Source organism: Hansschlegelia quercus (assembly GCF_004310425.1).
In the GTDB taxonomy this organism is placed as follows: Bacteria; Pseudomonadota; Alphaproteobacteria; order Rhizobiales; family Methylopilaceae; genus Methylopila; species Methylopila quercus.
The window spans coordinates 507,111-613,599 of the sequence record NZ_SIUB01000002.1 but is presented as its reverse complement, the minus strand read 5'-3'; the positions used below and the strand labels follow the sequence as shown (position 1 = coordinate 613,599).

Sequence of the window (106,489 nt, the reverse complement as noted above, 5' to 3'; positions counted from 1 at the left end):
ATCGGCGGTTCGGCGGAGGAGGAGGCGGCGCAGTTCCTGGCGGACGAGGCGCGTCGCGGGCGCAAGAAGCCGACGGTGGGCTTCATCGCGGGCCGCACGGCGCCTCCGGGGCGCAGGATGGGCCATGCCGGCGCGATCATCTCGGGCGGCAAGGGCGGCGCCGAGGACAAGATCGCGGCGATGGAGGCCGCGGGCGTCCGCGTGTCGCCCAGCCCCGCAAGGCTCGGCAAAACGCTGGTCGAGCTGCTCAAGGGCGACAAGCCCGAGCTGCGCGCGGCGAGCTGATCAAAAAGAGCGTCATCCCCGCTCGCCGTCTCGCGGCGTCAGGGATGACGAATTAATCAATGTCCAAGGGCGGCTTCGGCCGCCCTTTCTGCATCTAAAGTATGCGGCGGTTTGCAGCTTCGCCGTTCACCCCGTCTCTGGTATGCAAGTTGCGGATTCCCCGCCAGTGGAGCGCCGCATTTGAAAACGCCGTTGCGTTGGCCCGTCGACGACGACTCCGACGGCGCGCTGGTGCTCGAGCGCTTTGCGCCGGAGCAGACCTTCAAGACCAAGGTCTACGCCGCCCTGAAGCAAGCCATCGTCAATATGGACATCTATTCCTCGCCGGATCCGGCCTGGCTCGACGAGCGCCAGCTGTCCGAGCGGCTCGGCGTCAGCCGCACGCCGGTGCGCGAGGCGATAGCCATGCTGGAGCAGGAAGGCTTCGTGAAGTCGATGCCCCGGCGCGGCATCATGGTGCTCAAGAAGTCCAAGCGTGAAGTGATCGAGATGATCCAGGCTTGGGCCGCGCTCGAGAGCATGGCGGCGCGGCTCGCGGCGCAGAGCGCCTCGAACGCCGAGATCGCGAAGCTCCGCAAGCTCTTCCAGGGCTTCAACGAGAGCCACAGGCCGGCGGATTATCTCAGCGAGTACTCCGACGCCAACATCCGCTTCCACCAGACTCTTGTGAAGCTATCGGGCTCAGCCGCGCTGCAGGAGTTCACCTCGAACATCTTCATGCATGTTCGCGGCATCCGGCAGATCACCATCGGCCGCGACGACCGCGTCACGCGCTCGATGGACGACCATCTATCGATCATCGAGGCGCTGGAAAAGCGCGACGTCGCCGCCGCCGAGCAGCTGTCGCGCGACCACACGCTGGGCCTCGCCCAGTACGTTGAGGAACACGGCGACATTCTCGACTAAGCCGGCTCCGGCATCGTCTTTGAGCCGTACTCACATACTCTTGATCGCGCTCGGCTGATTGAGGTTACTGCGGCCGTCAGCGGACCGCGGTTTTATGCCGCTTCCTGCGCATCCCGAAGGCCATCAGGTCGGCGCGCCTCTCCCAAGGCGCGCACGGGATGCGCGCGCTGTGGAGCGGGCCACATGCGAAGAATCATGACGCAGATCGGCTCAGCGCCGGTCTCGGCGGTCGGCTTTGGCTGCGGATCGCTTGGCTCGCGGGTCAGCGCGCGGGATGGACGCGCTGCGCTTGCCCGCGCGTTCGACGCGGGGGTGACCTGGTTCGACGTCGCGCCAAGCTACGGACACGGCGAGGCGGAGGGCGTTCTGGCGCCGTTTCTGGCGAGCCGCCGTGGCGAGGTGAACGTCTGCACCAAAGTCGGTGTCGCCGCCCGCACGGCTGCCTGGAAGACCGCCGTTCGGCCGGCGGCCCGCTTCGTCATCCGGCATGCTCCCGCGCTTCGACAATTCGTCAGATTGGCGGCGCCGACTGAGCGGCTGCCGCTTACCTCGGAGGCGATCCGCGCGAGCCTCGACGGTAGCTTGCGGCGTCTGCGCGTCGAGCGGGTCGATCTGCTGATGCTGCACGACGTCTCCCCGGAGGAGGCCGCGGCGCCGGCCGTTCATGAGGCGCTCCTGCAGGCGATCGCGAGCGGCAAGGCCGCTGCCGTCGGGATCGCCGCCCCCGCAGCAGCCTGCCGACAGGCGGCCGCGTTCCCGGAGGTGTTTTCCGTCCTTCAATTTCCGAGCAATCCGCTTGCTCCGAATATTCAGCAGAACTGGGCGCAGGTTTGGCGAGACGAGGGCAGGCTGCTCATCACCTTCGGCGCGCTTGACGCCCAGCGGACGCTCCCCCTGTTGATAGATCTGCTCCACCGCGACCCCGGAGCCCGGGCTTTGTTTGCAGACGCCGGTTACGACGGGGCGCCGAAACTCGCCGCGGCCGCATTCCTCACGGATTACGCGCTGGCCGCAAACCCGCTCGGCATCTGCCTGTTCTCCGCGATGGCGCCGACCCATCTCAGGGCGCTGATCAAGCGTTCGAGCCGAGCTCCAGACGCGTGCGCCCTCCGGCTCGGCGCTTATCTGCCGGCGTTTCTCACCGATCAGTCGAGCTGTTCTTACGCCGCCTGATCGCGCCACGGCGTTGGTTGTTCAGGACAAGCGGAAGCGCCCCTTAGAACTCTTAGTCGTGCTACTTGGCCGCTCCTTCCGAGCCATGAAGTTCCGGCGGCCGAACGCGTCGCGCGATGTCCGCAGCCTGTTGAGATTGACGCCGGACGCTGAGTTCATCTCGATCTATGATCGCCTGATCGACGGGATGCCTCAGACCTAATGCGCATTGGCGCCGTCTGGCATCACGTATACCAACCGAAGCCTGTATTGGCGCTGGCTGCGGGGAGGCGAACCGATGCGACTGCAGGAGTTCCAAGCCAAGCGGCTCCTCGCCGACTACGGCTTGCCGATCCCGCGAGGCGCCGTCGCGCTGACGGCCGACGAGGCGGAAGCGGTCGCCCGCGACCTCGGCGCCTCGCCGATCGCCGTCAAGGCGCAGATCCTCGCCGGCGAGCGGCTAGCCGCCGGCGGCGTGCGTATGGCGCACGGGCCGGCCATGGCGCGCGCGGCCGCAGCCGCAATGCTCGGGCAACGCATCGTGACGCCCCAGACCGGCGATGAGGGCGAGGTCGCCCGCCGCGTCTATGTCGAGGAAGGCGTCGCGATCGATCGCCAGATCTATCTCGCGCTCTTGGTCGATGTGGACGGGACGCTCGTGGTGTTCGGCTCGCCGAAGGGCGGCGACGGCGTCGAGGAGCTGAAGCGGCGTGGCGAGTTCAGCGCCGAGCGCCTGCCGCTCTCGGTCTCGCATCCTCCTGCGGGTGAGGCCGTCTCCGCCTTCATCGCGGCGCTCGGTCTCGAAGGTCGCGCGGCGGATGAGGCTGCGCGTCTGCTCGACGGGCTTCGTCGCGCTTTCGTCGAGCTCGACGCCAGCATGATTGAGATCAACCCGTTGGCGGTGACCACCGGCGGCGATCTGAAGGCGCTCGACGTCAAAATGACGATCGACGACGCCGCGCTGTTCCGTCAGCCCGATATCGCCGCGCTCCGCGACGGAGGGGAGGGCGACCGGGTGAAGCTCTCGGCTCACCGTGACCAGCTCAACTTCGTCCAGCTCGACGGCGATATCGGCCTGGTGTCGAACGGCGCCGGCCTCGGCCTCGCGACGCTCGACATGGTGCGGGCCGCGGGCGGCCGGCCGGCGAACTTCATGGACATCCGCACCACCGCAAAGAGCCTCGACATCGCGCATGGCTTCGCCCTGCTGCTCGACAATCCGAAGCTCCGCACGCTTCTCATCAACGTGCATGGCGGCGGCATGCAGTCCTGCGACACGATCGCGGAAGGACTCGGCGTCGCGCTCCGCCGCTCGGGCCGCAAGCTGCCGATCGTCGTGCGGCTCGCGGGGCTGAACGCCGACCTCGGCCGCTACCGGCTCGCGAATTTTGGCTGCGACGTGATCGAAGCCGCCAATATGGGCGAGGCCGCGAAGCGCGCGGTCTCGGTCGCCGCGGGGAGGGCCTGAGCCATGGCGATCCTGCTCGATCACGAGACTCGCATCATCGTCCAAGGCATGACTGGCTGGGCCGGCACGCACCACACAATCCAGATGATCGAATACGGAACCAAGGTCGTCGGCGGCGTGCGGCCCGGCAAGGGCGGCCGATCGCATCTCGACCTGCCCATGTTCGACAGCGTAGCGGACGCCAAGGCCGCGACCGGCGCCAACGCGTCGATCGTGTTCGTGCCGCCAGCCAACGCCGCCGCCGCCATGCTGGAGGCGATTGAAGCCGAACTGCCGCTGATCGTGACGGTCACGGAACGTGTGCCCGCGCTCGACATGGTGCGGGTACGGGAAGCGCTAAGGGGCTCTCGGACTCGGCTCGTCGGCGCGAACAGTCAAGGCGTCCTGGCGCCTGGCATTTGCAAGCTCGGCGTCATGGCGACGGGTTCGGAGCGGCCGGGGACGGTCGGCATCGTCTCCCGCTCGGCGTCGCTCACCTCGGAAGTCGTGGCGCAGGTGACGGCGGCCGGGCTCGGCCAGTCGACCACCGTCGGCGTCGGCGGCGACGCCGTCCACGGCATGATGATGCGCGAATGCCTCGAGCTCTTCCTGGCCGATCCCGGCACGGAAGGGATCGTGCTGATCGGCGAGATCGGCGGCGCGGAGGAGCAGGAGGTCGCGGATTATGTCACCTCCGCAAAGCCATCCAAGGCGATTGCGGCGCTCATCGTGGGCATGCACGCGCCACGCGAGCGGCGGATGGGCCATGCCGGCGCGCTGACGCTCGGCGATGTCGGCGACGCCAAGGCCAAGGTCGCCGCGCTTGAGAAGGCCGGCGTGCGCGTCGCGCCAAGCGCGCATCTTGTCGGGGCGACCATCGCGGACGCGCTGTCGAACTGACCATCTGTTCCCAGGTTTGCGGCGCCCCGCCGGCCGCCTGCCGAAGGCGGAGACGATGAGGAGAGTTTGGCGATGAAGGTCTGCATCTACGGCGCGGGCGCGATCGGCGGCTACATGGCCGTGATGATGAAGCAGGCTGGGATCGACGTCTCGCTCGTCGCCCGCGGACCGCATCTCGCCGCCATCCGCGAAAACGGCCTCAAGCTTATCATCGACGGCGAGGAGAAGGTCGCGCAGATGCCCGCGACCAAGGTCGCCGCGGAACTCGGACCGCAGGACTTCGTCGTCATCGGCCTCAAGGCCCATCAGGCCTGGGAAGCCGCCGAGGATCTTGCCCCGCTTCTGGGTCGAGACACCGCCGTCGTCACCGCCCAGAACGGCGTGCCGTGGTGGTACTTCTACGGGATCGACGGTCCCCACGCGAACAAGCGCCTCTCGACCGTCGATCCGGGCGACCGTCAGTGGAACGCGATCGGGCCGGAGCGCGTCATCGGGTCGACCGTCTATCCCGCGACCGAGATCGCCGAGCCCGGAATCATCAAGCACATCTACGGCGACACCTTTGGCCTCGGCGAACCGGACCGCACGAAGACCGCCCGTCTCAAGGCTTTCGGCGGCGCGCTCGACGCCAGCGGCCTAAAGGCGCGCTATTACGACGACATTCGCGACGACATCTGGCTGAAGCTGTGGGGCAATCTCTGCTTCAACCCGATCTCCGCGCTGACCCGCGCGACGCTCGACGTCGTGGCGACCGATCCCGGCACGCGCGCGATCGCCAAAAGCATGATGCTTGAGGCGCAGGCGATCGGCGAGAAGGTTGGCGCGACGTTCAAGGTCGACGTGGAGCGTCGCATCAACGGCGCGGCGAAAGTCGGCGCGCACCGCACCTCGATGCTGCAGGACGTCGAGGCCGGCAAGCCGATCGAACTCGACGCGCTGCTATCTTCTGTTCAGGAGATGGGCCGGCTGGTCGACGTGCCGACCCCGAACGTCGACATCGTGCTAGCGCTCGCCAAACAGATGGGCCGGTCGCTCGACATCTACCCGACCTTCCCGGAGGAAGCGGTCCAGGCCGAGGAGCCGAAGCTCGCGGCGGCCGGCTGAGACGCTGGAGCCGCGGATCTGCCCGGATCCGTGCGGTTCTGAACATTACACATTGCGGAGAGGGGCTATGCTCCTCTTCGCGCGCCGTCTTATCTCGTCTTCCGGGCCGGCGTCGCGCCGGCGGACAAGGAGATCGAGACGATGACCATGCTGACCGTGTGGAGCCCAAGGGTCCTGAGCATTCTGCGGATCATGTCCGCGCTGCTCTTCATGCAGCACGGCACGCAAAAGCTGCTCGACTTCCCACTTCCGGGACCGGATCCGCTCCCGACGCTGATGCTGGTCGCCGGCTCGATCGAGCTCTTCGGCAGCCTGCTATTGGCGATCGGCCTGTTCTCCCGCCCGGCGGCCTTCCTGCTGTCGGGCATGGCGGCCGCGGCCTACTTCGTTGGTCACGCTTCGAACGGATTCTTCCCGATCATCAACAAGGGCGAGCTCGCGGCGCTCTATAGCTTCGTCTTCCTCTACCTCTTCTTCGCCGGCCCTGGTCCCTGGAGCGTGGACGCCATTCGCTCGAAGGGCCGGCAGGTCTGACGGAGCGCCGCTGACAGCACTTGATCCGGCAGCGCCCCCTTGCCCTATTCTGCGAGCGGGGGGCTTCGACGCCGAGGTCTATGATCTGAAGGAAAGCGGCGCCGCTTCTTCACCTTCTCCGCTCGCGGGGAAGGTGGCCGCGCAAGCGGCCGGATGAGGAGCCTCGGGCGGAGAGCCCTCCCTAAACCCCGTCCAGCGGCGCCAGCGCGGACGTCGCCGTCCGCCGCGGCCGAGTCGCTTTCCGCGCGCGCAGGATCGTACGGGCGAGCGCCCGCAGGTTGGGGCGCGCCCCGACCGCCTCGCCGTAGAGCGAACGGTCGAGCGCGGCTATGCCTCCGCGCACCTCGGAGTCCAGCGACCAACGGGCCGCCCGGTCCGGCTCGCGCCGCGCGAGCTCAGTGATCGCCGCCCGGAACCGTGCGGCGTCGCTGCCGAGCGCGGCAAGTCTCAGTCTCAGCAGCGCGCGGGGCGGCAGGGTAGGGAGAGCGGCTCCGCCAACGCCGATGAGCATGGCCGCCAGCCCTAGGAGGAAGGCCGCGGCCCCGACGCCGAAGGTCGCGAGCGCAGCGGGCTTCTCGGCGGCGGGGTCTACGGGCACGGGCGGCGCGCCCTCGGCGGCCCAGGCCATGCGCTGCGCCGGGATGGTCGCCTCGCGCATGGTGCGCGAGATCGTGTCGAACCACGGGAATTTGACGGGATCTACGGTTGCGGGAAAAGCAGTGATCGGGCGCATGTTCCAACGATAGGTGGCTTTCGCGATCGGACCGTCATTCGTCAGCTTCGTGTCCCGCTCGGTCGGACCGCGAAAGCTGATGATGCCGGCCGAGCGCATCACGGGCGCCGGCGGCAGCTGGTCGGCGGTCACGCCGAAAGCCTCGATCGTCACGGTGCGGGTGATCGTCTCTCCGCGCGGCACGCGGTTCGGGTCGGCGCTCCAGGAGTCCGAGACGCGCACCTCGCGCGCCGGCAGCCACCACTGGTTCGGGTCGTCAGGGCCGCCCGGGCCTTCCCATTTCGCGACGTCGACGGTCACCGGCGGCGACTTCACCTCCATCTCCCGTGTGCCGACGCCGTCGACGAGCGAAAGCTTGTGCGTGAAGCTGCCGATGGTCAGCGGCCCGGTCTTCTGCGGGAATATGGCGAGAAGCCGCTCGAAGCCGTTGACGGTGAAGCCGTTCTCCTCGGTCTGGTACATCTCGCCGCGTCCGAGATGCAGCCAGCCGAAATTGGTGAGCTCGGGCTGCAGGAGATGCTGGATCTTGATGGTCGGCCGGTAGATGCCGCGCACCCGAAGCACCACCATCTCGCCGGGATAGGGTTTTACGCCGTTGGTTTCGGGGATCGCCTCGAGCCTGACGTCGTCGAATATCGAACGCTCCTGCGCGGAAGCGGGACCGGCGAGCAGCACGAGCGCCAGCGTGGCGATCAAGGCGGCGGGCTTCATCCGCACCTCCTGAACAGCATCAGCATGGGAAAGGCCGCGGCCAGCAGCAGCCAGCGGCCGAGGTCGCTCCAGACAAGCGAGGCGTAGGAGCCGGCGCCGAGGCGCGAAGTCTCGTCGCGCGACAGCCGCTCGTCCACGGCTCCGGCGTTCGCGATGTCGCCGACCGAGCCCCCGCCCGCCGAGACGAGCGCGTCGAGCTCGACGCGACCCGCGACCCGCGGTCCCGGAAGGCCGCCGGTCGCAGCCTTCGGCGTCACATAGAGCGCGCTCAAGGCGTGGCCGTCGGCGCGCAAAGCGCGCGCCTCGCCGCGCGTACCCTCGTCGATCCCGCCGCCGTCGGTGACCAGCGCCACGTCGCCGGCGACGACGCCGGCTTCCTTCAGCACGTTGCGCGCAAGCGCAAGCGCGCGGGTCGGGGCGCTGCCGAGGTCCGGGACCGTCGTTCCGTCAAGCGCGAAGAGGGTGGTTTCGAGGCCTTTTCGATCGGTCGAGGGCGGACTGACGAGATAGGCGTCGCCGGCATAGGCGATGAGCGCGACCTGCCGCGTGCCGGCGGCTTCGGCGGCGGCGAGCGCCGCAATCTTCGCCTCGTTGAACTGAGGGCTCTCCGCGACGGAGCGGGACAGATCGATCGCGATGACGATGATGTCGAGGTTGCGGAAGTCGGCGACGCCTTGCCGCTCGACGGCTGGGCCCGTCAGCGCGAGCGCGATCAGCCCCGCGGTCGCCGCAGCCAGGATCGCCGCGCGGCCCTTGCCCGCGACTACGCCGCCGCGGCGGGCGAGGGCGTCTAGGAGATGGGCGTCGACCGCGCGCCGCCAGTCGCCGACGCCGCCGGTGCGGCGGACGGCGACGAGCAGGATGAGCGCGGCGACTGGAACGCCGAGCAGCCACCACGGCCGCAGCAGGGCGAAGCCGTCGAGCATCGTCATGCGCCGCGCCTGCGGATCAGCGCGGACGCGGCGGTCAGCAGGAAGGCCGCGGTCGCAGGGTAGGGCCAAAGCTCGCGCCATACAGGCGCCGGCGGCGCGAGCGAGCGGGTCGGTTCGATCTCGTCGATGGCCTTCACCGCGGCCATGAGATCGTCCGTGGTCTTCACCCGGAACGCCTTGCCGCCGCTCTCGTCCGCGATCGTCTTCAACGTCTCGACGTCGACAACATCGGGATTGTAGCCCTCCTCGCCAAAGGCCCGCGGACCCATCGCGATCGTGTGAACGGTGACGTTCATCTCCTTGGCGAGCCGCGCCACGTCGGTGGGTTTGGAGACGCCGGCGTTGTTCACGCCGTCGGAGAGCAGCACCACGACCTTGCGCTTGGCTTCGTCGCCGCCGAGCCTGCGAAGCGAAAGCCCCAGGCCGTCGCCGATCGCCGTCGAGCGGCCCGCGAGGCCGATCGAGAAACCGTCGAGCGAACGGGCGACCGATTCCACGTCGAAGCTCGGCGAGGCCACGACATAGGCGCGGTCGGCGTAGGCGATCAGGCCGACGCGGTCTCCGGCGCGGCCGCGAATAAAACTCGCCGCGACCGACTTCATCGCGTCGAGCCGGCGCGCAGTCCTGCCGTCGAGCGTGAAGTCCGTGCGCTCCATGCTGCCGGAAAGGTCGAGTGTCACCATCAGGTCGCGGCCGGTGGTCGGCAGCGCCTGGGTCGGCAGCACGATCTGCGGCCCTGCAAGGGCTGTCACAAGCGTCGCCCAAGCGGCCCAGGCGATCAGCCTTCCGCCGCCGGTCGCCACGGAGGAGGGGTCAGCTTCGCCATGCGAGGCGACGATCGTCGCCGGCGCCTTCAGCGCGCCGCTGACGCGCCCGTCCGGCGGCAGCAGCCGCGCCGCAAGAAGCGGCAGCGGCAGGAGCAGGAAAGCGAGCGGAAACGCGAACTGCCACATGATCGTCAGACGCTCACCGCTTCAGCCTCGCGAGCAGCGCCGCGAGTTCTCCGTCGAGCGCAGGATCGTCCTCCTTTTGTCGCCCGTAGAGCCCGTCAGCGAACACACGGCCACGACCCTTGCTGAAGAGCTCGGTTCCGAAAACGCGGTCGAGCGTCTCCGCCCAGGCGGCTCCCGTCGCGTTCGCCTCTGCGGGCCCGGCCTTTGTCTTTACGACGCGCCTGAGCAAGACGGCTTGCGCGGCGCGGCGCTCGGGCGTCGGCAGACTTGCGGCGGTCTCGAAGGCGGCCAACGCCTCGCGTCGGAGCGAGCCGCGCGGACGGAACAAAGCTCGAAAGGCGAGCGCCGCGATCAGCGCCAGCGCGAGGCCAAGCGCGACGGCGAAACCGAGATCGGACCACCACGAGCTCTGCACCGGCGGCAGATGGAGCGCGCGGAGGCCCGCGAGCGGATCATCGTGCTGCATCGAAGCGCTCCAGAAGCGGCGCGACCTTCTCCGGTCCTGCCGCGGCCTCGATCTCGATGACGCCGACGCCGAGGCCATCAAGCCGAGCGCGTCGATAGTCGGCATGCGCATCGCCGCCGCGCGCGCCGGAAAGCCATCCGCGCCGGCCGTCGCGTCCGAGAAAGGCGTAGGCCCCACGCGGCGCGTCGCGCTCGAAGCTGTCGGTGACGAGCAGCGTCGTCACCGCTACCCGGCGCTCCGCTGCACGAAGAATCTCATCGAAGTCGAGCCCCGGCTCATCAAGCCCTGTCGCGATGACCATGTGGCCTCCGCGGGGAAGCGCGCCGGCTGCGGTCGCAATCGCCTGGCTCAGCGGCGGATCGGGCTGGTCGGGCGCGGCCAGCGCGTCGGCGTGCGCCCGCGCCATCGCGCCGAGCACCGAGGCCATTGCGCGCTCGCCGCCTTTGGGCCGCACGAAAACGGGCTCGCCGGCGCCGAGCGCCATCAGCCCGATGCGTCCGCCTTCGCTCGCCGCGCGCCAGCCGACGATCGCGAGCGCTTCGGCGGCTGCGACCGAACGAAAGGCGCGGCGGGTGCCGAACAGCATGGCCGGCCGGAAATCTGCGACCAGCAGGATCGCGCGCTCGCGCTCGTCCCTGAAGGTGCGGGTGTGGAGCGTGCCGGTGCGGGCGGTGGCGTTGCGGTCGATATGGCGGATGTCGTCGCCGTCGGCCCACAGGCGCACATCGTCAATCTCGCTGCCGCGCCCCCTCCTGCGCGTGACAACGCCGCCGGGCCGCGCCGCAAGACGGCGCACAGGCGCTGCTCCTGCGCGACCGGCAAGGTGGCGCAGGCCCATCAGGCCGTTGGCGTCGAGATCGACGCCGGGAACGAGCGAGCCGTCCACGCCAGAACGCCCCTAGACCGGCCGCACCGCGTCGAGCAGCGGCGCCACGAGGTCCCGCGCCGTGCGGCCGTCCGCCGCCGCCCGCCAGGTCAGCACCAGGCGGTGGGCGAGGGCGTCAGCCGCGAGATCCGCGACGTCGTCAGGCGTGGCGTGATCGCGGCCGTGGAGATAGGCCCGGGCCTTCGCCGCGGAGGCGAGCGACAGCGTGCCGCGCGGCGAGACCGGGTATTCGATCGCCCGGCGCACGTCCGGCGCGACGTCCGCCTCGCGCGTCGCCGAGACCAGCCGGACGATGTAGTCCTTGAGCGCCGGCGCGAGATAGACGCGTGCGACATCGGCGCGGGCGCGCCGGATCTCCTCGCCGGAAAGCTTGAGCGGCATCGCCTGCTCGGCGCCCGCGGTCTCGCGCTCCACGAGGTCGAGGATCTTCCGTTCGGAGACCGCGTCCGGCAGGCCGACCACGACGTGCAGCAGGAAGCGGTCGAGCTGCGCCTCCGGGAGCGGGAAGGTGCCCTCGTGCTCGATCGGGTTTTGCGTCGCGACCACCATGAAGGGGTCGGGCAGGGGATAGGTCTTGGAGCCCGCGGTCACCTGATGCTCGGCCATCGCCTCGAGCAGCGCCGACTGCACCTTCGGGGGCGCGCGGTTGATCTCGTCGACAAGAACGAGCGAGTGGAAGATCGGACCGGAGAGGAATTCGAACCGCCCTTCGTCCGGCCGCCACACGGTGGTGCCGGTGAGGTCGGCCGGCATCAGGTCCGGCGTGCACTGGATACGGGCGAAGGAGGCGTCGAGCCCGGCCGAGAGCCGCTTCACCGCACGGGTCTTTGCAAGACCCGGCGCGCCCTCGACGAGCACGTGCCCGCCCGTAAGCAGGCCGATGAGCAACCTCTCCACGAGGCCGGAGGCCCCGATCAATCCTTCCTCGAGTCCTGCCTGCAAGGCGGAGACCCGTTCCCGCAGTCCGACGTCGGCGGTGGTCACCGCAGTCGCGTCGGGGCGCCTATCCTCGAAATTCATGCGCGGCGCGTCCTCGCGCCGGCGGACGGCGCAGTCATGCGCATCGTTCCTCCAGTCAACGTTGTAAGATCAGCCTCTTAAGGACCTTGTGAGCGATCACGCCCCTTCTTACGCCTCACGTCAATCCTCCGGACGGCCTTAACCTCGCTAGACGAATGTCCGCCATGCGCCGCGCGGCTCGACAGCGCCGTCCAAAGGCATATGTGCGCAAACTCTGATCGGGCGGACACCAACAGAACGGGACGAACCATGCGAATCGGCGTGATCGGGCTTGGCCGCATGGGCGGCAATATCGCGCGGCGGTTGATCGATGGCGGCCACGAATGCGTCGTCCACGACGTCGACGCCAAGGCGGTGGACGGACTGGCGGGCGAAGGCGCGACGCCTGCTCATTCGCTGGAGGAGCTGATCGCGGCGCTACCCGCGCCCCGGGCCGTCTGGGTGATGCTGCCGGAGGGTAAGATCACGGCGGAGGCCGTGAAGCGTCTGGGCGAGGCGCTCTCGCCGGATGACGTGATCATCGACGGCGGCAACACCTTCTACAAAGATGACATCGACCGCGGCACCGCCCTGCTCGAAAAACGGATCCACTATGTCGACGTCGGCACGTCCGGCGGCGTGTGGGGCCGCGAGCGCGGCTATTGCATGATGATCGGCGGCGAGAAGGAGGTGGTCGACCGCCTCGATCCGATCTTCGCGACGCTCGCGCCCGGCGTCGGCGACATACCGAAGACGAAGGGCCGCGACAGCCGCGACGCGCGCGTCGAGCAGGGTTACATGCATTGCGGGCCGACCGGCTCCGGCCATTTCGTGAAGATGGTTCACAACGGCATCGAATACGGCCTGATGCAGGCCTATGCCGAAGGCTTCGACATCATCAAGAACAAGGCCTCCCACCAACTTCCGGAGGATCGCCGCTTCGACATCGACGTCGCCGACGTCGCAGAAGTCTGGCGCCGGGGCAGCGTGGTCTCGTCCTGGCTGCTTGACCTCACGGCGTCCGCGCTGGCGGGCGACCCCGGCCTCGACGGCTTCGAGGGGCGCGTTGCGGATTCCGGCGAAGGCCGATGGACGATCGAGGCCGCGATCGAGGAGGCGGTGCCGGCGGACGTTCTGGCGGCGGCGCTGTTCGCACGCTTCCGGTCGCGCGCCGACCATCCCTTCAGCGACCGCCTGCTCTCGGCGATGCGCTTCCAGTTCGGCGGGCACAAGGAGGCCGCCGGCCCGGAGGAGAAGAAGACCAAGACATAAAAGGGGCGTCGGGCTACTCAGCAGGTTGTGCGAGGGGCTCTGTTGGTTTCCTCCGCCTGCGCAACCGGTCCAGCAGCACGTAGATCGCGGGCGTCGTGTAGAGCGTCAGCAACTGGCTGACGATCAGGCCGCCGACGATCGTGACGCCGAGCGGGCGGCGGAGTTCCGCGCCCGGGCCTTCGCCGAAGGCGAGCGGCAGAGCGCCGAGCAGAGCCGCGAAGGTCGTCATCAGGATCGGACGGAAGCGCACCCGCGCGGCCTCCAGGATCGCCTCGCGCGGGGCAAGGCCGCGGTCGCGCTCGGCCTCAAGCGCGAAGTCGACCAGCATGATGCCGTTCTTCTTCACGAGGCCGATCAGCAGGATGATGCCGATCAGCGCGATGATGGTGAGATCGTCGCCCGCCGCCTGGAGCGCGAGCAGGGCGCCCAGTCCGGCAGGGGGCAACGTGGAGAGGATCGTCAGCGGATGGATGGCGCTCTCGTAGAGGATCCCGAGCACGAGATAGATCGCGACGAGGGCGGCCAGCACCAGGATCGGCTGGCCGCCGCCCGAGCGCGCAAGCTCCGCCGCGTCGCCGGAGAAGCTGGCGTTGATCCCATCCGGCAGGCGCAATTCCTGCACCGCCTGCGTTACCAGCTCGGTCGCGTCGCCCGGCGCCGTTCCCGGAGCCACGTCGTAGGTGATGGTGATCGACGGGTACGATCCCTGATGGTTGACGGCGAGCGGCGCAACCCGGCGCTCCACCGTCGCGATCGTCGACAGCGGGATCTGGCCGCCTGACGAGGTCGGCACGTGGATCTTCAGCAGGTCGCTGCTGTCGGACGATTTGTCGGGCGCGAGCTCGATCACGACGCGATACTGGTTGCGCCGGCCGTAGATCACCGAGATCTGACGCTGTGAGAAGGCGGTGTTCAACGCCTGGTCGATGTCGTCGATCGACACGCCGAGCCTCGCCGCGGCGTCGCGGTCGATATTCAGGCGCAAATCGATGCCGTTGGCCTCGCGATCGGTCGCGACGTCCCTGAGCGTCGGGATCTTCTCAAGCCGCTCGACCACGCGTGGGGCGGTGTTCTGCAGCAGGTCCAGATCGGACGACCAGAGCGTGAACTGATATTGCGATCGGCCTTCGCGCGCGCCGGCGCGGATCTCCTGCTGCGCCATGAGGAAGACGCGCAGTCCCGCGATCTGCGAGAGAGGCTTGCGCAGGCGCTCGATCACGATCGGCGCCGCGTCGCGCTCGGATTGCGGCTTAAGCGCGATCTGGATGCGGCCCTGGTTCGCGACGCTCCGGCCGCCGCCGACCGACGGCGCGACGGACTCGACCGCCGGATCGGCCGCCACGATATCGGCCGCGCGTCGCATCAGTTCCGACATTGAGGCGAAGGAGACGTCGGGAGCGGCTTCCGTGAAGGCGCCGAGCACCCCGATGTCGTCTTCGGGGAAGAAGCCCTTCGGTATCGCGATGTAGAGATGGACAGTCCAGACGGCGGCCGCGATCATGACCAGCGCAAGCGCCCAGGGCGCACGCATCGCGACGCCGAGGCTCCGGCCATAGGCATCGCCGAGCCGGTCCAGTAGACCGCGCTTTGCCGCTTTCCGCTCCGGCCGCAGCAACTGTCCGCAGATCATCGGCGTGACGGTGAGCGATACGACAGTCGAGACCGCGATCGCGAACACCAGCGTCATCGAGAACTCGAAGAACAGCCGGCCGGACAGCCCGCCCATGAACAGCAGGGGGATGAAGGCCGCGACCAGCGAAACCGAGATTGCGACGACGGTGAAGGCGATCTCGCGCGCGCCGGTCAGCGCCGCCTCCATTGGCGACATGCCCTTTTCAAGATTGCGGTAGGCGTTCTCGATCATGACGATCGCGTCGTCGACCACGAAGCCGACAGCGACCGCTAGCGCCATCAAGGACAGATTGTCGATCGAGAAGCCGAACGCCCACATGCCCGCAAACGAGCCGGCGAGCGCGAGCGGCACCGTCACGCCCGCGGCGAAAGTCGGCGCGAGCCGGCGCAGGAAGAGGAACACGACCAGCATCACCAGCGCGATCGAGATCAGCAGCGTGAACTGCATGTCCTCCACGCTCGCGCGGATGGTCGTGGTGCGGTCGACGAGCACGTGGACGTCGATCGCGGCCGCCATCCAGCGCGAGAGGTCTGGCAGTACCGCTTTTACGCCGTCGACCGTCTCGATGACGTTCGCAGCCGGCTGCTTGGTGACGTTGACGAGCACCGCGGGCTTGCCGTTCAGCCAGCCGGCGGTACGCGCGTTGCGCGAGCCCGCCGCGACTTCGGCGACGTCGCCGAGCTTCACCGTGGCCCCGTTCGCGGTGTGGACGATGATGTCCTTGTAGCTGTCCGGGTCCGATCCGAGCTCGCTGTCGAGCGACAACGAGAGCAGCCGGCCGCTATCTTCGACCGCGCCCACGGGAGACAGCACGTTCGCGCGTTCGATCGCCGTTCGCACGCTGTCGAGCGACAGGCCCATGGCGGCGAGGCGGTCCGGATCGAGCCGCACGCGCACCGCCGGCTGCTCAGCGCCGGAAACGCTGACCTCGCCGACGCCTGCGACCTGGCTCAGTCGCTGCAGCAGCACGCTGTCGGCGGCGTCATAGACGCGGGAGAGCGGCAGCGAGTCGGAGGTCAGCGCCAGCACCAGCACGGGCTGCGCCGCTGGGTTGATCTTCCGGAAGGTCGGCAGGTTCGGCATGTCCGACGGCAGGTCGGCGGAGGCTGCGTTTAGCGCCGCCTGCACGTCGCGCGCGGCGTCGTCGATGTTGCGCCCGAGGTCGAACTGAATGGCGATACGGGCCGCGCCGAGGGACGAGGTCGAGGTGAGTTCGGTCACGCCCGCGATCGCGCCGAGCGCGCGTTCGAGCGGCGCCGCCACCGTAGCCGCCATGATGCTGGGGTCGGAGCCCGGCCGCGACGCCTGCACGAAGATCGCGGGGAATTCGATGTTCGGGAGGCTCGCGACAGGCAGCCGCATGTAGGCCGCGAACCCGACCAGCATCAGGCCGATCGCGAGGAGAACCGTGCCGATCGGCCGGCGGATGAACGGGGTCGAGAGGGACATCAGCCGTCCCGAGATAGGCCGGAGGCGGAAGCGCTCGTCATCCCGGCCGCAGCGAAGCGGAGAGCCGGGATCGCGATCAGGACAAAGCTTTGCTCCGCCTTATCCGGAGCGCGATCCCGGCTCGGCCTCCGGCCGTCCGGGATGACGTAGATTCCAGGCCGGCTCACTCCGCCGGCTCCGGATGCGGCGCAGTTTGGCGGCCGCCGAAGCGTAGCCGCAGCCGCTCCATCGCGAGATAGACGACCGGCGTCGTGTAGAGGGTCAGCAGTTGGCTCAGCAGCAGGCCGCCGATGATCGTGACGCCGAGCGGGATGCGCAGCTCGGCGCCCGGGCCCGACGCGAGCGCAAGCGGCAGAGCGCCGAGGAGGGCCGCAAGCGTCGTCATCATGATCGGACGGAAGCGCAGCGCCGCGGCCTCGACAATCGATTCTTCCGGCGATAGGCCGCGCTCCCGCTCGGCGTCGAGCGCGAAGTCGATCATCATGATCGCGTTCTTCTTCACGATGCCCATCAGCAGGATCACGCCGATCAGCGCGACGATCGAGAGCTCGAGCCCGAACAGCCTGAGCGCGATCAGCGCGCCGAGGCCGGCGGAGGGCAGGGTCGAGAGAATGGTCAGCGGGTGGATGAAGCTCTCGTAGAGCACGCCGAGCACGATGTAGATCGCGATCACGGCGGCGAGCACCAGCCAGGGTTGACCGGCGAGCGACTGGGCGAACTCCGCGACGTCGCCGGAGAATCGTCCGACGGCGGTCGCCGGCTTGTCTGTCGCGGCCTCCGCATCCTCGATCGCGGCGAGCGCGTCGCTCAGCGAATAGCCCTCCGCAAGGTCGAACGACAGCGTGACCGCCGGGAACTGCTCCTCGTTCGACACCACTAGGCCAGCGGACTCCAGCGAGATTTCGGCGACGGAGGCGAGCGGCACCGGCGCGCCGGACGCGGACGGCACATAGAGCTTGCCGACAGCGCTCATGTCGCGCGATTGGCCCGGCGTCGCCTGCAGGACCACGCGATATTGGTTGGACTGGCCGTAGATCGTCGAGATCTGCCGCTGCCCATAGGCGTCGTAGAGCGCGTCTGCGATCTGCTGCATGGTGACGCCGAGCCGCCCCGCGGTCAGCCGGTCGACAGTCACACGCGCCTGCAGCCCGCCGGGACGCGAATCCGAGCCGACATTTTGCAGGACAGGCGAATCCTGCAGCCGCTCCAACAGCCGTTGGCTCGCGGCCTGGAGCTCCTTCGCGTCGGAATCGGTCAGCGTGTACTGGTACCGGGCACGGCTGGCGCGCGTGGAAATCTGCAGGTCCTGAGCCGTCTGGAACACGATGGAGATGCCGGGAATGTCCCCGGCCTCATCGTTCAGGCGAGCGATCACCTGCGTCGCCGAGACGTTCCGCTCGTCATGCGGCTTCAGGACGATCGAGAGCCGGCCCGCGTTCGGCGTCGTGGTCTGATCGCCGACGCCGAGCACCGAGACCACGTTGCGCACCGCGTCGTCGCGGCGGATCGCAGCCGTGACCAGCGCGTCGAGGCGCTGGAGCTCCACGAAGGACACGTCCTGCCCGGCTTCCAACGTGGCGGTAATGAGGCCGGAATCCTCCTCCGGCAGGAAACCCTTTGGCGCGGCGACGTAGAGCCATCCGGTCGCGAGCGCCGTCGCGAGCGTGACCAGCAGCGTCAGACGCTGATGGCGCAGGATCACGAGCAGCGAGCGGCGATAACTCTCGATGAACCCCGCCGTCGCCCGCTCCGCCGCCGCGCCGACTTTCGACTGTTTGTTCTTCGGCGCGCGCAGCAGCCGCGCGCACATCATCGGGGTGAGCGTCAGCGAGATCACCATCGAGACCACGACAGCGATGGTCAGCGTCGCTGCGAACTCGCGGAACACGCGGCCGATCAGCCCGCTCATGAACAGTAGCGGGATGAACACGGCGACGAGCGACGCGGTCAGCGAAACGATCGTGAAGCCGATTTCGCGGGCGCCCTCATAGGCCGCCTTCAGCGGGGGCGAACCCTCTTCGATATGGCGCTGGACGTTCTCGATCATGACGATCGCGTCGTCGACGATGAAGCCCGCGCCGACGACCAGCGCCATCAGTGAGAGATTGTCGACGGAGAAGCCGAACGCCCACATCACCGCGAAGGTCGCGATCAGTGACAGCGGTAGGGCGACGCCGGCAATCAGGGTCGCGCGGAACGTCCTCAGGAACAGCAGCACGACCAGCACGACGAGCCCGACCGAGAGCGCGAGCGTCAGCTGCACCTCGTGGATGGAGGCGTTGATGGTGTCGGTGCGGTCGTCGACGATCGAGACCCTGACGCCGGCCGGCATCGCGCGCTGGATCTCCGGAAGCGCCGCGCGCAGCGACTGGACGGTCGCGACGGTGTTCGCGCCCGGCTGGCGCTGGACGTCGATGACGATCGCGGGCTTGCCCTGGAAGGTCGCCGCGACGCTGTCATCCTCGATTCCGTCCACGACATCGGCGACGTCGCGCAGCCGCACCGGCGCGCCGTTGGTGGTGGCGATGACGACCTCGCCATAGGCCTTCGCATTGGTGATTTGGTCGTTCGCCGAAATCGAGAACGACTGCCGCTCGCCGTCGAGCGAGCCCTTCGGCCCCGCAACGCTCGAGCCGGAGATCGCGGTGCGGAGCGACTCGAGTGTCAGCCCATAGGCCGCAAGCCGCTTGACGTCGGCCTGCACCCGCACCGCGGGCTTCACGCCGCCGCCGACGCTGACCCGGCCGACGCCGACGACTTCCGCAAGCCGCTGAGCGACGAGCGTGTCGGCGAGGTCGGAGACGTCGCGGATCGGGATCGAGTCGGAGGTCAGCGCGACGGTCAGCACCGGCGTGTTCGCCGGGTTCACCTTTGAGAAAACGGGCGGGTAGGGCAGGTTGTCCGGCAGCGTGGAATTGGCGGCGTTGATTGCGGCCTGCACGTCCTGCGCCGCGCCGTCGATGTCGCGGTCGAGATCGAAGCGCAGCGTGATCCGCGACAGGCCGAACGAACTCGTCGACGTCATCGTGTCGAGCGACGGGATCTGCCCGAACTGGCGCTCCAGCGGCGCGGTGACGAGCGAGGCCATGGTCTGCGGGTTGGCGCCGGGGAGCCGGGTCGAGACCTGGATGGTCGGGAAGTCGACCTGCGGGAGCGACGAGACCGGCAGCTTCAGGTAGCCGAGAACGCCCGCGAGCAGCACCGCGATCGCGAGCAGCGTGGTCGCGACGGGGCGTGCGATGAAGGGGGCGGCGATGTTCACGGATGCCGCTCTTGGCGCCGGTCGGCGCCGTGATCGCGTCCCGGCCTTGAGCCGGGACCCGTAACCACAGACGCCGAAGATCGGAACGTCGCCATCTGAGTTTTCTGTTGCGGCCCTCGCGCGTCTGGGTCCCGGCTCAAGGCCGGGACCCAGACGCGGTGGATCTTATCGGTCACTGTCCCGCGCCCTGCGCGCGCCGTTCTGAGCGCGGCGTCGCCTGCGCGGAGGGAGCGTCGTCCTCGGGCTCGGTCGTCGCGCCCGGCGCGCCGACCGCGACCTTCGACCCGTTGCGCAGACGCGTGAAGCCGGTGATCACCACCTTGTCGCCAGGCTGGACGCCCGAGGCGATGACCGCGCGCTCGGCGCCCTGGCGCGTCACCTCCACAGTGCGCTGCTCCACCGTCTGGTCGGCCTTCACGACATAGACGAACGGCCCGTCCGGCCCCTGCTGAATTGCGGGGCCGGGCGTCACCACGACCTGCTTCAGGACGTCGACGGCGACGCGAATATTGGTGAACTGGCCAGGCCAAAGCGCGAGCTCGGCGTTCGGGAAGCTCGCCTTCAGCTTCACCGTGCCGGTCGCCTGATCGACCTGGTTGTCGATCACCTCGAGCGCGCCCTTGTCGAGCGGGTCGCCGCCGTCAGCCGGCAGAGCCTCGACCGAGACCGGACCGCGCGCCATCGCCCGCGTCACGGCCTGGATGTTCTGCTGAGGGAGGGTGAAGGTGGCCGAGATCGGCTGGAGCTGGGTGATGGTGACGATGCCGGTCGTCTCGCCGGCGGTTACGTAATTGCCCTGGTCGACGCCGCGCACGCCTGTGCGGCCAGAGATCGGCGCGCGCACCACCGTGCGATCGAGCGTCGCTTTCGCTTGGTCAATCAGCGCGCCGTAATAGCGGACCTGCGCCTCGAGTTGCGCAACAGTCGATTTCGCGGTCTCCGCCTGTTGCTGCGAGCCGTAATCGTTCTTCGCAAGCCGCTGATAGCGGTCGTAATCGCGGTTGGCGTTGGCGAGCTGCGCTTCGAACTGCGCCTTCTGCGCGACGGACTGATCATATTGCGCCTGATAGGTCGCCGGATCGATCCGCGCGAGGACGTCGCCGGCCTTCACGTCCTGACCCTCGCGGAACGCCACCTCGACGAGCGTGCCCTCGACCTGCGCCCGCACCGTCACGGTGTTCGGCGCCTGGAACGTGCCGACGCCTTCTAGGAACACCGGCACGTCATCCCGCGTCACATCTCCGGCGACGACGGGCACGGCCTGGTTGGCCATGCCGCCGCCGCGCCGGCCGCCGCGCCGCGGGGCGCCGCCATCTGCGGTTGCGGGGGCGTTCGATGCGCCGAACAAGCCGAATGGCGGCGGCCAGAAACGCCACGCCGCGACGCCCGCCGCGACGATCAGAAGAAGAACGATGACGCGTTTCATTTTATGGCCGCCTCCGGCAGCGGCGCCCCGCCCGCCGGTTGTCCGGACGCCGACCAGCCGCCGCCAAGCGCTTCGAACATCGAGACATAGGCCTGGTATCGCGCAAGGCGCGTCGAAACGAGGGCGTCCTGCGCGGAGAACAGGGTCTGCTGCACGGCGAGCATGGTCACGATGTCGATTGCGCCCTCTCTGAGCTGGCCGCGCGCGATGTCATACGCGCGCCGGGCGCTGTCGGTCGCCGCCTGCTGGAGCCGCTCCTGCTCGGCGGATTTGCGGACCGTGATGATCGCATTCTCCGTATCCACGAAGGATTGGATGGCCGCCTTGCGGTAGGCGTAGAGATTTTCTCGGTACTGACCTTTCGCAAGGTCGAGATTGCCGGGAAGCGTGGCGTCGAGAATGGGCTGCGTCAGGCCGGCCGTCAGCGAGTAGAGCGCGGTCTGACTAGAGAACAGCGTCCTCAGCCCCGTGCTCTCGAAGCCGCCCTGGCCCGTGAGGTTGATCGACGGCAGGAAGGCCGCGCGCGCGGCGGTCACGTTAGCGTCGGTGGCGGCGAGATCTGCCTCCGCCTGGCGCACGTCCGGACGACGGGCGAGAAGGTCCGACGGCAAGCCGGGTTGAACGCGCGGCGTCTTCAACTGCGCGAGGCGGCCGCCCTTTACCTGGAGCGCGACCGGCGGTCGCCCGAGCAGCAGCGCGAGCGCGGTCTGATTGGTGCGGATTTCCTGCTCGATGGGCGGGATGGTGGCGCGCTGCTGGTCGACGATCGTCTTCTGCTGGGCGACGTCCAGTCCGTTCGCGGTGCCGACGTCGAGCCGGCCCTGGATAGCGTCTAGGACCGTCTGCGAGCTCTTGACGTTATCGCGCGCGATCGCCAGCCGCTCCTGCGCCGCGAGCAGAGCGAAGTAGACGTTGGCGACGTCGCTCACGACGCCGAGCGCCACGACCTCCTCCGCGAACCGCGAGGAAACGGCGGAGGCCTGGGCGGAACGCAGCGTCGCGCGGTTGCGGCCCCAGAAGTCGAGTTCGTAGCTGGCGTTGAGCGTCGTCTGGAAGCCGGCGACGCGCTGTCCGCCAGCCGATCGCTGGATGGAGGTGTCGCCATCGCCGGTGATCACCGGGATCAGCGACGCCCCGTTGATGCGCACCTGCGCATCGGCCTGCTCGATGCGCCCCTTTGCGGCGCCGATGTCCTGGTTTGCACGCTCGGCCTCCACGACCAGCGTCGAAAGCTCTCTGGAGCCGAAGCTGCTCCACCAATTCGCGGCGGGCCAGAGAGGACAGTCGGTGCGCTGGTCGATCCAGCCGGCGGGCTTGGCGATCTTCAGATCCGGGCGCTGCCACTTGTCGGCGCAGGCGCTCAGGCCGAACGCCGTGGCGGCCGCGACGGACAGCCGAAGCGCTTGCAAAATCCTCAAGACGGTGATTCCCCGATGCGCGACCGACGCAGACTGACACGCCCCGCTCCCCCGCACAGTCGCCGATCGGAGACAGGCAGACGGAGTTCAAGGTCTTCCACGTCATCGGACGCCGCGCCCTTCGCCCAGCGAGGTTTAAGCGGCGAGCGACCGCAGCATGGCGACCGTGACCATGCTGTCGTCCGCGCCTGCGCCGGAAATGTGGCGGGCTGGTAGGTCGGGCTCTCCCAGCGTGTCGAATACGGCCGCGGCGCCGGAAAAATCCTGATCGTCCGTGTAGAAGCTCGGCGTCACGACGCTTCTGAGACCAGCGGCGGTCGCGGCCTTCAGGCCATAGACCGTATCCTCAAAGGCGATGGCTTCGTCTGGCTCGACGCCGAGTTCGCGGAGGGCGAGGTTGAAGATGTCCGGCGCCGGCTTTTTCTGGCCGACCTGATCGCCGGCGGCCACGCAGTCGAACAGCCCCCGACCTTCGGAACCGAGCGTGGCGGCCAGCAGGGCTTCGACGTTCGAGACGCTGGTGGTGGTGGCGATCCCGAGCTTCAGTCCGGCGGACCGCGACTCGCGGATCAGCCGCTCCACGCCCGGTCTCAAGGTGATCCCACCCGCCGCGATCAGCGCGGCGTAGCGAGCGTTCTTGGCGGCGTGCAGAGCGGGGAGGGCGGCGAGCGCCGCATCCCCCATCGGGGGATGGTCGAACGCGACGTAATGCCGGATGCGCTCCTTGCCGCCCATGACGTTAAGCAGCCGGCGATAGGTCGCCTGGTCCCACACCCAGGGTAGGCCGAAGGCGGCGAAGGTCTCGTTCAGTGCAAGGCGGTGGGTCTCCTCCGTCTCGGCGAGCGTGCCGTCGACGTCGAAGATCAGCGCCTTGAGCGCCATCAGGCCGCCTGCGCTCGGAACGCCTGATCGGCTGCGGCGCGGATCGCCCCGATATGTCGCTTGTAGTGCTCCGGTCCGTCCTTGAAGACCGCGTTGCCGGCGACGAACACGTCAGCCCCCGCCGCCGCGCAGAGCGGCGCGGTCTCGGGCGTGACGCCGCCGTCGATCTCGATCGAGATCGGCCGGTCACCGATCATCGCGCGGAGCTGACGGATCTTGTCGATCTGGCTCGGAATGAACTTCTGGCCGCCGAAGCCGGGGTTGACGGTCATGACGATCACGAGATCGATCCGGTCAAGGACGTATTCGACGGCGCTCGCGGGGGTCGACGGATTGAGCGCCACGCCGGCCTGCTTGCCGAGCGAGCGGATGAACTGCAAGGAGCGATCGAGATGCGGGCCGGCCTCCGCGTGCACCGACAGCCGGTCGCATCCGGCCCTTGCAAATGCCTCCAGATAAGGATCGGCCGGCGAGATCATGAGGTGGCAGTCGAAGAACGCGTCGGTCCAGCGGCGCAGCTTCTTCACGACGTCCGGGCCGAAGGTGATGTTCGGCACGAAATGCCCGTCCATGACGTCGAGATGCACCCAGTCCGCCCCGGCGTCGACGACGTCGCGCGTCTCCTCGCCGAGGCGCGAAAAGTCCGCGGACAGGATGGAGGGGGCGATCTTCACGAGGGACATGGGCGACGGCTCTGCCGTTGAACGAGGGGCACGCATAGTACGAAAGTAGGGCGGGGAGAAGACGACCTCGGCGCGGGCTACCCCGCGCGGCGCTTCCTCTCCATCAGGTTCAAGATCATCGGGGTCATGATCAGCTGCATCGCGAGGTCGAGCTTGCCGCCCGGGATCACGATCGAGTTCGCCCGAGACATGAAGCTCATCGGGATCATCGACAGGAGATAAGGGAAGTCGATGCCCCGCGGATCGCGGAAGCGGATCACGACCATGGACTCATCCGCGTTCGGGATCGCTCGGGCGATGAACGGATTCGAGGTGTCGACCGTCGGGATGCGCTGGAAGTTGATGTCCGTACGCGTGAACTGCGGGCAGATGTAGCGGACGTAATCAGGCATCCGCCGCAGGATGGTCTCGGTGACGTCCTCGGTGGAGTAGCCGCGGTCGGTCTTGTCGCGGTGAATCTTCTGGATCCATTCGAGGTTGATGACCGGCACGACGCCGATCGCGAGATCCGCGTGGCGGGCGATGTCGACGCCGTCGCCGACGGTCGCGCCGTGGAGGCCCTCGTAAAACATCAGGTCGGAGGGTTGGGGCAGGGGCTCCCAGTCGGTGAAGGCGCCCATTGGCCGGCCCAGCCGCGCGGCCTCGTCGAGGTCGTGCGCATAGCGCCGGGATTTGCCCGTCCCGTTCTCGGCATAGGAGGCGAACGTCGCCTCCAGCTCCTCGAGCATGTTGGCGTCGTGGCCAAAATGGCTGAAGTGGTGGTTGCCCTTGGCCTCCTCCTCCGCCGCCTTGGCGCGCATGCCGTCACGGTCATAGCGATGGAAGGCGTCACCCTCGACGAAGGCCGCCGTAATGTGCTCGCGGCGAAAGATCTGCTCGAACGTCGCGCGCACGGACGTCGTGCCCGAGCCCGAAGACCCGGTGACGGAGATGATGGGATGGCGGACCGACATCGCGGTTCGTCAGGCGAGGAACAGACCGCGCTTGGCGAAGAGCGGCGAGGCCTGGCGCGGGTCGGCGTAATAATCCGCGATCCGCTCGATCTCCTCCGCCGAACCCGCAATCAGCGGCGCACGGACGTGGAGCTTTGTGGGCTCCAGCTCGAGGATGCGGGTCGTGCCGTCGGTCGCGGCCCCGCCGGCCTGCTCGCAGATCATCGCGATGGGATTGCACTCGTAGACCAGGCGCAGCCGCCCTTGGCCGTAGCCGTCCCGCTGGTCGCCGGGATAAAGGTACACGCCGCCGCGGACCAGGATGCGGAACACGTCGGCGACGAGCGAGCCGACCCACCGCATGTTGAAGTTCTTCTCGCGCGGTCCCTCGGCGCCGGCCTGGCAATCCGCGACATACGCCTTCATCGGCTCGCCCCAGTGGCGCGCGTTGGAGGCGTTGATGGCGTATTCCTTGGTGGCCTTAGGGATCGACATGTCGGGATGGCTCAGCAGGAAGGCGCCGCTATCGTCCATCGTGAAGGCGTTGGTCCCGGTCCCGACCGTCAGCACGAGCACTGTCGCCGGGCCGTAGACGATGAAGCCCGCCGCGATCTGGGCCGTGCCGGGCTGCAGGAAGGTCTCGGACCCCTTCTCCGGAAGGACGCCGAACAGCGTGCCGATCGAGACGTTGGTCTCGATGTTCGACGAGCCGTCGAGTGGATCGATCGCAACCGCGACCGGCGCGCTTTCGTCGAGCACGACCTCCTCGTCGGCCTCTTCCGAGCCGATCCGGCTTACCGGCGCGTTGCGGAGGATGTCGACCGTGATGTCGTGGGTGCGGACGTCAAGGGCCTTCTGGGTGTCTCCGCCGGCATTCGCGCCGACCGCTGCCGCCATCTGTCCCTCGAGCGAGCCACGGCCGACGATCGCCGCAATCGCGCGTCCTGCTTCGCAGATTCCGAGGATCGCCTGGGCCGTCGCTGAGCGCGTCGGATCGCCGCCCGACCAGCTGTCGAGAAAGGCGTCGAGGGTCGTGTGATCAGCCACGGGGCGTCTCCGGATCACGCAAAGTGTAGACGAAATGAGGCTGCGGAGGCAGCAGTTCGTCGTAACGCCGTTGCTCAGAAAAGCCAAATCTTCTAAAGCCCGACTTCAGTATGGCTGAAGACCTCGCGCGCTCGCTCACCCTCAAGCAACTCCGGGCCCTGGCGGCGGTCGCGGACACCGGCGCCGTCAGCGCGGCCGCCCGGCGGCTGAACGTCACGCCCCCCGCAGTCACCATGCAGGTGCAGCTGCTCGAGGCCGCGGTCGCCCTGCCGCTGCTCGACCGAACCGGCGACCGCTTCCGTCCGACCGACGCGGGGCGCGAGGTGATCGAGGCGGCCGCTCGGGTCGAGGCGGCCCTGCGCGATTGTGTTGCGGCGCTCGAAGCGATGAAGGGCCTCGACGGTGGCCGGGTCTCGGTCGCGATTGTCTCGACCGCCAAATATTTCGCGCCGATGGCGCTCGGCGCCTTCGCCCGCGCCCACCCGAAGGTCGAGCTCAGCCTGATGGTCGGTAATAGGGCGGAGGTGGTCGACAACCTCAAGAACGACCGGGTCGACGTCGCCATCATGGGCCGCCCGCCGGAGGACTTCGAGAACGTCTGGTCGATCATCGGTGACCATCCGCATTTCGTCATCGCGCCTCCCGGCCACGAGCTTGTCGGCAAGAAGAGCCTCCCGGCTTCCGCGCTCAGCGGCCAGACCTTCCTGATGCGCGAGACCGGATCGGGCACCCGCATCCTGATGGAACGCCTGTTTGGCGAAGCGGGCGTGACGCCGAAGGCCGGCATGGAGATCGGCTCCAACGAGACCATCAAGCAGGCCGTGATCGCCGGCCTGGGGCTGGCGTTCATCTCCGCCCACACGGTCGCGGCCGAAATCGCCGATCACCGGCTCGCGCAGCTCGACGTGGTGGGGTTGCCGGTCGTGCGCCGCTGGCATGTGGTCCGGCGCGCGCAGAAGCGCCTCACGCCCCCCGCAGCGGCCATGATCGAGTTCCTCGCCGAACACGGCGCGGAGTTCCTGCCGAAGGTTTGAGCGGGCGGGGCCCACCGTCTCCTTCATGAGACGCCGTTCAGACCACGATGAAGTCGGCTGCCGTGGTCGTCGCGTGGTTTTCGAGCGTGGCGAACTGCACGGCGGTGTAAGTCGCGCCAGTCCCATCGCGGTCGAAGAACAACCCGCCTGAGGTCGCGTTGTAGATGATACGATCCGATGAATCGTGGGCCGCCGTTCCGGCGTAAAACGCGCTCTTACCGAGAGCGCCCGTCGAGAGCCCGGCGAACACCGCGTTTTCAAGGCGGATCGTGTCGTCAACCGCGTTGAAGTCGGTGATGATGTCGACGTTCTTCGCACCGAGCGCCGTAGTGAAGGCGAAGGTGTCATGGCCGGCCCCGCCGGCGAGGTGGTCCGCGCGCTTGCCGCCGTCGATGAGGTTGTCGCCGGCATTCCCGACGATCGTGTTCTTCAGGCTGTTGCCCGTGCCCGCGATATCGGCGGAGCCGATGAGCTGGAGCCGTTCGATATACTGGTTCGCCAGCGAAAAGCTGACCTTGCTCAGTACGCGGTCGTCGCCTTGGCCATTGAGTTCGATGACCCGATCGTGGGCGTTCTGCACGACATAATCGTCGTCGCCCCCTCCGCCGACCATTGTGTCGCGGCCGCTGCCGCCGTCGATCACGTTGCGCGCGGAATTGCCGATGATGGTGTTGGCGAGCGAATTGCCGGTCGCGTTGATCGCTGCCGTGCCGGTCAGCGTTAGAGCCTCGATGTACTGCTTAGCGAGCGAGTAGCTCACGGACGACTCGACCCGGTCGTTTCCCGCGCCGTTCGCCTCGACGGCGGAATCGCCCGAGGTCTGGACGACATAGACGTCGTCGCCCGCGCCGCCCTTGAGAACGTTGACAGCGGAGTTGCCCACCAGACGGTCGTCGCCCGAGCCGCCGATCGCGTTCTCGATGACCGTCCCGCGGCCGATCGCGACGTTCCCGACGAGGCCGCCAATGTCCGAGAATGCCTCCTGGCGGAGATCGATGACCTGGTCCGCCGCGAAGCCGGAGTAGTCGAGGGTGTCGTTCCCGCCGCTGTCGACGATCGTGTAGGCCACGTCCGAAAACTGTGTGGCGTCGAACAGCACGTTTCCGGCGGTCGAATTGAAGCCGTAGACAGTCGCGCCGGAACGGGCCGACGAGCTCCAGTCGTAGATCGCCTGCATCGCGACGATATCCGCCTGCGGCGTGACGACGAAGGCGAACGAGGCATCGACGGACGTGTTGTCGTCCTGGCTGAAATACGACATCACGGTCGCCTGCCAGCTGTCGTTCATGAACAGCGCGTCCTCGGGATACTGCGCGTCGCCGTTGTAATTCCCGGCGTGCCCGAGGCCGAGCGCATGGCCGATCTCGTGGATGTAGGTCTGGAAGGAATAGGAGTTCAGCGAGGTCCCGTAGGCCGCCAGCCAATTTGTTGAGACGTTGACCTCGGCCGAGACGATCTCCCCGTCGCTCATATAGGCAGAGCCGCCATAGGCGCCCGGTTGGTTGTCGTCGAAGGTGATCGAGGCTCCCGCCTGGGTCGTCTCGACGAACGCAAATCCGGTCGCGTCGCTCCAGACTTGAAGCGCGGCGCGCGCGAGCGTCTGACCGGCGCCCGTTAAGGCCGTCAGCGAAACCGTCAGCGTCTGGCTGCTCCAGAAAACCGGGATGCCGCCTTGATCTTCCCAATAGCCGCGGACGAGTTGGTCGGCGATCTGATCATTCGAGAAGACCGGCAACGCCATGGCGGATCCTTTGCGCATCGGCGCGCGAGATTCTCGCGCGCACGCAACTTGCAGGTCGCCGCTTTAGGAAAGGTTTAAACCTTCATGACAATTCAGGCCGCCAGGGAGGCGCCATGCGGGAAAGGCCGGCGGAGCCCACGGCGTCCGCCGTGTCCCGGATCGAGCGTCCGTCGAGCACGAGGTCGGGCCGGATCTCGGCGAGCGGCGCGAGCACGAAAGCGCGGTTGAACATTTCCTTGTGCGGCACGATCAGCCGCTCGGAGGAAACCTTCTCATCGCCGAGATAGAGGATGTCGACGTCGATCAGGCGCGGACCCCAGCGAAACGTCTTCTCGCGGCCGATTTCCTCCTCAACGCTCTGCGTGAAGGCGATCGCCTCGTCGGCGGTCATCGCGGTGCGGCCGACCGCGCAGGCGTTCGCGAACCAGTCCTGGTCGACATAGCCCCAGGGGGCCGTTCGCCAGACCGACGAGGCCGCGAGGAACTCCACCGGGCCGCGGGAGAACACGATCTCCATCGCGCGGGCGAGATTCGCGGTCTTGTCGCCGACATTGCTGCCGAAGCCGAGTCCGATCTCGCGCATCACGGCCGCCTGCGGATGATTTCGACGCCGACGTCCGAGAAGATCCCCACGATCGGCGCTGAAGGTTTGTGAACCTCGATCCGGACCTGCTCGATCGCGGGGAAGCGGCCGAGGATTGTTTGTGCGAGGTTTTCGGCCAGGGTCTCAAGCAACGCCACCGGCTCGCCGGCGCCGATCTCGACGATCGCGGCATGGATATCCGCATAGGAGACGGAAGACGCGACATCGTCGGTGCGGGCGGGGACGGAGGCGTCCAGCCAGTAGTCGACGTCGAAGATGAAGCGTTGGCCGAGCCGCCGCTCCTCCTCGAAGACGCCGTGGCGGCCATGGACCTGCACGCCGCGCAGAAAGATCCGGTCGCTCATTTCAGGCACAACTCGCGGAGACGCGTCAGAGAGTTCGGGAGCGGAACAGCCGCGCGACCGCGACGGCCGGCGCGCAGGAGGAAACGGCGTCGGCGAGGTCGTCCGCCCACAGCGTTCCCACGTCGCGATACATGAGCCCGAGGCGCTCCGCCAGCCGACGCGCTAGGAATCTCCCGACGCCGGCGCCGTAGATGACGGGGGCGGCTGCGCTTCCGGACCGCGCCAGGATCACCGCCGCCGCGTCGCAAAACCGCCTGAGAGCGACCTCCGACAGGAAGCGCGCAAGGGCCCGCGCCGCCAGGGCGGTTTCCGCGTCGAAATCCGCGCCGACCATCCGCAACAGCCGACGAGCGCTCGCCTCCACCGTCTTCTCGCCGCCGTCCGCGGCCTCGTGAAGATCCGCGCCCTCGGGCAGGTCGCCGGTCAGCCGGAAGACGTCCGCAGTCGTTGCGAAATGCTCGGCCATCGGCGACACCCAGGCGCCGTTGAACGGCATGCGGGCTGCGAGCGCCATGACCGGCGTCCGCGCGATCCCGAGATAGACGAGCTCGTCCGTCGCCATCCGCCCGGCGTCGTCCGAGCCGCGGGCGGATAGCCGGCCCTTTGCGAAGGGGACCAAGTCCGCAGTGGTCGAGCCGATGTCGACGAGCAATCCGGCGCCTTCCGTCGCGGCGAGCGCCTCCGCGGTCGCGCGCCAGTTGGCCGAGGCGAGGGAGCGCCAGTCCTCGGCGCTCTCCGAGAAGCCCTTCTCGCCGCCGTAGAACGAGACCGGCCCAAGCCGCTGCGCGAGCGCCTCCGCGATGGCGGCGACGCCTGCGGCGCGGTCGGGCCAAAGATCGACGAGTTCGCCGGTCATGGTCGCGGCGAAACGAGCGTCCTCGGGTACTCCCGGCAGCAGCTCGTCCAAGGCGCCGCCGAGCCGGTCCAGCCCTTTCCAGAGCGCGCAGGGCGCGATCCAAACGGCTTCGAGCCGCCCCTCCGCCGACAAAAGAGCAAGCTTGAGATGGGCGCCGCCGACATCGAGGCCGACGATCGGACGATTGCTCAAAGCGTGATCTCGACCCGCCCGCCCGTCGAGACGTTGCGGAGTCGGCGGTCGGGGCGAGCCGCGAAGGGCGCCACGAGCGTCGCGGGGTTCAGCCCGATCGCCTCCCGAAGCCCCGCATAACTCGTCGTCACCCGCGGATTAACCTCCACCACCACGGGACCCTGCCGGGTGATGACGAGGTCGATCCCGAAAATTCCCTCGAGGCCGGGAATGGCCTTCGCGACCCGGTCGGCCAGCGTCGTGAGCGCGCCGTCGCGATCGGGCAGCGCGCCGACCGTCAGGCCGCCGAAGCGGAAAGCGCCGTCGACGATCGTCACATGCTGGCGGTTCGCCGCGAGCAGCGTGGTCTGGCTACGACTGCAAAGTACGGTGAGGCTCGCTGCATCCCCCTCCGCGAAGGGTTGCACGACATCCCCAGGCTTCAGCGTCCCGGGGCCGAGCGGGCCCTCGACGAGCCGCGTTTCGATGCAGCCCGCGCCGTCGTCCGGTTTCACGACGAAGCGTCCGGAGACGCCGGCGGGAAGGTCATCCCCCGTCCATGTCGGCAGCGCCGGAACGCCCGCGGCGATGAGCGCATCGGAGGTGAGCTTCTTGCTCGAAGTCGTCATGATCGATCGGATATCCGGACCAACCACCATCGCGTCGGATTCCAGGCAAATCTCCGTCAGCCGCCGGAGCAGCCCATCGGTCTCGGGCGCGACGACCCACGCGACCTGGCATTTCTCCGCGCAATAGGCCCAGAGCCGCCACGGGTCCCGGCCGGGCGTCACCGAGACGCTGGCGACGCCTTTCGGCGGACTGAACCGCGCGTCGTGCGTCGTGATGAGCGAGACGCCGGGGAGGTCGCTGAGATCGCGCGCCAAGGCGTCGCGCATCATAGCGCCCTCACGTGCAAGCGAAGGGGGGACCTCCTCCCCGCCCATGCCGCCGCCGGTCACGAATTCGCACATGAAGACCCGCAAGTCCCACCCTCCGTTCGCAGCCCGACGCGCCGGCGAAGCGCTCGCCACGGTCAAGCGACCGGCTTAAACCAATCGCCCGCGCCGCGCATTCCCGGAGTGTCCGAGTGGACGTCATTCCAGTGATCGACCTGAAGAACGGTGCGGTTGTGCATGCGAGACGCGGCGACCGGGCCGCTTACCGGCCGATCGTGACGCCCCTCGCAACCGGCTCCGATCCGCTCGTCATCGCCAAGGCGCTCATGGAGCTGGCGCCGTTCCGGCGGCTCTATATCGCCGACCTCGATTCGATCGCGCGCTGCGGCTCGCATGATGCAGTCGTGGCCCGGATCGCCGGTGCGCATCCTGTGCTCGACCTGTGGATAGACGGTGGAGAAACTGATGCGAAAAAGCTCGCGCGCCGCTCCGCCGGAGGGCCGGGCGTCCCGGTGGTCGGTTCCGAGGCGTTCACTGAAATGAACGCTCTGGCGCAGGCGCTGGGCGCCTCGAACTGCGTGCTCTCGCTCGACTACGACGCCTCCGGCCGCATGGGGCCACACCCGATCTACGAGAGCGCCGAGCTCTGGCCGGACGGCGTCATCGTGATGACGCTCGCAAGCGTCGGCGCCAGCGGCGGCCCGGACTTCGAGCGGCTGAACGACGCGCTGAAGCTCGCCGGAGGCCGGAAGGTCTACGCGGCGGGCGGCGTGCGCGGGATCGAGGATCTGCAGCGGCTCGCCGACATCGGCGTCGCGGGCGCTCTCGTCGCAAGCGCTTTGCATGACGGCAGGCTCGGAGGCGCTGCTCTCAGGACAATCCTCGAAGGCCAGCCGTAAAGACCGCGGCGACCGTCAGATCCGCCGTCGTGCCTGGATTTATGCCCTTCGCCTTCAGGTGCAGGTCGAACGCGTCAAGCGCGCGTTCGCGATCCTCCCGGAAGTCGAGGCTCGCGGAGAAGGCGGCGGCTTCCAGCCGCACTGTCTCTGCGACGCCTGCGCCGAACTTGCGCGCGATATGGCTGTCCGGAAACAGGCTGAGCAGGCCGAGATAGACGTCCTCGACACCAGCGCGTCCGGGCCCGCGCGTCTCGTAGACGCGCGCCGCGCCGAAGACGTCTTCGAAGTCCGTGACGTATTGCAGCGCGATCCGATCGCGGTCGGCGGCCGCGGCCATCGCGGCCCGGAGGGTGATCGTTGGCGCCTCGGCGACGTCATGCTCCTTCGTCTTGCCCAGCCCGCCCGGATTGGCCGCGGCGATCGCCCGATAGGCGGCCTCCGCGTCGCGGACCGTCAGGCGTTTCAGCACGCGCGCCAGCACGGAGCGCAGCTCTTCGCCCGGCGAGGCCTCGAAGATCGCGTGGACCAGCGGCGCACAAAGCAGGATAATACCGAGATTGGCGTTCAAGCCCACGGCCCCCAGGGACGCCCGAACCGATCCCTCGATCCGCTCGCCCACCGTCGCTCCGGCGACGAGGCGCACCGCGGCGACCTCCGCCGCCCGCTCGAAGGTCGCGGTGGTCATGCCGTGGCCGGCCCGGAAAGCGTGCACGTTGCCGGGTTTCAACGCCTGAAGCTCGGCCCGGCAAGCCGCCCTGAACAGCCCGGCGACGGTGGCGAGCTCAGGCCGCATCGGGCCGAGCAAGGCGGATGGCGAGATCCCGGGCGAGGGCCGCCGCGACATCGATGCCCGTGGCCTGGGTCAGGCCCTTCCACGCCGGCATGGAATTGACCTCGAGCACGAGGAAGGAGCCGTCCTCCGCCTCGATCAGGTCGACGCCGGCATAGGTCGCGCCGACGGCGGCGGCGGCCTTCACAGCGAGCGCCGCGGCTTCGCCGTCCACGCTCGCGGGTTCGCCCTGGGCGCCCTGGAAGATGTTGGTGAGCCAGCCGTCCGCCCGACGAATCATGGCGCCGATCGGCCTGCCGCCGAGCACGAAGACGCGCCAGTCATGCGCGCCGCCGTTTCGAAGGGAGCCGCGGCTCGGGACGAACTTCTGCAGGTAGTAGACGCCGGCGACCTCCTCCGGCGACGGCATCGCGTCGCCAGCCTTCAGGCGTCGGATGCCCTTGCCCTGCGCGCCGAACAGGGGCTTCAGCACGACATCGCCCATGACGCCGAGCGCGGCCTCGGCCTCGGAGCGGTTCTCCGTCACCACCGTTCCCGGCGTCGGCAGGCCCGCGGCGGCGAGCGCGAAGGTGGTCATCGACTTGTCGACGCAGATTTCGATCGCGCGGGCGTCGTTGACGACTTGGACGCCGAGCGCGCGCGCGGCGTGGAGCAGGCTGAGGCGCGCGGTGATCTGCTCGGTCGTTCCCGCCGGCACCAGCCGCACGAAGATCGCGCCGGGGAGGCGGTCGAGACCAGGAAGACGCAAGGCCGGGCGCCCGGTTCCGAGATCAAAGCCGCAATCGGCGATCGACAGGATTTCGGGCGCAAGACCTTCCCGCGTTAGCGCCGCGGCGAGGCCTCGGCTGTGCCAGTCAGCGTTCTCGGTGAAGATGACGACGGAGTCTTCGCGGATCATCCGGCTTGCAGCCTTCGCTCGTCCAACTGCTGCGTGCTTCGAGACACGCCTTCGGCGCTCCTCAGCATGAGAAGGGATGAGCTAACTCAAACGTCCTCATACTGACGAGCCTCGCGTAGCGAAGCGTCTCAAAGCGCGCAATATCCGTTCCGTGGAACGCCTTGGGTCCTCAGGCGCCCGAGAACGACTTCTCGATCAACTTCGGCTCGTAGGCGCCGGCCGTGAAGCTCTTGCCCGTGGACAGCGCCGTCACCGTCACGACCGCGGGCGAGAACAGGCCGGCGTCGCAGGCATAGAAATCGTAGTTGTAGCCGGCGAAGACCTCGCCGAACGGCCGGCCATGATCGCGCGAGGTGGAGGAGGGCAGGCCGTTCGCGAGCTGCTCGGCCTCGTCCTCGGGACCCTCGACATAGAGCGAGATCTCGCCGCCGTAGAGGACCGCGTCGTTGGTGCGGCCCATGCCGCCGAGGAAGTCTGCGGCCGGCGGCGGCACAGGCGCAAAGCCGGCGCCGTCGACGATGCGGTCGAGCGGGAAGTGGATCGAATGCGCCTTGTGCAGCGCGACTTCGAGCACACGGCCGACGACCTGTACCGAACCGGCCAGGCTCGTGGTCGGCGTCAGGATCAGCGTGAGCTTGTCCTCCGAGACGCCGCACTCCTTGGCGATGTGCGCGATCAGCGTGTCCGGCGGCCGCTTATCGGTCTCCATGATGAGAGCGGCGCTATCGACAGTGTCCTTGTACTCCAGCTCGCCGAACAGTTTCTCCTGCGCCCACAGCGCGCGGGCAGGACCGGAGCCGAGCGCGAAGAAGTCGCCTTCGGACAGGCTCCAGCCCGCGTACTGGCTGCCGAGACACGCGATCACCGGGTCGGCGGTCGTGATCTGGATGGCGGTGCTCCAGCGCGGGAAGCGCACGTCGGGAGAGAAGGTCGCCTTGCCGAGACCGCCGAGGCAGATCTCGGTGATGCGCCGGCCGGCTTCGAGGCCGCCGCGGACGGAGATGCCGGCGTCGACGATCGTCGCGCCGGTCGCGGTGCGCTCGATCCCGAGGCGGAGGGTATCGGCGTCGCGGATGAGGGATTCGACGAGCGGCGCGGACAGGGCCCCGACGCTGGGTTTCTTGGTCATGCGTGCACCATCGTGGTCTGGCTCGGCCCGGTCGCTGCGGCGCGGAGCTGTTCGAGGAAGGCGGCGCGTCGCTCTTCGAGAAGCGCTCGCGCAGCGGTCGGGTCTGCGCCGGCGGCCAGGATCGTGCAGACTGGCGCGCCGGCAGGAATGGTCTCCTCGCATGCCGGCCAGTCCGCCGTCCAGAGCGGCCTTTGGAGGAGGGCGGCGGCGACCGGTCGCGCCGCGTAAATCACGGCGGCGGCCTGCGCCGTAGAGGGCAGCGCGACGGTCTCGGGCAGACGGCCGGCGCAAGCGTCGAGATGCAGGCCGAGCAGTGACGGAGCGGGCGAGCGGTCGAACACGTCGAGGGTCGCTCCGGGACGCGGGTTGATCTCGAGCAGCACGACGCCGCCGTCTGGCGCCCGCAGCATGTCGGCGCTGGCGAGGCCGGTCAGGCCCGTCCGCTCGATGATTCCGTCAAGCGCGGCGGAGACGGTTTTGGACAGCGCCGCCGGGACTTCGATCGGCCCGACTGCGCCCCCGTAGCGGAAAGGCGCGCTTGGGGCCGGATCAGTCCACTGGGCCGAAAAGCCGATGATCCGCGACTGCTTTCCATCGGCGAGGAAGAGAGCCGACAGCGGCTCGCCCGCCGTCCGGCGCTGAAGATAGCGGCGATTTCCACGGGACCGGCGGCCGCGACGAATATGCGCGCCCCCGGAGCCGCCGATCCGCTTCGAGAGCCAGTCTCCGGTAGGGCTGTCCAATGGCCGCGCGACTTCGGGGTGCGACGCACCGATGTCCGCGAGCAGGGATGCGAATGCGAATGGGTCTTTCAGTCGCGAGACGATGGCCGCGCTGGCACCGAGGATCGGATTGCGCTGGTTGATGGCGGCAATGAGCTCCGGGTCGTGTTCCAGGCCCGATCCAAGCACGACCGGCAAACCCGCTGGGGCGTGTCGGGTGAGCGCCGTCAGCAGGCCCCGCCGGGAGAAGCCCATGCCTGACGACGGCGCACGCACCGCCTTTTCCGCGTGCTCGCGCGTATCGGAATCGGCGAACAGATCGACGGCGAGAGCCTTTAGCCCGCCGCGTCGCGCCGAGACCGCCAGCGCCCGCGCCGAAAGCGCGACGACCGCGAGGTCGTAAGCCTCAGGACACGAGGTCGCGGGCGAGCTCATAGGCCTCCAGGAAGCCGATCTGAAGCGCCGTGTCGGACGCGATGATGCGCTTCAGCATCTGGTGCTGCACCTGGTACTTCACCTGCCCGATCGTCAGGGCGCCGACGCCCACGCCATGGGGGAGCGCGACGCCGTCTGCGTTCGAGTCGACGCCGGCGACGCCGTTCGGCGGCACCGCGTTGATGTCGGCCGCCACCAGCAGCTTAGTCGCGGCTTCGAGCACGGCGGCCGAGATCACTTCAATGCCCGCAGAGGCGGTCGTCAGGATAACCTCGGCGTCAGCGACCAGCGCCTTCTTCTCCTCGTCGTTCCGCGCGACCGCGCAGTCGAGCTTCACGCCGAAGCGTTTCTTAAAGTCGACAGCCTTCAGCTCGACGTCCTCGATCGCGAGATGGCTGACGAGCGTGACATGCGCGCCAGCGTTCGCGGCGATCACCGCGGCGACGCCGCCGATGATGCCGGTCGCGCCATAGATCTGCACCCTGGCGCCCTCGATACCGTTCGGGCGCTTGCCCTGCAGGTGCTTCTCCACGAGCGCGATCATCGCGGCGGCGGTGGTGAAGGCGCCGGACGGGTCGGCGAAGATCGAGATCTCGAAGGGCGGGAACAGCGCGGACGCCGCAGCCTTCATCTGGTCGAGCGCAAGGCTCGCGTCCTTGCCGCCGATGAACAGCACCGTGCGCTTCGCCGCATCCGGCGAGCGGCTGAACATCGCGTCCTGCGTGAGGCCGATGACGTCCTTCAGCTCAACGCCGACATTGGGCGCGATGGTCGTGAAACCCGCGTCGACCGCCATGTTCACGTCGAACGGGCTCGTGTGCTTGAGCGGCGTGATCATGTGGAGAATCGGATGGGCGTCGGACATCGTTTTCTCTCCGGCGGGGGACTTAAAGGCCGTTCGCGCCGCTATGGGACGCCTCTTCGATCACGGCGCCGTCATTTGCGCCGCGAACCACATCGAACAGCAGATTCGGACGGTCGGCGAAACGCGACCTTAGGTCCTGAGCCATAGCCTCAGCCTGCGCCGCCGAGCCGAACACCGCGAACCCGGTGGGACCCCAGCTCGACTGGCCGACGCCCGGCACCCCGGCCGCCTGGATGATCGACAGGGCCTCGGCGACGTCGGCGCTCGTAAAGCGACCGCCCTGGAAGCTCGCGAAATGGTCGCCCACGCGGCGCTGGATCTCGCCCACCGCAAGACCGAAGGCGTGCGCATCGCCGGTCGCGGCGGCCGGTAACGCGCCCATCACCACGAGGCGGCAGAGACGATCGGCCAGCGTCTCCGGGAATTCGGGGAGGGCGTCCATCGCCTCAGTCTCACGAGGACCGCTGAGGCCGGCGCGGCCACGATCGAAGATCAGCAGGATGCGCCAGGCGTCGGGGACGCGGATGCGGGAAAGCAGCGGCGGGGGCGGAGCGTCCTTGACGCCCACGGGCTTGCCGCCATCGAGCAACACGCCGCCGCCCTCGAAAGCGGCGAGGCCGATGCTCGATCGCGCCCCGCGGCTGAGAGCCGCAGCGACCTCCGCCGGCGCAAGGTCGCGCCCGTCCAGTCGGCTAGCGCCGACGCCGACGGCGAGCGCCATCTGGGTGCCGGAGCCGAGGCCCGAGTGGGCCGGCAAAGCCTCCTCCACGACGATCCGAATTCGATCGTCGACGCCGAACGCGTCGGCGACGCGGGCAAGCGCGGTCAGCGCGCGATCGCTGTCGGGGCCGCTCGCGGACGGCCGCTCCGCAGTCTCCATAAAGAGCCGCGTCGTCGGACGCTCAAGGGAAACGCCGAGGCTGCCGAAGCGCCGGCCGAGACCGCCATTGAGATCGAGGAAGCCGATATGCAGACGTCCAGGCGCGACGATGCGAAGCGCGCGGGGCGCGCGGAGACGGGCGCCCTCGGGGCGGTTGCGGAGCTGCTCTGTCATGGACGTTCGCCCCTTTTTAGGGCGGTCGAGGGTCCTGCGCCAACCCAACCATTGGCCTTAAGTCTGCCCCGGACGAAACGCCGCGCTGCGTTGCGCAGCTCCAACCCCCTGTGTAAGCCTCGCGCGAATTCGTGATCGCAGGACCGTCCGCACATGGCAAAAGCCACAGCCGTCATACCGCCGGACGAGGTCGAGCGCCGCCTGAAAGCCGAACTGCCGAAGTGGCGGCTCGAAGACGGCTGGATCCGGCGCACCTACAAGACCCAGAGCTGGAAGAGCACGCTGATGGTGATCAACACCGTCGGCCATCTCGCCGAAGCCGCCTGGCACCACCCCGACATCACGGCGTCCTACGCTTGGGTCGAGGTGCGGCTGATGTCGCACGACGCCAAGGGGATCACCGACCGCGACTTCTCGCTCGCGAAGAAGATCGAGGACGTCGTCCAATGGCAGCCGGGCGCCGACGAGGCGACCGGCCTCGAAGGCACGCCGCAGGGCGACCAGCGCTTTGCCTACGTGAAATATGACTGAGCCCCTGAGCGGCGGCTCTACGCATGCCGACGTCGTCTGCCCGTTCTGCGGCCTCGGCTGCGACGACGTCTCTCTGACCGTCCAAGGCGCCTCAGTGAAGGCTGGCGAAGGCGTCTGCGGCCGCGCCGCCGCGCTGTTCGCGCGCTCCGACGAACCCGCTCCGTCGCCGCGCGTCGGGGGCAAGGACGTGTCTCTCGAAGAGGCTCTGAGGGCGGCGGCTGACCTCCTGTCGAGCGCGCGCTCCGCGGTCTATGGCGGCCTTGGCGCCGATGTGGACGGGGTGAGGGCGGTCATCAAGCTCGCCTCCAAGACCGGCGGCAGCGTCGACCATTATGCGTCGCCCGGTATGTTCCGGAATCTCTCGACCTCACAGCGCAAGGGCTGGATCGCGACCACGATCGCGGAGACCCGCAACCGCGCCGACGTCGTACTGGTGATCGGACCAGATCCTTCGAAGGCATTCCACCAGCTTTACGCGAAGGTGACGCCGAAGACCGGCCGTTTCTTCGAAGGTCCGCGCAAGATCGTGTTCCTCGGCGGCGAGCCGACGGAGGAGGCCAAGGCGCAGCTGGAAGGCTCGAGTGTGGAACTGATAGCGGTTCCCGCGGCCGAGCTCGTGAACGCGCTGGCGCGTCTCCACACGCTGCTCGCAGGCGGCAAGCCGCCGGTCGGCGATCTCGACCTCGCGCCGCTCGCAGAGACCCTGAAAGCGGCAAAATATTCGGTGCTGATCTGGAGCGCCTCGTCGCTCGAAGCGGACGGCGACCTCGTGGTCGAGCGGGCGGCGTCCGTCATCGATACGCTGAACGTGGAGGGCCGCGCCGCCTGCCTGCCGCTTTCGGGCAAGGACAACCTCACCGGCGCCTATCACGCCTCGCTCTGGAACATAGGCTTCCCGCTGCGCATCGGCTTCCGCGACGGCGTCTCGGATCACGACCAGCAGGCCTATGCGACTGAGAACGCGCTGAAGCACGCCGACGTCGCGGTGTGGACCTCGTCCTTCCGGCCGGAGCAGCCGCCCGCGTCCGACGCCAAGCTGATCGCGGTGGCCCACCCGGCGACAAGGTTCGCAAGCGAACCCGCCGTATTCATCCCCGTCGGCCAGCCCGGCCTTGACCATGGCGGCCTCGTCTTCCGCGCCGATTCCGTTGTCGGCCTCCCGCTCGCAAAATATCGCGACGCAGGGCTGCCGAGCGTGGCGGAAATCGCCAAGAGCATTCTGGAGCGCCTGTCATGAGCGCGGTGCGCATCACCGGCGGCAAGGTCCTCGATCCCTGTCATGGCGAGGTCGGCGTCGTCCGCGACGTCGTGATCAAGGACGGCCGGATCGCCGCGGCGGACGCCGTCGACGGTCCGATCGAGACGATCGACGCAAAAGGCGGCGTCGTCATGGCCGGCGCCATCGACATCCACAGCCATATCGCCGGCGGCAAGTCGAACATCTCGCGCCTGCTGATGAGCGAGGAGCAGCGCGCCATCCGCGAGCCGGCGGGCGAGTTCTGCGGCTGCGGCGGCGGTCTTTCGACCATGACCGCCCACGCCACGGGCTGCCGCTACGCCGAGATGGGCTACACCGCGGTCTTCGAGCCGGCGGTGATCGCCTCGAACGCCCGTCACATGCACGCCGAGATGAAGGACATCCCCTTCCTCGACACCGGCGGCTATCTCGTCCTCGGCAATGACGACTTCCTGCTCGACCTGATCGCGAGCGGCGCCGGCCAGCAGGCGGTCAACGACTATGTCGCCTGGATGCTTGCCGCGACGAAGACGATGGCGATCAAGATCGTCAATCCGGGCGGCATCAACGCGTTCAAGTTCAACGCGCGCTTCATGCAGCTCGACGAGAAGAACCCGCATTACGAGATCACGCCGCGCACCATCCTGCAGACGCTGATCAAGGCAGTGACGGAGCTCGGCCTCGCGCACCCGATCCATCTGCATGGCTGCAATCTCGGCGTTCCCGGCAACGAGCAGACGACGCTCGATACGGTGAAGGCGGCCGAGGGCATGCCCCTGCACATGACGCATGTGCAGTTCCACAGCTACGGGACGGAGGGCGACCGGAAGTTCTCCTCCGGCGCGGCGAAGATCGCCGAGGCCGTGAACAAGAATCCCAACATCTCGATCGACGTCGGCCAGGTCATGTTCGGCCAGACCGTGACAGCCTCCGCCGATCTCATGTCCCAGCACCGCAACCGCGGGATCGCGTCGCCGAAGCGCTGGATCGGCATGGACATGGAGATGGACGCGGCCTGCGGGATCGTGCCTTTCGCCTACAAGGACAAGTCCTTCGTCAACGCGCTGCAGTGGGCGATCGGGTTGGAGCTGTTCCTCCTGGTCGAGGATCCCTGGCGAATCTATCTCACGACCGACCACCCGAACGGCGCGCCCTTCACGACCTATCCGCACCTCATCCGGCTGTTGATGGACAAGGACTTCCGGGACGAGCAGTTCGCGAAGCTGCCGAAGTCGGTGCGCAAGCACTCGATCCTGGGCGAGCTGAAGCGCGAATACACGCTCGAGGAGATCGCGATCGTCACCCGCGCGGCGCCGGCCAAGATTCTCGGTTTCACCGATCGCGGCCATCTCGGCGCCGGGGCCGTGGGCGATGTCGTGGTCTATGAGGACAACGCCGACCGCGAAGCCATGTTCACGACGGCGCGCTACGTGCTGAAGGACGGGCGCGTCATCGTGAAGGACGGGGCCATCGTCGACCTCGTCTACGGCCGCACCCACCAGGTGAAGCCGGACTACGACAAGAGCATGGAGGCCCGCCTCGACCGCTGGTTCGATGAGGCGGTAGGCTACAAGGCCAAGACGTTCAAGATCGCGGACCACGAGATCCGCGACGGGCAGGGCGCGGTGGTGCACGCAACCGCGAGGTCGGCATGATCCTCAACGGCGTCGAAATCCGCGACAGTTTCGCGGAGGCGTTCCCGATGATCGGGACGCGGCTGATCATCACCGCCGACACCGCCAAGTGGGCGATGATCGCCGCCAAGACCATGACGGGGTTTGCGACGTCCGTCATCGGCTGCGGCTGCGAGGCCGGAGTCGAACGCGTCGTGCCGGAAAGCGAGACGCCGGACGGCCGGCCGGGCGTTGCGGTGCTGATCTTCGCGATGGACCTCAACGGGTTGAAGGCCGTGGTGCCGAACCGCATCGGCCAGTGCGTGCTGACCTCGCCGACCTCGGCCTGCTACGCCGGCATGGAAGGCGGCGACGCGATCTCGATCGGCAAGGCGCTGAAATATTTCGCCGACGGCTGGCAGATCTCCAAGATGGTCGGCGGCAAGCGGATCTGGCGTCTTCCGGTGATGGAAGGCGAGTTCGTCTGCGACCACGACACCGGTTCGGTGTCGGGCGTCGGCGGCGGCAACTTCCTGATCCTCGCGACCTCGCGTCTCGAGGCTCTCACGGCGGCCGAGGCCGCGGTCGAGGCGATGCAGAAGGTCGAAGGCTGCATTCTGCCGTTCCCCGGCGGCGTAGTCCGCTCGGGCTCGAAGGTCGGTTCAAAGTACAAGGGCATGTTCGCCTCGACCAACAACTTCTACTGCCCGACGCTGCGCGCGCAGACCGAGACGAAGCTTCCGCCCGAGGTCGCCTCCGTGCAGGAGATCGTTATCGACGGCGTGAGCTTCGATGCGGTCGCAGCCTGCACCAAGGCGGGCATCGAAGCCGTGGTCGCGCTCGGCCGCGAGAAGGGCGTCGTCGCGATCGACGCCGGCAATTACGGCGGCAACCTGGGGCCGTTCCACTTCAAGCTGCGGGAGATCATGGCGTGAGCGGCCTTACCCTCACTCCCCGCGGGGCGTTCGACGCCCGCGTCGACTTCGCCGGCGTTCTGCCGGGCGTCGCCGACGTCGCAAGGCTTCCGATCGGTTATGGCGGTTGCAGGATCGCGCTCGGCGAACTGTTCGAGGTCGCAGGCGCCGACGATGGCCGCGTCACGATCGAGGGCGGCTCGGCCCTGCTCGATTCTGTCGGCGCGGGCCTGGCTGATGGCGAGATTGTCGTGAAGGGCGATGTCGGCGCCGGGCTCGGCCGCGGCATGACCGGCGGCATGATCTCGGTGAAGGGATCGGCCGGCGCTTATGCCGGCAGCGAAATCACCGGCGGCAAGATCGCGATCGGAGGGGATGTCGGCGAGCGCCTTGCTGCGGCTGGCGACGCGTCGCGTCGCGGGATGAGCGGCGGCGTGATCGTGGTCGGCGGCTCCGCCGGATCGCGCGCGGCCGAGCGCCTGCGCGGCGGCGTCGTGATGATCGAAGGTGACGCGGGCGAGGGTGCGGCGACGGACCTCATCGCCGGTACGTTGGTGGTGGCGGGCAGGCTCGGCCCGAACGCCGGTCGGGGCATGAAGCGCGGCACGCTGCTGCTGCGCAGCGCGGACGGGCTCTCCTCGGGTTTCTCCGAAGCCGGCGAGCACGACCTCGTCATGCTCCGCGTGCTCGCGCGCCGTAGCCATGAGATCGCGACCTTCCTCGGCGCTGGCGTCACCAAGGCGCAGCGCTATGCGGGCGATCTCTACTCGGGCGGCAAGGGCGAGGCGCTCATCGTTCCGCGGTGATCTAACGCTATAGAGGCCTCAAGCGGCGCGGCGGCTTTCCTTCACCGCGGCCGAGATGCGCTCGACTTGGCCGATATCGATCCGGCCCGCGCGCCCGCCTGAGCAAAGCGCGCCGCGAAACCCGAGATAGTCGGGCGCAAGCTGGGTCAGCGCCGGCACATCCTCCAGCGTGAGCGAGCCGGCGAGCCCCGTCAGTAGGCCGAGCGTCTTTGCGCGCGAGACGAAGCGGCCGATGGCGGCCTGATCCATGTGACGGCGAAGTCCCCCTGCCGCCTTGTCCGCAGTGTCGAGCATTGCGCCGTAAAAGCCCGCCTCTGCGACCGAATCAAGAAGCGCCGCATCCGGGCGGAGATCGCCGAAGAATACGGCAATCAGCTTGGCGCGGGAGGTAAGGGACGCCAACGCCGCGAAGCACGCTCGCGCGTCGCCGTCTGCGAACACCCCGAGCTTCACGATAGGAACGCCGGCGGCCGCGACCGATTCCGCCGCATTGCGCACCGCGTTGGCCTGCATGGGCTGGTCGCCGATCGTGGCGCTGAGCATCGGCTTCGGCGACGACCAGGTCCGCCAGAGTTCGACCGCCTCGCGCAGCGAATCCACGTCCCAGGCGCCGAGCGCTCCTCGACTTGGATCTTTTAGGTCGACGATGTCCGCGCCGCCGGCGCGAACCAGCGCCGTCTCCTCGAGGCTGGCGACGCTCGCCAGAAATCCGGTCACGACGCAGCCTTTTCACGATGAGCGCGGACGGCGTCGAGCAGCCATCCCCAGGCTTCGAGCTCCACCGGCCCCGCGGTGCGGTCGATCGCGATCTGGAGGTAGCCGAACTCCGCCTCGATGCGCTCCGGCGGCAGCATCGACAGCCTGCTGACCAGCACCGCGCCTTCGACGACGGCCGCGACAGCCCGATTGAGGCCGAGGAACGCGCGATGGTTGCTCTCCGATACCACCCGGCAGTGGAGGCGAGGGCGCCGGCTGTCGTCCTCGACGCGTTCGACCGTCACCTCATGATGGGCGAGCGCCGCCTTCAGCCGGACGGAGGGCACCTGGGAGACGGGGGTAGTCGGCCATTCCGTCCGCCGCTTCGTCACGCAGCCCGCGAACACACGGGCGTCGTCGGTGAAGTTCACGACTCCACAACCGGTCGCGAGAAAGTTGTCGAGCGTCGTCGAGGGTCGAAACGGCTGCAGCAGCCAGCCGTCGTCAGTGAGCGTCGCGCCCATCGGGGCGACGTGGGGCGCGCCGGACGACGAGATCGTGGTGACGATCGTTTCGCGGATCATAGAGGGTCGGCCTTCGTCTTTCGCTTGGTCGCGAGCGTCGAGCCCGCTTCCTTGAACTCCATCTTGTGAGCCGTTTCGAGGCTCTCGGCGGTCTCGCCCGCCACCCCGAATTTCAGGCCTTCGTCCTGCGCGTAGCGCTTGCCGAGCCTGAAGGCGATCTCGGCTCGGGCGGTCTCGACGCCGAGATAGAAGGCGTGGCCGGCGTCGCCCTCGACCGCGAGATGTGGAAAATGGTCGAACGGATCGACGGCGAGCCGGTGGCCGTCGCGGTTGAAGACATGGACGCCGGCTTCGCTCACCTCGATCCGATAGTTCGGATCGCGAATTTGGGCTGCAAGGGTCTCGACTTCGGCCGCTGTCGAGGCGACAGGCTTGCGATCGCGCAGGGCCATCAATCCGCCGCCGAACCCCTGCGGCAGGCTGTTCGCCTCGCGCGCCGCGAAATATTCGCGCCGGGCGCGGTCGAACTCGCGGACCGCCGTGCGGCAATGCGGGCTGACCTGGACCGCGAGCACGGCGGTGATGTGAAGCTCGGAGATCATGCCCATGAGCATCGCGTTGATGCCCGTGGTGTCGGCGTCGGTCAGCTCCGTCAGATTGCCGATTCCCATGAGGATCGGCGCTTGGGATCTGGCTTTACGCAATTCGGCATATCGCACGATCGAAGCGGTGAACCCAAAGTGGATCGGGTCGAGCACGGGATCGGCGAAATAGGGTCGCCCCTTCGCCTCCATCGCGTCGACGGCGCGGATCAGCGACTCGAGATCGCCCGGCGAAGCCGGCACCAGAATCGGCGCCGCTCCGCCTTCGTCGACGATCCCGAGCGTCGTCTCGCTCAGGCTGAGCAGATAGTCCGCTCCGCCGCGCGTCGCGCGCGAAAGCTCGGCGGGGTTGGCGGAGTCGACGCTGACCTTGAGGCCGGCCGCGTGAAGCGCCGAGATCGCCTCCTCGAGATGGCCGAATTCGGTATCCGGCATGCAGCCGAGGTCGATGACGTCGGCGCCCTCGGCTCGAAGGCTCTTCGCGCGCGTCACGATCTCGTCCACCGACAGGGTCGTGGCGTCGACGATCTCCGCGAAGATCAGGCAGTCGTGGCGCGAGAGGTCCGGCTCCAGCCCGCCTCGGCCGAAATAGGCGGGCAGGTCGGCAAGCTCTTCAGGGCCCCGCTCGAACGGTACGCCGAACCGTTCGCTCAGACGCGCGAGATCGCCGCGGAAGCGGCCGGGCATGACGGCGCGCGCCACGGCGTCGGGCAACGTCACCCGCCGCTCGACGATTTCGGCGGTCATCAGCGCTGCGACCTTGACCCCAACATTAACGACCACGGGATCGAGACTCTCGCCCCGCAGGTCCGCCGCCATGCGTTCGAGTCGGTCGGCGGCGAGCGAGCCCGTCAGCAGGGCGACCTTTTCCGCGCTCACGCCGCAGCCTTCGTGGACGATGAAAGAGCCGCGTCGAGCTTCGAGATATCGGCCTCACCGACGCAGACGATTTCGCCACGATAGTGGGCCGCGAGCGACGGGAAGGTCCGGTCGACCAGCCCCGCCGCAGCCCAGAGCGTGGGGTCGCCACCCGAGACGCGAGCGGACTTGACGAGGACCAGGCCTGGCGCTCCCAACGCCGTCGCAAGCCAGAGCGCGAGACTGTCGGAGGTCACGTCCCACGACCTCGGAAGGTCGGCGTCCAGCGCCATGGCGGCGGGACACCAGATCGTCGGTCGCCCCGCCGCGTTCGCGAAGCCCTCTCGCGTCGCGCAGAGGGCGAAGGCCGGCGCCCGGTCAGCCAGAAGGAAAGCGGTCTGCTCCATCGCAAGAATCGCCATGGCGTGCGCCGCCGCTTCGCCGAAGCCCCGCTCGGCCTGCGCGATCCGCACGGCGTCCGCAAACGGGCCGCCGCCGGGGACCACGATCGCCCCATGCGCGGCCGCTGTGCCGAGCAGTGCGTCGAGCGCGGGCGAGGCGAGCAAGCTTCCGCCCAATTTCACGACGTAAGGTTTGGTCAAGGGCATTCGGCTTGGAGGCGCTCTCGGGATAGGGACTTGGCGGCGAACGCTATCAGCGCAGCTTAGGCATTCCAATGCGGACCCAGATGGGCGGGCGCCCCGAAAGACGCTCTTACCGCCTGACGTCCCATTTCTAATTTGGAGGACGTGCGGCCGCCAATAAGCCGCAACGCCGCGCGCGCCTGACCGATCCCGGCCGCACCGGGACATGACGCCGGAGGATCCATTGCGCATCGTTCGTTCCGTTCGGACCGGGCTCGTGGCCGTCATCGCAGCTTTGATCGGCGGAGTGAGCTCGGCTGGCGCCGCCGAGCCTCTGCCGGTTTCGGAGGTCGCTCCAGGTGTGTTCGTCTACCAGGCGCCCTACCAACTGCTCGCGCCCGGCAATCAGGGGGCAATATCGAACGTCGGCTTCATTGTCGGCGAGACAGCCGTCGCGGTGATCGACGCCGGCAACAGCCGGCAGTCCGGAGAGCGATTGCTGGCGGCGGTGCGCGCGAAGACCCGGCTGCCGATCCGCTATGTCGTGAACACCCACATGCACCCCGACCACACGCTCGGCGATATCGCCTTCAAGGCGCAAGGGACCCAGTTCGTGGCTCATGCCCGATTCCGCGAGGCGCTGCAGGCCCGCGCGCCGTCCTACATCGAGGCCGCAAAACGCCAGATGGGCGACGCCTTCGATGAATCGATCGGAGACATCGTCCTTCCCGACATCGACGTGAAAGACCGGACGACGCTGGACCTCGGCGGTCGCTCCATCGAACTGGAGGCCGAGCCAAAGGCTCACACGGACAACGATCTCACCATCTTCGACAAGAACACGGGGACCTGGTTCACCGGCGACCTTCTGTTCATGGGGCACGTGCCCGCCATTGACGGCTCGATCGAAGGCTGGCTCGCCGTGATGAAGCGGATGGCGTCCCGTGGCGTCGCGCGCGTCGTGCCCGGTCATGGCCCGGCCTCCGCCTCCTGGCCCGACGCGCTCGCGCCGCAGCAGCGCTATCTCGACAGGCTTCGGACCGACGTGAAGGCGCTGATCGATCAGGGCGCCGACATGCGCGAGGCCTCCGAGAAGGCCGGAATTTCAGAGCGCGACGGCTGGGCTTTGTTCGACGATTTCAACGGCCGCAATGCGATTGAGGCATACAAGGAGCTGGAGTGGCAGTAGTGCGGCGCAATATAATAAGTGTGCGTTCGCAGCATTTTCATAATAACTCCCTTATGTCTTAAAGTCGTTGTTGCGTAGTGAATTTACGCGGTCTACGGTCCGCCCAGTCTTCGGCTCCAACGCTCGAATCCCTAAGGATTAGGGCGGTTCGGAGGGTCGTCGGCGGGGAAAGCGGCGCAAGCCGGTTCTGGGGCCCCGTCCGGCGGTTCGTGACACGTGGCGGAAGACGCAAGTCCAATAATAAGTACGTTGCCCTGGGGGTATTGGCGTCGGGGCTGACTAAGGACTGCGTTCCAGAGGGAGAAATAAGAATGCGCAACGTCGCAATCGCGGCTGGCCTGTTGGCCTCCGCCGCCCTGAGCCTCCCGGCTCTGGCGAATGACGATCTCGCGAAGCTGATCAAGGACCCGAAGCAGTGGGTCATTCAGACGGGCGACTACGCCAACACCCGTTATTCGAAGCTCGACGAGATCACCAAAGAGAACGTCAAGAAGCTTCAGGTCTCCTGGACCTTCTCGACCGGCGTTCTGCGCGGCCACGAGGGCGCTCCTCTCGTCGTCGGCGATCTGATGTACGTGCACACGCCGTTTCCGAACAACGTGTACGCGCTCGACCTGAACGACGGCGGCAAGATCGTTTGGCGCTATGAGCCGAAGCAGGATCCGTCCGTGATCCCGGTGATGTGCTGCGACACCGTCAACCGTGGTCTCGCTTACGCCGACGGCATCATCTTCCTGCATCAGGCGGATACGACGCTCGTCGCGCTCGACGCCAAGTCGGGTCAGAAGAAGTGGTCGGTCGTGAACGGCGACCCGAAGAAGGGCGAGACCAACACCGCGACCGTTCTGCCGGTCAAGGACAAGGTCATCGTCGGTATCTCGGGCGGCGAGTTCGGCATCCGCGGTTCGGTGACGGCCTACAACATCGCCGACGGCAAGCTCGCTTGGCGCGGTTACTCGATGGGCCCGGACAGCGACACGCTGATCGATCCCAACAAGACCATGGAGCTCGGCAAGCCTGTGGGCGAGAACTCGTCGCTCAAGACCTGGGAAGGCGACCAGTGGAAGCAGGGCGGCGGCTCGACCTGGGGCTGGTACTCCTACGACCCCAAGTTGAACCTGATGTATTACGGCTCGGGCAACCCCTCGACCTGGAACCCCAAGCAGCGTCCCGGCGACAACAAGTGGTCGATGACCATTTGGGCTCGTGACGTCGACACCGGCGCCGCCAAGTGGGTCTATCAGATGACCCCCCACGACGAGTGGGACTATGACGGCATCAACGAGATGATCCTCACGGATCAGAAGGTTGACGGCAAAGACCAGCCGCTCCTGACGCACTTCGATCGCAACGGCTTCGGCTACACGCTGAACCGCGAGACGGGCGCTCTGCTCGTCGCCGAGAAGTACGATCCGGTGGTGAACTGGGCCACCAAGGTCGACATGGACAAGTCGTCCAAGACCTATGGTCGTCCGCTGGTCGTCGCCAAGTACTCGACCGAGCAGAACGGCGAAGACGTGAACTCGCAGGGCATCTGCCCGGCGGCTCTCGGCACCAAGGATCAGCAGCCCGCGGCTTACTCCCCGGACACCGAGCTGTTCTACGTGCCGACCAACCACGTCTGCATGGACTACGAGCCGTTCCGCGTCTCGTATACCGCCGGTCAGCCCTATGTCGGCGCGACCCTCTCGATGTACCCCGCGCCGAACAGCCACGGCGGCATGGGCAACTTCATCGCCTGGGACGGCAAGAAGGGTAAGATCGTCTGGTCCAACAAGGAGCAGTTCTCCGTGTGGTCCGGCGCGCTCGCCACGGCCGGCGGCGTCGTGTTCTACGGCACGCTCGAAGGCTATCTGAAGGCTGTCGACGCCAAGACGGGCAAGGAGCTCTACAAGTTCAAGACCCCGTCGGGCATCATCGGCAACGTCATGACCTATGAGCACAAGGGCAAGCAGTACGTCGCGGTGCTCTCGGGCGTCGGCGGTTGGGCCGGCATCGGCCTCGCAGCCGGTCTGACCAACTCGACGGACGGCCTCGGCGCGGTCGGCGGCTACGCTGCTCTCTCGCAGTACACGGCGCTTGGCGGTCAGCTGACTGTCTTCTCGCTGCCGCAGTCGTAATCCGACGCATGACTAGACCTTCGGGTCTGGTCACCTGAACTGAAGCGGCCCGGCTATCGGTTTTCCGATGGCCGGGCCGTCTGCTTTACGGGGCTACGCAAAGTTCGACCGCGCCCCAAAGCAAAGACGCTCCTGCAGGGGAGACGCTGTGAGGATCTGTCGAGAGCGCTATAACGGGCTCGTAGGCGCTAAGACCTACAAAGCTCCGAGCCCGCCAAACGACACACCGCCGTCGGCGACGTCCGACCGGCCGCAATCGAATAAGCGCTGATAGAGCGGGGAGGGGATCGAAAGGGATGAACCTGATGACCAACCATCTTGGACGCCACGCCGGCAAGCTTTGCCTCGGCGTCGCGGTCGCTGTCGGCTTGGCGGCGATGGCGGGCTCCGCCGAAGCGCAGACCTCCGACCTTGTGAACCGGGCGACGCTGCGCGTCTGCGCGGATCCGGCCGACATGCCGCTGTCTAACGAGAAGGGCGAAGGCTTCGAAAACAAGATTGCCGAACTGCTCGCCAAGGATCTCGACGTGCCGCTCGTCTATACTTGGTTTCCGCAGGCGACTGGCTTCTACCGCCGCACGCTCGGCGAGAGGAAGTGCGACGTGGTGTTCGGCGTGCCCTCGGGCGCCGACCCTTACCTGAACACCAACGCCTATTTCCGGTCGACGGCCATCCTGATCGTCAAGAAGGGCGGACCCCTCGACGGAATCGACGAACTCGGCGATCCGAAGCTCAAGGACAAGCGCGTCGGCGTCATCGCAGGCACGCCGGCCGCGAGCTACATGGTCCGCTACGGCCTGATGCCAAAAGCGAAGCCATACTCGTTGACCGTCGATCGTCGTTATGAATCGCCCGCGGAGGAGATGATCAAGGATATCAAGTCGGGCGACATCGATGCGGGAATCCTCTGGGGCCCGATCGGCGGTTACTTCGCGCAGCAGGCGGGCGACCTGACGACCGTCCCGCTCGTGAAGGAGAAGAACGGGCCGCCGATGTCCTACCGCCTGACCTTCGGCATCCGTCCGGGCGAGGACAACTGGAAGCACCGGCTGAACGAGTTCATCGTGAAGCACCAGGGCGAAATCAACGCGATCCTCGCATCCTACAACGTCCCTCTGCTCGACGAGCAGGACAAGCCGCTTCCTGTCAGTCAGTAACAAGCGCTCGGAGCTTGCGCGGCGCAGCAGCGCCGCGCGGCCCCTCAGCCGATTTGGGCGGTCTCGAAGAGCGCCTTGAGACGGGCGCGCTCTGCCGCTACGAGGCGGGCGAAATCCGCCTCCGGCGCATAGATGTCGAGCCAGTTCCGTGCTGCCGACAGTTGTCGCCAGCCGCTCAACTGCGACAGTGTCCGCATGGCCTCTTCGAAGCGCTCGAAGAACGCCTGCTCGATTCGCCGTCGGGCGAACACGCCTCGCCAATTCACGAATGTGAGCGGAACGCCCTGCTCATGGAAAGTGGGAATATCGAAATTAGCGGCGCGCTGCGCCGACGAGATCGCAAGCGGCCGCACAACGCCGCCGCGAATTTGCGCAGAGAGGTCGCCTAGGTCCGCAGTCGCCACGTCAGCCTCGCCGCGCATCAGCTTGATCGAGGCCTCAGTCCTTTCGTCGCCGGCTATGTAATTGACGCGCGTCGGGTCGGCGCCCATGGCGATCGCCGCCTGCAGCACAAGTTGATGGTCGGCGCCGCCGGCAGATCGCCCCGCCCATCGAAGCCTGCCAGGATCCTCGCGCATCGTCCGCTTGAGATCTTCGAAGGTGCGGATCGGTGATTTGTCGAGCACCACGATCGGCTGCGCCTCGCCCACAAGAAGCGCGAGCGGACGGCAGCCATCCAGACCGCGATCGGCCTTGCGAAGCACCAGCGGACCGAGGCTGCCGAGGCCGAGCACCAGCAAGCCTGGACGGGGCCGGGCCCCGGACACGAATTGGACGAGGCCCTTCTCGCCGCCATCGCCCGGAACTCCAACAGCGCCGGAGTTCGGCAGCAAACGCGTCGTGTTCAGGCCCTCGGCGATCGCGCGCGCAAGCTGGTCGTCGCCGTCTCCGGCCTCGGTGACCGTGAAAATCTCGAGGCTCGCGATCTGCGCCGCGGCTAGAGCAGGATACAGCGCCGCGCCCGCGACCGCGGCAAGCGCGGCGCGCCGGTCGACCAGCGGTAGAGGGCGTCGGGTCGTCAGTTCATCCGCCCCTGAATCTCGCGGGCAAGGTCGAACGCGCGCTGCTCCAGAATGACGGGCGTTTCGCAGACATAGGTAAGCGATTGCGATCGCTCGTCATAGATGCGGGTGTCCCAATCGAGTGTCTGCTGTTCTTTTTGCCCGTCCTCAGACATCTGGGCCGCCATGTCGCGCTGCGTTTGGGAGATGCGGATGCTCTCCGTCTTGATCCGGTCGGCGAGCGTCCGCTGCTTGCGCGCGAAGCGCTCGATGCCGGTGACGACGCGCGAGCGCTGATCGTTGATCTCGTCGAAGACGCCAGCGAACAGGAGCGTGAGCTTCTGGTTCGCGTCGAGGCCCGCTTTCGCCGCATAATCGCCAATCGCGGCCTTGGCCTGCTCGATCGGCGTGCGGCGCGCGATCAAAAGGGCGACGAGATCTTCGCGCGCCTCATCGCCGCGCCAGGATTTGATCGCATCGTCGAGCGCGGGGCCGGCCCACATCTGGCCATAGCCAAGCGTCGCCACCTTCGGTTGGACGCACGGCCAATCCGGATCTTTCGGCGCGCTCTTCGGTCCGGGCTGGGCCGCGCGCGGCGTGTCGCGGGAGGGCAGGGGAGTCTTCGGTCCGGCCTGCGCCGTCTCCGCGCCGGCTGGAGCCGGGTTCGGCGCTTGCGCAAAGGCTGGCGCGGCGACGGCGACAAGCATGGCGAGGGCTGCGGGCCCGGCGAAGCGGATCATCCGAATTCTCCTTCTTGTCGTCCGACGGCCGTTCAACGCGCCGCGTCCGGCCCGCCGCGTCTGCCCGTCAACCCGACCGACGGGTCATAGGCGAAAACGGCGGCGCCGAGGAAGACCGCGGAGCAGCACAGCACGACCGTGAGCGAGGTCCACTCGACCTGGCCGTAAAGCGCGAACCGGATGAGCTCAACGGCGTGGGTGAACGGGTTGAACCGGCAGATCGCGTAAAGCGGCTCGCTCGCCTGCTGCACCCGCCAGAGCGGATAAAGCGCGGAGGAAGCGAAGAACATCGGGAAGATCACGAAGTTCATCACGCTCGCGAAGTTCTCGAGCTGCTTGAACACCGACGACATCGCGAGGCCCATGGCGCCGAGCATGAAGCCCGTGAGGACCAGCGCCGGCAGAACGGTAAGATAGCCGATCGGGTTGTCTGGCTGGACGTCCCAGAAATAGGCGACCAGCAGGAAGGCGTAGACCTGCAGCAGCGATACCGCGATGCCGGCCACGAGCTTCGAGACCAGCAGGAACCAGCGCGGGTATGGGCTGACCAGCAGGATGCGCATCGCGCCGACCTCGCGGTCGTAGACCATCGACAACGAGGACTGCAGCCCGTTGAACAGCTGGATCATCGCGATCAGGCCAGGCGCGATATAGACCTCATAGAGGATGTAGGTCTCGTAAGGCGGGATGATCGAGACGCCGAGCGTCGCGCGGAAACCGGCCGCGAATATGAACAGCCAGACCAGAGGCCTCACGAGCGCGGAAAGGAAACGACCGCGCTGGTGAAGAAAGCGCAAGCCCTCGCGCCAAACCACGCCTAGCAGGCAGATCAGATAGCCGCGCGCACTGACGCCGCCTGGCGCGGCTGAGCCGGTGGTCACGCTCATGCGCTCACCCTCGAAAGGGCCTCGTCGTCCTCGCCGATGATCCGGAGGAAGGCCGCGCCGACGTCTTCGGACTTCCCGCGCGCCCTGATTTCGCCCACTGATCCGCTCGCCATCACGCGGCCCTTGTGTAGCGCGACGACCCGGTCGGCGACCTCGATCTCATCGACGAGGTGAGTTGCCCAAAGCACGCCGATGCCGTCTTCGGCGATCAGCCTGCGAACCTCCTCGAGGAGCTGTCGGCGCGAGCCGATGTCCAGGCCGGTGGTGGGCTCGTCGAGCAGCAGCAGGCTCGGCCCGTGCAGCAGGGCGCGGGCAATTTCCACGCGGCGCATTTGGCCGCCGGAAAGCGCGCGCACCCGATCCTTGGCGCGCGACTCGAGCCCGACCCGCGAGAGCGCCGTCGCGGCGGCGCGTTTCGCCGCCGAGCGTCCGATGCCGTGGAGCGCCGCGTGGTAGAGCAGGTTCTGCATCACGCTGAGTTCGAGATCGAGCGTGCGCGACTGGAACACCACTCCCATGCGCGACAGGGCTTCTGCGGGCTGTCGCCGCACGTCATGGCCGAGCACGCGGATGGATCCGGAGCGATTGTCGTAAAGCCGCGTGATCAACGAGAACAGCGTGGTCTTGCCCGCGCCGTTCTGCCCGACGAGCGCCGTAAAGGCGCTGCTCGGCGCCTCCAGCGAAACGTCGTCGAGCGCCTTCTTCGGTCCGAAGGCGTGAGTGACGCCCTTCACCACGAGTGAGGCTTCCGGCAGTCCAGCAGATGTCGGCGTGTCGGCGTTCATTGTCGCCTCATCGCGGCGTCACGCGCCGTTCTTCGAGCAGCCCATGTAAGGCGATGCAGCGTTCCCGTCGAGCGGCTTAGGGAACCGCCACGACGCCCCAGGGCGAACGGCCTGTGGTCACTGACTTCGTCACCTTTTCGGAAGCGACGTCGATGACCGAGATGTCGTTGGAGTTGCCGTTGCTGGAGTAAAGCGTCTTCTCGTCGGGCGAGAAGGCGAGCTGCCAGACCCGCTGGCCGACAAGCAGATATTTCTTCACCTCGTAGGTCTTCGTGTCGACGACGGCCACGCGGTTCGCCGGTCCGAGGGCGACGAACGCGGTGGAGCCGTCCTTGGTGATGCGGATGCCGACCGGCTGGATCGCGTCTTCGGTCACGCCGGGGATCTGGAACGTGAGGCGCTTCACGACCTGATGACCGGCGATGTCGATCACGGAGACCGTGCCTCCGACCTCGGCGGAGACCCAGACGGTCTTTCCGTCGGGCGTGAACTCGGCGTAGCGCGGCCGGCTGTCGACGAGGACGTTTTCCACGATCTGTTTGGTCGAGGTGTCGATGAAATGCGCCATGCTGGTGGTTTCGGACGTGTTCACCAGCACCTTGCCGTCGGGGCTGATGCCCATGCCCTCCGGCTCGACGCCGACAGGGATCTCACCCTGAACCTTGCCGGTGTCGGTGTCGACGATCGTGACGAGCGCGTCGTCCTCGTTCGCGATGTAGAGGGGGTTTCCTGAAGGATGCAGCACGAAGAGCTCCGGATCGGGACCGGAGGGCAGCGTCCGCAGCATCTTGTACGTCGAGGAATCGTAGACCTCGACGCGGTTGTCATCGCTCGCGCAGACGTAGATCAACTTGCCGTCCGGGCTTGCGGTGAGGCCGCGCGGACGCCGGCCTGTCTTGACCGTCTCCAGCGTCTTCAGCGAGTCGCTGTCGATCACGGTCATGGTGTGGTCGCGCTCATTGGTCACGAAGACCTTGCCGGCGAACGCAGCGCCGGGCGCGAACGCGGCGGTCAGACCGGCGGCGACAGCGCCGGCGCGGACAAGCGGGAGGAGGACGCGGCGTCGAATCGAAGGATTCATCGATCTCTCCTGGAGGATCTGTCGCCCATACGCCGGAGCAAGCTCGGCGGGATCACTGGCCGGGGAACCGGCACTGGCTCTCGGGCTTGTCGAAACCGATCGTGTCGAGCGGGTTCGTCTGGTGAAGAAAGCCTTCCTGGGGCGAGGCCGCAACCAGCGCCTCGGCCGTCGTAAGCACGATCGGCTGGCGAAGCTGGTTATCCCAAGGTCGGTAGGAGAACGAGCCGCCCTTGAAACCGGCAAGTTCGAATCGCGGTCCGAAGATGTAGTCGCGAAGCGCCTTGGGATCGTTGCTGCGGGTCCGCGCGGCCGTTTCGCCGATCGTGCGCATCGCGAGCCACATCTGAAAATCGAGCGGGCGCATCCCGCGCTTCGACTGGCGGAAGAAGCGGTTCTGGATCTGCTCGGCGCCCCAGCCGGTGACTGTCACGCTCCAGGTCGTCGCGATGAGGCCTGCGGTTCCGGCCGTCGGACGCGCATCCCAACTGCGATAGCCTATCAACGGGCCGAACTCGCCCAGCTCGTCCGCTATGACGATGACGTCATAAGCCGAGCTCTGGGTGAAGACAGGGATGACGTTGTTGCCGGTCTCGCGGGCGTCGGGGCCGAAGTCCCAGGTCTTCTCCTCGACAATCTTCGCGCCGAACTTCTTAGCCGAGCGCTTCACGGCATCAGCGTAAAGCTTGTCATCCGGATGGCGGCCTGTCAGCAGAAGCCATTTCCCCCAGCGCTTGGTGACGAGATATTGGGCGAGCGCGTCTGTCAGCATCGCCCGGCTGGGCGCCGTGTGGAGGATGTCTGAACGGCAATCTGCTTGGCGAAGTCGGTCATCCGTTGCGGAGGCGTTGAAGAGGATGACGCCCTTGTCCTTTACCGCATCCGCCATCTTGAGCAAGGCGTCGGCCGGAACGGCGGCGACGATGTATTTCGCGCCTGCCTCGAGCAGACGGTTAAACGCTGGCATCGGGTCTTCGTCGTTGGGAACGAGCTCCTCGCCGACGATCTTGTAGTCCTGTTTGACGAAGCGGCCAGTCGTATTGTTGTCGGTGATCCCCAGCGCAGCGCCGGCTACCCCGTCATCGTCGGGCGGCAACGTGACGATGTTGTTCCACCACGGCGGGTTGGCCGGGAACTGCCGGATGACGCCGAAAGGAAACTCCATTGCTGCGGCGGCGCTCTTAGGCGCGGGACCAGGAACAGAGGAAGGTGGCGTGGCGTCCTGCGCGCGGGGCGCAGCTGGCGTCGCGATGAGCGCGGCGGCAATGGCAAGAAAAGGAAGAACCTTCACGGCTGCGCGGCTTTCGCCGTAGCGAACGTGTCGATCATGGACGTCTCCCGAGAGCGGTTTACCCGCTCCTTTGTTTTAGCGTCGGCGATCATCGCGAAAAGACAGGGAGGCCGCCATCCGATCCCGGGTCTCCCACTTCGGCAATAAGTCGCAGGTAGGTTCCGCTATGCCTAGGGAAAGATGGCCAAAGCAAGCCATAAGAAGATAATAAGTTCTGGCGATTGCTTGAATTACCTAATTAGGGCTGCGAACTTGTGCCCGGAGACGGCAACAAGCGCGGCGGTCGGTTTACGAACGCCGCCAAGAACAATTGGATGGGGCGGCGTCAATGACCTCACTGCCTCTGCGCCCGCTGTCCTCGCGGCAGTGAAGGCCGCCTACGCGGCGCATGCAGTGTCGCTGACCTCTGATCTCGCTCCGACGGAATACCTGACTAGGGAAGACCTGTGATGACGATGCTCCACCGCCGCGACGTGCTCGGGCTCGCCGCCGCGGGGCTTGCGGCTACCGTTATGCCTGCCCGCGCGTCGTCCTCGCTACGGATCGCCACCCTGAAGTTCGGCACTGTCAACTGGCTGCTGGACACGGTGAAGGCGGAAGGGCTCGACGCGCGCGAGAACACGGCGTTCGAGCGGACCGAACTGGCGTCCACTCAGGCGCTGACGGTCGCGCTCCAGGCTGGCGACGCCGATCTGGCGGTCAGCGACTGGCCCTGGGCGATGCGCCGCCGGATCGATGGCGAGCCATTCCGCTTTGCGCCCTATTCAGGCGCTCTAGGCGCACTGATGGTCGGCAAGGATTCCGCGATCCGCTCGCTCGCCGACCTCAAGGGCAAGCGCGTCGGCGTGGCGGGCGGACCGCTCGACAAGAGCTGGCTGCTGTTCCGCGCCTATGCTCACAAGGAGGTCGATGGCGACATCGCGACCATGGTCGAGCCGGTGTTCGGAGCGCCCCCGCTGCTCTCCGAACAATTGCGCCTTGGTCGGATCGACGCCGCCCTGACGTTTTGGAACTTCGCGGCTCGGTTGGACGCGCAGGGATACAAGCGGCTGATCGACGTCTCAGAGATCATGGCTAGGCTCGGCCTGACGCCGCAGCCTTCTCTCGTGGGGTTCGTCTGGAGGGAGTCGGTCGAGCAGAAGTCCGGCGATGCGCTCGCCGGCTTCTTCCGCGCCGTCGCCGCCGCGAACGACGTGCTCAAGACGTCCGACGCCGCCTGGGAGCGCCTGAAGCCTTCGATGAAGCTTGGCGACCCCGCGGAGTTCGTCCGCCTCCGCGACTATTTCCGGGCCGGCATTCCGGGACCGTTCGGCGAAGCTCAACTTAACTCGTCGAAGAAGCTCTACGATCTGCTGACTGATCTCGGCGGCGCCGAATTCGTCGGCGCCAATCCTAGGTTCGATCCGGGGCTTTTCTGGCAGCCTAAGGTCTGAGGCGGCGACGTTGGCGTCCAGGCTTGGGTGGTCGGCAATTTCGCTCGCCGTTTTCGTTGCGGTCTGGTGGGTGATCGCGCTGGCGCATGGCGACTTCCGCCTGCTGCCGACGCCCCCGCTCGTTATAGACGCCCTGGTCGTCACCGCTAAGTCAGGCGCCCTGTTCTACAATCTCCTCGTGACGCTCGCGCGCGTCGCCGCGAGTTTCCTGCTGGCGATGACGCTCGGGTCCGCGCTCGGCATTCTGCTCGGCATGTCGCGGACGGCGGACCGGCTGATCGGCCCTTGGGTGGTGCTGTTCCTGAACCTGCCGGCGCTCGTCATCATCATCCTCTGCTACGTTTGGTTCGGCCTCATCGAATCCGCGGCGGTCGCGGCGGTGGCGATCAACAAGATCCCGAACGTCGCAGTGACGTTGCGTGAGGGCGCGGCGTCGCTCAGCCGCGATCTTGCGGAAATGGCCGCCGTCTACGGGTTCGGTCCATGGAAGACGTTGCGTCACGTGATCCTCCCGCAGCTCGCGCCGTTCTTTGCGGCCGCCGCCAGGTCGGGGCTCGCGCTCGTCTGGAAGATCGTCTTGGTGGTCGAGCTTCTGGGTCGGCCCAACGGCGTGGGGTTCGAACTTCAGACCGCCTTTCAGCTCTTCGACGTGGCGACCATTCTCGCCTATGCGTTCGCTTTCGGGTTTATCGTTCAGGCGATAGAGCTCGGCATTATCCAGCCTTGGGAGCAGGCGGCGAACAGGTGGCGTCGATGACCGGGCTCGTGGTCGAGATCGGGGAGAAGGCCTTCCCAGGGGCGAGCGGCGGCGCCAATCCGCCGCTTTACAAGGACTTCCGTCTCGAAATCGCCGACCGCGCCTTTGTCGCGCTGCTCGGCCCCTCGGGTCTCGGCAAGACCACGCTGCTCAACATGATCGCGGGCGTCGATAAGGCGTTTACGGGCAGGCTCGACTTCACGAACGGCAGAAGGCCACGTATCAGCTACGTCTTCCAAAGCCCCCGCCTGCTGCCATGGCGCACCGTTCTTCAGAACGTGGCGCTGCCGCTGCCCCAAGGGGCGGACAGTCTGAAGCGCGCCCGTGCGGCGATTGCCGATGTCGGGCTTGCCGGCTCAGAAGACGTCTATCCCGAGCGTCTGTCTCTCGGCATGCAGAGGCGCGTCGCGCTCGCCCGCGGTTTCGCGGTCGAGCCTGAGCTCCTGTTGATGGATGAGCCCTTCGTCTCGCTCGACGAGGCGAATACGGCAAAGCTCCACGATCTGCTGAACGATTTGATCGCGGCGCGGCCGACGACGACGCTGTTCGTGACCCACGACAGCCGCGAGGCCGTCCGCCTTGCGGATCGGATCGTCGTGCTGGAGGGGCCGCCGGCGCGGATCGCACGGGACATCACGGTTCCATTGACCCGCGAAGCGCGGCGCATCCCTGGCGAGATTGAGCGGGTGCGCGACCTAGTGGTCGGGCGGCTTCAATCGGTCGCCGCCGTCAACGGCTGAAGACCACAAAGCTCATAAACGAAAACGACCCGGAGCAGAGCTCCGGGCCGCGCCCGTGACTGACTGGTTGCGACCCGAAGCATTTCGCCTCGGGCCGTAACCGACCGTCTTACTTACCAGTGAGAAGAGCGGCCAACCGCTGGAGCAGGCCTGGAGGCTTTGCTGCAGGCGGGGTCTGTCCAGGGTGGTTTCCGCTCTAGGCGTTCGAGGCGAAGGGGTGCTTGGCGGTCGCGGACTGAGCCACGACGTCCTTGGCCTTCGGCTCGCCGGTGACGGCGCGCTTGAGGGCTTCCTTGGTCGCCTCGTAGTTGTACTGCTGGATCTTGGCGTCGTCGGCCGCTTCCCAGTGGATGAACACGCCGACCGAGATGAACAGGTCGTCGGCTTCGTCCTCAGGGATCACGCCTTCCGCGATCGAGTCCACAACCGCCTTCGCGACGCCGTACTGCGCCGGGCCAAACATCTGGACGGCCTGACGGGCGTCCTTGATGGTGACCTTGTTGAAGAGGATCGTGTTCGGCTTCGCGAGCAGGTTCGGCGCCACGACAGCGAGGAGCGACGTGAAGCCGTCCTTGTTGTTGGTGAGCGCGTTGACGAACGCGGACTCGGCGGACGAACCGCGCGGTCCGATGATCAGGTCGATGTGAGCGACCTCATTGCCGTCGCCAACCAGCGACTCACCGATGAGCGTCTTGGTAATCTTAGCCATAAGCATCCTCCCAGCTTCAGCAGGTGTAACCCGGCGTCGCCTCAACAGCGCCGCCGGCCGATGCCCCAGACTATCGTTGCGACTGCGTTCCGGAGAGGAACCGGTTGGCCGGATAGCATCGAGTGGACATGCGGCGCGCACACTAGTCGGGACGACCCGCAAACGGCAAGGGGCGCATTCGGGATTTCCTGGGCTGAAGCGCCGCAGGCCCTTGGGCTTTAGATCACGCGCGCGCGTGGCGGTGCGTCGCAGCACCGTCATATTGCGACGCAGCATAATAAGGGTAACATGATTACGCCGCTCCGATTCGACTGCGGTGCGGCCGCGCGACGACGCGTGCCGCACCTGTCGCTATCGGGAGCGTAGCCATGAACCTCGTTCTGCTCGTTTGTCTCTCCGGCTCGCCTGACGTCTGCCACGAAGAGCGCATGCTGATCGGCGCGTCGCTGGGCGACGCCCGAATGTGCCTCGCCTCCGCAGTGCCCGCAATCGCGGAGTGGAGCGAAGAGCATCCCGGATACATGATCTCGAGATGGAAGTGCGGCGACGCGCGCGAGGCGCGTCTCGCTCACTGAGCTGGCGAATAGGTAGTCGACTTAAGTTATAAATTATAAGAGAAGAATAATACTTCGTAATATAGACGCTACCCGGCCGCTAAACTAATCTTCGTCAGGTCATACGGCGCTGATGAGGCTGCGTTTGGCGCCGTTGCGTACGGCATCGCGGCTCACGGGCGTATCTCGTTTGGCAAGAACGGTTGGCCGCTGGCGCTCTGCGGCGTAAGCCACCCGTTCAGACACAAAAAAGGACCGAAAGCGGTCCGTCCGGGAGACGCGTTCAATGCTGAAACGGTTATTCGCCAGGCTCGCCTTTGCGGCGGCGCTCGCGGTCGGCGTCGGCTTCACGCCGGCCTCAGCGATCGACCTCGCCAAGGGGCGCACGACATTGCCCGATCTCGTGCTCGGCGGGGAGAACGGCGACGATTACACCGTCAGCCAGAAGGATTTCGAGCTCGAGTCCGGCAAGGCGTATCAAATCGACATCATCTCGAATGGCGGCAAGGAGTATAAGTTCTTCTCGCCCGAGTTCTTCCGGAACATCTGGATCAACCAGATCGTGATCGATCACCTGGAGATCCACGGTCCCGGTGCGCCGCACCATCTCGAATGGGACGACAAAGGCGCGATCCGTCTTGAGTTCGTGGTCATCCGTCCCGGCTCCTTCAAATGGTGGATCGAGGGTCTCGAGAGCCGTGGGATGACCGGCACGATCGTCGCGAAGTGAGGGAACGGCCATGCGCATCTATCTCCTCGCATCGCTCGCCCTTCTCGCCACGCTCCCAGCTGCCCGCGCTGACGACGCAGCCGACTGCGACGCCGGCATCGCCATGATCCGCATGGAACAGGCCAAGGAGCACGGGAGAGCGACGACCGAATCCCTCAAGACGGCGCTTCGCGTCGCAGAGCGTGAGAAGGGCGAGAAGGAATATGACGAGTGCCTCGACGCCGTCGCCGACGCCAGGAAGGCCCTGAAGAAATGAGCGTCGTGCGCGGATCGGCCTCGCGCCGTTCCGCCAGAACCGGGCGGCGCGGATGATCACGCGCCGTCTCTTTCGCTCCCTTAGGCTGAAACTCGCCATTCTGGTCGCGACGGTGGTGGTGGCGATCGCCGCAGCCGCCGCCGCGGCGGCGTGGACCTTCATCGTTGCGGACCGGCATGTCGGCGAACTCGCTTCGGCGCAGCGTCGCCTTGAACATCTCTCGACGATATCGAGTCGCGTCGGCGATTACGCGCTCATCGCGCTCCAGACCACGCAAAGCCGGGAGCTCCAATCTGATCGCCTGTCGCTGCCGCGGAAGCGCGTGCAGGAGGTCTTTGCGCGACTGGACGAGGAACTTGCCCGTGAGGTCGCTCGGCGCGGCGATGAGGCGGGATCCACGCTGATAGCTGCGCGCAGCCGCGTCTTCGCATTCATGCGCGCGCGCTTCGAGTTTCTCGATCGGCAGACGCTGCAGGCGATCCGTGATGCGCGCGCCGGAGAGGGCGACGCGCCAGAGCGCGTAAAAACAGCGCTGGACGCTTTCGCCAGTGGGTTCTCGCCAGCGCTTGGCCAGGCGATCGAAGAGGAGCGCAGCGACGCGCGCGAGGCCGAGCAAGCGATGGCGGAGCTTGGAGACCGGCTTACGCCTTACGCCATCCTGTCGCTCCTGATCGCGGCGCTGGTGGCCTGGGGCCTCTACCGCACGATCGCAGGTCCTGTCCTCAAGCACATCTCGCAGGTCGCGATCGCGGCCGGCGACATCGCGCGCGGCCGCACCGGCGTGCGGCTCGACGTGCGCGGCCATGACGAGCTCAGCCTCCTTATGACGCGTTTCAATCGCATGGCTCAGTCGCTGTCGCGGCGCGAGGCGCAACTGCTCGCCGCCCAGCTTCGGCTGCAGGAGGCGGTGGACACGCGGACGGCCGAGCTTCGCCGCGCCAATGAGCGCCTGTCCGATATCGACCAGGCGCGTCGGCGGTTCTTCACCGACGTCAGCCATGAGCTTCGTACGCCGCTCACCGTCATCCTCGGCGAAGCCGACGTGACCCTGCGCGGCCGGCCGGACACCGCAGACCTGAAGTCGGCGCTGTCCACCATCCGCACCCGCGCGCGCGCGCTGCACCGGCGCGTCGAGGATCTGCTGCGCGTGGCCCGCTCCGAAAGCGGGCAGCTTGAGCTCGAGTTCGCGCCGGTCTCTTTGGTCGAGATCGCGGAATCGGTCGTGGAAAGCGTTTCCGGCGTCGCGCGCAGTCGCGGCGTCTCCGTCGCGGTTGATCAGGCTGGGCCGGAGCCGGTCGTGGAGGCCGACGCCGACTGGCTTCGCCAGGTGCTGGAGGGACTCGTCGCCAACGCGCTCCGCCACACGCGCGAAGGCGGGACGATTGGTCTCCGAATCGGCGGGGAGGGCGGCCGCGCGTTTCTCTCTGTGGCTGACGACGGCGAGGGAATAGCGGAGACGGACCTGCCGCACGTCTTCGAGCGCTTCTACCGCGGCAAGGCGGCAAGTGATGGCGACACCGGCTTCGGTATCGGTCTCGCGCTCGCAAAATGGGTCGTCGAACGCCATGGCGGGGCGATCGGCGTCGAGAGCCGCACCGCTGCGACGGGCGAGAAGCCCGGCACCACCGTGACCATTCGGCTGCCGGCGCATGCGCCGCGGCTCGCCATCGGAGCCCAATGATGACGATCCTGATTGTCGAAGACGATGCGGACATCGGGTCGGTGTTGCGCAGGGGCTTCGCGGCGGAATCCTACGAAGTCGAGCTGGTCGACGACGGCGGCAAGGCGCTGATCGCCGCCACGGGCAAGCCGCTGCGCGCGATCATCCTGGACGTGATGTTGCCGGACCGCTCGGGGATCGATGTCTGCCGGGCGCTGCGCGCCGCCGGCCAGACCGCGCCGATCATCATGCTGTCGGCGAAATCGAGCGTCGAGGATCGCACCGAGGGACTGCTGGCAGGCGCCGACGACTATCTGGTGAAGCCGTTCAATTTCGAGGAGCTGCTCGCCCGCGTACGGGTCCAGGAACTGCGCCGGGAGAATGACGGCGCCGATCTGCGCCACCTCGTCGTGCCGCCCCTCGATCTCGATCTCGACACACGCACCGTGACGACGAAAGAGGGCCAGGCGCGACTGACGGAGCGCGAGGTCGATCTGCTCAGCCTGCTCATGCGCCATCCCGGCGAGCCGCTGAGCCGCGCGGACGTGTTCGCCGCATTGTGGGCCGGTCATGGCGGAGCGTCGCTGAATGTCGTGGACGTCTATATCGGCTACCTCAGGCACAAGCTCGGGGAGGCGATGCCCGATGGAGGGCGCCTGATCGTCACCGTGCGCGGCCGCGGGTTCATGTTCACCCCGGGCTGACCACCCTTCGCCGCTTCGAACGGGCGACCGCGCCTTTCGCCATCTTGGCGTCATGGTTCGATCGACGATATGAAGAGCTCAAGAAGCGGCCCGCCTCGCGCGTCTCAAGATGCGTGAGCCTCGAAGGCCGACCACCGAGGGAAGGCTTGTCATGCGTCTGTTTCGTCTGAGCGCGGCTGGGTTCGCCGCTTGTCTCGCGCTGCCCTTCGACGCAGCGTTCGCCGCCCCGACGGCGGTCGATCTCGTCTTCGAGGCTCCCACTCTGAAGAATGCGCCTGACGGCTCGACCATCAGCTACCACTTTGTCCGCAAGACTGACGACAAGAGGCTTGAGGCTGCGTTCGAGGACCAGATCGCGGTGACTGTTGGCCCGACCGGGGCCACCAATTCCGTCACGATCGACATGTTCACCGGCGCGCGCGCCAACCAGCTCCAGAACATGGCGCGCTCCGGGAACCCCGTGGTCGTCGCCGTCATGGAGCGCGAGGTGCGCGAGATGCAGAAGCAGACGGGCGGCAGCCCCTTCTACATTCGCAACCGCATCATGGACGCGATCCGGAATCAGGACGTCGAGCCCGTAAAGGTGAACTATGCGGGGCGCGAGCTCGACGGATGGCGGTTCCTGCTGATGCCCTTCGTCAACGATCAGAACAAGGCGAAGCTGCAGGATTTCGCAGGCCTGACCTATGAGCTGACATTCGCCGACGAGGTTCCCGGCGGGCTGGTTTCGCTGCGCTCGGTCACGCCAAAGAAAGATGGCGGCGACCTCGTCGTCGAAGAGCTGAACCTGCAGCCGCAGAAGGCCGCGGACGCCGGAGCCAAGCAGTGATGATGAAGCAAGCTTTCGTCGCCCTTGTTGTGCTGGGCGCGCTTTCGGGCGCTGCCCGCGCCGGCGTCGGCGACGATTACTCCACGGTCGACAAGGCCGACTACGTCTTCGGCTGCATGGCGGCGAACGGCCAGACGCGAGAGGCGCTCGAGCACTGCTCATGCTCGATCGACACGATCGCGACCATCCTGCCTTACTCAGAATACGAGGAGGCGGAGGTGGTCCTGCGCATGAACAAGGTCGCTGGCCAATCGTCGGAACTGTTCCGCTCGTCCGGGGAGCTCCGCGACAAGGTCGCGAACCTGCGTCGCGCGCAGGCCGAGGCCGAAGTGAAGTGCTTCCCGTAAGCGGAAGTGGAGCCTAGCGGATCACCGTCACCCGCTTCGCAGCGCGCGTCAGGCCCGTATAAAGCCAGCGCGTGCGATTTTCGCGAAAGGCGAAGCTCTCGTCGAACAAGGCCACGTCGTCCCACTGCGACCCCTGCGCTTTATGGACGGTGAGCGCATAGCCGTAGTCGAACTCATCCGAGCGCCGCCGCTGGGCGAAGGGTATCGCCTCTGCGTCTCCTTCGAAGAACGCCTTCAGCACGGAGATCGAGACCGATCGCTTGCCGCTGTCGTCCTCCGGCAGGACGTCCATCTTCACGCGCGTCGCGTCGGCGGTCTTCAGTCGCTGCACGGTCCAGGTGCCGCCGTTGAACAGGCCCTTGGCCTTATCGTTCCGCAGGCATACGAGCTTGTCGCCGACCGCGGGCATCGGGTCGAGCAGCCCCTTCAGCTCCCGGAGACGGCCATTATAAAGCCGCCGCGTCCGGTTCGTGCCCACAAGCACCTGATCAGCGCCCGTGACGTCTTCCGAGCGGATCTCGCGTCGCGAGACCACGCGGCTTTCGCCATACTGGCCGAAGTCGAGCTCGCGGCCCTCGCGAACCGCAAGCGACATCGCGATGATGGGATCGTCGACCGCCTGGCGGTGGACCTCGGTCAGCATCGCGTCGGGCTCGCCTTCGGTGAAAAAGCCTCCGCCCTTAACGGGCGGCAGCTGCGCGGGATCGCCCAGCACCAGCACCTTTTTGCCGAAGGAGAGCAGGTCGCGGCCGAGCTCCTCGTCCACCATCGAGCATTCGTCGATGACGATCAGGTCCGCCTTCGAAGCCGCGCCGTCCCGGTTCACGGCGAAGGACGGGCCTTCTTCGTCGCCGCCGCGCGGGCGGTACATCATCGCGTGGATCGTGCTCGCGCCCTCGCAACCCTTGGAGCGCATGACGAGCGCGGCCTTGCCGGTATAGGCGCCGAAGGCGACGTCGCCGTCGAGGTCTTCCGCTAGATGCCGGGCGAGCGTGGTTTTGCCCGTGCCGGCGTAGCCGAACAGGCGGAAGATCTGGGCGCGAGGGCGCTTCAGCCAGTCCGAGACGGAGGCTAGCGCCGCATCCTGCTGGGGCGACCAGCGCATGGTGGCTTGTGTCCGGGGTTCGAGGGGAGGGCGCTGTCTTCTAGCGCGAGTCCGCGCGCCTGCGGTAGGGCGCGAACCAACCGAGCCCCTCCTCCGTGACGCCAGCGGGGCGATACTCGCAGCCGACGAAGCCGGCATAGCCGAGAGCGTCCAGCGCCTCGAAAACCAATGTGTCGTTCAGCTCGCCGGAGTTCGGCTCCGCACGCCGCGGAACAGACGCGACCTGGACATGGCTAATGATCGGCGCGAACTCGCGGAGACCGGTCAGCACGTCCCCATGCAGGATCTGACGGTGATAGACGTCGAACTGCAGCTTGAGGTTCGAGCGGTCGAGCTCGGCGATGAGGTCCGCAGCGCGGCGGAAGTCCGACAGGTAGTAGCCGGGCATGTCGCGAGCGTTGATCGGTTCGATCAGAATGGTCAGCCCGGCTTCGCCCGCCTTGTCGCAGGCAAAGCGGAGCGCCTCTCGGTAAGCCCGGCCCGCCGCGAGATCGTCAGCCGGCGCGAGCCCAGCCATCACGTGAAGCCGCTGCGCTCCCGTCGCTGCGGCGTAGCGCAGCGCGAGGTCGACGCTCGCTCGGAATTCCGCCGCACGCGAGGGCAGGGCGGCGAGACCCCTATCGCCCTTCGCCCAGTCGCCGGGCGATAGGTTGAAGAGCGCGAGGTCAAGCCCCGCGGCAGCGATACGGCCGGCGATCACCTCGGGCGGATGCTCGTAAGGGAACAGAAATTCGATCGCGTCGAAACCGGCGGTCGCGGCCGCCGGGAAGCGCTCCAGGAACGGCCGATCGGCGAACATGAGGGTCAGGTTGGCGGCGAAACGTGGCATGGACGTGAGATAGCTCCTCGGTCTCACTGTGTCGCGGCCAGCCTTTCAATGCGCCGGCAAACTATGAATGTAGATTAAATACCTAGGAACATGGACGTATCATAAGACTTAGATCTTAGTAAATCGCGGTTGTTCGATAAAGCGAACGGCCGAGAAGGGCGGTGGCGTCTCAGAAAGCGCTCGGAACATCACATAGCCGTCAGCTCGATTGCGATGGGTTTCACGTCTTCGTTGAAGGTATTGCCTGATCGATCCGTCTGCCGAAGATCACTGCATGTCGAGTTTTGAATGATCATCATGTCAAACGGGTGAGCGCCGCCGTATCGGCCTGATTGAACTGTCTCAGACTTATCGGGCGCAGGAGGAATGATCGATGATGAAGAAAACAGCGGGCGTCATGGCTGCCCTTGGCGCGCTCGTCTTGACGACTGCTCCCGCTCTTGCCGTGACGGTCACCAACCTGTCGGACAAGGCTGTCGAGGTCACGGCCGATCGCGGCGTCGAGGAGCCGAAGACGAAGATCGAAGCGGGCGAGACCGTCAGGCTGGACTGTCCCGGCGGCTGCGAACTGCGCGCGCCGACGATGGCCTACGGCCTGTCGGCGATGCCGGGCGACAAGGCGGTCTTCGGCAAGGACAACATGCTGGCCTACGAGGATTCCGGCGCAAAGCCAGCGAAGTCGAAGACCAACTGACCATTGCTCGGCGGAAGCTCCGCTGACGTTCGATCCGAAGGCGCGGCCCTCGAGAAGGCGTTTCAGGCCCGCTGAGGCTCAATACTTGTAGAGCATCGCCTCGATGGCTTTCGGGTCCTGCGTCTTCGTCAGCGCCAGCGAAACCAGCATGCGCGCCTTCTGCGCGTTCTGGTCGGCGGTAACAATCCAACCGTTCTCGTCGTCCTTCTCTTCGCCGTTGCGCACCACCAGGCCGCTGCCGGTGCGGGTCGCGCGGACGACGACGATGCCCTTCGCGCTCACCTGCTTCAGCGGCTCCTCCATGTAGTCGGCCACGCTGCCGTTGCCCGAGCCGACATAGATCAGCGCTTTGGGTCCGAGGCCCGCGATCGCGTCCAGCATCTTCGGGTTCATGCTGGCGTGGGCGTAGAACACGTCGACCTCGGGCAGCGGCCCGTTGATCTGGTCGATGTCGAACTCGGTCGCCGTCGTGTGCGGCCGCGAGGGCAGGCGATAGAAATACGGTTTGCTCTCGACCACCACGCCGAGCGGTCCGTACAGCGACTTGAAGGTCTCGACCTTCAGCGCGTTCGACTTCGTGACGTCGCGCGCGGAATGGATCTCGTCGTTCATCACCACCAGCACGCCTTTGCCGCGCGCCTCCTCCGAAGCCGCCACGATGGCGGCGTTGTAGAGGTTGAGCGGTCCGTCCGCCGACAGCGCGGTGCCCGGCCGCATCGCGCCGACGATGACGACCGGTTTTTCGGTCTTCAGCGTCAGGTTCAGGAAGTAGGACGTCTCCTCGATCGTGTCGGTGCCGTGGGTGATCATCACGGCGTCGACGTCCGGCTGCTTCACCAGTTCCGAGACGCGCTTGGCGAGCTTCAGCAGCCTCTCGTCGTTGAAGCTCTCGGAGCCGATCTGAAAGATCTGCTCGCCGCGGACGTTGGCGACCTGCTTCATCTCCGGCACGGCGGCGATGATCTTGTCGACCGCAACCTTGGCGCTGTCGTAGTCGCCGGTGTTGACCGACGAGGCGCCGGCGCCTGCGATCGTGCCGCCCGTGCCGATGATCACGATGTTGGGTCTGGCGACGGCGGCGGCCTCCGTCGCCGGCTTTATTTCCTGCGCGGCGGCGATCACTGGGACGGCGATGAAGGCGAGGATCAGCACCAGCGGGACGGCCCTCCGCCGTTGGATGTTCTGCGTCGCGTTCGGGCTCTTGGACATCGGAGGCTCCATGGTGCGCTGCGAGACCTTGCGAGCTTGGCCCGCGCCGGGCCGCGGGTACACCCCCCTTCGTCGCGGTGGCCGCGCGCGTCCGGCCCGGATTATACCGGCGTCCGTTCTGGAGGGCGGAGCGCCCGTTCGATCATGGACCTCGGCAGGAGCGGCGGAGCGTTGAGCGAACCCTTCAACCTTGCGCGCTTCAGCCTCGCCGAAAACGCGGCGCGACGCGCCGGCAAGATCGGCCTGCTGGTCGCTTCCGGCGACGACGTGGCGCCGGTGTCGATGACCTTCGGCGAAATCGGCCACGCCGTGTTGGGCCTCGCCGGTGGCATCGACGGTCTCGGCCTCGAGGCCGGGTCACGCGTCGTGATCCGCATGGGCAACGAGCCGGACACCATCCTCGCCTTCTTCGCCGTAATCGCAGCGGGGCATGTCGCGGTTCCGACATCGATGATGCTGACGCCCGACGAGGCGCGGTTCCTCGTTTCGGACGCCGGCGCAGCGGCCGTGATCCTCGGCCGCGAAAGCGCCGACGAGGCCGGCTACGGGGAGGCCAGAATCATCGATCCCGCCGCCTTCGCCGGCCTCAAGGCGGCGGTCCCGCTCGCGGACTACGCCCCGACCTCGGCGGAAGATCCCGCCTATCTCGTCTATACCTCCGGCACGACGGGACGCCCCAAGGGCGTTCTCCATGCCCACCGCGTCGCGCTCGGCCGCGCGCCGATGCGCGAGGACTGGCTGGGGCTTTTGGAAGACGACCTCGTGCTGCACGCGGGGGCCTTTAACTGGACCTATACGCTCGGCGTCGGCGTGCTCGACCCGTGGTCCTGCGGGGCGACGGCGGCGCTCGCCCGCGGCGTGTCCGACCCCGCCGACTGGCCCCGCCTGATCGAGCGGCTGGGCGCCACGATCTTCGCCGCGGTGCCAGGCGTCTACCGGCAGATTCTGAAACGCGGCTGGGCCGAGGGAATGCGGCTCCCGAGCCTCAGGCACGGCCTCGCCGCGGGCGAGGCGCTGCCGATCGCGCTGCTCGACGAATGGCGGGCGAAGACGGGGCTCGAAATCTACGAGGCGTTCGGGATGAGCGAGATTTCGACCTTCGTGTCGTCTTCACCGACGACGCCGACGAAGCCGGGCTCGCCCGGCCGTCCACAGCGCGGCCGCAAGGTTGCGGCCCTGCCGGTCGAAGGCGGCGAGACACCGGTTCCCGCGGGTGAGACGGGGCTGCTCGCGGTGCATCGCTCCGATCCCGGCTTGATGCGCGGCTACTGGCGCCGTCCGGAGGAGGACGAGGCGGTTTTCCGTGGCGACTGGTTCGTTTCCGGCGATCTCGTCTCGTTCGACGAAGACGGCTACCTCTGGCACCACGGCCGCGCGGACGACATCATGAACGCGCTCGGCTATCGCGTGTCGCCGGCCGAGGTGGAGGCGGCGCTTTTTGATCATCCGAGCGTGGCCGATGTCGGCGTCGCCGAATGGCGGGTGCGCGAGGATCTCTCGGTCATCGCGGCGTTCATGGTGCTGAAGGAGGGCGCGGGGCCGGACGAAGCGGCGCTCGCGAGCGTCTGCGCGGAGAAGCTCGCCTCTTACAAGCGGCCGAAGATATTCCACTTCGTCGACCGTCTTCCGCGGTCCGCGAACGGCAAGCTGCAGCGCAAGAGGCTGGGAGAGACCGTGCGGCGGTAGAAGCCGCTCGACGCCATGGTCGCCTCAGCGGACGAAAAGCGTTCCCTCCGCGACCACCACCGCGGCGCCGCCGATCGTCGCCGAGATCAGGGCCCCGTCGGTGACGTTCAGGCCGAGTTCGATCAAGCTCGGTCGGCCCATTTCGAAGCCCTGTCCGATCGAGATCGCGCTCTCGCCGTCCCCTGGGTTGTCAAAGGCCATGATCGCGCCGGCGAAGGCCGCAACCGCGGAGCCCGTCGCCGGGTCCTCGCGGATGCTGGCCGAGAACATCCGCGCGCGGAATGCGAGTGCGGGGTCGCCGGTTTCGCTCGTGTAGAGGAAGGCGCCGCGATCGGCGGCGAACGCCGTCCAGCGCGCGAAATCGGGCGTGGCGCGTCCAAGCGCCGCCACGGACTTCAGCGGAACGAAGCAGAACGGGTTGCCGGCGTCGAAGCGCGCCACGACGTGATCGTCGAAGCCGATATCGTCCGGCTCCAGACCGAGAGCGGCCGCGACCGCCGCCGCGTCGGGCGGGGGTCCGGAAGCTTCCGGCAGGCGTGGCAGCGCGAAGGTCGCGACGCCTGACCGCTTGGTCGTCGCGCGGGTGCGGCATGCGATGACGCCAACCGCCTCCTCGATCTCGAAAGCGGCCTCGCGTCCCTTGCCGGCGACAGCGTCCATCAGGCCGAGCAGGACCGCGGTCCCGACCGTCGGATGGCCGGCGAACGGTAGTTCTCGGGCCGGCGTGAAGATCCTGAGCTTCGCCTTCCGGGCCTCGTCGTCGGCTGGCAGCAGAAAGACCGTCTCGGACAGATTGAACTCACGGGCGATGGCCTGCATGCCGCCGCTGTCGAGGCCGGAGGCGTCAAGCACGACGGCCAGCGGATTGCCGGCGAGCGCATCTCCGGTGAAGACGTCGAGCACGACATAGAGGCGGGACATGACAGCTCCTGAGATTGGCCGACCGTCGTAGGGCGCGGGGCGCACGGCTTTGCATCATCGTTCGATCACTACGACGTGCATCGGAGCGTCGCCAGCAACGCCTTTAACTGCGAAATGCGACTGGGCGCCGCGTTATTGTTTTATGGCGGGACTTGCCGTCCTTTCTCAGCCTAAGTGCCTCGATGCGAGACGAGCAGTGAACCCGCCGGAACTCACGAGAGACGAGGCGAGGCTCGCCGTGCTGGCCGAGCACGATATCCTCGACACGCCGCCCGAGCCCGGATTTGACGACATCGTCCGACTGGCGAGCCTGATCTGCGAGACTCCGGTCTCGCTCGTCAGTCTCGTCGCGGGCGACCGCCAGTGGTTCAAGGCGCGCGTCGGGTTTGAGCCGTGCGGCACGGATCTCGGCAGCTCCGTCTGCGCCCACGCGCTCGCCGAGCCCGACCTTCTCGTCATCCCGGACCTGTCGGCTGACGCGCGCAGCCGCGACAACCCGCTGGTGACTGGCGAGCCGTACATCCGCTTCTATGCCGGCGCCCCCTTGAGGACTGCGGAGGGGCACGTGCTCGGCAGCCTCTGCGTCATCGACGGCAAGCCGCGCCCGGAAGGACTGACCGACCGGCAAGCCGACGCGTTGCGCACGCTCGGCCGGCAGGTGATGAGCCAGATGGAGCTGCGGCGCGCGCTCGGCGAACGCGACGCGCTGGTGCGCTCGGGGCTTGAGGCGGTGGAGCGTCGCAACGCGCTGCTCGAGCTCGGCGACCGCCTCCGCGACCTCGACGATATCGACGAAGTCGTCCAGGTCGCCTCGGAGCTGGTGGCGCGGACCCTCGGCGTCACGCGCGCCGGCTTTGGCTATCTCGACGGGGGGCTTGAGCACATCGACATCGTCTCCGACTGGAGCGCCGAGGGCGTGTCGAGCATTGTCGGCCGTCACCGCTTCACGGATTATGGCGATCTGCTCGGCGGGGCCCCTGAAAGCGACGAATTGCTGGTGATCTCGGACGCCCGGACCGATCCCCGGACCGCCGCTACCTATGAGCGGATGGAGAAGATCGCAGTCTCCGCCATGGTCAACGTTCCCGTGCGGGATCACGGGCGCGTGGTGGCGCTGCTGATCGTGCATGATCGCGAGCCGCGGGAATGGACGCCGGAAGCGCTGACCTTCCTGCGCAACGTCGCCGACCGGATCCAGGCCGGCGTCGCACGGGTCCGGGCCGAGAACGAGCGCGCGGTGCTGAACCAGGAGCTCAGTCACCGCATGAAGAACATGATGGCCATGATACAGGCCATCGCTATTCAGACGCTCAAGTCCGTGCCGGATCGCGGGCCCGTGGAGGCCTTCACCAAGCGGCTTCACGCGCTCTCCGCCGCGCACGACGTGCTACTCGCCGAAAGCTGGACCGCCGCGCGCCTGGACGTTCTCACGGATACGGTGCTTGAAACGTTTGCTACGCGGAGCCGTGTCGCAATCTCCGGCCCCGAAATCGACCTCGGACCGCGCGCCGCGCTTTCGCTTTCATTGTTGCTGCACGAGATGGGCACCAACGCCGTCAAGCACGGCGCGCTATCGGCGGAAGGCGGTCTCGTCTCAGTGGTCTGGCGTCTTGAAGGGGAGGGCGACGCTCGAGAGATCGTGCTCGATTGGCGGGAGTCGGGCGGGCCCGCGACCCACGAACCTGCGGGACGCGGCTTCGGGTCGCGGCTGATCCATATGGGTTTGGTCGGAACGGGCGGCGTGCTGCTCCGTTATTCCCCAACGGGGTTGGAGGCGGAGTTCCGCGCTCCTCTCGAGCAGGTGCGTAATTCATGACGGTCGATGATCGTTCCCCCTATGCGCGGACGTCGCCGCCGCAGGTGGTCCTTGTCGTCGAGGACGAGCCTATTCTGCGGATGATGGCGGTCGATATGGTGGAGGAGGCGGGCTTCCAAGCGCTCGAGGCAGCCGACGCTACGGAAGCGCTCCTGATCCTCGAGGAGAGGCTCGATATTCGGATCGTCTTCACCGACATCGACATGCCGCGCGGGATCGACGGGCTGAAGCTCGCCGCGCTGATCCGGGACCGCTGGCCACCGATCGAGATCATCGTCACGTCCGGCCACGTCAAGCTGACGGATGTGCAACTTCCCGATCGCAGCCTGTTCTTCTCCAAGCCTTACCGGCAGGAGCAGGTGGTCGCTGCGATGCGGAAGTTCGCAGAAGCGCCTCCGGCCTAGACGCCCTTACTGCCCGCGCTACCTCGGCCGTTCCTGCTAGTAACGGAGTCCGCCGATGAAGCCGCATCTCACATGCCTGATGGTGAGCTCGCTCGACGGGAGGCTCAAATCCGGCCGCACGGGCGACGGCGCCAAGGAGGAGATCGCCGCACGGGGCAAGGCGTTCGAGTCAGCGCATGAGGATTTCGAGGGGGATGGCTGGATTATCGGCCGCGTGACCGGCGCAGAGATGTCGAAGGCTAAGGCGCATCCGCCGGAATCCTTCGACGCGCCGGAGCGGCCGCATCATTTCGCGACGCGCGACGCGGCGGGCTACGCCATCATCGTCGACCCCTCGGGCAAGCTCCATTTCGACAAGCCGGATATCGGCGGCGAGCATGTCGTCGTCCTGCTGGCCTCCGCCGTCTCCGACGCCCATCTCGCAGAGCTCGCTAGCGACGGCGTCTCCTATGTCGTCTCCGACGGTTCCGACATCGACCTCGCGGCAGCGCTCGATCTGCTCGCGCGCGAGCTCGGCGTGAAGCGCCTGCTACTGGAAGGCGGGGGCGGGGTGAACGGGACGTTCCTCAAGGCCGGCTTGGTCGACGAGATCGTCGTGCTGATCTGGCCGGCGATCGTCGGGCTGACGGCCGAGCGGGCGATCTTCGAATCGGGCGACGTCAGCCTCTCCAACCTCCTCAAGCTCACCCTGAAGGAGAGCTCCGCGAAGGACGGCGTCGTCCGGCTCCGCTACGACGTCGCGCTTCGGGCGTGATACGTGCCTAGCGCCCGGCGTTCAGAGCGAGCGCCTTGAGATTGAAAGCCGGATCGGCCGCCTGCTCAGGAGCGAGGCTCGCACCGGATTGAAGCAGGCGCCGCGCGATCATGTGATCGGCCGCGCGATTCAGCGACTCGACGCCGACCAGTCGGCCGCCGCGATAGCAGAAGGTCGAGAACGCCCCGCTGGCCGGCTCGCCGCGCACGACGGCGAGGTTGTGAGGCGTCCCCAAACCCGCAATCTGCAGCTTCAGCGGTCCCTGATCGCTCCAGAACCACGGCACGGCGGCGTAGGGTGCGGGCTTGCCCGTCAGCCGTGCGGCGAGGCAGCGCGCGCCGTCGACAGCGTTCTGAACGGATTCGATCCGCACCCGCGCCCCATCTGCAAACGGGGAGGGGACGTTGACGCAGTCGCCGATCGCCGAGATCGACGGATCGCTGGTTGCGAGAAATGCGTCGACGTCGATCCCGCTCGAGACAGCGAGGCCGGCATCCGTGGCGAGCTCCCCATTGGGCAGAACGCCGATGCCGACCAGCACGAGGTCCGCGGGGAAGCGCCGGCCGTCGCTGGTCGCGACGCCGTCGGCGCGGGCTGCGCCGGTCACGGCGCTGACGACCGCGTCGTACACGAAGATTACCCCGGCGGAGACATGCGCCACCTCGATCGCCGCGGCCATGGGGGCGGAGACAGATCGGGACAGGACACGGCCGGCGCCTTCGAGAACCGTGACGGAGATCCCCATCGCCGCGCAGACAGCGGCGAACTCCAGCCCGATGAAGCCGGCGCCGACGATCGCGACCGAGCGGGCCCGCCCCATCTCCGCCATCAGCGCGTCAGCGTCCGCGATGGTGCGAAGCTGAAGAACGCCAGGGAGATTTGCGCCTGGAACTAACAGCGGGCGATTGCGCGCGCCGGTGGCGAGGACGAGGTGATCGTAGGCGATAATCCCGCCGGACTGGAGCCGGACGAGCCGTTCCGCGCGATCGATCGATGTGACCCGTTCCGACGTCAGCGCCGTCACGTCGTGCTCGGCGTAGAAGGCGACCGGCCTCAGCGCGAGCGCGTCGCGAGCCGCCTCGCCGGCCAGATAGGCTTTCGAGAGCGGCGGACGGCTGTAGGGAAGCGCCGGCTCTTCGCCGACAATCGTCAGCGCTCCAGTGAACCCCGCCTGCCGGAGCGAAGCGCACAGCTGAAACCCCGCCTGGCCCGCGCCGACGATGACGATCCCGCTCATCGCTTGATTTCCTTAAGCGCGCGATCCCAAGCGAGGAGCGTCGGCAGCTCCGCGACGCAGCATGTCATGTGCGCAAAAAAGCCCGGACGAGGATCGCCTGGGCTTTCCATTGCGGACGCTTGATCAGCTAGCCTGCCGAACCTCTTCGCGGGCAGGGAGCCGCCAGTTCGGTCGGATGAAGTGGCAGGTGTAGCCGGCCGGGAACCGCTCGAGGTAGTCTTGATGCTCCGGCTCGGCCTCCCAGAACGGGCCCGCCGCCGAGACCTCGGTCACCACCTTGCCCGGCCACAGACCGGAAGCGTCGACATCGGCGATGGTCTCCTCCGCGATCCGACGCTGGTCCTCGTCGAGAGTGAAGATCGCCGAGCGATAGCCCGTGCCGCGATCGTTGCCCTGCCGGTTCGGGGTGGTGGGATCGTGGATCTGGAAGAAGAACTCCAGCATCCGGCGGAAGCTCGTGACCTTCGGATCGTAGATGATCTCGATCGCCTCGGCATGCGTGCCATGGTTGCGATAGGTCGCGTTCGGAACGTCGCCGCCGCTATATCCGACACGGGTGGAGAGCACGCCGGGCTGCCTGCGGATCAGGTCCTGCATTCCCCAGAAGCACCCGCCTGCCAGGACTGCGCGTTCGGTTGTCTCGGTCATCCCCGTCTCCTTCGCCCGTCGTATGACGCCAATATCGTGAGCTAGGTACGGCTTTTCAAAGCAGGACGTTTCACGACACGTCGGCCGGCCGCGGGCCTCCAGGTATTTTGCGGACGTCGGTAACGCTCCCGCCGTCGCCTCCGAAGAGGGACGCGACAGGCCGGAAAAGTCGATCGACGCGGACCGGCCGAACTTGGATAGGGGGATTTCCTTGGCAGACCCAACCCGCTCACGCTCGTTGCTGGCGTCGCTTACGGCGATCGGGTTCGTGGTCGGCGGAGGCGCAGCCGCCTTCGCCTACACGGCTGGCTGGCTGTCGCCGGACCGATTGACCCCCGCCAAGGTCGTGGACGCATTCGCCCCGCCGGGCGGGCCGGCGCTCGGCCATCGCCGCAACCACGCCAAGGGCGTCTGCTTCACCGGGTCCTTCGAGTCGAACGGCGCGGGAGCGGAGCTTTCCAAGGCGCAGGTCTTCGAAGCCGGGCGCTACCCCGTTGTTGGCCGCTTCAACTTTGGCACCCCCAGCCCGGTCGCCCCGGACGCCAAGGCGCGCGTCCGCGGCTTCAGCGTCAGGATCTCGACGCCCGACGGGCAGGAATGGCGCAGCGCCCAGATCAGCGCGCCGGTCTTCCCGGTCTCGACGCCACAAGCCTTCTACGAGTTGCTGCAGGCATCGGGCAGCAAGGCGCCAGAGGCGATGAAGAATTTCGCCGCCACCCATCCGGAGATCGCCGGCTTCGGCGGCTGGACCAAGACCGCGCCCTGGACCGCGAGCTACGCCGAGGAACGCTATAACGGTTTGAACAGCTTCATCTTCACGGACGCCGGGGGTAAGGATCGCGCCGTGCGGTGGTCCTGGGTCCCCGAGGCCCCGCCGGTTTCGGTTCCCGCAGACGATATCGCCAAGCGCGGACCTGACTTCCTGCAGGAAGAGATCACCCAGCGCATTGCGGCCGGCCCTGCGCGCTGGACGCTTGTCGTGACGGTAGCGGATCCCGGCGACCCGACAGCCGATCCGAGCAAGGCATGGCCGGCCGACCGCCGCACGGTCGAGGTCGGGAAGCTGATCGCCGACAAGGTCGAGCCCGAGGCCGACGGCCCGTGCCGTGACGTCAATTTCGACCCGACTGTGCTGCCGTTGGGGATCAGGACCTCGGACGATCCGTTCCCCGCCGCGCGCTCCGCCGCCTACGCCGTTTCGTTCGACCGGCGCACGGCCGAGGCCAAGGATTATCCCGCCAAATGACCGATGCCGCTTCTTTCCCCAAAGCAGACGCCGTGGCTGATGAGCTTCCGCGTTTCACGCCGCTGCAGCGCCTGATCCACTGGCTGATGGCGGCCGGCATTATCGCCATGCTGTTCATCGGCGTCGGCATGGTCTCGACCATTGCGGCGACCCATCTGACGCTCGTTTCGATCCACAAGCCGCTTGGCGTCGCGCTGCTTGCGCTGGTGATCATCCGTATCGCCGTCCGCTTCCGCTATGGAGCGCCGCCGTTGCCCGTGGACCTGCCTTCGCCGATGAAGCTCGCTGCGAAGGCCTCGCACTACGCGTTCTATGGGCTGATGGTCGCCATGCCGCTCATCGGTTGGGCGATGCTGTCCGCCGCGGACTATCCGATCACGCTGTGGGGAGGCTTCAACTTGCCGCCCATCGTCGCGCCAAGCCGTGAGCTCCACGCCCTGCTCTGGGACGCGCACCGCACCCTCGCCTTCGTCTTCTTCACGCTGGTGCTGCTCCACGTCGCCGCGGCTCTGTTCCACGCTTTGGTTCGCCGCGACGGCGTGTTCCAGCAGATGGCCGGCGGGGCGCGCCCGTAAGGGGCCGCGACAGCGCGGCTCAGGTTTCGCTGCGCGCCGATTGCGGCAAGAGGAACGGTCCTTCCGGAACGCCTCGCACTTCGGCGTCCACGCGGTAGAGCGTCCGGACAAGTTTGTCGGTGACGACGTCGTGCGGCGCGCCGGCGGCGACGATTGCCCCGGCCTTCAGCGCGACGATCACGTCGGCGGCCATCGCCGCGAGATTGACGTCGTGCAGCACCGCGAGCACCCCGCCACCGGCCTCCGCATGTCGGCGCGCGACGGCGAGTGTCGCGAGCTGGTGTTCGAGGTCGAGATTGGCGGTCGGCTCGTCGAGCATCAGATAGCGCGGCGCGCCATCGGGTTCGGCGTCGAGCTGCGCCATCACGCGGGCGAGGTGCGCCCGTTGCCGCTCGCCGCCGGACAGCTCCGAGCACGGCCGGCCGGCCGCATCGCCCAGACCGACGAGCGCGAGATTGCGCGCGACGATCGCGTCCGCTTCACGCCGCGCGATCCCGACAGGCAGGCCGAGACGGGCGGTTTCGCCCACCGTGAACGGGAAGGCGAGGTCGTTGGTCTGGGCCAGCACAGCGCGCCGCCGCGCCAGCGCGCGTGGCCGAAACGAACCGACCTCCGCGCCGTCCAGAAGGACGCGGCCGCTCGTCGGCGTGACGTCGCCGGCGAGCGCGGAGAGCAGCGTCGACTTGCCCGCGCCGTTCGGCCCGATCAGGACCACCACCTCGCCGGGACGCACCAAGACGCTCGCCTGGTCGAGGACCAGCCGGCCGCCGAGCCGCACGGAGACGGCTTCCGCCAGCAACCCGCTCATCCGACCATCCGGCCGCGTCGGCGCATCAGGAGCCAGAGGAAGAACGGCGCGCCGAAGGCGGCCGTCACCACGCCGATCGGCAACTCGGCCGGCGTCGCGAGCGTGCGGGCGGCGACGTCCGATAGCAGAAGCAGCGCCGCGCCGAGCACGGCTGACGCCGGCAGAAGCGCCCGGTGGCCGGGACCGATCGCCAGCCGGACCAGATGCGGTGCGGCGAGCCCGACGAAGCCGATCGTGCCTGCGCTCGCGACGGCCGCCGCGACCGCCGCCGCGACGCCGACCACCGCCACACGCTTCAGCCGCTCGACGTCAATTCCGACATGGAAGGCCGCGCGTTCGCCGAGCGCGACCGCGTCCAGGCCCCGAGCCAGGAACGGCGCCGCAAGCCCGAGCGCGAGCATGAAGGGGAGGGCGAGCGCGATCTTGAACCAGGTCGCGCCGCCGAGACTGCCGAGCGTCCAGAACAGGAAGGCGCGCAGCTGGTCGTCGCGGGCGGTGAACACCAGCAGGCCGGTCCCCGCCGCCGACAGCGCGCCGAGCGCGACGCCCGCGAGCAGCATCACCGCGATCTCGGTGCGCCCGTCGCGGGAGGCGATGCGCGCGAGCAGAAGCGTGGTGGCGAGCCCTCCCGCGAAAGCCGCCAGCGGCATCCCGAGCTCCGCCAGCGCCTGAGGCAGGAGATGGGCGACGCCCTCGCCCAGCACGATCCACGACACGGCGGCGAAGGCGGCGCCCGACGACACGCCGATGAGGCCGGGATCGGCGAGAGGGTTGCGGAACATGCCCTGCATCACCGCGCCCGCGAGCGCCATCGCCGCGCCGACAAGCGCGCCGAGCACGGTTCGCGGCGCCCTGATGTCGGCGAGAATGGTGGCGTCGCGCACGAACTCCGCCGGCAGGCCGGCCCGGCCGCCGTTCGCGACGATCGCGTTGAACACTTCGCCAAGCCGCGTCGGCCCGATCGCGACGGGTCCGATCGACAGCGACGCGACGACCGCGAAGACCAGCAGAGCGATGGCCGCGGAAACGCCTGAGAATTTGGTCACTTGGGCGGCGCTTGCTCCGTCCAAGGGCGCGCCGGCAGCTCTCGAAACGCCTGATCGGAATAGATCCGCTTTGCGACACCCTGGGCGATATGGGCGACCCGCGGCCCGAAGCCGACCAGACCGAGCGCGTCGGCCGCCACCACGCGATTGTCTCGCACCGCCGCCGAACCGGCGAGCGCCGGGTGCCGCGCGACAGCGTCGACCGAAACCGGCGCGCCGGTCGCCATGACGATGACGGCCTCGGGATAGAGCGCGAGCACGGCCTCGTCGACGAGCGGCTTCCAGCCCGTCATCGACGCCGCGACATTGTCGCCGCCGACGAGCTCCAGCGCGAGCGCGCCGGTGGATTGGCTGCCGGCGGCGGTCAGCGGGCCGCCATTGGAGGGCCCGAGCAGGATCAGCGTGCGCTGCCGTTTCTGTATGTGGAAGATGTCTTCCGCGAGCGTAGACAGATCCGCGGATACGGCATCGGCGAGCGCGGTGCCGCGCTCCTGCTCGCCAATCGCCTCTGCGACCGCACGAATGCGGGTCGCGACGTCGCCGGGGCGGCGGACTTCGGCGAGCGACACCAGCGGGACCGCGGCCGAGGCCAGCACGTCCATGGTCTCCTTGGGTCCCGCGCCGTCGGCCGCAACGATCGCGGTTGGGGCGAGAGCCAACACGCCTTCCGCCGAGAGGCGCCGGTAGTAGCCGACATTCGGTTTTCCGCGCGCGGCGGCGGGATAGGTCGACGTCAGGTCCACCGCGACGATCCGGTCGCCCGCGCCAAGCGCATAGACGATCTCGGTTACGCCGCCTCCAAGCGTGACGATCTTGTCGCCGGCGGCCTTCGCCATCGCCTGGCTGGGCCGCAGCGCGAGGGCCGAGGCGGACATTCCGAGCAGGACGGCGCGGCGGGAGATCTCGGCGGCCGGATGCAGCTCTCGAGCCTCGCTCATTTCGTCAGGATCATCTTGTTCTGGGACGTGATGCGAAGCCGGTAGGTGGCGTCGCCATGGCGGATCAGTAATTCCCGCGCAGGACCGATCAAAGCGGCGCTGTCCACAGTGTCGGCCGCGATCGACACGGTGCGCTCGGACTGCGGCGGCGGGGCAGGGGGCGGGGGTTGCATTCGCGAATTATTCCAATTCTACAAAGTATAGTTCTGCGTAGCTGTGGCATAAGCGCAGTCATGCCGATGTTTCGTCAATAAAAAAACGCGTTCTTATTGACGCGCCTAGCTGTGCTGCCGTAGTGGCTGAAGTCAGAGCGCGCCGGCAACCCGGCGCGTATCGCCTGCCAGCCCGCGATCCCCGAAACGATCGCCAGCCAGCCGATGGCGTTCGGGACATTTCGGGGAAAGACATGACGATTGCCGTTCGCTTGCGGACGCTCGCTCTCGCGAGCGCGTCCGCGCTCGTCTTCGCGACGCCGGGCTTCGCCCAACAGGCCGCCGCACCCACCGCCGAGGAGACTTCGACCCTCGAGCCGATCACCGTGCTTGCGACGAAAACCAAAGAAGAGACAATCGGCGCCAAGGCCGCGGTGAGTTCACTGCGTGAGAAGGATCTCGCGCGCATCGGGCCGCGGCGCGTCTCCGACGTCTTCGAAGCGCTGCCAGGCGTCGACGCGACGCAGGAGGAGCCGGACGATCCTGCGACCTCGATCTCGATCCGTGGCCTGCAGGATTTCGGCCGCGTCGCGGTGATCGTCGACGGCGCGCGGCAGGACTATCAGCGCTCCGGGCACAACGCGAACGGCATGTTCTATCTTGATCCGGAGATGATCTCCTCCGTGGACGTCGTCCGTGGGCCGGTCGCGAATGTCTACGGTTCAGGCGCGATCGGCGGCGTGGTGTCGATCGACACCAAGACGGCGGACGACGTCATCAAGGCCGGCGAGAAGGCCGGCGTCCTGTTCAACGGCTCCGCGGCCAGCAACACCGGCGAACTGATGGGCTCCACCTTCGTGGGCGCGCGCGCCGGCGACGCGGCTGACATCGTGATCGGCGGCGTCAAGCGTCACAGCGACAGCTATGACGACGGCGACGGCGACAAGGTTCAGGATTCAGGCCAGTCGATCGAGTCCGGCATGGCCAAGCTCAGGATCCGCCCCGCTGACGGCCACGAGCTCACTTTTTCCGGCCTCGTCTACGGCGCCGACTACACAAACGGTGCCTGGGGGCCGCCCGCGCGTCGCGTCAAGCATGACGTCGATCAGAAGCAGGCGTCGGTGAAGTGGACCTTCGCGAGCCCCGACAACCCGCTGATCGACCTGTCGACCTCCGCCTATTGGACGCGGACGGAGGACGATCAGGAGCGCCTGACGCCCGGAGCCTTCGGCGCTGCCGCGGGCACCAATCTGTTCTTCAAGATCGACACGGTGGGCGCCGACATCCACAATTCGTCACGCTTCACGACAGGCGAGGTCGAGAACACGCTGACCTACGGCGCGGACGTCTTCCGCGACAAGGTGCACGTGGAGGATAGCGCGGGCACCAACGACCTCTTCACGCCGACGGGCGAGCGGACCGTGTCGGGCGGCTTCGCCGAGTGGCAGGCCAGGTACCACTGGCTCGAGTTGATCGGCGGCCTGCGCTACGATCATTACCAGCTCAAGGGGGACGGCAAGAAGGCGGATGGCGGTCGCCTGTCGCCGAAGGGCACGGTCGCTGTAACGCCGCTGCCCTGGCTGAGCGTCTACGGCACCTATGCAGAAGGCTACCGTGCTCCATCGGTGACCGAGACGCTGATCAGCGGGACCCACCCCGCTGTTATCCCCGGCGTCCCTGGCTCGACCTTCGATCTTCTTCCCAATTTCGACCTCAAACCCGAAGTCGGTCGAACGAAAGAGATCGGCGTCAACGTCAAGCGGGATGGCGTCTTCGTCGCTGAGGACAAGGTCAGGCTGAAAGCGAACGTCTTCCAGAACGATGTGACGAACTTCATCGATCTTGCTGAAAGGCCGGGAACGCCGTTCCAACTATTTCCGGGCGGCCCGTTCATCACAATTCCCAATCAGACTTACGACAACATCGCCAAGGCGCGCATCAAAGGCTTCGAGCTTGAAGGCCAGTACGACATGGGCCGGGTCTACGGCCTGCTCGCCTACGCCTATCAGCATGGGCGCAACAAGGAGAACGGCGGCGACCTCATCAGCGTCCAGCCGCAGAAGCTCTCGACCACGATCGGTTTCCGGGCCTTCGACGAGCGGCTCGACGCGGGCGTGCGGTGGACCTGGTACGGCAAGCGCGACGCGACCGACTCGAGCCTCGGCTCATTCGGGGACAGCGCTCTGGTGAAGGCGCCCTCCTTCAACCGGATCGATCTCTACGGCTCCTACGCGATCAGCGAGGCGGCGACCGCCTATCTGAACCTCAACAACGTCACCGACAAGAAATACACGCGCTATCTCGCCGCCGACGCCAGCCCCGGCTTCGTCGCAAAGGCGGGACTGAAGGTTCGCCTCGGAATGAAGTGAGCGAAGGCGGCGGGGCGGCGCCTTCGGTCGCCCCGCCGCTTAAAGCGGGAACCTCTCCCGACGCCCGCAGGCGTGCGGAGTCGCGGGGCGACCGGCGCGCCGGTCAGGGGCATATTCCCGGCTGAACCGAAATGCGCTCTTGGAGCCGATCATGTAGGCCGCGTCGCCGCTCGCCTTAGCGACGGGTCATCAAAATCGCACGCAACTCGCATAGATCGGAACCAGACGCGCGAGTTCGGCGAGGTCGAGCTCGAGCTGCTCGACCTTCTCTTCGAGATGCTGGGTGCAATGCCCCTCTTCACGCCGCAAAGCGATGCGGTCGTTAAGGTCGGCGATCTGCAGTCTCCGGACGCGCTGGCGAAATTCAACGGCAGCCAGTTTCTCTTGATTCGTCGCATTCTCGATCGCCATCGACCCGCTCCTTCGCTAGCGGGCGGGAAACCATCCCACGCGGAAGTCGTTCCCGACGAAAGTCGAAGATGCCTAACGATCGGCGAACGCGGCCGGCGGCTGTAGATGAGGCGCTGCCCGCGCCTGCGGACGCCATTTCGGTTTAGGAGCAAAGGCCCGACCAGCGGCGCTTCTGTAAACGTGGCGAGGCCAGTCTCCTGTACGTCTAGCGCCCGGCACCTGAGGATCCCTCCGCGCGTTGTTCCTCTATCTCGAGACGGCAGAAGACAGGCTTCGAGTTCTCGTGGCCGCACTCAACGCGCAGATCATGGGGACCTCGCCCGAACGCACGAACCTGTTGCCGCCACGCGGCGTCGGGGCGCGTCTCAGGACCGAAGATCGGCTTTCCGTTGTCGCGAAGAGTGATGCTCGACGTGCTGTTGACGCGAAGTCCGTTCGTCCGGACGGAAACCGTGATCGACAGCCCGCCATCGGTCGCGGCCGCCACGGACGCCGTGTCGAAGTCGCGACCCTGCGTGACAGCGCCGTCATCAGCTTTCGCCGCCGATGATCCGTATGCCAAAACAGTAATAAGAACAAAATAGTAAGGATGAAGCATAGCGCGCCTCCATCGTTGGTCGACAAAGCGCAGGTCTGCAGAAAGGCGTCAATTTTATTATGTATTATGATTTAAGCGCGGCGCCGTGCTTGCCGTTATCCAAGCAGCGCACCGGCTGTCGGACGGCTCCGGCGTTCCGCCGCCGGCCGTCTGGACTCCGCTCAGAAAGCTCGGCTCTACGGATCGTTCGGGGCGATACGTGCGCGGGCGGTCCATTCGCCGGAGGCGTCGGACGGCTTGAGCCAATCGTGGGGGATGGTCGCCGTAAACGGGCCGGCGGTGGTCAGGATGGATAGGGTCACTTCGCTGAGGCTGACATGGGTGATGCGCCCCCGATAGTCCCCGCTGCGGCCGCCTTCGACGCCGTCTAGAGCGAATTGAACGAACTGATGAATCCGCGGCCCTTTTTCGTGGCTCTTATCGCTCAACACGCTCTCCCGTCATTTCAATGTTCCGCAGCACGCTTCTCGGCGGGTCGAGGTCCGCGTCACGAGACCCGTCTGACCGGCACTTCGCGCCGCGCGGCTGCGAGGCGTCAATTCGCCTATTTTCCGAGCGCCGGCCGCCGCTTCCCTGCAGCTCGTATTGGCCTCGGCCGCCTGGATGCAGCAGGGTGGTGGCCCGCTGCCGGCGCGATCGCCCCGATCGTAGACCGCCAGGCGACGACGCAAACCTGATCTCCGGCAGTATGCTTGATGGCCGCGCGCACCTATCCGATCAGCCTCGCGGCCGCGCGCGGCGCCTGGCTGAGCGCCCAGAAGCTCGATGAGGACGCGCCGTTCGGCGAAGGCCCGGACGCCGTCAGACGGGCGGTCGAGCATCTCGGATACGTGCAGATCGACACGATCAACGTGATCGAGCGCAGCCACCATCACATCCTGCAGACTCGTATCCCGTCGTACCGGACCAGCGATCTCGAAGCGGCGCAGTCGGCCGACAAGTCGGTCTTCGAATACTGGACGCACGCGCTCGCTTATGTGCCGGCGGCGGATTACCGGTTCTTCGTTCCCGCGATGGAGAGGGTCAGATCCGCGCCGGAAAGGATGTTCGCGGCGGATCCTGGCGACGACTACGCGGCGCTGCAGCGGCGGATCTCGAAGAACGGTCCGCTGTCGATCCGCGACATCGACGATGACGTGCTGGTCGACAAGACGCATCCGTGGGGAAGCCGCAAACCCTCCAAGCGCGCGTTGAGGTTCGGCTTCTTCGCCGGCGACCTGACGATCAGTCGCCGGACCGGCATGCTGAAGACTTATGAGTTGACCAAGCGGCATTTCGGCTGGCGTCGGCGGCCGTCGCCCGCGACCGAGAGGCAATATGCGAGCTATCTGCTCGCGCGGGCGCTGCGCTCCCAGGCCGTCGTGAGCCTCGACTCGATCTGCTATGGCGATCTCCCGGCCAAGCGGCTCGTCGCCGAGGCGATCGAGACGGAGGTGAAGCGCAAGCGGCTCGCGAGCGTCGCCCTGGAGGGGGTTACGACGCCTTACTGGGCGCCTGTGTCCACCCTTGAGGCTGGAGGGCCAGCCGAACCGGACCGGGAGCGGGTCCACATCCTGTCGCCGTTCGACCCTCTGGTCATACAGCGCAAGCGGCTCAAGACGTTCTTCGGGCACGAGCATCGGTTCGAGGCCTACGTGCCGGCCGAAAAGCGCGTGCTCGGCTACTTCGCGCTCCCGGTGCTCGCCGGCGATCGGATCGTCGCCGCGATCGACCTCAAGATGGACCGCAAGGCCCGGCGACTGCTCATCCAGAAGTGGACATGGTTCGGCGAGCCCGCCGCCGCGTTCAAAGCCGCCATCGATCAGGCTCTTGATCGCTTTGAGTGGTTTCAGTCCGGAGGTCCACCTGGGTGATCGTCAGGCGTCGAGCCGGTCGAGCACCTTCTCCGGCGCGATCTTCCGCTCGGCGTCGTCGAGTTCGCGGTCTTCATCGACGGGCACGTCGAGCTTTTTAGCGATCTCCCGCATTAGCCCGACAAGCGTCGTGATCTCGCGCTCGGAGAGAAGGTTGATGTGCAGGTCGAGTTCGGCCCGCCGTTCGGCCATCGCCGCGTCCCGGTTCTGGCTGATCAGCACGAAGGTCGACAGGAAGATGGCTTCGACCGAGGCCGCCGTCGCCAGGATGACGAAGGTCGGATCAAAAGCCGGCGCGAAGGGGACCAAGCCCAGATTCACCAGCACCCAGGCGACCACGGCCGCGAGGTGAACGTAGACGAAGGCCATGCTGCCGGCGACGGCCGTGATGCGGCGGGCGATGACCTCTTCCGTCGACGCTCTCGCGGCTTCGGCTTTGCGACGTCGCTTCAGGTGACGGATGTTTCTGTCCAGAACCGGCCCGAGCTCCTCGGGCGAGGTCTGTTGCGTGATGCGGTCGGCTCTGTCGTCGGGGATTGTCATCTGGCAGGGAATCTCGCAGCCGCACGCTTGTCCGTCTCAATCGTCAACCGCCGGCGCGCTTCCTCGTTCCGGATCATCTTACCAGTCGTCGGGCCACCCGCCGGGCGGCGCTATTTCGCGAACTGCGTGGCGCTCTCCGAGGTCGAGACCATCGTGTTGTAGTCGTTGACCAGCCACGTCAGGTCGCGCCCTGCGCCCTTGCGGGCGTCGCCCTTCGCCTTCTGCAGCTTGTCGCGGAATTCGCGCAGCTTGCCGAGGAAGGAGCGGGGCCGTGACTCGAACACGAAGAACGAGTTCGGGTTCGCGGCGGAATAGGCGTCCATGTCCTTGACCGCCGCGGCGTAGGTCAGGATCGCGGCTTCGAAGACCGGCATGTCGACCACCGGCTTGTTCTCGTTCGGGAACAGGTCGACGACATGGCGCGCGCGGACCATGACGTTGGCGACGTGCCAGCGCGCCTTGCGCCCCTGCGTCTGCTCGATCAGCGCGAGCTCCGCCTCGTCGGCCTTCTCCTTCTCGGCCGCAAACAGCTTGTCCACCTTGGCGCGCTCGGCCGTGTAGGCGGCCGCCGCCGGCGCGAGCCGGGCGTGCAGCGCCTTGCCGCCGGCCATCTTGTCGTCCTTGTAGTCCTGCCGCTCGTAATAGCCGTCCGCCTCGGTCACAACGGGCGCGAGCGCCTCGTAGGCCGCGATGTAGGCGGGGATCGCAGCGTCGAGTTCCGGCATCGCAGGCTCGGCCGTCGTCGCGGCCTTCGCCTTCTCGATCTCGCCGCTGACGTCATAGAGCGAGTAGAGCCCGTAGACGATGCTCTCCTTGCCGGTCGGCCCGGACTTCATGTTCCGCACCCAGCTCTCGTAGCGCTCGATCGACTCGGAGGCGCGGAGCGTCCGGTTGAGCAGGGCGACATAGGCGTTGAGCTTGACGATTCTCGCCTGCGTCGCGGCCGTCTCCGCGGGCTGGGCGGCGGGCGCGGGCTCGGCGGGCGCCTGGGCCAGGACCGGCGTCGCGCAGGCCATTGCGGCGATCGTCAACACGCGCAAGCTTTTCACGTCGTTTCCCCCTGATGCGTCCCGCGAAACAGCGGCGGCCGTCGTCAGTAGGGTCGTCTGCGCCCACGGGCAAGCGAGGCCGTCCTCACGAGGGCGCGCGGAAGCGCTCCGGCGGGGGAGCGACGCGTTCGATCCGAGGGTTCAGAGAGCAGGATGGAGGCGCGGGTACGCCGCAGAGCCTCGAATGTGTGTTTGGTTGGCGCTACGGCGCCCCGCGCACGGTTTTAGGACGCGGCTGAAGCGCGCTCGGACCACGGGCGGTCGTAGTGCCGCACGTGAGGCGCCGTGATGACGGAAGGTCTACGACCCCCACGCCCTCAGCCGGGCTCCCGGGACAAGAAGGCCGTTCCTTCCCGCCGCAGGCTCCGCCCTTCTCCCGCGCCGCCGGACGGCCCGACGACGCCTCCATATGGGAGAAGGCGACCAAAGGCTGCCTCAGAGGGCGGCAAATGTCAAGATAATATTCCTATCGCTCAGAGAGCTCCCGTTTCAGGTCCGTCCTGGCGCTCTCCGCGCGGATGTCGCTCATGCGGCGGCTTAGGCCAGTTTGTCGAGCAGTCCCAGAGAGGAGCTCGATCCGCCCGTCGACGGTTCGTCGTCGGATTTTGGCGCCGGGGTCGTCGTGACCGAGATCACCTTGCCGCTGGCGTCCGTCACCGTGGTGGTGACGGAGCCGTCGGCCGCCGTCTCGGTCGTCGTGGTGGTGTCGGACGAAGACGAGGAATTCGAGCTGACGGAGGATAGCAGGCTTGCGGCGGCCGACCCGCCGCCAATGGCGCTGACGCTCATGGATGTGGTTCCCGGACGAGTGTTCCAGAAGAGCATGCCGAACGGATTGTAAAAACTTGTTAAGCAGGCCGCGCGGAATGCGCCGGGGACGGCGGTCGTAAGGAGCGCGCATGGACGCGGATTTCTGGCGCGCTCGGTGGCGCGAAGGCCGGCTCGGCTGGCACCGGGCGGACGTGAACCCGCTGCTGGCGCGGCATCTGCCGGCGCTGGGGCTGGCGCCCGGCGCGCGCATCTTCATGCCGCTCTGCGGCAAGAGCCGCGACATCCACTGGCTGCTGGGCGAGGGTTTTTGCGTCGCGGGCTGCGAGCTCGTCGAGACGGCGGTCGAGCAATTGTTCGAAGAGCTCGGCGTCGCGCCAACGATCGAGGATCGCGGACGGCTGAAGCTCTATCGGGCGGAGGGCGTCGACATCGTCGTCGGCGACATCTTCGATCTCGACGCCGAGACGCTCGGCCGCGTCGAAGCGGTGTACGACCGCGCCGCTCTCGTCGCCTTGCCGCCGGAGACGCGGAAGCGTTACGCCGCCCACGTCGCGGCCGCCACGGCCTGCGCGCCGCAGATCCTCGTGACTTACGTCTACGACCAGAGCCTGATCGGGGGCCCGCCGTTTTCAGTGACGGACGAGGAGGTGAGGGCGCTCTACGCCGGAGCCTACGACGTCACGCTGCTGGAGAGCGCGGATGTCGAGGGCGGGATGAAGGGGAGGTGTCCGGCGATCGAACATGCGTTGGCTCTTAGACATTGCTAGATGGTCGCTATCTCCTCTTCTCGAATTCTGCTAGAAAATCGATGACATTCTGCGGGAGCGGACGTTCCATTTTATTCTTTCGCCGCCAATATTGATTATATTCGTTTAGCCGCTTTTGTGCGGCAGTTTCGCTCAAAATAAACCTATTACGTATCTCCGCGACTGTAATTCCCGGGTAGAGCATCGCAGTCGGCGCTATAAACGCGGCAGCAAACAATCTAGCTTCATGCTCTTCATCGCCGGTTATTCTGTCATGCTGAGCTTGACGATCTCGTTCCGTTTTCCGGAAGCGGACCCCACGATGCCCTAGTATTAAATGGCCGAGTTCATGCGTCAAAGTGAAGACATCGCGCTGGTTTCCAAGCGCGGCACCGTCGTATACCGATTGCTTTACGACAATCTTTGGTCCTTCTGAATCGAACCAAGCTTCTTCGTCAGTGAAATAATGATCGGCCCACACCTGAAGGGTAAACCCCGCAATGTGACCCTTCAACTTAGTTGAGAGAATTTCAATTATATCGAATTTTTCTTGATTGTAGATTCCTAGTTTCTTCCTCACTCTTTCGACAACATCGTCGACTTCCGATGCGTTCCGCATTGCCCGCTCCGACTATCCGTAGATGGCCCCGAAAGGCTGCGGCGGGATAGCCCGCCGCAGCCCACCTCAGCTTTCGCGTCAGCGTTTGTGTTTCGTCGGGTCGGTCAGCTTGAACCCCTGTCCGGGGCGCGGTGTTGGCGGCAGAGGTTCACCGCGAGTGACGGTCCTCTCCTCTCCGGTCTTCCCACCTTTAGGTCCGACGATTTCGTACTGACCTGACTTCTTGGCGATCTCGCCCGACTTCATGGGAGCCATTTGGCATCCTCCAGCGGCTTGTGGAGTTGCCCTTCGGAAGCTAGTGTTCGGGTGTCAAGGCCGAGTCTAGCTGTCTCCGGTGCCCCGCGGCACCGCTGACCGCGAAACTCAAAGACGAAGGGGGCGACGGTCATAAACCGGCGCCCCCTTTTCTATTTAATTCGATTCGTAATGTCAACAACGAAATCTTAACACTACATGTTTTTCTGTTTTCATAAAGTCAGATCGGATATGATTTCTTACTAAATCTGTGAATAACTATTTTTAATACCGAAAGCGCCGCGAGCTCGGTTCGGCGTTTGGCCAAACCGAGCTTTGTTAGATTCTGACGAATTAGGGGGTGATGACTGAAAGGCCGACCTAAAGTCTTCCGCACGGCTTCAAGCAAAGTCCTCAATTCCCAACGGTTTTCGCCCGACGTTCAAACGCCATGTTGCCGCAACACATGCGGAAAGGTTGCCGCAACAACGCATTCGTCGGGCGGTAAAGAGAAGCCCCGAGGCCGTCAGCCATAAAAAAAGCCCCCAAACGGGGGCTGAGCTACTACAAGAGATTTTACCTAAGGCTGCAAATCGGCTCTGCGATAAAACGATGCGTGGAAGGTCTCGCGGGGAAGCGCCGGCTGGATGCCTCGGCTCTCGAGTGTCGCCTTCATCCTCAAATGGTGACACCCGTTCTCCGCCGCGATTTCGAACAGAGTTCCGTAGGTTTGCCGGAAGGCGTCCAGAGCCTTTCGGGGCACGACCTCGACTGGGCAACGGTTCGAGGGGTTGATCCGAGATTCTGTAAGTAGCATTCGGTGCTTGATCAACGCGTCCACAACGGTGGAAGTCGTTTTCAACTCCTTGATGACTCGGCGGCGAGGCAGGTCCTCAAGCGGAGCGCCCCGAACGAGACTTCGCACCTCGGTAAAGTCTACCAGCAGCGCTAAATACCCGCTCGCTCCAGGAAAACTACCGCGGCGCGCGAGTCTGCCTTCAATCACCAGTTTTACGATCTCCATTGCGGAGCAGTTCGCCCGTTTCGCCGCGAGCGGCAAAGACGCCGCGTGCGGATCATCAGGGGATAGCGTGTCTGCGCCTTCTCTCAGCGTAGACAGAAATGCGTCCAGGTCGGACCTCGCGAAAGCCATTCTGCCGCCCGTCGCGCTCAGCGATTGGATGAACCCGGCGGTCAGCAGCAAACGCGTATGAACACGATCTGAGCCTAAGTACGTGGCGGCTTCCTTCAGCGACAAAGCGTCGACGAATGGGGTCATGAGCTCAGCCCCGCGATCGGCCTCAATAAGGATGTTGGGACCGTTCGATCGCGCGGTTTCAGATCTGGCGGAAGCTTCTAAGATCTTCCTCAGCCGTTTAGGGTGCAGCCCTGTCTCACGATGCATCGAACGAACTGAGTGAACGATCCGACGTTCGACCTTCCGCCCGAGGACGACTTCGCCAGCGGCCACAGGCATCGTCTCAACGATGTGCTCTCGGAAGACATCGCGGATAGGGTCAAAAGCTGGGTGAGGGGCGCCTCGGGCGACCCAATTATACAGGCTCCCAAAGACCGCCTGGGGCCCCCCACCAGAGCCCGTGCGGTCGGTCTGAAGCTTGCCTAAGAATGCTCGAATGGCGTCAGTTCCAAGCGACGCAATTCCGAAACCCTCATCCGCTGCCGCTCGCCGGGCGGCCACGGTAAATTGCTGAAGAGCAGGCCAGAGGCCATACAACGCAGTCGCACCGAGCATTTCGGAAAAGCGGGCAGCAGCATGCAGTTCAAGCTCATCCAGAAAAGGATGAGCTTGGCGCCGCGTCCCGAGCCGATTGCGCACGTAGAGCTCGAACGTCGAGGGTAGGGCGCGCGGCGCCGCCGCGGTCAATAGTTTGAGCTCCGCGAGGTGAGGTTCGATACGAGCAAGCACATCGTCTGAGACTGACGGATTGCGGGGTGTTCCCAAATCTGAGAGTTCGATGTCATGGATCGGGCAAGCACGGAGATGCTCCACCTGCCAGAGCGTCCGAATGTACGTGGCGCTGCCGACGCTGGCGTCTTCCTGCAGGCATGCGGGGCAGACGAACAGCTCCTGCCTGTGGAGGCTGCTCCGCTGCAGGAGTTCGCCCCGCAACTTGAAGCCAGTCTCCACTTTGATGACGGCCTCTTCCATTAATGCTCGTGGATCAACGGCGGCCAAAGTAGCGACCTTCGCAATTGCGAGGACGTCCCCGTCGATCAAAGACCGAGAACTGATCCCAAGGTGGCTGCAAAAAGCCTGCAGGCGAACGCCGTTCACTGCGGCTAAGCGGCAGAGAAAGCTCGCGAGGCTCTCACCTTTGAGAAGATCGACGCGGAGGTTGAGGCGCATGGCTAGGCCTTCCTCCCGCCGCGGGGCGGTTTTCCGGGGGCGGGTTCCTTCTGTGGCGTCGTAGCGAGAAGACGAGTTACCTCAATTGTCTCCCACTCCTCTGCCGCGAACGGGTTCACGGATCGTGAGCACGCGGTGCGAAGCGCGTACGCGTCCTCAAAATGCTGAATGCAGAGGGGTTCGGCGCGTCGTAGGGCGTGTCCGATCGCTTCGACGATTATTTCGACGAGGATCCCCAATGAGCCGTCCGCCGCATGGATGAGCCGCGGCGCGATTTCCTCCGAGAATCCGCCGGGGCAGGGGCATGTCGCTTTCGACGTCAGCTTGACGACAATCTTTCCGACGAACGGAACATCGACTGGCGCTACCAACCGGCTGAACGAAATAGCGCGCATTCGCCGCGCCACCTGAGGATCAGCGTTAACGAAGTCGACGACTTCAGGCAGTCCCGACAGCAGCAGTGCGACCGGCCAATGCCGGTCGTTCAAGAGCGACTTAAGCGTCGCGAGGATCTGGTCGCGTTCGATCGAGTTCGCGGTTCGCGTGACGTTATGAAACTCGTCAATGTGGATGGCGACGACACCAGTTAGGCGGAGACGGTCACGGACCATCTCCCAAACAATGTGGCGCTTCGGGTCGTTCATGATCGGATAACCGGTCGCACGCAGCAGCTCGCGACCGAGCTGGAGGAGGGTCGTCGGCGCCGGCGCATCAAATGAGATCATCGGGCAGAGCTCACCCTCCACGCCGAAGTTCTTCAGGCGTGGATGCCGGCCGAGGATGTGGTGGATCGCGGTGGTTTTGCCCGCGCCGCTGGCGCCGACGACCAGCAGACCGGGCGCTTCGCGCGGCGGGGTCCCACCATGCGATTCAGTGCGGGAAAGCGCGATCTGCACGAGACGGTCGACCTCGCTGGCCAACTTCTTGTCTCGCTCGGTGACGGGCACGTAGCTATTGACCACGTTTGCGGCGGCAGTCGACAGCAGGGCGTCGGCGGCGATCACGACATCTCCTCCAGGTCGAAGTCGTCATCACCGCCGATTGGACCGACATTATCGATCGTCTTTTCGCCCGGCCTTCCAGGGACGGCGTAACCGCCTGCCAATAATCCGTCGGCAAGGCCAGTCTGCCTTGAAGACTGGTTGAAGGCTGGCGGCAGGCCGAAGCCGACCTGGAGCGACTTGAGCTCAGCCTCAAGCGCCCGGTCGGACAATTCGAGCGAGGCGATGTTCGCGCGTTTGACCGCGGAGCGGTTCAGATCGCGTAGGTATTGGCGTGCGTTGTCGATGATCTTGGCGAGGTTGGTGCGTTTTTCGGCGCGCGCCTGTTCAACCTGCTTCGCAACGTGTGCGTACTCGTGAAAAGGTACGCCCTGCACGCTATCGTCCAAGCACTGGACGGCAATCCAACCCTCGTCCAAGCGGGCCGAGACGTGGCCAATGTCGGCCAGGTCAATGCTGACCTCCACCTTCGCGCCGTCGCCGATCTTGCGCCGGCGTTCCTGAAGCCGGTCACTCTGGTAAAAGAGACCCGCGACTTCGACGCCGTGATCGGTGATCCGCCGCCAAACCTTACGACCAAAGACCGCGCGCCGAACGTTTACGCTCGGGAGAGGGATTACCCCCGACGCCTTTTCCAACCGGGCCCAAGTCTCTGCCGGCGTGTCGCCGCCCAGTCCCGAATGCGGGGTGTTATGGTAAATGTCGACAACAAAACGGCAGATCGCCAGTCCAATCTCCTCAACCGTCAAGACCGCCCGCTCGCTAGAGGGATAGTGGGCGCCTGCGACGACGTCCTTGAAGGTGCGTCCCTCGAACAGCGTCGTGAGACCTGTGGCGATCGTCGAGAACAGCCTTTCAATGCGGCCGCGAAGTTGCGGCCGGCCCGCCGGCGTGCGGTCCGCGGTTGCCCCGACGGCTGTCACCGCGAGACGGAATTTCTCGCTCACATAAGGCGACCCGTTGTCGGTCCTCATCAGCGCCATACCCGTCCGGAATTTCCAGGCGGTCGCGCAACCGGCGGCGTCCGAAAAAGCGGACTTGTCCTCGAAGCACATCTTCAAGGTGTCGAGAGCGTTCTGCGTGCTCGCGGTCGGTGCGATGCGCATGCCGATGACGCAACGCGTTGCAGCGTCTTCGGCAACGCTCAGAGACCAACGTGTCTTCTCGATAAGCGCCCGCTCCTCGTCAGAGAAGGCGTCGTATATCCCGGCCTCGATCAGCAGCTTGTGTAACTGGACCGTCCACTCGTCCATCTCGACGATCTGGCCAATCTGGGTGATCAGTTGGCCGCGGCTGCTGACGTAGTATTTCTTACGCGCAGCCTCTAAGCCGTTCCGGCCGGCGTAAACCTCAAATTCCCCCAGTGACTGAATGAATTTCGAAAAGGTGTCCTGGCACGGGACGGGGAGAGCGCCCTTGCGGTGTGCGCGGCGGACCTCGTTCAGCGCCTCGATGTCCTTCTTCAGGTCGTAATACACGTCCTTAAGCAGGGGCTGCCGCGGATTGAGGTAGGCGCGCCGGGCCTTGACCATCAGCGCGTGGATTTTCGAATGGCAACGAAGCGAACGATTTCCACTCCGAAAGCGCTGGTCCCGCAGCGCCAAGGGATCGAAGTTGGCAAGTTCGTACAAGCAAACCCAGTTGCGCAAGGTGCGGGCAGACGGTGAGCCGAAAGCCTTGCCTACGGCAACATCTGCCCGTTTCGTAGTGATACGCGCCTTCTCTGCAAGTTCACGCCCGATCAGCTCGATCGCCGTGGCCATCTTTGTATCGGAACGCGTGATCCGCTTGAGTGACTTTAGATGAGCGGTCGCCTCCTCAAGCGTCAAAAATCGATCGACCCAGTCCTGCCTATGCAGGATGATCTGCTGGTCCTCCCAATTTAGGTGGATGATGCTGCTGGTGCCGCCGAGCTGCCGGGCACGAGCGGAACGCAGGTTGAAATAGTTTCTGTCGATCGAAAAGCGGTTGCTTTCCGACGCGGAGTTGAACTCTTCCTGCGAGAGCTGAAGAATTTCGCGCGGGCTGTCGACCGGAGCGAGCAAATAGCTCGGGAAGGTTTCGAGGACGCGGTAATTCACGCAATCGATTACGACGCGATCGTCGCCCGTGATGGCGAGCCGGAGCGGAGCGTTGGTCACAGGCGACCCTCCGAAACCAGCGACTTGACCATCGTGTAGCCGCAGAGGGGACCGTATGAGACAGGCTGCAGCATGCCGATGCCGATCGCGCGAGCGATAGCGTAGAAGCCCCGTCCTTGGAGACCCGTGCGGTCCACGAGCTGGTTTACTGAAACCGCTCCGATAAGTGATGCGGCAACGTGCTGGATGGCAGCATCAGCTTCGGGGTCGTGTGAGCGGCGCGCGATGAGCACGAGTTCCGCATGCTGCACTGCAATCGGATCGAGTTCGCGCTCGGTGAGCACGACCACCTTATCTGCGAAAGACCGATCGAGCTGCCGAGCAATCAAGCGCATATGGTGGAAAAAACACGTCGCGATTGCCCGCTCATAGGGCTTGACAGCGACAGCGATCCGGCAGGAGTTTTTCAGGACCAACCGGAAATCGAAGGTGTGACGGCGTTCGATTCCGCCGGCGCCAATGGTGTAGATGACCGGCGGCGGCTGATCCCAGATGTCCACGACATCCGGGGACGCCAGACAGATCACCGCGGCACGGCGTTCGAGAGCGCTTTCGTAGACGATGATGCGGCCAGACGAGGCGCAGTAGATTTCGCCGCGTGACGAGCCTTTCGACTTCAGCGCCGGGAAGCGCGACGCCCGGCTCGGAAGCGGCTCGGCGAAGACCTCAAAGGTCTGCGTGTCCGGGCAGTCCAGAAGGTGTTTGGGGGTAAATGCAGGCACAGGTCCTCCTTGCCGGGCGAGAGTTTTTTTTCGCCGGCTCGTTTGTGAATTTCAGGGGGGCGTGCGACTCTGGTCTCAGCCGCTTCAGTGCGGCTGTGAAACAGGTCTCGGCCGGTTTCGTCGAAGCGTTTCGGGGTTGGTTGCTAGCCTTTGGCCCGAAGCACTTTCTTGAAGGCGTCCGACTTCTGTCGGACGCCTTTTCATTTTGACCTTCGCTCGTCCTTTCTTTTCGAGGTTGCCCGCAGCTATCGCCCGGCACTCATCGACCATCGCCCGAGACCTAGAAAGTCACGAGTCGACTGCGCGATATTTTTTCAAAAAAGCGGGTCGATCGAATCAAAATAAGGCAGTTGACTCTTGCTGTTTCCTGAGAAACGAAGAACCCGCCCGGGCAATATCAGAAGGTTGCTGGGGCTAAGCTTCGGCGGTCGCGTTCCTGGAACTGTAAGACTCTCGATGAGGAACGAAGCCTCATCGGGCCAGCCACAAAGACTCGAACACGTCTCAGCCGTTCGAGCCGTTCTCGGGATCGGAAAGCAAATAAAATCGGCTGAGGGTGCGGACCCAGCCGTTCCCTTCGGTCCACACCTGGCTGGTGCTGACGCTTTTGTTGCTGCCAAATCTCGGATGACCGCTAACGATCCCGACGAAGCCCCTGACGGGGAAGCGTACGCGAGACCAGTTTGTTAGGACCGGAGCTCCCTCGAGCTGACTGACCGTTGGCGCGCCGTCATTCGCGTGCATCAGCCTCAAGTCGCAAGCGAGCCGTTCCAACCGTTCAGCCTCGGTTAGATAATCCATGATCGGGCCCCCTGATTGTCACGAACAAGTTGCGCAACCTGATCTCCGTCGAGGAAATGCTCGGCCTCAAGACGAACGGCGACAGCTTTGAGCGCGTTTTTGTGCCGCAGCAGCAGACGGCGTGCGCGCCGGAGCGCGGCTTGCAGGTCGCGCTCCACAAGGCGCGCGAAAGCTGGATCGGTCTCGATAAGCGCCGCGGCTCCATCAATGGCAGCGCGGTACCTTAGGGTTGAGCCGAAGCCCAGAGCCGCATGTCCGATCGAGGAGAGCTTTGTCGCGAGGCCGAGGTCTGATTGCGCTGACCCCCCGGCGCCCGACACAGCCGTACCGCACAGGATCTCGTCCGCCGCTCGTCCTGCCATTAGGACGGTGAGGTGCTTTGCGATCGCCTCTCGGGTCTGGAGCGCTGAGTTGGTAAGCCGGGTGAAGCCTCGAAGGTCGACCTGCCGGACCTCAACGCCAAGAAGGACGGCAGTCACCGCGTGTCCTGCTTCATGAGCCGCGACGTGTCTTGAGCTCTCACCGGCGTGCGATTTTGGGAAAAGCACTTCGACTAAGTCCCGCAGAAGGATCTGCCGCTCGGCGTCTGCGGCTGCAGCCTTCGCCTCCCTCACCGCGCGCTCCAGATCGGCGCCCGTGCGACCCTCAGATCGCCGTGCAAGTGTCGCGACACTCGCGGGATCGATAACCCCCTTCAGGTAGTGAGCAAGGATCGCCTCGCGCTCGCATTCAGTAGGCAGCCCAAGTTCGATCACCCTTTCCATCCGCCCCGAACGGCGGAGGGCCGGATCCACCCTGCTCATGTTGTTGCAGGCGCCGATCAGAATCACTCCGCGGTTTCGGACAGCTCCGTCCACTGCAGTGAGCACTGCGTTCACAAAATTTACCCACCAGCTGACGCTGTCCCCTCGTTCGAGATCACGGTCGACGATCGAGTCGCATTCATCGATAAAAAGGATGCACGGCCGTCTCGAACGAGCCTGTTCCACAGAGGTCCTCATCGCTTTGACGACGGCTCCTAAGTGGCTGTCTCCGGATGCAAGCCACTCTGAAGCTGAGGTCAGAATGGCGTTGATTCCGAGGGTCTTTGCCAAGGCGCTCGCGAACAGCGTCTTGCCAGTGCCCGGAGGACCAACGAGCAGAACCCCACGCGGAAGGTCATTCATACCAGCAGTTGGATCGCCGCTTTTGATCCGCTCGATAGCTCGGAGGACCGTAAGTCCCCAAGCTCGAGCCTCGCCAAAAGCCGCGAAATCCCTGAGGTCGGGCACGTCTTCATCGAAGATCGGCGGGCGAGCGAGGGCGAACAAGCGCGAACATGTTTCAGCCGCCGACGCTCTCGGTCGAACAGCCAGCGCAAGGCCATCGAGGTCGCCACCGTCCAGCGGGGGGAGGGCGTCCGGATCGAGGATCTGATCCGTGGCGGTCTGCACTGCGCGGGCGATATCGGAACGGCTAGGCCTTCCCGTTTCCAAGTGTACGTCCGGGCGATCCGTAAGCAGCGGCAGCGGCGCCGAACTAGGACTGAATACGCCGATGATCGATCGCCCGTGTCCGACGGCGTTCAACATTTCGATCGCAAGTGCATCGTCGGTCGGGCGCGTCTGAAGCGAAGGCTTCCGGCGGAAAGTGTAGGGCCGAAGATGGCCCTTGATCTCCCCACCAGATACTGCGGCCGCGCGTACGGTTTCCGCGATCCGCGCAATGGCGCGCTCGGACCACTGCTCGTTTGGAACTTCGAGGACAACTGTTAGCTGGCGCCCCCAGCATTCGCTGGCGAGTTCCTCGGTAAAAACCCTGTCGATTGCATTATCGACAAGGATTTGGGCGAAGGAGCGCGGATCTGCTTCGTTGCCGAGCTCCAGCTCGTCGATGCCGGCTGAAGACTCGCCATTCATGACCGGGCTCTCGCAAGTAGCTGCATCCCGGCTGCCGCGTATAGGCGGTCCACCGGCATGCACTGCCGGTTTGTCGGGGACGAAACCCGGGAGAAGCCGTTGATGTGGCAGTTGAAGTCGATCGCGATCGCACCGGAAGCAGCCAACGACAACACCGCGCCAACGGGATCATTGGAGGCGACGACGCAGGCGGCGCAATCACCGAGTGTGGCATGCGGATCCAATGCGACACGGTCGAGGACGGCGGCGCGATCGGACGCGGTGATCTCGATGTCCCGGCAGCGCGAGACAAGACGGCAATTCTCGCGAAATAGCGGTCGCCGCAGCCGGCCTGCAGGCACTAAAAGAACGCGGATATTTAGTTTTCTTGCGGCGCGACGCATCGACAGCAAACGCGCCATCTGGTCGCGCCATACGCCAGTGGTCGCAACGACGACCGTGAACCGCAATCCCTCGTGGCGAGCGCGCGTCACGACTGTCGAGTTCGGGCGAACGCCAGCGGCGCGAAGCAACGTTTCTACAAGTGGGTCGGGACCGTCGACCTGGATGTTGAATGCGGCCGTCGAGTCCGAGGCTTCTTCGATCAGACAGGCGTAATCCCGCTCTAAGTCACTTGCCCTTAGGTCAGAGCGAGGCTTGAGTTTCGAGGCGGTGCAGCGAACTGAAGACATGCGAATCCTCCTCCGCCAGCGAAGCTGGCGGTACACGAACAGGGATTGGTGGATGCGCGACTGGTTCCCGGGATACTCCGGGCCAAAGTCGACAGGTGGACGGGACGCAAGCCAGTCTCGTTGCGAGAATCGGCTTTAGCGTTGATCCTAGGTGGAGCGGCCCGTCAGTAGGCGCGAGATCAAGGATCGCGCCTTTTGCCCGATCATCGGGAACGTGCTGAGAGTGCAGGGATCGCGACGCGCCTGCAATAGCAAACCCTGCACCGTGAAGGGTTAGTTAGGGATTATGGTTAACGCTCAGTTAGTGAAGGCTGCGCGGATAATCGTCGGTTGGTCACAGCAGGACCTGGCGTCTCGTTGCGGCTTTTCGCGAGACACCATCTCACAGCTCGAGAGCAACCTCACTAAGCCACGCGAACGGACTATCCTTAAAATCATCGATGTGTTCTACGAGGCCGGCGTTGAACTGTTAGATGAAGATCTTTCGATGACGATACGAGTCAATAAATCTCTGATGTCGCAAGAATAACCGAGCTTTTTATACAGCCTCGAGCATCGCTGGAAGGCGAGGGCCCTATAGTTCCTCGTGCGCGAAGCCGCCCATGGACATGCGGACCTCGTGCAGCAGGACAAAGAGAGCCGTAGTCAGCAGCGTCATCGCGCCGATGAACATGACCGCTGATTGGCTGATTGAGCTCGGTCCGCCACTCGGCGGTGTTGCTGCCGGTCTCGGGACCGAGGGCATAAACCTCCCAGAGGTCGATGGCTTTCTGGTGCCCATTCGTTTCGGTCCACTGCCGCAACTCGCCCCACGCGGCGGAGAGACCCTCATAGCCACCGCGGTAAATCGCACGAGCCACCACCACCTCTGGCAACCTTCCGAAACGTAACCGCCCTGTCTCCGCCAAAGAACCGTCGATGGGGAACCCGACCTCGAAGTCGAATACAGCGTCATCCATCGCCAAGTGATGCGTGAACATTGGGCCCGCCGGGGCGATGCCCTGCGCCGCCAGCGTCGCGGTTAGCTCTTTGATAGCGGGCGGCATCACGGCTCGGATGGCAGCCTTGGGGACAATGATCTTGATGATCGCAGCGCTCTGCTCGGCGACCGAGACTATCGTCGGAGTCTCGAGAACGCGTTGTGAGAATGGAGCTGTGCTCACGTCTGACGCGATCCGGTGAGGGCGAACTCGGCGCCTTGAGGATCCTTGCCCATGACGATCCAGTTGCCGCCGGGCACCTCGTGTGGGCCGTGCTGCACTTGGCCGCCCGCCTCGGCGACGCGCATGGCGGCCGCGTCGATGTCGTCGACGTTGATGTAGTAAAGCCAATGAGGATACGGCGACCCGCCGCCCTTCATCATCCCACCTGTCCACGCGCCAGCGACCGAAAAGGTCTGATAGACGCCCATCGGGCCCATGTCTTTCGCCATGGATATCTCCCAGGCGAACAGGTCCTGATAGAAGGCAAGAGCTTCCTCCCAATCGGTCGTATGCAGTTCGCGCCAGCCAACCGTGCCCGGCGCGTCGGCGGCGAGTTCGGGCGCGGGTTCACCGCTGCCTCGAAACAGCATGAACATCGCTCCCTGCGGATCGGCGACGACCGCAAACCGGCCTACGTTCGGTATGTCGGTCGGCTCACGATGCACGGTGCCCCCGGCATCGCGAACCCTCTTCGCCATGTCGTCGACATCAGCGACGAGGATGTAGCCGAACCACATCGGCTGCTTGTTTTTGATGGCGGGTGGAAAACCCATCAGGCCGGCGACCTGCCGCTTCCCGACTTTCGCGAGCGTGTAGTCCATGCCCGGAATTTGTGAGTAGGCCATGCTCCAGCCGGCCACCTTGGCATAGAAGGCCGCAGCGGCGCTCACGTCGCTCGTCATCAGCTCATACCAGACGAACCCACCTTCGCTCGCCGCCATGCCCTCTCTCCTGTTGACGATCACGTTGATATCAACGTACATGAGCCATGTCAAAGTTGGTTCCGTTTGAGACGACGCTGGAGGTCCGGGACACCTGCCTGTGCCTGCATACTCAGCGAGCGGCTCGGGCGCTGGCGCGGCGCTTCGACGATGCGCTGCGACCGGTGGGGATCACCAACGGTCAGTTCTCCCTTCTCATGTCGCTCAACCGGCCCGAGCCCCCGGCGATGGCGCCGGTGGCGAAGCTGCTGGCGATGGATCGAACGACACTCACAGCGGCGCTGAAGCCACTAGAGCGGCAAGGGCTGGTGACCGCTGAGATCAATCCCGACGATCGTCGCAGTCGCCTGTTGGTTCTCACCGACCGGGGTCGGGAGACGCTCGCCTCGGCGGTGCCGATCTGGCGCGAGACCCACGCAGCGGTCGAGGCTGGACTACCGGCGCTGGACGCCTGCGAGCTCCGGACTGCCCTTAGCGCGCTGGCGTGACGATGATTGGCGAAGAGGTGCAAGCGCGGCCTGAGCCGGCGGGCGGACGAGACAGCATGGATCGAAAAATACCGCCACCCTTGGACCTCATATTTCGACGCTGGACCAGTTTTGGAGGAATGAAACAGAGGGAGACGCTCGATGGACGCGAGCAAACAGGGTGATCGCACCCAAGGGGAAGCCCGCACAACGGTAGAGCGGATATCGGACCGAGAGCTTGTCATCACTGGAACGGTCAATGGCCGGGCGTGCATCGTATTCGAAGCATGGTCGAAGCCAGAGCTTTTCCAGCGGTGGTGGGCGCCCAAATCCTGCGGTGTCACCCTGATCTCGTTCGAGGCTGATGTTCGCACAGGCGGCTCGTACCGTTTGGTGATGGGCCACCCTGCATCGGAGCAGCCCATGGCGTTCTTTGGCCGCTACATCGATGTTACGCCAAACTCCCGCCTCGTCTGGACCAATGATGAAGGCGGAGAGGGTGGGGCCGTCAGCACGGTAATCTTCCAGGAAAAGGACGGCGCGACACGGATCGTGGTGCGCGAACTTTATCCTTCCAAAGAAGCACTCGACGACGCGATGGCGTCTGGAAGCACAAGCGGCTGGGGCGCGCAATTAGAGCAGCTGGACGACCTTGTCGGCGTCCTTGATGCAAACGTCTGAGGCCAAAGGCTCGATGGAGCCGCAGGTGCAGAACCTACTGCCTATCGGCGTCTTCACCCGCGCGAGGCCTGTGGGCGCGACGACGATCCGGCGGCGGGAAGGTCACGCAGCAGTTCAGTATCAGACGGAGGCCCCTTATGGGCAAGGTGCGCGTAGCGGGTTTCGGCGTATCCATCGACGGGTTCGGGGCGGGCCCAGATCAAGGTTTGGAGCATCCGCTAGGAAAGCGCGGAGGCGAAGTGATGAACTGGTTCTTCCCGACCCGCGCGTTTCGATCGATGACGGGCCAGGATGGCGGGACTGAGGATCGTTTCGCCGATGCCGGCATGAAAGGCTTCGGCGCCTTCATCATCGGCCGAAACATGTTCGGGCCGATCCGCGGCGCATGGCCGGACGACGCATGGAAGGGCTGGTGGGGCGACAATCCCCCTTATCACGCACCGACCTTCATCCTCACCCACCACGCCCGGCCACCGATTGTGATGGAGGGCGGGACGACCTTCCATTTTGTCACAGACGGCATAGAGGCGGCGCTCGTTCAGGCTCAGGCCGCTGCGGGCGACCTGGACGTGAAAATCGGCGGTGGCGTCTCCACGGTGCGTCAGTACCTGCTGGCGGGAGCGATCGATGAAATGCACCTAGCGATCTCCCCGGTCGTACTCGGCCGCGGAGAATCGTTGTTCGCCGGCGTTGACCTGCCGAGCCTTGGGTACAAGGTGACAGAGGCGGTGCCGATGGAGTTGGCCACCCACCTCGTCCTGACCCGCTGACAAACGGAGTGGACCCGCAGCGGCGATCCGGGACAATCGGAAGAACTATTTGCCGCGGCCGAGCACGATGGGGCTCTCATCACAGGCGGCTCCCGGCGGTAGCGGTGACCCCCGGCGAGCAATCCCGATGAGACCGCGTGGCCGAGCGGGCTCCATATAAGCGCCCAATGCCCTGGTGGCCCCGAGGGGCTCAGCGAAGTCGGAACATCGCGCGCTCGAGCCGACGATCATCGAGGGCTCATGGAGCCGTACCGGACGTCCGCTACGTGTCAGGCTGCGACGCCAGCGACCGCCGCTTGGCGCCAGAAGCGGAAATCAGCTGGTCGCCCGAGAGCTGACATTGCAAAAGGCGGAACCCGATCTTTCATGAGGCTGCGGACATCGCAGCACTCAGCCTGGAGCCTTTCTGCGAGCACTTTGCGCGTCCCCGATGACGCCCGCGGGCCCCCGACGTTCTGTCCGTTCAACCTCGACTTACCCACCGTCCGTCGCATCGTGTTCGAGGGGAGCGGGACGCTGCGAATATCAGCAGCCGGTCTCGGCAGCGCCTGGCATGCCATTCGGGCCGCGGCGACATGAGCTGTTCGGCATTATGCCGCCGGCGGCGGCCGACACCTAACCTTCGCACTACTTTTACTTGTGTAAAATCGCGGTCTTCATAGGCTCTCGGGGACGGAGAACACAGCGCTCATTGCGAGGATTAGAGCGGCTTGTGGGGAGGCGCGCGATGAAAATTGATAAAGAGCTTAAACTACTGAATTATTTACAAAAAATTGGGGGTGTAGCAACGATAGAGAAACTCGTCGCGCTGGGCGGCGAGATCGGCGAAGAGGCGTCGACCCCAAATTGGTCGAGCCGAGCGGCCGGGGTAGAAGCCGCTCTCGAGGCCACAAGCAAGCTCAACCGCGGGGCGGCGCTTTCGTCCAACGAGCTTTTCAACCTCGAAGCGATCATCCTGCCGGAGTTGAGGCCCGCCATCCGGATCGTCGGTGGAAGCTACTCTGTCTCACATTCCTCTTGGGTCCATCTCAACAAAGCGGCACCGAAAGGGGTGATCACGGCCGCGCTACAGTCGGTCGGCCGGATCGAACTGCCCGGCCATCCGACGCTTCCCTATGGCGGCACCGGTTTCGTGGTCGGGGACGAACTGCTGATGACTAACCGCCACGTCGCAGAGATCTTCACGAGCGGCCTGGGCCTTTCGGCTCTCAAGTTCCGCCCAGGGCACCACGCCGGAATCGATTTCAAGAAAGAGAGCGAGGACGATCCCGACGAACTGCTGAGAGTGGCCGACGTAGTTCTGATCCATCCTTACTGGGACATGGCGCTGCTTAGGGTCTCCGGTCTTAGAAGGGCGTCGGCGCCTCTAAAGTTAAGCGTCGCCCATCCAGACGATCTGCGGCGAAAGGAGGTGGCTGTCATCGGCTACCCGGCTTTCGATCCGCGCAATTCCGCGTCCGTCCAAGACCGGGTGTTCGGGGGAGTCTACAACGTCAAGCGTCTCCAACCGGGGACCGTGCAGGACAGCCAGACGGTAACGAGCTTCGATCACAACGTCCTCGCGATGACCCATGATAGTTCGACGCTCGGCGGCAATTCCGGATCGGCCGTCATCGACATCGCGAATGGGCACGTCGTCGGGCTGCACTTCGGCGGACGCTACCTAGAGGCAAATTACAGCGTCCCCTCACACGCACTGAATCTCGACTCACGCGTGATCGACGCCGGCGTATGGTTCGCCCACACGCCGTCGCCCGGCGCGAACGCGGGTGACCGAGCCTGGGAGGAGCTCGAAATGCAAGAACGCGCCGTCCGCCCCGACCCGGCCACGCCGCGCATGACGTTCGACCTTCCGATCCGCATCACGATCGAGGCCGGCGCGCCCGCGATGGTGGCGCCACACAAGGCGGCCGGCGACTCGGCGCTCGCGAAGTGGCCGGCTCCCGCCGCCGCTCCATCGACCGAGGCGATAGTCGAGCCGGTCCGCGATCGCGACTACGGG

At 66.2% G+C, this 106,489-nt stretch carries 105 protein-coding genes and 1 pseudogene (1 of these 106 running past the window's edge); 45 read left to right on the top strand and 61 right to left on the bottom strand.

All coding sequences use genetic code 11. The features are described 5' to 3' along the window. From EYR15_RS06915 to EYR15_RS06885, 7 genes and pseudogenes are all read left to right on the top strand, one after another. Positions 1–285: pseudogene (locus tag EYR15_RS06915) on the top strand (succinate--CoA ligase subunit alpha); the annotation flags it as partial. Between the two features lie 192 nt (positions 286–477). After that, a complete protein-coding gene (locus EYR15_RS06910; protein WP_245498186.1) occupies positions 478–1,191 on the top strand; it encodes a GntR family transcriptional regulator in 714 nt (237 codons plus the stop codon). Between the two features lie 183 nt (positions 1,192–1,374). After that, positions 1,375–2,364 carry an aldo/keto reductase gene (locus EYR15_RS06905; protein ID WP_131002359.1) on the top strand — a complete coding sequence of 330 codons (990 nt, stop codon included), beginning with the start codon at positions 1,375–1,377 and terminating at the stop codon, positions 2,362–2,364. Between the two features lie 277 nt (positions 2,365–2,641). Further along, a complete protein-coding gene (locus EYR15_RS06900; RefSeq protein ID WP_131002357.1) occupies positions 2,642–3,811 on the top strand; it encodes a succinate--CoA ligase subunit beta in 1,170 nt (389 codons plus the stop codon). Positions 3,812–3,814: 3 nt separating this feature from the next. Then, a complete protein-coding gene (sucD, locus tag EYR15_RS06895; RefSeq protein WP_131002355.1) occupies positions 3,815–4,690 on the top strand; it encodes a succinate--CoA ligase subunit alpha in 876 nt (291 codons plus the stop codon). A 72-nt stretch (positions 4,691–4,762) separates the two neighbouring features. Further along, positions 4,763–5,794: a 2-dehydropantoate 2-reductase gene (locus EYR15_RS06890; protein WP_131002353.1), complete on the top strand. Its 1,032-nt coding sequence runs from the start codon at positions 4,763–4,765 to the stop codon at positions 5,792–5,794. 141 nt (positions 5,795–5,935) lie between these two features. Next, entirely contained in the window at positions 5,936–6,328 is a 393-nt protein-coding gene (locus tag EYR15_RS06885) for a DoxX family protein (RefSeq protein ID WP_131002351.1), read from the top strand. Between the two features lie 181 nt (positions 6,329–6,509). On the opposite strand, the gene EYR15_RS06880 is transcribed toward EYR15_RS06885, so the two are convergent. From EYR15_RS06880 to EYR15_RS06855, 6 genes are read right to left on the bottom strand one after another with little or no spacing between them, the layout of a single operon-like run. Next, positions 6,510–7,772 (bottom strand): BatD family protein, encoded by a 1,263-nt coding sequence (locus EYR15_RS06880; RefSeq protein WP_131002349.1) that lies wholly within the window; start codon positions 7,770–7,772, stop codon positions 6,510–6,512. Then, positions 7,769–8,704 carry a VWA domain-containing protein gene (locus EYR15_RS06875; protein ID WP_382239038.1) on the bottom strand — a complete coding sequence of 312 codons (936 nt, stop codon included), beginning with the start codon at positions 8,702–8,704 and terminating at the stop codon, positions 7,769–7,771. The genes EYR15_RS06880 and EYR15_RS06875 overlap by 4 nt, the downstream gene beginning before the upstream one ends. Continuing rightward, positions 8,701–9,657 (bottom strand): VWA domain-containing protein, encoded by a 957-nt coding sequence (locus EYR15_RS06870; RefSeq protein ID WP_131002348.1) that lies wholly within the window; start codon positions 9,655–9,657, stop codon positions 8,701–8,703. Before EYR15_RS06870 ends, EYR15_RS06875 begins: the two co-directional genes overlap by 4 nt. 13 nt (positions 9,658–9,670) lie before the next feature. Further along, positions 9,671–10,123 (bottom strand): DUF4381 domain-containing protein, encoded by a 453-nt coding sequence (locus EYR15_RS06865; protein WP_131002347.1) that lies wholly within the window; start codon positions 10,121–10,123, stop codon positions 9,671–9,673. Beyond that, entirely contained in the window at positions 10,110–10,961 is an 852-nt protein-coding gene (locus tag EYR15_RS06860; RefSeq protein WP_131002462.1) for a DUF58 domain-containing protein, read from the bottom strand. The genes EYR15_RS06865 and EYR15_RS06860 overlap by 14 nt, the downstream gene beginning before the upstream one ends. A gap of 60 nt (positions 10,962–11,021) precedes the next feature. Further along, positions 11,022–12,029, bottom strand: coding sequence for an AAA family ATPase (locus tag EYR15_RS06855; protein ID WP_131002346.1), 1,008 nt, complete (start codon positions 12,027–12,029; stop codon positions 11,022–11,024). A gap of 249 nt (positions 12,030–12,278) precedes the next feature. Here EYR15_RS06855 and gnd point away from each other — a divergent pair, with 249 nt between their 5' ends. Further along, a complete protein-coding gene (gene gnd, locus EYR15_RS06850; RefSeq protein ID WP_131002345.1) occupies positions 12,279–13,280 on the top strand; it encodes a phosphogluconate dehydrogenase (NAD(+)-dependent, decarboxylating) in 1,002 nt (333 codons plus the stop codon). Positions 13,281–13,293: 13 nt separating this feature from the next. Here gnd and EYR15_RS06845 read toward each other — a convergent pair whose 3' ends face one another. The 8 genes from EYR15_RS06845 to EYR15_RS06810 form a co-directional block, all read right to left on the bottom strand. Continuing rightward, the gene (locus tag EYR15_RS06845; protein WP_131002344.1) at positions 13,294–16,362 is read right to left on the bottom strand and encodes an efflux RND transporter permease subunit; all 3,069 of its coding nucleotides are present in this window, start codon (positions 16,360–16,362) and stop codon (positions 13,294–13,296) included. 163 nt (positions 16,363–16,525) lie between these two features. Continuing rightward, entirely contained in the window at positions 16,526–19,624 is a 3,099-nt protein-coding gene (locus EYR15_RS06840; protein ID WP_131002342.1) for an efflux RND transporter permease subunit, read from the bottom strand. A 172-nt stretch (positions 19,625–19,796) separates the two neighbouring features. Beyond that, a complete protein-coding gene (locus EYR15_RS06835; RefSeq protein ID WP_131002340.1) occupies positions 19,797–21,050 on the bottom strand; it encodes an efflux RND transporter periplasmic adaptor subunit in 1,254 nt (417 codons plus the stop codon). Then, a complete protein-coding gene (locus EYR15_RS06830; RefSeq protein WP_131002338.1) occupies positions 21,047–22,468 on the bottom strand; it encodes an efflux transporter outer membrane subunit in 1,422 nt (473 codons plus the stop codon). The genes EYR15_RS06835 and EYR15_RS06830 overlap by 4 nt, the downstream gene beginning before the upstream one ends. 135 nt (positions 22,469–22,603) lie before the next feature. Next, a complete protein-coding gene (locus EYR15_RS06825; RefSeq protein WP_131002336.1) occupies positions 22,604–23,350 on the bottom strand; it encodes an HAD-IA family hydrolase in 747 nt (248 codons plus the stop codon). Next, on the bottom strand, positions 23,350–24,033 hold the full coding sequence (gene rpe, locus EYR15_RS06820) for a ribulose-phosphate 3-epimerase (RefSeq protein WP_131002335.1): 684 nt from the start codon (positions 24,031–24,033) through the stop codon (positions 23,350–23,352). Before rpe ends, EYR15_RS06825 begins: the two co-directional genes overlap by 1 nt. A gap of 77 nt (positions 24,034–24,110) precedes the next feature. Further along, positions 24,111–24,986 carry a phosphoribulokinase gene (locus tag EYR15_RS06815; RefSeq protein ID WP_131002333.1) on the bottom strand — a complete coding sequence of 292 codons (876 nt, stop codon included), beginning with the start codon at positions 24,984–24,986 and terminating at the stop codon, positions 24,111–24,113. Between the two features lie 9 nt (positions 24,987–24,995). Next, complete coding sequence (locus tag EYR15_RS06810) at positions 24,996–26,012, bottom strand: class 1 fructose-bisphosphatase (protein WP_131002331.1); 1,017 nt, start codon at positions 26,010–26,012, stop codon at positions 24,996–24,998. Positions 26,013–26,122: 110 nt separating this feature from the next. On the opposite strand from EYR15_RS06810, the gene EYR15_RS06805 reads away from it, so the two are divergent. Beyond that, a complete protein-coding gene (locus tag EYR15_RS06805) occupies positions 26,123–27,046 on the top strand; it encodes a LysR family transcriptional regulator (RefSeq protein ID WP_131002329.1) in 924 nt (307 codons plus the stop codon). Between the two features lie 37 nt (positions 27,047–27,083). Here the strand turns inward: EYR15_RS06805 and EYR15_RS06800 are convergent, their stop codons facing one another. The 5 genes from EYR15_RS06800 to EYR15_RS06780 all read right to left on the bottom strand — a co-directional run bounded on the left by EYR15_RS06800 (position 27,084) and on the right by EYR15_RS06780 (position 31,745). Beyond that, positions 27,084–28,787: a M10 family metallopeptidase gene (locus EYR15_RS06800; RefSeq protein ID WP_165455446.1), complete on the bottom strand. Its 1,704-nt coding sequence runs from the start codon at positions 28,785–28,787 to the stop codon at positions 27,084–27,086. Between the two features lie 82 nt (positions 28,788–28,869). Beyond that, the gene (folK, locus tag EYR15_RS06795; RefSeq protein ID WP_131002325.1) at positions 28,870–29,370 is read right to left on the bottom strand and encodes a 2-amino-4-hydroxy-6-hydroxymethyldihydropteridine diphosphokinase; all 501 of its coding nucleotides are present in this window, start codon (positions 29,368–29,370) and stop codon (positions 28,870–28,872) included. Then, entirely contained in the window at positions 29,370–29,735 is a 366-nt protein-coding gene (gene folB, locus EYR15_RS06790; RefSeq protein ID WP_131002323.1) for a dihydroneopterin aldolase, read from the bottom strand. The genes folK and folB overlap by 1 nt, the downstream gene beginning before the upstream one ends. A 25-nt stretch (positions 29,736–29,760) precedes the next feature. Next, on the bottom strand, positions 29,761–30,783 hold the full coding sequence (locus tag EYR15_RS06785; RefSeq protein ID WP_131002321.1) for a hydantoinase/oxoprolinase family protein: 1,023 nt from the start codon (positions 30,781–30,783) through the stop codon (positions 29,761–29,763). Continuing rightward, positions 30,780–31,745: an ATP-grasp domain-containing protein gene (locus tag EYR15_RS06780; protein WP_245498185.1), complete on the bottom strand. Its 966-nt coding sequence runs from the start codon at positions 31,743–31,745 to the stop codon at positions 30,780–30,782. Before EYR15_RS06780 ends, EYR15_RS06785 begins: the two co-directional genes overlap by 4 nt. Before the next feature lie 104 nt (positions 31,746–31,849). Between EYR15_RS06780 and EYR15_RS06775 the strand changes: the two genes are divergently transcribed. After that, positions 31,850–32,557: a HisA/HisF-related TIM barrel protein gene (locus EYR15_RS06775; RefSeq protein ID WP_205741589.1), complete on the top strand. Its 708-nt coding sequence runs from the start codon at positions 31,850–31,852 to the stop codon at positions 32,555–32,557. Here EYR15_RS06775 and EYR15_RS06770 read toward each other — a convergent pair. From EYR15_RS06770 to EYR15_RS06745, 6 genes are all read right to left on the bottom strand, one after another. Beyond that, complete coding sequence (locus EYR15_RS06770) at positions 32,529–33,350, bottom strand: triphosphoribosyl-dephospho-CoA synthase (protein ID WP_131002319.1); 822 nt, start codon at positions 33,348–33,350, stop codon at positions 32,529–32,531. The genes EYR15_RS06775 and EYR15_RS06770 overlap by 29 nt on opposite strands. After that, positions 33,340–34,245 carry an ATP-grasp domain-containing protein gene (locus EYR15_RS06765; protein WP_131002318.1) on the bottom strand — a complete coding sequence of 302 codons (906 nt, stop codon included), beginning with the start codon at positions 34,243–34,245 and terminating at the stop codon, positions 33,340–33,342. Before EYR15_RS06765 ends, EYR15_RS06770 begins: the two co-directional genes overlap by 11 nt. Before the next feature lie 169 nt (positions 34,246–34,414). Further along, positions 34,415–35,374, bottom strand: a complete 960-nt coding sequence (gene mch, locus EYR15_RS06760) for a methenyltetrahydromethanopterin cyclohydrolase (RefSeq protein WP_131002316.1) — start codon at positions 35,372–35,374, stop codon at positions 34,415–34,417. Beyond that, positions 35,371–36,531, bottom strand: coding sequence for an ATP-grasp domain-containing protein (locus EYR15_RS06755; protein ID WP_131002315.1), 1,161 nt, complete (start codon positions 36,529–36,531; stop codon positions 35,371–35,373). Before EYR15_RS06755 ends, mch begins: the two co-directional genes overlap by 4 nt. Continuing rightward, positions 36,503–37,396, bottom strand: a complete 894-nt coding sequence (locus EYR15_RS06750) for an NAD(P)-dependent methylenetetrahydromethanopterin dehydrogenase (RefSeq protein WP_131002313.1) — start codon at positions 37,394–37,396, stop codon at positions 36,503–36,505. Before EYR15_RS06750 ends, EYR15_RS06755 begins: the two co-directional genes overlap by 29 nt. 22 nt (positions 37,397–37,418) lie before the next feature. Continuing rightward, positions 37,419–38,450, bottom strand: coding sequence for a beta-ribofuranosylaminobenzene 5'-phosphate synthase family protein (locus tag EYR15_RS06745; RefSeq protein WP_131002311.1), 1,032 nt, complete (start codon positions 38,448–38,450; stop codon positions 37,419–37,421). A 153-nt stretch (positions 38,451–38,603) separates the two neighbouring features. On the opposite strand from EYR15_RS06745, the gene EYR15_RS06740 reads away from it, so the two are divergent. From EYR15_RS06740 to EYR15_RS06720, 5 genes are read left to right on the top strand one after another with little or no spacing between them, the layout of a single operon-like run. Beyond that, a complete protein-coding gene (locus tag EYR15_RS06740; RefSeq protein ID WP_131002310.1) occupies positions 38,604–38,981 on the top strand; it encodes a 4a-hydroxytetrahydrobiopterin dehydratase in 378 nt (125 codons plus the stop codon). Next, the gene (locus EYR15_RS06735) at positions 38,974–40,218 is read left to right on the top strand and encodes a hypothetical protein (RefSeq protein WP_131002308.1); all 1,245 of its coding nucleotides are present in this window, start codon (positions 38,974–38,976) and stop codon (positions 40,216–40,218) included. Before EYR15_RS06740 ends, EYR15_RS06735 begins: the two co-directional genes overlap by 8 nt. After that, positions 40,215–41,873 carry a formylmethanofuran dehydrogenase subunit A gene (locus EYR15_RS06730; RefSeq protein WP_131002306.1) on the top strand — a complete coding sequence of 553 codons (1,659 nt, stop codon included), beginning with the start codon at positions 40,215–40,217 and terminating at the stop codon, positions 41,871–41,873. The genes EYR15_RS06735 and EYR15_RS06730 overlap by 4 nt, the downstream gene beginning before the upstream one ends. Further along, complete coding sequence (gene fhcD / locus EYR15_RS06725; RefSeq protein ID WP_131002304.1) at positions 41,870–42,766, top strand: formylmethanofuran--tetrahydromethanopterin N-formyltransferase; 897 nt, start codon at positions 41,870–41,872, stop codon at positions 42,764–42,766. Before EYR15_RS06730 ends, fhcD begins: the two co-directional genes overlap by 4 nt. Beyond that, entirely contained in the window at positions 42,763–43,551 is a 789-nt protein-coding gene (locus EYR15_RS06720; RefSeq protein WP_131002303.1) for a formylmethanofuran dehydrogenase subunit C, read from the top strand. Before fhcD ends, EYR15_RS06720 begins: the two co-directional genes overlap by 4 nt. A gap of 18 nt (positions 43,552–43,569) precedes the next feature. Here the strand turns inward: EYR15_RS06720 and EYR15_RS06715 are convergent, their stop codons facing one another. Genes EYR15_RS06715 through EYR15_RS06700 form a run of 4 tightly spaced genes read right to left on the bottom strand, consistent with a single transcriptional unit; the run spans position 43,570 to position 46,839 of the window. After that, on the bottom strand, positions 43,570–44,268 hold the full coding sequence (locus EYR15_RS06715; RefSeq protein WP_131002301.1) for a (5-formylfuran-3-yl)methyl phosphate synthase: 699 nt from the start codon (positions 44,266–44,268) through the stop codon (positions 43,570–43,572). After that, on the bottom strand, positions 44,265–44,831 hold the full coding sequence (locus tag EYR15_RS06710) for a DUF447 domain-containing protein (protein WP_131002299.1): 567 nt from the start codon (positions 44,829–44,831) through the stop codon (positions 44,265–44,267). The genes EYR15_RS06715 and EYR15_RS06710 overlap by 4 nt, the downstream gene beginning before the upstream one ends. Next, positions 44,828–46,252: a DUF6513 domain-containing protein gene (locus EYR15_RS06705; RefSeq protein ID WP_131002298.1), complete on the bottom strand. Its 1,425-nt coding sequence runs from the start codon at positions 46,250–46,252 to the stop codon at positions 44,828–44,830. Before EYR15_RS06705 ends, EYR15_RS06710 begins: the two co-directional genes overlap by 4 nt. Next, complete coding sequence (locus EYR15_RS06700; protein WP_131002296.1) at positions 46,249–46,839, bottom strand: amino acid kinase family protein; 591 nt, start codon at positions 46,837–46,839, stop codon at positions 46,249–46,251. Before EYR15_RS06700 ends, EYR15_RS06705 begins: the two co-directional genes overlap by 4 nt. A 253-nt stretch (positions 46,840–47,092) precedes the next feature. Here EYR15_RS06700 and EYR15_RS06695 point away from each other — a divergent pair, with 253 nt between their 5' ends. The 3 genes from EYR15_RS06695 to EYR15_RS06685 all read left to right on the top strand — a co-directional run bounded on the left by EYR15_RS06695 (position 47,093) and on the right by EYR15_RS06685 (position 51,281). Beyond that, positions 47,093–48,004: a quinoprotein relay system zinc metallohydrolase 2 gene (locus tag EYR15_RS06695; protein WP_245498184.1), complete on the top strand. Its 912-nt coding sequence runs from the start codon at positions 47,093–47,095 to the stop codon at positions 48,002–48,004. A 311-nt stretch (positions 48,005–48,315) separates the two neighbouring features. Then, the gene (xoxF5, locus tag EYR15_RS06690) at positions 48,316–50,124 is read left to right on the top strand and encodes a lanthanide-dependent methanol dehydrogenase XoxF5 (protein ID WP_131002292.1); all 1,809 of its coding nucleotides are present in this window, start codon (positions 48,316–48,318) and stop codon (positions 50,122–50,124) included. A 305-nt stretch (positions 50,125–50,429) separates the two neighbouring features. Beyond that, on the top strand, positions 50,430–51,281 hold the full coding sequence (locus tag EYR15_RS06685) for a substrate-binding domain-containing protein (RefSeq protein WP_205741587.1): 852 nt from the start codon (positions 50,430–50,432) through the stop codon (positions 51,279–51,281). A gap of 44 nt (positions 51,282–51,325) precedes the next feature. Here EYR15_RS06685 and EYR15_RS06680 read toward each other — a convergent pair whose 3' ends face one another. Beyond that, entirely contained in the window at positions 51,326–52,048 is a 723-nt protein-coding gene (locus EYR15_RS06680; RefSeq protein WP_165455445.1) for a Bug family tripartite tricarboxylate transporter substrate binding protein, read from the bottom strand. A 3-nt stretch (positions 52,049–52,051) separates the two neighbouring features. Between EYR15_RS06680 and EYR15_RS16975 the strand changes: the two genes are divergently transcribed. Beyond that, positions 52,052–52,222, top strand: a complete 171-nt coding sequence (locus tag EYR15_RS16975; RefSeq protein WP_165455444.1) for a hypothetical protein — start codon at positions 52,052–52,054, stop codon at positions 52,220–52,222. Positions 52,223–52,299: 77 nt separating this feature from the next. Here the strand turns inward: EYR15_RS16975 and EYR15_RS06675 are convergent, their stop codons facing one another. From EYR15_RS06675 to EYR15_RS06650, 5 genes are all read right to left on the bottom strand, one after another. Further along, the gene (locus EYR15_RS06675) at positions 52,300–53,022 is read right to left on the bottom strand and encodes a hypothetical protein (protein WP_165455443.1); all 723 of its coding nucleotides are present in this window, start codon (positions 53,020–53,022) and stop codon (positions 52,300–52,302) included. Positions 53,023–53,054: 32 nt separating this feature from the next. Further along, positions 53,055–53,909 (bottom strand): ABC transporter permease, encoded by an 855-nt coding sequence (locus EYR15_RS06665; protein WP_131002284.1) that lies wholly within the window; start codon positions 53,907–53,909, stop codon positions 53,055–53,057. After that, the gene (locus EYR15_RS06660) at positions 53,906–54,694 is read right to left on the bottom strand and encodes an ATP-binding cassette domain-containing protein (RefSeq protein ID WP_131002282.1); all 789 of its coding nucleotides are present in this window, start codon (positions 54,692–54,694) and stop codon (positions 53,906–53,908) included. The genes EYR15_RS06665 and EYR15_RS06660 overlap by 4 nt, the downstream gene beginning before the upstream one ends. Positions 54,695–54,770: 76 nt before the next feature. Continuing rightward, a complete protein-coding gene (locus EYR15_RS06655) occupies positions 54,771–55,775 on the bottom strand; it encodes a PQQ-dependent catabolism-associated beta-propeller protein (RefSeq protein ID WP_131002280.1) in 1,005 nt (334 codons plus the stop codon). Positions 55,776–55,827: 52 nt separating this feature from the next. After that, positions 55,828–56,937: an ABC transporter substrate-binding protein gene (locus EYR15_RS06650; protein WP_131002278.1), complete on the bottom strand. Its 1,110-nt coding sequence runs from the start codon at positions 56,935–56,937 to the stop codon at positions 55,828–55,830. A gap of 575 nt (positions 56,938–57,512) precedes the next feature. On the opposite strand from EYR15_RS06650, the gene EYR15_RS06645 reads away from it, so the two are divergent. Genes EYR15_RS06645 through EYR15_RS06635 form a run of 3 tightly spaced genes read left to right on the top strand, consistent with a single transcriptional unit; the run spans position 57,513 to position 59,993 of the window. Then, on the top strand, positions 57,513–58,496 hold the full coding sequence (locus EYR15_RS06645; protein ID WP_131002276.1) for an ABC transporter substrate-binding protein: 984 nt from the start codon (positions 57,513–57,515) through the stop codon (positions 58,494–58,496). A gap of 10 nt (positions 58,497–58,506) precedes the next feature. Next, positions 58,507–59,253, top strand: a complete 747-nt coding sequence (locus tag EYR15_RS06640; protein ID WP_131002274.1) for an ABC transporter permease — start codon at positions 58,507–58,509, stop codon at positions 59,251–59,253. Beyond that, the gene (locus EYR15_RS06635; protein ID WP_245498193.1) at positions 59,250–59,993 is read left to right on the top strand and encodes an ABC transporter ATP-binding protein; all 744 of its coding nucleotides are present in this window, start codon (positions 59,250–59,252) and stop codon (positions 59,991–59,993) included. Before EYR15_RS06640 ends, EYR15_RS06635 begins: the two co-directional genes overlap by 4 nt. A 196-nt stretch (positions 59,994–60,189) precedes the next feature. On the opposite strand, the gene fae is transcribed toward EYR15_RS06635, so the two are convergent. After that, positions 60,190–60,702, bottom strand: a complete 513-nt coding sequence (fae, locus tag EYR15_RS06630) for a formaldehyde-activating enzyme (RefSeq protein WP_131002271.1) — start codon at positions 60,700–60,702, stop codon at positions 60,190–60,192. A 368-nt stretch (positions 60,703–61,070) separates the two neighbouring features. Here fae and EYR15_RS06625 point away from each other — a divergent pair, with 368 nt between their 5' ends. From EYR15_RS06625 to EYR15_RS06595, 7 genes are all read left to right on the top strand, one after another. Further along, a complete protein-coding gene (locus EYR15_RS06625; protein WP_131002269.1) occupies positions 61,071–61,277 on the top strand; it encodes a hypothetical protein in 207 nt (68 codons plus the stop codon). Positions 61,278–61,542: 265 nt separating this feature from the next. Continuing rightward, positions 61,543–61,986, top strand: coding sequence for a cupredoxin domain-containing protein (locus EYR15_RS06620; RefSeq protein ID WP_131002267.1), 444 nt, complete (start codon positions 61,543–61,545; stop codon positions 61,984–61,986). Positions 61,987–61,996: 10 nt separating this feature from the next. Continuing rightward, entirely contained in the window at positions 61,997–62,242 is a 246-nt protein-coding gene (locus tag EYR15_RS06615) for a histidine kinase (protein WP_131002265.1), read from the top strand. A gap of 52 nt (positions 62,243–62,294) precedes the next feature. After that, positions 62,295–63,923 carry a sensor histidine kinase gene (locus EYR15_RS06610; RefSeq protein WP_165455441.1) on the top strand — a complete coding sequence of 543 codons (1,629 nt, stop codon included), beginning with the start codon at positions 62,295–62,297 and terminating at the stop codon, positions 63,921–63,923. After that, on the top strand, positions 63,923–64,606 hold the full coding sequence (locus EYR15_RS06605; protein ID WP_131002263.1) for a response regulator transcription factor: 684 nt from the start codon (positions 63,923–63,925) through the stop codon (positions 64,604–64,606). The genes EYR15_RS06610 and EYR15_RS06605 overlap by 1 nt, the downstream gene beginning before the upstream one ends. A gap of 151 nt (positions 64,607–64,757) precedes the next feature. Next, entirely contained in the window at positions 64,758–65,435 is a 678-nt protein-coding gene (locus tag EYR15_RS06600; protein ID WP_131002260.1) for a hypothetical protein, read from the top strand. After that, a complete protein-coding gene (locus tag EYR15_RS06595) occupies positions 65,435–65,782 on the top strand; it encodes a hypothetical protein (protein WP_131002258.1) in 348 nt (115 codons plus the stop codon). Before EYR15_RS06600 ends, EYR15_RS06595 begins: the two co-directional genes overlap by 1 nt. A gap of 13 nt (positions 65,783–65,795) precedes the next feature. On the opposite strand, the gene EYR15_RS06590 is transcribed toward EYR15_RS06595, so the two are convergent. After that, the gene (locus EYR15_RS06590; protein WP_131002256.1) at positions 65,796–66,887 is read right to left on the bottom strand and encodes an ATP-dependent DNA helicase; all 1,092 of its coding nucleotides are present in this window, start codon (positions 66,885–66,887) and stop codon (positions 65,796–65,798) included. A 40-nt stretch (positions 66,888–66,927) separates the two neighbouring features. Continuing rightward, positions 66,928–67,716, bottom strand: coding sequence for a 2-oxo-tetronate isomerase (otnI, locus tag EYR15_RS06585; protein ID WP_131002254.1), 789 nt, complete (start codon positions 67,714–67,716; stop codon positions 66,928–66,930). Positions 67,717–68,089: 373 nt separating this feature from the next. Here otnI and EYR15_RS06580 point away from each other — a divergent pair, with 373 nt between their 5' ends. Continuing rightward, positions 68,090–68,410 carry a hypothetical protein gene (locus EYR15_RS06580; protein WP_131002252.1) on the top strand — a complete coding sequence of 107 codons (321 nt, stop codon included), beginning with the start codon at positions 68,090–68,092 and terminating at the stop codon, positions 68,408–68,410. A 78-nt stretch (positions 68,411–68,488) separates the two neighbouring features. Here EYR15_RS06580 and EYR15_RS06575 read toward each other — a convergent pair whose 3' ends face one another. Beyond that, entirely contained in the window at positions 68,489–69,619 is a 1,131-nt protein-coding gene (locus EYR15_RS06575) for an asparaginase (RefSeq protein WP_131002250.1), read from the bottom strand. A gap of 144 nt (positions 69,620–69,763) precedes the next feature. On the opposite strand from EYR15_RS06575, the gene EYR15_RS06570 reads away from it, so the two are divergent. Then, positions 69,764–71,305, top strand: coding sequence for an acetate--CoA ligase (locus EYR15_RS06570; protein ID WP_131002248.1), 1,542 nt, complete (start codon positions 69,764–69,766; stop codon positions 71,303–71,305). Between the two features lie 24 nt (positions 71,306–71,329). Here EYR15_RS06570 and EYR15_RS06565 read toward each other — a convergent pair whose 3' ends face one another. Further along, positions 71,330–72,226 (bottom strand): PhzF family phenazine biosynthesis protein, encoded by an 897-nt coding sequence (locus tag EYR15_RS06565; RefSeq protein ID WP_131002246.1) that lies wholly within the window; start codon positions 72,224–72,226, stop codon positions 71,330–71,332. Positions 72,227–72,422: 196 nt separating this feature from the next. Between EYR15_RS06565 and EYR15_RS06560 the strand changes: the two genes are divergently transcribed. The 3 genes from EYR15_RS06560 to EYR15_RS06550 are packed head-to-tail and all read left to right on the top strand — an operon-like array spanning position 72,423 to position 75,200. Then, positions 72,423–74,042: a sensor histidine kinase gene (locus EYR15_RS06560; protein ID WP_245498182.1), complete on the top strand. Its 1,620-nt coding sequence runs from the start codon at positions 72,423–72,425 to the stop codon at positions 74,040–74,042. Continuing rightward, positions 74,039–74,446: a response regulator gene (locus EYR15_RS06555; protein ID WP_131002242.1), complete on the top strand. Its 408-nt coding sequence runs from the start codon at positions 74,039–74,041 to the stop codon at positions 74,444–74,446. The genes EYR15_RS06560 and EYR15_RS06555 overlap by 4 nt, the downstream gene beginning before the upstream one ends. Before the next feature lie 55 nt (positions 74,447–74,501). Continuing rightward, on the top strand, positions 74,502–75,200 hold the full coding sequence (locus EYR15_RS06550; protein WP_131002240.1) for a RibD family protein: 699 nt from the start codon (positions 74,502–74,504) through the stop codon (positions 75,198–75,200). 7 nt (positions 75,201–75,207) lie between these two features. On the opposite strand, the gene EYR15_RS06545 is transcribed toward EYR15_RS06550, so the two are convergent. Together EYR15_RS06545 and msrA are read right to left on the bottom strand one after the other, a co-directional pair. After that, a complete protein-coding gene (locus EYR15_RS06545) occupies positions 75,208–76,437 on the bottom strand; it encodes an NAD(P)/FAD-dependent oxidoreductase (protein WP_131002238.1) in 1,230 nt (409 codons plus the stop codon). A gap of 123 nt (positions 76,438–76,560) precedes the next feature. After that, positions 76,561–77,085 (bottom strand): peptide-methionine (S)-S-oxide reductase MsrA, encoded by a 525-nt coding sequence (gene msrA / locus EYR15_RS06540; protein WP_131002236.1) that lies wholly within the window; start codon positions 77,083–77,085, stop codon positions 76,561–76,563. Positions 77,086–77,296: 211 nt separating this feature from the next. Here msrA and EYR15_RS06535 point away from each other — a divergent pair, with 211 nt between their 5' ends. Both EYR15_RS06535 and EYR15_RS06530 read left to right on the top strand, forming a co-directional pair. Then, on the top strand, positions 77,297–78,331 hold the full coding sequence (locus EYR15_RS06535) for a catalase family peroxidase (RefSeq protein ID WP_131002234.1): 1,035 nt from the start codon (positions 77,297–77,299) through the stop codon (positions 78,329–78,331). A gap of 32 nt (positions 78,332–78,363) precedes the next feature. Continuing rightward, positions 78,364–78,906: a cytochrome b gene (locus tag EYR15_RS06530; protein ID WP_245498181.1), complete on the top strand. Its 543-nt coding sequence runs from the start codon at positions 78,364–78,366 to the stop codon at positions 78,904–78,906. A gap of 19 nt (positions 78,907–78,925) precedes the next feature. Here EYR15_RS06530 and EYR15_RS06525 read toward each other — a convergent pair whose 3' ends face one another. From EYR15_RS06525 to hemP, 4 genes are read right to left on the bottom strand one after another with little or no spacing between them, the layout of a single operon-like run. Further along, complete coding sequence (locus EYR15_RS06525; protein ID WP_131002229.1) at positions 78,926–79,714, bottom strand: heme ABC transporter ATP-binding protein; 789 nt, start codon at positions 79,712–79,714, stop codon at positions 78,926–78,928. Beyond that, a complete protein-coding gene (locus tag EYR15_RS06520) occupies positions 79,711–80,760 on the bottom strand; it encodes a FecCD family ABC transporter permease (protein ID WP_245498180.1) in 1,050 nt (349 codons plus the stop codon). The genes EYR15_RS06525 and EYR15_RS06520 overlap by 4 nt, the downstream gene beginning before the upstream one ends. Continuing rightward, positions 80,757–81,698 carry a heme/hemin ABC transporter substrate-binding protein gene (locus EYR15_RS06515; RefSeq protein ID WP_131002226.1) on the bottom strand — a complete coding sequence of 314 codons (942 nt, stop codon included), beginning with the start codon at positions 81,696–81,698 and terminating at the stop codon, positions 80,757–80,759. Before EYR15_RS06515 ends, EYR15_RS06520 begins: the two co-directional genes overlap by 4 nt. Then, a complete protein-coding gene (gene hemP, locus EYR15_RS06510; RefSeq protein WP_131002224.1) occupies positions 81,695–81,871 on the bottom strand; it encodes a hemin uptake protein HemP in 177 nt (58 codons plus the stop codon). Before hemP ends, EYR15_RS06515 begins: the two co-directional genes overlap by 4 nt. 233 nt (positions 81,872–82,104) lie before the next feature. Here hemP and EYR15_RS06505 point away from each other — a divergent pair, with 233 nt between their 5' ends. Continuing rightward, positions 82,105–84,219, top strand: coding sequence for a TonB-dependent hemoglobin/transferrin/lactoferrin family receptor (locus tag EYR15_RS06505; protein WP_131002223.1), 2,115 nt, complete (start codon positions 82,105–82,107; stop codon positions 84,217–84,219). A 189-nt stretch (positions 84,220–84,408) separates the two neighbouring features. Here the strand turns inward: EYR15_RS06505 and EYR15_RS06500 are convergent, their stop codons facing one another. The 3 genes from EYR15_RS06500 to EYR15_RS06490 form a co-directional block, all read right to left on the bottom strand. Further along, a complete protein-coding gene (locus EYR15_RS06500; RefSeq protein ID WP_131002221.1) occupies positions 84,409–84,630 on the bottom strand; it encodes a hypothetical protein in 222 nt (73 codons plus the stop codon). Positions 84,631–84,835: 205 nt separating this feature from the next. Further along, positions 84,836–85,228 carry a hypothetical protein gene (locus tag EYR15_RS06495; RefSeq protein ID WP_131002219.1) on the bottom strand — a complete coding sequence of 131 codons (393 nt, stop codon included), beginning with the start codon at positions 85,226–85,228 and terminating at the stop codon, positions 84,836–84,838. Between the two features lie 176 nt (positions 85,229–85,404). After that, positions 85,405–85,656 carry a hypothetical protein gene (locus EYR15_RS06490; RefSeq protein WP_131002217.1) on the bottom strand — a complete coding sequence of 84 codons (252 nt, stop codon included), beginning with the start codon at positions 85,654–85,656 and terminating at the stop codon, positions 85,405–85,407. Positions 85,657–85,923: 267 nt separating this feature from the next. Between EYR15_RS06490 and EYR15_RS06485 the strand changes: the two genes are divergently transcribed. Then, on the top strand, positions 85,924–87,081 hold the full coding sequence (locus EYR15_RS06485) for a winged helix-turn-helix domain-containing protein (protein WP_131002215.1): 1,158 nt from the start codon (positions 85,924–85,926) through the stop codon (positions 87,079–87,081). Between the two features lie 3 nt (positions 87,082–87,084). Here the strand turns inward: EYR15_RS06485 and EYR15_RS06480 are convergent, their stop codons facing one another. Continuing rightward, entirely contained in the window at positions 87,085–87,624 is a 540-nt protein-coding gene (locus tag EYR15_RS06480; RefSeq protein WP_131002213.1) for a DUF1003 domain-containing protein, read from the bottom strand. A 110-nt stretch (positions 87,625–87,734) separates the two neighbouring features. After that, positions 87,735–88,658 carry a YiiG family protein gene (locus tag EYR15_RS06475; protein WP_245498192.1) on the bottom strand — a complete coding sequence of 308 codons (924 nt, stop codon included), beginning with the start codon at positions 88,656–88,658 and terminating at the stop codon, positions 87,735–87,737. 562 nt (positions 88,659–89,220) lie between these two features. On the opposite strand from EYR15_RS06475, the gene EYR15_RS16970 reads away from it, so the two are divergent. Both EYR15_RS16970 and tmpT read left to right on the top strand, forming a co-directional pair. Continuing rightward, positions 89,221–89,514: a hypothetical protein gene (locus tag EYR15_RS16970; protein WP_165455439.1), complete on the top strand. Its 294-nt coding sequence runs from the start codon at positions 89,221–89,223 to the stop codon at positions 89,512–89,514. Between the two features lie 58 nt (positions 89,515–89,572). Further along, the gene (gene tmpT, locus EYR15_RS06465) at positions 89,573–90,211 is read left to right on the top strand and encodes a thiopurine S-methyltransferase (protein WP_131002211.1); all 639 of its coding nucleotides are present in this window, start codon (positions 89,573–89,575) and stop codon (positions 90,209–90,211) included. A gap of 7 nt (positions 90,212–90,218) precedes the next feature. On the opposite strand, the gene EYR15_RS06460 is transcribed toward tmpT, so the two are convergent. The 8 genes from EYR15_RS06460 to EYR15_RS06430 form a co-directional block, all read right to left on the bottom strand. Continuing rightward, positions 90,219–90,809: an ImmA/IrrE family metallo-endopeptidase gene (locus EYR15_RS06460; RefSeq protein WP_131002209.1), complete on the bottom strand. Its 591-nt coding sequence runs from the start codon at positions 90,807–90,809 to the stop codon at positions 90,219–90,221. 814 nt (positions 90,810–91,623) lie between these two features. Next, positions 91,624–93,411, bottom strand: a complete 1,788-nt coding sequence (locus EYR15_RS06455) for a TniQ family protein (RefSeq protein ID WP_131002207.1) — start codon at positions 93,409–93,411, stop codon at positions 91,624–91,626. A gap of 2 nt (positions 93,412–93,413) precedes the next feature. Then, entirely contained in the window at positions 93,414–94,415 is a 1,002-nt protein-coding gene (locus EYR15_RS06450) for a TniB family NTP-binding protein (RefSeq protein WP_131002205.1), read from the bottom strand. Then, positions 94,412–96,553 carry a Mu transposase C-terminal domain-containing protein gene (locus tag EYR15_RS06445; RefSeq protein ID WP_131002204.1) on the bottom strand — a complete coding sequence of 714 codons (2,142 nt, stop codon included), beginning with the start codon at positions 96,551–96,553 and terminating at the stop codon, positions 94,412–94,414. Before EYR15_RS06445 ends, EYR15_RS06450 begins: the two co-directional genes overlap by 4 nt. Then, positions 96,550–97,275, bottom strand: a complete 726-nt coding sequence (locus EYR15_RS06440) for a hypothetical protein (protein WP_131002202.1) — start codon at positions 97,273–97,275, stop codon at positions 96,550–96,552. Before EYR15_RS06440 ends, EYR15_RS06445 begins: the two co-directional genes overlap by 4 nt. A 504-nt stretch (positions 97,276–97,779) precedes the next feature. Next, positions 97,780–98,019 carry a hypothetical protein gene (locus EYR15_RS17385; protein WP_382239061.1) on the bottom strand — a complete coding sequence of 80 codons (240 nt, stop codon included), beginning with the start codon at positions 98,017–98,019 and terminating at the stop codon, positions 97,780–97,782. A 44-nt stretch (positions 98,020–98,063) separates the two neighbouring features. Continuing rightward, positions 98,064–99,974 carry an AAA family ATPase gene (locus tag EYR15_RS06435; RefSeq protein WP_131002200.1) on the bottom strand — a complete coding sequence of 637 codons (1,911 nt, stop codon included), beginning with the start codon at positions 99,972–99,974 and terminating at the stop codon, positions 98,064–98,066. After that, positions 99,971–100,645: a hypothetical protein gene (locus EYR15_RS06430; RefSeq protein ID WP_131002198.1), complete on the bottom strand. Its 675-nt coding sequence runs from the start codon at positions 100,643–100,645 to the stop codon at positions 99,971–99,973. The genes EYR15_RS06435 and EYR15_RS06430 overlap by 4 nt, the downstream gene beginning before the upstream one ends. 286 nt (positions 100,646–100,931) lie before the next feature. On the opposite strand from EYR15_RS06430, the gene EYR15_RS17380 reads away from it, so the two are divergent. Then, positions 100,932–101,174, top strand: a complete 243-nt coding sequence (locus tag EYR15_RS17380; protein ID WP_131002196.1) for a helix-turn-helix domain-containing protein — start codon at positions 100,932–100,934, stop codon at positions 101,172–101,174. On the opposite strand, the gene EYR15_RS06420 is transcribed toward EYR15_RS17380, so the two are convergent. Both EYR15_RS06420 and EYR15_RS06415 read right to left on the bottom strand, forming a co-directional pair. After that, positions 101,146–101,808, bottom strand: a complete 663-nt coding sequence (locus tag EYR15_RS06420; protein ID WP_165455438.1) for a GyrI-like domain-containing protein — start codon at positions 101,806–101,808, stop codon at positions 101,146–101,148. The genes EYR15_RS17380 and EYR15_RS06420 overlap by 29 nt on opposite strands. Next, positions 101,805–102,569 carry a VOC family protein gene (locus EYR15_RS06415; RefSeq protein WP_165455437.1) on the bottom strand — a complete coding sequence of 255 codons (765 nt, stop codon included), beginning with the start codon at positions 102,567–102,569 and terminating at the stop codon, positions 101,805–101,807. The genes EYR15_RS06420 and EYR15_RS06415 overlap by 4 nt, the downstream gene beginning before the upstream one ends. Before the next feature lie 47 nt (positions 102,570–102,616). Here EYR15_RS06415 and EYR15_RS06410 point away from each other — a divergent pair, with 47 nt between their 5' ends. From EYR15_RS06410 to EYR15_RS06395, 4 genes are all read left to right on the top strand, one after another. Beyond that, positions 102,617–103,057 carry a MarR family winged helix-turn-helix transcriptional regulator gene (locus EYR15_RS06410; protein ID WP_131002192.1) on the top strand — a complete coding sequence of 147 codons (441 nt, stop codon included), beginning with the start codon at positions 102,617–102,619 and terminating at the stop codon, positions 103,055–103,057. A gap of 141 nt (positions 103,058–103,198) precedes the next feature. Continuing rightward, entirely contained in the window at positions 103,199–103,717 is a 519-nt protein-coding gene (locus EYR15_RS06405) for an SRPBCC domain-containing protein (RefSeq protein ID WP_131002190.1), read from the top strand. Positions 103,718–103,854: 137 nt separating this feature from the next. Continuing rightward, positions 103,855–104,487, top strand: coding sequence for a dihydrofolate reductase family protein (locus EYR15_RS06400; RefSeq protein ID WP_131002188.1), 633 nt, complete (start codon positions 103,855–103,857; stop codon positions 104,485–104,487). Between the two features lie 727 nt (positions 104,488–105,214). Then, a protein-coding gene (locus tag EYR15_RS06395) for a DNA/RNA non-specific endonuclease (protein ID WP_131002186.1) crosses the window boundary here: on the top strand, positions 105,215–106,489 show its 5' portion. The gene runs 2,568 nt beyond the window's last position; the window shows 1,275 of its 3,843 coding nt (coding positions 1–1,275); it begins with the start codon at positions 105,215–105,217; its stop codon lies beyond the right edge, outside the window.

Coding starts and splice junctions, on each gene's coding strand:
- EYR15_RS06905 (WP_131002359.1), top strand. CDS start 1,375: ATGCGAAGAATCATGACGCAGATCGGCTCAGCGCCGGTCTCGGCGGTC.
- EYR15_RS06900 (WP_131002357.1), top strand. CDS start 2,642: ATGCGACTGCAGGAGTTCCAAGCCAAGCGGCTCCTCGCCGACTACGGC.
- sucD (WP_131002355.1), top strand. CDS start 3,815: ATGGCGATCCTGCTCGATCACGAGACTCGCATCATCGTCCAAGGCATG.
- EYR15_RS06890 (WP_131002353.1), top strand. CDS start 4,763: ATGAAGGTCTGCATCTACGGCGCGGGCGCGATCGGCGGCTACATGGCC.
- EYR15_RS06885 (WP_131002351.1), top strand. CDS start 5,936: ATGACCATGCTGACCGTGTGGAGCCCAAGGGTCCTGAGCATTCTGCGG.
- EYR15_RS06880 (WP_131002349.1), bottom strand. CDS start 7,772: ATGAAGCCCGCCGCCTTGATCGCCACGCTGGCGCTCGTGCTGCTCGCC.
- EYR15_RS06875 (WP_382239038.1), bottom strand. CDS start 8,704: ATGACGATGCTCGACGGCTTCGCCCTGCTGCGGCCGTGGTGGCTGCTC.
- EYR15_RS06870 (WP_131002348.1), bottom strand. CDS start 9,657: ATGTGGCAGTTCGCGTTTCCGCTCGCTTTCCTGCTCCTGCCGCTGCCG.
- EYR15_RS06865 (WP_131002347.1), bottom strand. CDS start 10,123: ATGCAGCACGATGATCCGCTCGCGGGCCTCCGCGCGCTCCATCTGCCG.
- EYR15_RS06860 (WP_131002462.1), bottom strand. CDS start 10,961: ATGGGCCTGCGCCACCTTGCCGGTCGCGCAGGAGCAGCGCCTGTGCGC.
- EYR15_RS06855 (WP_131002346.1), bottom strand. CDS start 12,029: ATGAATTTCGAGGATAGGCGCCCCGACGCGACTGCGGTGACCACCGCC.
- gnd (WP_131002345.1), top strand. CDS start 12,279: ATGCGAATCGGCGTGATCGGGCTTGGCCGCATGGGCGGCAATATCGCG.
- EYR15_RS06845 (WP_131002344.1), bottom strand. CDS start 16,362: ATGTCCCTCTCGACCCCGTTCATCCGCCGGCCGATCGGCACGGTTCTC.
- EYR15_RS06835 (WP_131002340.1), bottom strand. CDS start 21,050: ATGAAACGCGTCATCGTTCTTCTTCTGATCGTCGCGGCGGGCGTCGCG.
- EYR15_RS06825 (WP_131002336.1), bottom strand. CDS start 23,350: ATGGCGCTCAAGGCGCTGATCTTCGACGTCGACGGCACGCTCGCCGAG.
- rpe (WP_131002335.1), bottom strand. CDS start 24,033: ATGTCCCTCGTGAAGATCGCCCCCTCCATCCTGTCCGCGGACTTTTCG.
- EYR15_RS06815 (WP_131002333.1), bottom strand. CDS start 24,986: ATGTCGGTCCGCCATCCCATCATCTCCGTCACCGGGTCTTCGGGCTCG.
- EYR15_RS06805 (WP_131002329.1), top strand. CDS start 26,123: ATGGCTGAAGACCTCGCGCGCTCGCTCACCCTCAAGCAACTCCGGGCC.
- EYR15_RS06800 (WP_165455446.1), bottom strand. CDS start 28,787: ATGGCGTTGCCGGTCTTCTCGAATGATCAGATCGCCGACCAACTCGTC.
- folK (WP_131002325.1), bottom strand. CDS start 29,370: ATGCGCGAGATCGGACTCGGCTTCGGCAGCAATGTCGGCGACAAGACC.
- folB (WP_131002323.1), bottom strand. CDS start 29,735: ATGAGCGACCGGATCTTTCTGCGCGGCGTGCAGGTCCATGGCCGCCAC.
- EYR15_RS06770 (WP_131002319.1), bottom strand. CDS start 33,350: ATGCGGCCTGAGCTCGCCACCGTCGCCGGGCTGTTCAGGGCGGCTTGC.
- EYR15_RS06765 (WP_131002318.1), bottom strand. CDS start 34,245: ATGATCCGCGAAGACTCCGTCGTCATCTTCACCGAGAACGCTGACTGG.
- mch (WP_131002316.1), bottom strand. CDS start 35,374: ATGACCAAGAAACCCAGCGTCGGGGCCCTGTCCGCGCCGCTCGTCGAA.
- EYR15_RS06755 (WP_131002315.1), bottom strand. CDS start 36,531: ATGAGCTCGCCCGCGACCTCGTGTCCTGAGGCTTACGACCTCGCGGTC.
- EYR15_RS06750 (WP_131002313.1), bottom strand. CDS start 37,396: ATGTCCGACGCCCATCCGATTCTCCACATGATCACGCCGCTCAAGCAC.
- EYR15_RS06745 (WP_131002311.1), bottom strand. CDS start 38,450: ATGACAGAGCAGCTCCGCAACCGCCCCGAGGGCGCCCGTCTCCGCGCG.
- EYR15_RS06740 (WP_131002310.1), top strand. CDS start 38,604: ATGGCAAAAGCCACAGCCGTCATACCGCCGGACGAGGTCGAGCGCCGC.
- EYR15_RS06735 (WP_131002308.1), top strand. CDS start 38,974: ATGACTGAGCCCCTGAGCGGCGGCTCTACGCATGCCGACGTCGTCTGC.
- EYR15_RS06730 (WP_131002306.1), top strand. CDS start 40,215: ATGAGCGCGGTGCGCATCACCGGCGGCAAGGTCCTCGATCCCTGTCAT.
- fhcD (WP_131002304.1), top strand. CDS start 41,870: ATGATCCTCAACGGCGTCGAAATCCGCGACAGTTTCGCGGAGGCGTTC.
- EYR15_RS06710 (WP_131002299.1), bottom strand. CDS start 44,831: ATGATCCGCGAAACGATCGTCACCACGATCTCGTCGTCCGGCGCGCCC.
- EYR15_RS06700 (WP_131002296.1), bottom strand. CDS start 46,839: ATGCCCTTGACCAAACCTTACGTCGTGAAATTGGGCGGAAGCTTGCTC.
- xoxF5 (WP_131002292.1), top strand. CDS start 48,316: ATGCGCAACGTCGCAATCGCGGCTGGCCTGTTGGCCTCCGCCGCCCTG.
- EYR15_RS06685 (WP_205741587.1), top strand. CDS start 50,430: ATGACCAACCATCTTGGACGCCACGCCGGCAAGCTTTGCCTCGGCGTC.
- EYR15_RS06675 (WP_165455443.1), bottom strand. CDS start 53,022: ATGATCCGCTTCGCCGGGCCCGCAGCCCTCGCCATGCTTGTCGCCGTC.
- EYR15_RS06665 (WP_131002284.1), bottom strand. CDS start 53,909: ATGAGCGTGACCACCGGCTCAGCCGCGCCAGGCGGCGTCAGTGCGCGC.
- EYR15_RS06660 (WP_131002282.1), bottom strand. CDS start 54,694: ATGAACGCCGACACGCCGACATCTGCTGGACTGCCGGAAGCCTCACTC.
- EYR15_RS06655 (WP_131002280.1), bottom strand. CDS start 55,775: ATGAATCCTTCGATTCGACGCCGCGTCCTCCTCCCGCTTGTCCGCGCC.
- EYR15_RS06650 (WP_131002278.1), bottom strand. CDS start 56,937: ATGGAGTTTCCTTTCGGCGTCATCCGGCAGTTCCCGGCCAACCCGCCG.
- EYR15_RS06645 (WP_131002276.1), top strand. CDS start 57,513: ATGACGATGCTCCACCGCCGCGACGTGCTCGGGCTCGCCGCCGCGGGG.
- EYR15_RS06635 (WP_245498193.1), top strand. CDS start 59,250: ATGACCGGGCTCGTGGTCGAGATCGGGGAGAAGGCCTTCCCAGGGGCG.
- fae (WP_131002271.1), bottom strand. CDS start 60,702: ATGGCTAAGATTACCAAGACGCTCATCGGTGAGTCGCTGGTTGGCGAC.
- EYR15_RS06625 (WP_131002269.1), top strand. CDS start 61,071: ATGAACCTCGTTCTGCTCGTTTGTCTCTCCGGCTCGCCTGACGTCTGC.
- EYR15_RS06620 (WP_131002267.1), top strand. CDS start 61,543: ATGCTGAAACGGTTATTCGCCAGGCTCGCCTTTGCGGCGGCGCTCGCG.
- EYR15_RS06615 (WP_131002265.1), top strand. CDS start 61,997: ATGCGCATCTATCTCCTCGCATCGCTCGCCCTTCTCGCCACGCTCCCA.
- EYR15_RS06610 (WP_165455441.1), top strand. CDS start 62,295: ATGATCACGCGCCGTCTCTTTCGCTCCCTTAGGCTGAAACTCGCCATT.
- EYR15_RS06605 (WP_131002263.1), top strand. CDS start 63,923: ATGACGATCCTGATTGTCGAAGACGATGCGGACATCGGGTCGGTGTTG.
- EYR15_RS06600 (WP_131002260.1), top strand. CDS start 64,758: ATGCGTCTGTTTCGTCTGAGCGCGGCTGGGTTCGCCGCTTGTCTCGCG.
- EYR15_RS06595 (WP_131002258.1), top strand. CDS start 65,435: ATGATGAAGCAAGCTTTCGTCGCCCTTGTTGTGCTGGGCGCGCTTTCG.
- EYR15_RS06590 (WP_131002256.1), bottom strand. CDS start 66,887: ATGCGCTGGTCGCCCCAGCAGGATGCGGCGCTAGCCTCCGTCTCGGAC.
- otnI (WP_131002254.1), bottom strand. CDS start 67,716: ATGCCACGTTTCGCCGCCAACCTGACCCTCATGTTCGCCGATCGGCCG.
- EYR15_RS06580 (WP_131002252.1), top strand. CDS start 68,090: ATGATGAAGAAAACAGCGGGCGTCATGGCTGCCCTTGGCGCGCTCGTC.
- EYR15_RS06575 (WP_131002250.1), bottom strand. CDS start 69,619: ATGTCCAAGAGCCCGAACGCGACGCAGAACATCCAACGGCGGAGGGCC.
- EYR15_RS06570 (WP_131002248.1), top strand. CDS start 69,764: ATGGACCTCGGCAGGAGCGGCGGAGCGTTGAGCGAACCCTTCAACCTT.
- EYR15_RS06565 (WP_131002246.1), bottom strand. CDS start 72,226: ATGTCCCGCCTCTATGTCGTGCTCGACGTCTTCACCGGAGATGCGCTC.
- EYR15_RS06555 (WP_131002242.1), top strand. CDS start 74,039: ATGACGGTCGATGATCGTTCCCCCTATGCGCGGACGTCGCCGCCGCAG.
- EYR15_RS06550 (WP_131002240.1), top strand. CDS start 74,502: ATGAAGCCGCATCTCACATGCCTGATGGTGAGCTCGCTCGACGGGAGG.
- EYR15_RS06545 (WP_131002238.1), bottom strand. CDS start 76,437: ATGAGCGGGATCGTCATCGTCGGCGCGGGCCAGGCGGGGTTTCAGCTG.
- msrA (WP_131002236.1), bottom strand. CDS start 77,085: ATGACCGAGACAACCGAACGCGCAGTCCTGGCAGGCGGGTGCTTCTGG.
- EYR15_RS06525 (WP_131002229.1), bottom strand. CDS start 79,714: ATGAGCGGGTTGCTGGCGGAAGCCGTCTCCGTGCGGCTCGGCGGCCGG.
- EYR15_RS06515 (WP_131002226.1), bottom strand. CDS start 81,698: ATGAGCGAGGCTCGAGAGCTGCATCCGGCCGCCGAGATCTCCCGCCGC.
- hemP (WP_131002224.1), bottom strand. CDS start 81,871: ATGCAACCCCCGCCCCCTGCCCCGCCGCCGCAGTCCGAGCGCACCGTG.
- EYR15_RS06505 (WP_131002223.1), top strand. CDS start 82,105: ATGACGATTGCCGTTCGCTTGCGGACGCTCGCTCTCGCGAGCGCGTCC.
- EYR15_RS06500 (WP_131002221.1), bottom strand. CDS start 84,630: ATGGCGATCGAGAATGCGACGAATCAAGAGAAACTGGCTGCCGTTGAA.
- EYR15_RS06495 (WP_131002219.1), bottom strand. CDS start 85,228: ATGCTTCATCCTTACTATTTTGTTCTTATTACTGTTTTGGCATACGGA.
- EYR15_RS06485 (WP_131002215.1), top strand. CDS start 85,924: ATGGCCGCGCGCACCTATCCGATCAGCCTCGCGGCCGCGCGCGGCGCC.
- EYR15_RS06480 (WP_131002213.1), bottom strand. CDS start 87,624: ATGACAATCCCCGACGACAGAGCCGACCGCATCACGCAACAGACCTCG.
- tmpT (WP_131002211.1), top strand. CDS start 89,573: ATGGACGCGGATTTCTGGCGCGCTCGGTGGCGCGAAGGCCGGCTCGGC.
- EYR15_RS06460 (WP_131002209.1), bottom strand. CDS start 90,809: ATGCGGAACGCATCGGAAGTCGACGATGTTGTCGAAAGAGTGAGGAAG.
- EYR15_RS06455 (WP_131002207.1), bottom strand. CDS start 93,411: ATGCGCCTCAACCTCCGCGTCGATCTTCTCAAAGGTGAGAGCCTCGCG.
- EYR15_RS17385 (WP_382239061.1), bottom strand. CDS start 98,019: ATGCACGCGAATGACGGCGCGCCAACGGTCAGTCAGCTCGAGGGAGCT.
- EYR15_RS06435 (WP_131002200.1), bottom strand. CDS start 99,974: ATGAATGGCGAGTCTTCAGCCGGCATCGACGAGCTGGAGCTCGGCAAC.
- EYR15_RS06430 (WP_131002198.1), bottom strand. CDS start 100,645: ATGTCTTCAGTTCGCTGCACCGCCTCGAAACTCAAGCCTCGCTCTGAC.
- EYR15_RS17380 (WP_131002196.1), top strand. CDS start 100,932: ATGGTTAACGCTCAGTTAGTGAAGGCTGCGCGGATAATCGTCGGTTGG.
- EYR15_RS06415 (WP_165455437.1), bottom strand. CDS start 102,569: ATGGCGGCGAGCGAAGGTGGGTTCGTCTGGTATGAGCTGATGACGAGC.
- EYR15_RS06410 (WP_131002192.1), top strand. CDS start 102,617: ATGTCAAAGTTGGTTCCGTTTGAGACGACGCTGGAGGTCCGGGACACC.
- EYR15_RS06405 (WP_131002190.1), top strand. CDS start 103,199: ATGGACGCGAGCAAACAGGGTGATCGCACCCAAGGGGAAGCCCGCACA.
- EYR15_RS06400 (WP_131002188.1), top strand. CDS start 103,855: ATGGGCAAGGTGCGCGTAGCGGGTTTCGGCGTATCCATCGACGGGTTC.